Source organism: Marinomonas sp. 5E14-1 (assembly GCF_039939215.1).
Classification (GTDB): Bacteria; Pseudomonadota; Gammaproteobacteria; order Pseudomonadales; family Marinomonadaceae; genus Marinomonas.
Window position 1 is genome coordinate 115,343 of record NZ_JBDXMW010000005.1, and the last position, 115,343, is coordinate 230,685.

Annotated in this window: 109 protein-coding genes and 1 riboswitch (2 of these 110 running past the window's edge); of the genes, 62 read left to right on the plus strand and 47 right to left on the minus strand. The window is 41.8% G+C overall.

Annotated features, from left to right (window positions below; translation table 11 throughout):
* Positions 1-396 carry the 5' end (the start) of an MATE family efflux transporter gene (locus ABFY09_RS06150; protein WP_347983414.1) on the minus strand. The gene continues 972 nt to the left of window position 1, outside the view, so only the first 396 of its 1,368 coding nucleotides appear in the window; the start codon lies at positions 394-396; the stop codon falls past the left edge of the window.
* A 326-nt stretch (positions 397-722) separates the two neighbouring features.
* Here ABFY09_RS06150 and ABFY09_RS06155 point away from each other — a divergent pair, with 326 nt between their 5' ends.
* Both ABFY09_RS06155 and ABFY09_RS06160 read left to right on the plus strand, forming a co-directional pair.
* A complete protein-coding gene (locus ABFY09_RS06155) occupies positions 723-1,829 on the plus strand; it encodes an OmpA family protein (RefSeq protein WP_347983415.1) in 1,107 nt (368 codons plus the stop codon).
* Positions 1,830-2,103: 274 nt separating this feature from the next.
* Positions 2,104-3,228 carry an OmpA family protein gene (locus ABFY09_RS06160; RefSeq protein ID WP_347983416.1) on the plus strand — a complete coding sequence of 375 codons (1,125 nt, stop codon included), beginning with the start codon at positions 2,104-2,106 and terminating at the stop codon, positions 3,226-3,228.
* 93 nt (positions 3,229-3,321) lie between these two features.
* Here ABFY09_RS06160 and ABFY09_RS06165 read toward each other — a convergent pair whose 3' ends face one another.
* The 4 genes from ABFY09_RS06165 to ABFY09_RS06180 all read right to left on the minus strand — a co-directional run bounded on the left by ABFY09_RS06165 (position 3,322) and on the right by ABFY09_RS06180 (position 9,225).
* A complete protein-coding gene (locus ABFY09_RS06165) occupies positions 3,322-4,551 on the minus strand; it encodes a TIGR03862 family flavoprotein (protein ID WP_347983417.1) in 1,230 nt (409 codons plus the stop codon).
* A gap of 130 nt (positions 4,552-4,681) precedes the next feature.
* On the minus strand, positions 4,682-5,887 hold the full coding sequence (locus tag ABFY09_RS06170; protein ID WP_347983418.1) for an MFS transporter: 1,206 nt from the start codon (positions 5,885-5,887) through the stop codon (positions 4,682-4,684).
* 30 nt (positions 5,888-5,917) lie between these two features.
* Positions 5,918-7,018 (minus strand): siderophore-interacting protein, encoded by a 1,101-nt coding sequence (locus ABFY09_RS06175; RefSeq protein ID WP_347983419.1) that lies wholly within the window; start codon positions 7,016-7,018, stop codon positions 5,918-5,920.
* Positions 7,019-7,083: 65 nt separating this feature from the next.
* Positions 7,084-9,225, minus strand: coding sequence for a TonB-dependent siderophore receptor (locus ABFY09_RS06180; protein ID WP_347983420.1), 2,142 nt, complete (start codon positions 9,223-9,225; stop codon positions 7,084-7,086).
* Between the two features lie 213 nt (positions 9,226-9,438).
* Here ABFY09_RS06180 and ABFY09_RS06185 point away from each other — a divergent pair, with 213 nt between their 5' ends.
* Positions 9,439-10,092: a TetR/AcrR family transcriptional regulator gene (locus tag ABFY09_RS06185; protein WP_347983421.1), complete on the plus strand. Its 654-nt coding sequence runs from the start codon at positions 9,439-9,441 to the stop codon at positions 10,090-10,092.
* A gap of 134 nt (positions 10,093-10,226) precedes the next feature.
* Here ABFY09_RS06185 and ABFY09_RS06190 read toward each other — a convergent pair whose 3' ends face one another.
* Entirely contained in the window at positions 10,227-10,400 is a 174-nt protein-coding gene (locus ABFY09_RS06190) for an NAD(P)/FAD-dependent oxidoreductase (RefSeq protein ID WP_347983422.1), read from the minus strand.
* A 75-nt stretch (positions 10,401-10,475) separates the two neighbouring features.
* Positions 10,476-11,063, minus strand: coding sequence for a DUF502 domain-containing protein (locus tag ABFY09_RS06195; RefSeq protein ID WP_347983423.1), 588 nt, complete (start codon positions 11,061-11,063; stop codon positions 10,476-10,478).
* Positions 11,064-11,233: 170 nt separating this feature from the next.
* Here ABFY09_RS06195 and ABFY09_RS06200 point away from each other — a divergent pair, with 170 nt between their 5' ends.
* Positions 11,234-12,154 (plus strand): LysR family transcriptional regulator, encoded by a 921-nt coding sequence (locus ABFY09_RS06200; RefSeq protein WP_347983424.1) that lies wholly within the window; start codon positions 11,234-11,236, stop codon positions 12,152-12,154.
* Positions 12,155-12,183: 29 nt separating this feature from the next.
* On the opposite strand, the gene ABFY09_RS06205 is transcribed toward ABFY09_RS06200, so the two are convergent.
* Genes ABFY09_RS06205 through ABFY09_RS06225 form a run of 5 tightly spaced genes read right to left on the minus strand, consistent with a single transcriptional unit; the run spans position 12,184 to position 17,004 of the window.
* A complete protein-coding gene (locus ABFY09_RS06205; protein ID WP_347983425.1) occupies positions 12,184-13,467 on the minus strand; it encodes an amidase family protein in 1,284 nt (427 codons plus the stop codon).
* A 3-nt stretch (positions 13,468-13,470) separates the two neighbouring features.
* Positions 13,471-14,124 (minus strand): DUF2848 domain-containing protein, encoded by a 654-nt coding sequence (locus tag ABFY09_RS06210; RefSeq protein ID WP_347983426.1) that lies wholly within the window; start codon positions 14,122-14,124, stop codon positions 13,471-13,473.
* Between the two features lie 8 nt (positions 14,125-14,132).
* Positions 14,133-15,413: a TRAP transporter large permease gene (locus ABFY09_RS06215; RefSeq protein WP_347983427.1), complete on the minus strand. Its 1,281-nt coding sequence runs from the start codon at positions 15,411-15,413 to the stop codon at positions 14,133-14,135.
* The gene (locus ABFY09_RS06220) at positions 15,413-15,943 is read right to left on the minus strand and encodes a TRAP transporter small permease subunit (RefSeq protein ID WP_347983428.1); all 531 of its coding nucleotides are present in this window, start codon (positions 15,941-15,943) and stop codon (positions 15,413-15,415) included. The genes ABFY09_RS06215 and ABFY09_RS06220 overlap by 1 nt, the downstream gene beginning before the upstream one ends.
* 5 nt (positions 15,944-15,948) lie before the next feature.
* Complete coding sequence (locus tag ABFY09_RS06225; RefSeq protein ID WP_347983429.1) at positions 15,949-17,004, minus strand: TRAP transporter substrate-binding protein; 1,056 nt, start codon at positions 17,002-17,004, stop codon at positions 15,949-15,951.
* A 185-nt stretch (positions 17,005-17,189) separates the two neighbouring features.
* Here ABFY09_RS06225 and ABFY09_RS06230 point away from each other — a divergent pair, with 185 nt between their 5' ends.
* Positions 17,190-18,071 (plus strand): LysR family transcriptional regulator, encoded by an 882-nt coding sequence (locus ABFY09_RS06230; RefSeq protein WP_347983430.1) that lies wholly within the window; start codon positions 17,190-17,192, stop codon positions 18,069-18,071.
* Between the two features lie 111 nt (positions 18,072-18,182).
* Here the strand turns inward: ABFY09_RS06230 and ABFY09_RS06235 are convergent, their stop codons facing one another.
* Positions 18,183-18,548 (minus strand): drug:proton antiporter, encoded by a 366-nt coding sequence (locus ABFY09_RS06235; protein ID WP_347983431.1) that lies wholly within the window; start codon positions 18,546-18,548, stop codon positions 18,183-18,185.
* A gap of 424 nt (positions 18,549-18,972) precedes the next feature.
* Here ABFY09_RS06235 and ABFY09_RS06240 point away from each other — a divergent pair, with 424 nt between their 5' ends.
* From ABFY09_RS06240 to ahpF, 9 genes are all read left to right on the plus strand, one after another.
* Positions 18,973-19,935, plus strand: coding sequence for a TRAP transporter substrate-binding protein (locus ABFY09_RS06240; protein WP_347983432.1), 963 nt, complete (start codon positions 18,973-18,975; stop codon positions 19,933-19,935).
* A gap of 161 nt (positions 19,936-20,096) precedes the next feature.
* Entirely contained in the window at positions 20,097-20,615 is a 519-nt protein-coding gene (locus ABFY09_RS06245) for a TRAP transporter small permease (protein WP_347983433.1), read from the plus strand.
* Positions 20,615-21,922, plus strand: coding sequence for a TRAP transporter large permease subunit (locus ABFY09_RS06250; RefSeq protein ID WP_347983434.1), 1,308 nt, complete (start codon positions 20,615-20,617; stop codon positions 21,920-21,922). Before ABFY09_RS06245 ends, ABFY09_RS06250 begins: the two co-directional genes overlap by 1 nt.
* A gap of 62 nt (positions 21,923-21,984) precedes the next feature.
* Positions 21,985-22,731 carry a 5-oxoprolinase subunit PxpA gene (locus ABFY09_RS06255; protein ID WP_347983435.1) on the plus strand — a complete coding sequence of 249 codons (747 nt, stop codon included), beginning with the start codon at positions 21,985-21,987 and terminating at the stop codon, positions 22,729-22,731.
* Positions 22,732-22,739: 8 nt separating this feature from the next.
* Positions 22,740-23,453 carry a 5-oxoprolinase subunit PxpB gene (gene pxpB, locus ABFY09_RS06260; protein ID WP_347983436.1) on the plus strand — a complete coding sequence of 238 codons (714 nt, stop codon included), beginning with the start codon at positions 22,740-22,742 and terminating at the stop codon, positions 23,451-23,453.
* A complete protein-coding gene (locus tag ABFY09_RS06265; protein ID WP_347983437.1) occupies positions 23,443-24,366 on the plus strand; it encodes a biotin-dependent carboxyltransferase family protein in 924 nt (307 codons plus the stop codon). Before pxpB ends, ABFY09_RS06265 begins: the two co-directional genes overlap by 11 nt.
* A gap of 122 nt (positions 24,367-24,488) precedes the next feature.
* Positions 24,489-25,727, plus strand: coding sequence for a cystathionine gamma-synthase family protein (locus ABFY09_RS06270; protein ID WP_347983438.1), 1,239 nt, complete (start codon positions 24,489-24,491; stop codon positions 25,725-25,727).
* A gap of 223 nt (positions 25,728-25,950) precedes the next feature.
* Positions 25,951-26,508 carry an alkyl hydroperoxide reductase subunit C gene (gene ahpC / locus ABFY09_RS06275; protein ID WP_347983439.1) on the plus strand — a complete coding sequence of 186 codons (558 nt, stop codon included), beginning with the start codon at positions 25,951-25,953 and terminating at the stop codon, positions 26,506-26,508.
* Positions 26,509-26,685: 177 nt separating this feature from the next.
* A complete protein-coding gene (gene ahpF, locus ABFY09_RS06280; protein WP_347983440.1) occupies positions 26,686-28,233 on the plus strand; it encodes an alkyl hydroperoxide reductase subunit F in 1,548 nt (515 codons plus the stop codon).
* Positions 28,234-28,357: 124 nt separating this feature from the next.
* Here ahpF and ABFY09_RS06285 read toward each other — a convergent pair whose 3' ends face one another.
* Together ABFY09_RS06285 and ABFY09_RS06290 are read right to left on the minus strand one after the other, a co-directional pair.
* Positions 28,358-28,666 (minus strand): helix-turn-helix transcriptional regulator, encoded by a 309-nt coding sequence (locus tag ABFY09_RS06285; RefSeq protein WP_347983441.1) that lies wholly within the window; start codon positions 28,664-28,666, stop codon positions 28,358-28,360.
* A 242-nt stretch (positions 28,667-28,908) separates the two neighbouring features.
* Positions 28,909-29,250 carry a zinc ribbon domain-containing protein YjdM gene (locus ABFY09_RS06290; protein ID WP_347983442.1) on the minus strand — a complete coding sequence of 114 codons (342 nt, stop codon included), beginning with the start codon at positions 29,248-29,250 and terminating at the stop codon, positions 28,909-28,911.
* A gap of 186 nt (positions 29,251-29,436) precedes the next feature.
* On the opposite strand from ABFY09_RS06290, the gene ABFY09_RS06295 reads away from it, so the two are divergent.
* Positions 29,437-29,613, plus strand: a complete 177-nt coding sequence (locus ABFY09_RS06295) for a deoxyribodipyrimidine photo-lyase (protein ID WP_347983443.1) — start codon at positions 29,437-29,439, stop codon at positions 29,611-29,613.
* Between the two features lie 172 nt (positions 29,614-29,785).
* On the opposite strand, the gene ABFY09_RS06300 is transcribed toward ABFY09_RS06295, so the two are convergent.
* Positions 29,786-30,304: an ACT domain-containing protein gene (locus tag ABFY09_RS06300; RefSeq protein WP_347983444.1), complete on the minus strand. Its 519-nt coding sequence runs from the start codon at positions 30,302-30,304 to the stop codon at positions 29,786-29,788.
* Positions 30,305-30,524: 220 nt separating this feature from the next.
* Between ABFY09_RS06300 and ABFY09_RS06305 the strand changes: the two genes are divergently transcribed.
* The 3 genes from ABFY09_RS06305 to ABFY09_RS06315 all read left to right on the plus strand — a co-directional run bounded on the left by ABFY09_RS06305 (position 30,525) and on the right by ABFY09_RS06315 (position 33,941).
* Positions 30,525-32,447 carry an EAL domain-containing protein gene (locus ABFY09_RS06305; RefSeq protein ID WP_347983445.1) on the plus strand — a complete coding sequence of 641 codons (1,923 nt, stop codon included), beginning with the start codon at positions 30,525-30,527 and terminating at the stop codon, positions 32,445-32,447.
* A 124-nt stretch (positions 32,448-32,571) separates the two neighbouring features.
* Complete coding sequence (locus ABFY09_RS06310; protein ID WP_347983446.1) at positions 32,572-33,210, plus strand: NAD(P)H-dependent oxidoreductase; 639 nt, start codon at positions 32,572-32,574, stop codon at positions 33,208-33,210.
* 191 nt (positions 33,211-33,401) lie between these two features.
* On the plus strand, positions 33,402-33,941 hold the full coding sequence (locus ABFY09_RS06315) for a DUF3750 domain-containing protein (RefSeq protein ID WP_347983447.1): 540 nt from the start codon (positions 33,402-33,404) through the stop codon (positions 33,939-33,941).
* 42 nt (positions 33,942-33,983) lie between these two features.
* On the opposite strand, the gene ABFY09_RS06320 is transcribed toward ABFY09_RS06315, so the two are convergent.
* The gene (locus tag ABFY09_RS06320; protein ID WP_347983448.1) at positions 33,984-34,244 is read right to left on the minus strand and encodes a YheV family putative zinc ribbon protein; all 261 of its coding nucleotides are present in this window, start codon (positions 34,242-34,244) and stop codon (positions 33,984-33,986) included.
* An 80-nt stretch (positions 34,245-34,324) separates the two neighbouring features.
* Positions 34,325-36,355, minus strand: a complete 2,031-nt coding sequence (prlC, locus tag ABFY09_RS06325; RefSeq protein ID WP_347983449.1) for an oligopeptidase A — start codon at positions 36,353-36,355, stop codon at positions 34,325-34,327.
* 231 nt (positions 36,356-36,586) lie between these two features.
* On the opposite strand from prlC, the gene ABFY09_RS06330 reads away from it, so the two are divergent.
* The 7 genes from ABFY09_RS06330 to ABFY09_RS06360 all read left to right on the plus strand — a co-directional run bounded on the left by ABFY09_RS06330 (position 36,587) and on the right by ABFY09_RS06360 (position 40,705).
* On the plus strand, positions 36,587-37,144 hold the full coding sequence (locus tag ABFY09_RS06330) for a gamma carbonic anhydrase family protein (protein ID WP_347983450.1): 558 nt from the start codon (positions 36,587-36,589) through the stop codon (positions 37,142-37,144).
* Positions 37,145-37,235: 91 nt separating this feature from the next.
* The gene (locus tag ABFY09_RS06335) at positions 37,236-37,868 is read left to right on the plus strand and encodes an RNA polymerase factor sigma-70 (protein WP_347983451.1); all 633 of its coding nucleotides are present in this window, start codon (positions 37,236-37,238) and stop codon (positions 37,866-37,868) included.
* On the plus strand, positions 37,865-38,056 hold the full coding sequence (locus tag ABFY09_RS06340) for a zf-HC2 domain-containing protein (protein ID WP_347983452.1): 192 nt from the start codon (positions 37,865-37,867) through the stop codon (positions 38,054-38,056). The genes ABFY09_RS06335 and ABFY09_RS06340 overlap by 4 nt, the downstream gene beginning before the upstream one ends.
* Positions 38,057-38,188: 132 nt before the next feature.
* Complete coding sequence (locus ABFY09_RS06345; protein ID WP_347983453.1) at positions 38,189-38,464, plus strand: DUF2282 domain-containing protein; 276 nt, start codon at positions 38,189-38,191, stop codon at positions 38,462-38,464.
* A gap of 20 nt (positions 38,465-38,484) precedes the next feature.
* Entirely contained in the window at positions 38,485-39,411 is a 927-nt protein-coding gene (locus ABFY09_RS06350) for a DUF692 domain-containing protein (protein ID WP_347983454.1), read from the plus strand.
* Complete coding sequence (locus tag ABFY09_RS06355) at positions 39,395-40,153, plus strand: DNA-binding domain-containing protein (protein ID WP_347983455.1); 759 nt, start codon at positions 39,395-39,397, stop codon at positions 40,151-40,153. Before ABFY09_RS06350 ends, ABFY09_RS06355 begins: the two co-directional genes overlap by 17 nt.
* Before the next feature lie 78 nt (positions 40,154-40,231).
* The gene (locus tag ABFY09_RS06360) at positions 40,232-40,705 is read left to right on the plus strand and encodes a DoxX family protein (protein ID WP_347983456.1); all 474 of its coding nucleotides are present in this window, start codon (positions 40,232-40,234) and stop codon (positions 40,703-40,705) included.
* 130 nt (positions 40,706-40,835) lie between these two features.
* On the opposite strand, the gene ABFY09_RS06365 is transcribed toward ABFY09_RS06360, so the two are convergent.
* The 6 genes from ABFY09_RS06365 to ABFY09_RS06390 all read right to left on the minus strand — a co-directional run bounded on the left by ABFY09_RS06365 (position 40,836) and on the right by ABFY09_RS06390 (position 47,658).
* Positions 40,836-42,470, minus strand: a complete 1,635-nt coding sequence (locus ABFY09_RS06365) for a methyl-accepting chemotaxis protein (RefSeq protein WP_347983457.1) — start codon at positions 42,468-42,470, stop codon at positions 40,836-40,838.
* Between the two features lie 110 nt (positions 42,471-42,580).
* Positions 42,581-43,372 (minus strand): zinc ABC transporter permease subunit ZnuB, encoded by a 792-nt coding sequence (znuB, locus tag ABFY09_RS06370; RefSeq protein ID WP_347983458.1) that lies wholly within the window; start codon positions 43,370-43,372, stop codon positions 42,581-42,583.
* A 30-nt stretch (positions 43,373-43,402) separates the two neighbouring features.
* Complete coding sequence (gene znuC, locus ABFY09_RS06375; protein ID WP_347983459.1) at positions 43,403-44,176, minus strand: zinc ABC transporter ATP-binding protein ZnuC; 774 nt, start codon at positions 44,174-44,176, stop codon at positions 43,403-43,405.
* A complete protein-coding gene (locus ABFY09_RS06380) occupies positions 44,173-44,673 on the minus strand; it encodes a Fur family transcriptional regulator (protein ID WP_347983460.1) in 501 nt (166 codons plus the stop codon). The genes znuC and ABFY09_RS06380 overlap by 4 nt, the downstream gene beginning before the upstream one ends.
* On the minus strand, positions 44,673-45,662 hold the full coding sequence (locus tag ABFY09_RS06385) for a nickel transporter (RefSeq protein ID WP_347983461.1): 990 nt from the start codon (positions 45,660-45,662) through the stop codon (positions 44,673-44,675). The genes ABFY09_RS06380 and ABFY09_RS06385 overlap by 1 nt, the downstream gene beginning before the upstream one ends.
* A gap of 115 nt (positions 45,663-45,777) precedes the next feature.
* The gene (locus ABFY09_RS06390) at positions 45,778-47,658 is read right to left on the minus strand and encodes a flavodoxin domain-containing protein (protein WP_347983462.1); all 1,881 of its coding nucleotides are present in this window, start codon (positions 47,656-47,658) and stop codon (positions 45,778-45,780) included.
* A gap of 130 nt (positions 47,659-47,788) precedes the next feature.
* Here ABFY09_RS06390 and ABFY09_RS06395 point away from each other — a divergent pair, with 130 nt between their 5' ends.
* From ABFY09_RS06395 to ABFY09_RS06445, 11 genes are all read left to right on the plus strand, one after another.
* The gene (locus ABFY09_RS06395) at positions 47,789-48,388 is read left to right on the plus strand and encodes a PepSY-associated TM helix domain-containing protein (RefSeq protein ID WP_347983463.1); all 600 of its coding nucleotides are present in this window, start codon (positions 47,789-47,791) and stop codon (positions 48,386-48,388) included.
* A gap of 11 nt (positions 48,389-48,399) precedes the next feature.
* Positions 48,400-48,876, plus strand: a complete 477-nt coding sequence (locus tag ABFY09_RS06400; protein WP_347983464.1) for a DUF2271 domain-containing protein — start codon at positions 48,400-48,402, stop codon at positions 48,874-48,876.
* A gap of 23 nt (positions 48,877-48,899) precedes the next feature.
* Positions 48,900-49,709, plus strand: coding sequence for a DUF4198 domain-containing protein (locus tag ABFY09_RS06405; protein WP_347983465.1), 810 nt, complete (start codon positions 48,900-48,902; stop codon positions 49,707-49,709).
* The gene (locus ABFY09_RS06410) at positions 49,709-50,014 is read left to right on the plus strand and encodes a hypothetical protein (protein ID WP_347983466.1); all 306 of its coding nucleotides are present in this window, start codon (positions 49,709-49,711) and stop codon (positions 50,012-50,014) included. The genes ABFY09_RS06405 and ABFY09_RS06410 overlap by 1 nt, the downstream gene beginning before the upstream one ends.
* Positions 50,001-50,483: a hypothetical protein gene (locus ABFY09_RS06415; protein ID WP_347983467.1), complete on the plus strand. Its 483-nt coding sequence runs from the start codon at positions 50,001-50,003 to the stop codon at positions 50,481-50,483. Before ABFY09_RS06410 ends, ABFY09_RS06415 begins: the two co-directional genes overlap by 14 nt.
* Positions 50,484-50,501: 18 nt before the next feature.
* Positions 50,502-51,359, plus strand: coding sequence for a zinc ABC transporter substrate-binding protein (locus ABFY09_RS06420; protein ID WP_347983468.1), 858 nt, complete (start codon positions 50,502-50,504; stop codon positions 51,357-51,359).
* The gene (locus tag ABFY09_RS06425; protein ID WP_347983469.1) at positions 51,356-52,078 is read left to right on the plus strand and encodes a metal ABC transporter ATP-binding protein; all 723 of its coding nucleotides are present in this window, start codon (positions 51,356-51,358) and stop codon (positions 52,076-52,078) included. The genes ABFY09_RS06420 and ABFY09_RS06425 overlap by 4 nt, the downstream gene beginning before the upstream one ends.
* Complete coding sequence (locus ABFY09_RS06430) at positions 52,068-52,964, plus strand: metal ABC transporter permease (RefSeq protein ID WP_347983470.1); 897 nt, start codon at positions 52,068-52,070, stop codon at positions 52,962-52,964. The genes ABFY09_RS06425 and ABFY09_RS06430 overlap by 11 nt, the downstream gene beginning before the upstream one ends.
* Positions 52,955-53,716: a hypothetical protein gene (locus ABFY09_RS06435; RefSeq protein ID WP_347983471.1), complete on the plus strand. Its 762-nt coding sequence runs from the start codon at positions 52,955-52,957 to the stop codon at positions 53,714-53,716. The genes ABFY09_RS06430 and ABFY09_RS06435 overlap by 10 nt, the downstream gene beginning before the upstream one ends.
* 273 nt (positions 53,717-53,989) lie before the next feature.
* Positions 53,990-56,218 (plus strand): TonB-dependent receptor, encoded by a 2,229-nt coding sequence (locus ABFY09_RS06440; RefSeq protein ID WP_347983472.1) that lies wholly within the window; start codon positions 53,990-53,992, stop codon positions 56,216-56,218.
* A 61-nt stretch (positions 56,219-56,279) separates the two neighbouring features.
* The gene (locus ABFY09_RS06445; protein WP_347983473.1) at positions 56,280-56,951 is read left to right on the plus strand and encodes a Fe2+-dependent dioxygenase; all 672 of its coding nucleotides are present in this window, start codon (positions 56,280-56,282) and stop codon (positions 56,949-56,951) included.
* 83 nt (positions 56,952-57,034) lie between these two features.
* Here ABFY09_RS06445 and ABFY09_RS06450 read toward each other — a convergent pair whose 3' ends face one another.
* The 3 genes from ABFY09_RS06450 to ABFY09_RS06460 are packed head-to-tail and all read right to left on the minus strand — an operon-like array spanning position 57,035 to position 59,221.
* Positions 57,035-57,670, minus strand: coding sequence for a LysE family translocator (locus ABFY09_RS06450; RefSeq protein ID WP_347983474.1), 636 nt, complete (start codon positions 57,668-57,670; stop codon positions 57,035-57,037).
* 32 nt (positions 57,671-57,702) lie between these two features.
* Positions 57,703-58,263, minus strand: coding sequence for a DUF1007 family protein (locus tag ABFY09_RS06455; protein ID WP_347983475.1), 561 nt, complete (start codon positions 58,261-58,263; stop codon positions 57,703-57,705).
* 1 nt (position 58,264) lies between these two features.
* Complete coding sequence (locus tag ABFY09_RS06460; protein WP_347983476.1) at positions 58,265-59,221, minus strand: homoserine kinase; 957 nt, start codon at positions 59,219-59,221, stop codon at positions 58,265-58,267.
* A gap of 406 nt (positions 59,222-59,627) precedes the next feature.
* Between ABFY09_RS06460 and ABFY09_RS06465 the strand changes: the two genes are divergently transcribed.
* From ABFY09_RS06465 to ABFY09_RS06475, 3 genes are all read left to right on the plus strand, one after another.
* Positions 59,628-60,725 (plus strand): GGDEF domain-containing protein, encoded by a 1,098-nt coding sequence (locus ABFY09_RS06465; protein WP_347983477.1) that lies wholly within the window; start codon positions 59,628-59,630, stop codon positions 60,723-60,725.
* A 112-nt stretch (positions 60,726-60,837) separates the two neighbouring features.
* Positions 60,838-63,579 (plus strand): DNA polymerase I, encoded by a 2,742-nt coding sequence (gene polA / locus ABFY09_RS06470; RefSeq protein ID WP_347983539.1) that lies wholly within the window; start codon positions 60,838-60,840, stop codon positions 63,577-63,579.
* A 36-nt stretch (positions 63,580-63,615) separates the two neighbouring features.
* Entirely contained in the window at positions 63,616-64,773 is a 1,158-nt protein-coding gene (locus ABFY09_RS06475) for a hypothetical protein (RefSeq protein ID WP_347983478.1), read from the plus strand.
* A 513-nt stretch (positions 64,774-65,286) separates the two neighbouring features.
* On the opposite strand, the gene ABFY09_RS06480 is transcribed toward ABFY09_RS06475, so the two are convergent.
* On the minus strand, positions 65,287-65,430 hold the full coding sequence (locus ABFY09_RS06480) for a hypothetical protein (RefSeq protein WP_347983479.1): 144 nt from the start codon (positions 65,428-65,430) through the stop codon (positions 65,287-65,289).
* Between the two features lie 79 nt (positions 65,431-65,509).
* Between ABFY09_RS06480 and ABFY09_RS06485 the strand changes: the two genes are divergently transcribed.
* Positions 65,510-65,890 (plus strand): helix-turn-helix domain-containing protein, encoded by a 381-nt coding sequence (locus tag ABFY09_RS06485; RefSeq protein ID WP_347983540.1) that lies wholly within the window; start codon positions 65,510-65,512, stop codon positions 65,888-65,890.
* A gap of 294 nt (positions 65,891-66,184) precedes the next feature.
* Here ABFY09_RS06485 and ABFY09_RS06490 read toward each other — a convergent pair whose 3' ends face one another.
* Both ABFY09_RS06490 and ABFY09_RS06495 read right to left on the minus strand, forming a co-directional pair.
* Positions 66,185-67,204: a sterol desaturase family protein gene (locus ABFY09_RS06490; protein WP_347983480.1), complete on the minus strand. Its 1,020-nt coding sequence runs from the start codon at positions 67,202-67,204 to the stop codon at positions 66,185-66,187.
* A 24-nt stretch (positions 67,205-67,228) separates the two neighbouring features.
* On the minus strand, positions 67,229-68,599 hold the full coding sequence (locus tag ABFY09_RS06495) for a DUF4856 domain-containing protein (protein WP_347983481.1): 1,371 nt from the start codon (positions 68,597-68,599) through the stop codon (positions 67,229-67,231).
* 333 nt (positions 68,600-68,932) lie between these two features.
* Between ABFY09_RS06495 and ABFY09_RS06500 the strand changes: the two genes are divergently transcribed.
* Together ABFY09_RS06500 and ABFY09_RS06505 are read left to right on the plus strand one after the other, a co-directional pair.
* Positions 68,933-70,861, plus strand: coding sequence for a radical SAM protein (locus tag ABFY09_RS06500; protein WP_347983482.1), 1,929 nt, complete (start codon positions 68,933-68,935; stop codon positions 70,859-70,861).
* 99 nt (positions 70,862-70,960) lie between these two features.
* Positions 70,961-71,233, plus strand: a complete 273-nt coding sequence (locus ABFY09_RS06505; protein ID WP_347983483.1) for a hypothetical protein — start codon at positions 70,961-70,963, stop codon at positions 71,231-71,233.
* 18 nt (positions 71,234-71,251) lie between these two features.
* On the opposite strand, the gene ABFY09_RS06510 is transcribed toward ABFY09_RS06505, so the two are convergent.
* Positions 71,252-73,594 carry an EAL domain-containing protein gene (locus ABFY09_RS06510; protein WP_347983484.1) on the minus strand — a complete coding sequence of 781 codons (2,343 nt, stop codon included), beginning with the start codon at positions 73,592-73,594 and terminating at the stop codon, positions 71,252-71,254.
* A 293-nt stretch (positions 73,595-73,887) separates the two neighbouring features.
* Between ABFY09_RS06510 and ABFY09_RS06515 the strand changes: the two genes are divergently transcribed.
* Positions 73,888-74,295, plus strand: coding sequence for a GFA family protein (locus ABFY09_RS06515; RefSeq protein WP_347983485.1), 408 nt, complete (start codon positions 73,888-73,890; stop codon positions 74,293-74,295).
* 487 nt (positions 74,296-74,782) lie between these two features.
* On the opposite strand, the gene ABFY09_RS06520 is transcribed toward ABFY09_RS06515, so the two are convergent.
* Entirely contained in the window at positions 74,783-76,381 is a 1,599-nt protein-coding gene (locus ABFY09_RS06520; protein ID WP_347983486.1) for a GGDEF domain-containing protein, read from the minus strand.
* A gap of 240 nt (positions 76,382-76,621) precedes the next feature.
* Here ABFY09_RS06520 and ABFY09_RS06525 point away from each other — a divergent pair, with 240 nt between their 5' ends.
* The 3 genes from ABFY09_RS06525 to ABFY09_RS06535 all read left to right on the plus strand — a co-directional run bounded on the left by ABFY09_RS06525 (position 76,622) and on the right by ABFY09_RS06535 (position 80,121).
* The gene (locus tag ABFY09_RS06525) at positions 76,622-77,878 is read left to right on the plus strand and encodes a DEAD/DEAH box helicase (RefSeq protein WP_347983487.1); all 1,257 of its coding nucleotides are present in this window, start codon (positions 76,622-76,624) and stop codon (positions 77,876-77,878) included.
* 388 nt (positions 77,879-78,266) lie between these two features.
* Positions 78,267-79,163: a hypothetical protein gene (locus ABFY09_RS06530; RefSeq protein ID WP_347983488.1), complete on the plus strand. Its 897-nt coding sequence runs from the start codon at positions 78,267-78,269 to the stop codon at positions 79,161-79,163.
* Positions 79,164-79,263: 100 nt separating this feature from the next.
* Positions 79,264-80,121: a PA4780 family RIO1-like protein kinase gene (locus ABFY09_RS06535; RefSeq protein ID WP_347983489.1), complete on the plus strand. Its 858-nt coding sequence runs from the start codon at positions 79,264-79,266 to the stop codon at positions 80,119-80,121.
* Positions 80,122-80,129: 8 nt separating this feature from the next.
* On the opposite strand, the gene ABFY09_RS06540 is transcribed toward ABFY09_RS06535, so the two are convergent.
* A complete protein-coding gene (locus ABFY09_RS06540) occupies positions 80,130-80,648 on the minus strand; it encodes a TetR/AcrR family transcriptional regulator (RefSeq protein WP_347983490.1) in 519 nt (172 codons plus the stop codon).
* Positions 80,649-80,799: 151 nt separating this feature from the next.
* Positions 80,800-81,624 carry a CmcJ/NvfI family oxidoreductase gene (locus tag ABFY09_RS06545; protein ID WP_347983491.1) on the minus strand — a complete coding sequence of 275 codons (825 nt, stop codon included), beginning with the start codon at positions 81,622-81,624 and terminating at the stop codon, positions 80,800-80,802.
* 382 nt (positions 81,625-82,006) lie between these two features.
* Between ABFY09_RS06545 and ABFY09_RS06550 the strand changes: the two genes are divergently transcribed.
* The 3 genes from ABFY09_RS06550 to ABFY09_RS06560 all read left to right on the plus strand — a co-directional run bounded on the left by ABFY09_RS06550 (position 82,007) and on the right by ABFY09_RS06560 (position 84,106).
* Positions 82,007-82,375, plus strand: a complete 369-nt coding sequence (locus ABFY09_RS06550; protein WP_347983492.1) for a VOC family protein — start codon at positions 82,007-82,009, stop codon at positions 82,373-82,375.
* A gap of 159 nt (positions 82,376-82,534) precedes the next feature.
* Positions 82,535-83,227, plus strand: a complete 693-nt coding sequence (locus ABFY09_RS06555) for a cupin domain-containing protein (protein ID WP_347983493.1) — start codon at positions 82,535-82,537, stop codon at positions 83,225-83,227.
* A gap of 213 nt (positions 83,228-83,440) precedes the next feature.
* Positions 83,441-84,106 carry a 7-cyano-7-deazaguanine/7-aminomethyl-7-deazaguanine transporter gene (locus ABFY09_RS06560; protein WP_347983494.1) on the plus strand — a complete coding sequence of 222 codons (666 nt, stop codon included), beginning with the start codon at positions 83,441-83,443 and terminating at the stop codon, positions 84,104-84,106.
* Between the two features lie 12 nt (positions 84,107-84,118).
* Here the strand turns inward: ABFY09_RS06560 and ABFY09_RS06565 are convergent, their stop codons facing one another.
* From ABFY09_RS06565 to ABFY09_RS06585, 5 genes are all read right to left on the minus strand, one after another.
* Complete coding sequence (locus ABFY09_RS06565; protein ID WP_347983495.1) at positions 84,119-84,646, minus strand: M48 family metallopeptidase; 528 nt, start codon at positions 84,644-84,646, stop codon at positions 84,119-84,121.
* A 124-nt stretch (positions 84,647-84,770) separates the two neighbouring features.
* Positions 84,771-85,574: a DUF547 domain-containing protein gene (locus tag ABFY09_RS06570; protein ID WP_347983496.1), complete on the minus strand. Its 804-nt coding sequence runs from the start codon at positions 85,572-85,574 to the stop codon at positions 84,771-84,773.
* Between the two features lie 4 nt (positions 85,575-85,578).
* Entirely contained in the window at positions 85,579-87,729 is a 2,151-nt protein-coding gene (locus ABFY09_RS06575) for an FAD-dependent oxidoreductase (protein ID WP_347983497.1), read from the minus strand.
* Between the two features lie 175 nt (positions 87,730-87,904).
* Complete coding sequence (locus ABFY09_RS06580; protein ID WP_347983498.1) at positions 87,905-89,122, minus strand: MFS transporter; 1,218 nt, start codon at positions 89,120-89,122, stop codon at positions 87,905-87,907.
* Positions 89,123-89,290: 168 nt separating this feature from the next.
* Positions 89,291-90,220 carry a DMT family transporter gene (locus ABFY09_RS06585; protein ID WP_347983499.1) on the minus strand — a complete coding sequence of 310 codons (930 nt, stop codon included), beginning with the start codon at positions 90,218-90,220 and terminating at the stop codon, positions 89,291-89,293.
* Between the two features lie 148 nt (positions 90,221-90,368).
* Positions 90,369-90,545: riboswitch (FMN riboswitch) on the minus strand.
* Positions 90,546-90,698: 153 nt separating this feature from the next.
* On the opposite strand from ABFY09_RS06585, the gene rarD reads away from it, so the two are divergent.
* Positions 90,699-91,616, plus strand: coding sequence for an EamA family transporter RarD (rarD, locus tag ABFY09_RS06590; RefSeq protein ID WP_347983500.1), 918 nt, complete (start codon positions 90,699-90,701; stop codon positions 91,614-91,616).
* 185 nt (positions 91,617-91,801) lie between these two features.
* On the opposite strand, the gene ABFY09_RS06595 is transcribed toward rarD, so the two are convergent.
* Positions 91,802-92,638 (minus strand): LysR family transcriptional regulator, encoded by an 837-nt coding sequence (locus ABFY09_RS06595; RefSeq protein ID WP_347983501.1) that lies wholly within the window; start codon positions 92,636-92,638, stop codon positions 91,802-91,804.
* Positions 92,639-92,741: 103 nt separating this feature from the next.
* Between ABFY09_RS06595 and ABFY09_RS06600 the strand changes: the two genes are divergently transcribed.
* Positions 92,742-93,914, plus strand: coding sequence for a YbfB/YjiJ family MFS transporter (locus ABFY09_RS06600; RefSeq protein WP_347983502.1), 1,173 nt, complete (start codon positions 92,742-92,744; stop codon positions 93,912-93,914).
* 115 nt (positions 93,915-94,029) lie between these two features.
* On the opposite strand, the gene ABFY09_RS06605 is transcribed toward ABFY09_RS06600, so the two are convergent.
* The 5 genes from ABFY09_RS06605 to ABFY09_RS06625 form a co-directional block, all read right to left on the minus strand.
* Positions 94,030-96,330: a molybdopterin-dependent oxidoreductase gene (locus ABFY09_RS06605; protein ID WP_347983503.1), complete on the minus strand. Its 2,301-nt coding sequence runs from the start codon at positions 96,328-96,330 to the stop codon at positions 94,030-94,032.
* Positions 96,331-96,448: 118 nt separating this feature from the next.
* Positions 96,449-97,555, minus strand: coding sequence for an amino acid ABC transporter permease (locus ABFY09_RS06610; protein WP_347983504.1), 1,107 nt, complete (start codon positions 97,553-97,555; stop codon positions 96,449-96,451).
* 1 nt (position 97,556) lies between these two features.
* A complete protein-coding gene (locus ABFY09_RS06615) occupies positions 97,557-98,681 on the minus strand; it encodes an ABC transporter permease subunit (RefSeq protein WP_347983505.1) in 1,125 nt (374 codons plus the stop codon).
* Positions 98,682-98,707: 26 nt separating this feature from the next.
* The gene (locus ABFY09_RS06620) at positions 98,708-99,748 is read right to left on the minus strand and encodes an amino acid ABC transporter substrate-binding protein (RefSeq protein WP_347983506.1); all 1,041 of its coding nucleotides are present in this window, start codon (positions 99,746-99,748) and stop codon (positions 98,708-98,710) included.
* A 260-nt stretch (positions 99,749-100,008) separates the two neighbouring features.
* Positions 100,009-100,761, minus strand: a complete 753-nt coding sequence (locus ABFY09_RS06625) for an IclR family transcriptional regulator (protein ID WP_347983507.1) — start codon at positions 100,759-100,761, stop codon at positions 100,009-100,011.
* 355 nt (positions 100,762-101,116) lie between these two features.
* On the opposite strand from ABFY09_RS06625, the gene metC reads away from it, so the two are divergent.
* From metC to ABFY09_RS06660, 7 genes are all read left to right on the plus strand, one after another.
* Positions 101,117-102,298, plus strand: a complete 1,182-nt coding sequence (gene metC / locus ABFY09_RS06630) for a cystathionine beta-lyase (protein WP_347983508.1) — start codon at positions 101,117-101,119, stop codon at positions 102,296-102,298.
* A 22-nt stretch (positions 102,299-102,320) separates the two neighbouring features.
* On the plus strand, positions 102,321-102,968 hold the full coding sequence (locus ABFY09_RS06635; RefSeq protein ID WP_347983509.1) for a VOC family protein: 648 nt from the start codon (positions 102,321-102,323) through the stop codon (positions 102,966-102,968).
* Positions 102,969-103,046: 78 nt separating this feature from the next.
* Positions 103,047-103,811, plus strand: coding sequence for an amino acid ABC transporter ATP-binding protein (locus tag ABFY09_RS06640; protein WP_347983541.1), 765 nt, complete (start codon positions 103,047-103,049; stop codon positions 103,809-103,811).
* Between the two features lie 120 nt (positions 103,812-103,931).
* A complete protein-coding gene (locus tag ABFY09_RS06645; protein WP_347983510.1) occupies positions 103,932-105,227 on the plus strand; it encodes an FAD-binding oxidoreductase in 1,296 nt (431 codons plus the stop codon).
* 26 nt (positions 105,228-105,253) lie between these two features.
* Positions 105,254-107,347, plus strand: a complete 2,094-nt coding sequence (locus ABFY09_RS06650) for a hydantoinase/oxoprolinase family protein (protein WP_347983511.1) — start codon at positions 105,254-105,256, stop codon at positions 107,345-107,347.
* Position 107,348: 1 nt separating this feature from the next.
* The gene (locus ABFY09_RS06655) at positions 107,349-108,995 is read left to right on the plus strand and encodes a hydantoinase B/oxoprolinase family protein (protein ID WP_347983512.1); all 1,647 of its coding nucleotides are present in this window, start codon (positions 107,349-107,351) and stop codon (positions 108,993-108,995) included.
* 44 nt (positions 108,996-109,039) lie between these two features.
* Positions 109,040-109,798, plus strand: a complete 759-nt coding sequence (locus tag ABFY09_RS06660) for an SDR family NAD(P)-dependent oxidoreductase (protein ID WP_347983513.1) — start codon at positions 109,040-109,042, stop codon at positions 109,796-109,798.
* 311 nt (positions 109,799-110,109) lie between these two features.
* Here ABFY09_RS06660 and ABFY09_RS06665 read toward each other — a convergent pair whose 3' ends face one another.
* Positions 110,110-110,562 (minus strand): hypothetical protein, encoded by a 453-nt coding sequence (locus ABFY09_RS06665; protein WP_347983514.1) that lies wholly within the window; start codon positions 110,560-110,562, stop codon positions 110,110-110,112.
* A 178-nt stretch (positions 110,563-110,740) separates the two neighbouring features.
* Here ABFY09_RS06665 and ABFY09_RS06670 point away from each other — a divergent pair, with 178 nt between their 5' ends.
* On the plus strand, positions 110,741-111,349 hold the full coding sequence (locus ABFY09_RS06670; RefSeq protein ID WP_347983515.1) for a DNA-3-methyladenine glycosylase I: 609 nt from the start codon (positions 110,741-110,743) through the stop codon (positions 111,347-111,349).
* A gap of 181 nt (positions 111,350-111,530) precedes the next feature.
* Here the strand turns inward: ABFY09_RS06670 and ABFY09_RS06675 are convergent, their stop codons facing one another.
* Positions 111,531-112,169 (minus strand): winged helix-turn-helix domain-containing protein, encoded by a 639-nt coding sequence (locus ABFY09_RS06675; RefSeq protein WP_347983516.1) that lies wholly within the window; start codon positions 112,167-112,169, stop codon positions 111,531-111,533.
* Between the two features lie 217 nt (positions 112,170-112,386).
* On the opposite strand from ABFY09_RS06675, the gene ABFY09_RS06680 reads away from it, so the two are divergent.
* The 3 genes in view from ABFY09_RS06680 to ABFY09_RS06690 are tightly spaced (at most 44 nt apart) and all read left to right on the plus strand, a layout consistent with a single transcriptional unit that may run on beyond the window.
* Complete coding sequence (locus ABFY09_RS06680) at positions 112,387-113,535, plus strand: ABC transporter permease subunit (RefSeq protein WP_347983517.1); 1,149 nt, start codon at positions 112,387-112,389, stop codon at positions 113,533-113,535.
* A complete protein-coding gene (locus ABFY09_RS06685) occupies positions 113,532-114,656 on the plus strand; it encodes an amino acid ABC transporter permease (RefSeq protein WP_347983518.1) in 1,125 nt (374 codons plus the stop codon). The genes ABFY09_RS06680 and ABFY09_RS06685 overlap by 4 nt, the downstream gene beginning before the upstream one ends.
* Before the next feature lie 44 nt (positions 114,657-114,700).
* On the plus strand, positions 114,701-115,343 hold the 5' portion of the coding sequence (locus ABFY09_RS06690; RefSeq protein ID WP_347983519.1) for a transporter substrate-binding domain-containing protein. 398 nt of this gene lie beyond the right edge of the window; the window shows 643 of its 1,041 coding nt (coding positions 1-643); its start codon is at positions 114,701-114,703; the stop codon falls past the right edge of the window.

Sequence of the window (115,343 nt, forward strand, 5' to 3'; positions counted from 1 at the left end):
CAAATCCAAATAACCTTTGGTTTGTTGCTGGAGCAAAAGGTCGTCTGACAAAATCGTCACAATCGATTGACCAAAACAGTACATGAACACACAAAACGCCAACGCCACTGTGAGGTTTATGCCTAATCCAGCCCAAAAACCTTTGGTCAGAGAGTCGCGGCTTCCAGAGCCAACGGCACGGCTTAAAATGAGTTGAGTGCCGTTCGCCAGCGCCATTTGCACGCCCAGCATGAAGGCCAAAATAGCAGACGCAATGCCCAACGCCGCCAATGGCACCTCACCCAGCGGAGACACCAATAAGGTGTCTATCATCAGCATGGATTGCATTAACAAGCCATTGAGCGCCAACGGCCAAGCGAGGGAGATATTTTTTCTAAGGTAAGACGGAGAAGACATCGTTGTCCTTACGATACATTACAACAAGAGAATATAAGCAAATTACTCGGTCCATTATTCCACAGAAATAGCGATAAGGCTGAACACTTTATTTTTCTCCAAACGAAAAAATCATGTAATTAATCTCGCGCCTTCTTACGCCTTTAACGTCTATTTTCAGTGATCAATGTGTTGAAAATGCTTGTTAGGTAAACACTCTGTCATGATTGAGAAATATTAGGTAATACTAGAGTTTCAGAGCATTTTGATGGCATTTTTTAGCACCAACAAACAGACTATGCTGAGTAAAAGAACGACATAAATTGATTTTTTATCGGAGATGAAATATGTCTTTTACTTTAGCAAAACGCACTCTTATTAGCAGTCTTATCACAGCTTCTTCTTTATCAACAATCACCTTGGCTCAACAACAAAGTGGTTTCACAATCACACCAAGCATTGGTTATTACTATATGGACAGTGACCGAGATACGAAGGATGACGAAGCTTACTCTCTTGGTTTAGGTTACCAATTTGATAATCCATGGACGGTTGAATTTGTTTATCTAAATGCAGACTCTCAATTATCAAACAGCAACACAGATATTGATGTAGACCAATATCGGTTAGATGCTTTGTATCATTTGCCAACTAACCATTCGTTGAACTTAACACCTTATTTAGCGGCCGGTGTTGGCACAGCAGACTTCAGCGATCCAAACACGAATAACGCCCAATTCAATGCAGGTGGCGGTTTAAAATACGTACTAAACGATAACCTAGCTTTACGTGCTGACTTTCGTCTATTAAACGATGTAAAAGATGATCATATCGATCACATGACATCTGTCGGTCTGCAGATGACTTTTGGCCACTCTGCTCCAAAAGCAACGCCCGTGGCAGCCGTAGAAGAAGAGCCGGTTATTGACAAGGTCATTGCTGAACCAGTAGAAGAAATGACGCCAGAGACAGAAATCACAACTGAAACCCTTATTGAGCCTGAGCCAGCTACTGAAGCAGTAGAAGAATTAACGCCAGAAGAACTCGTCTATCCAGAAGGTGAAGAGCCAAGCATTTTCGAACAAGCCTCTGTTGTTGAAGCGCTACCACCTGTCACATTAAAGGTGCAATTCGGTAACAATAAAACAACAGTCGAGCAGTCATTTTACCCTGAAATCGAGAAGTTAGCGGCCTATTTGAACGAGAACCCAAACACAACCGTTGTAATCGAAGGCCATACGGATGACAGTGGTGCAGCAAGTTACAACCAAACCGTTTCAGAAAAACGAGCTCAAGCCATTGCAGATATGTTGATTAATATTTTTCATATTTCAGAAAAACGCGTTAGTGCAATTGGATACGGCGAAGAAAAGCCTTTATTCAGTAATGATACGGCACAGCGCCGCCAAGCGAACCGTCGAGTAACTGCAGTTATCTCTTCAAATGAAGCATAATAGAGAGTAATTCTAGCCTCTCACTTCAAGCCAACGGCCTACTTAAAAAAACACTCTTTAAGTAGGTTTAAGGCATCACAACCTAGCCTCAAACAAAAATCAAGGCCACCTCCAATAGTTGTCGAACGTAACCAATTTGTAATCTCATTCAAATATGTTTGATTTTGTATCGAAAGCTACTTTTATTACTTTATTTGATGATAATAGGAGGCATGCTAATTAAAATCAAAGCTCATCTTTTAAAGAGCTTTAAACATCCACCAAGGAACTTTACATGTCTTTTTTATTTGATAAACGCATTCTTTTAACAAGCCTTATTGCCGCATCATCTGCTGTACAAGCGCAACAAGAAGAAGGTTTCACTGTTACACCGAGTGCAGGCTACTACAATATGGACAACCATCGTGGTATTAAAAACGATAACGCATTATCGTTAAGTCTAGGTTATCAATTCGACAATCCATGGGCTGTAGAATTTGTTTACTTAAATGGAGATCACGAAACGTCAACAGGTAACAACAACGTGGACGTAGACCAATTTCGCCTAGATGGTTTATATCACCTAGCAGAACGCAATCAGTTCACACCGTATTTGGCCGCTGGCGTTGGTAAAACTGACTTAAGCCTTGGGCCTAACAACCCATTAATAAATGCAGGTGGTGGATTAAAGTACGCTTTAAACGATACTGTTTCGCTTCGTGGTGACTTTCGTTTAATCAAAGACGTTGAAGATCATGAGTTAGATAACTTAACAACCATAGGTGTACATTTTGTTTTTGGTGGTGACTCTACTAATACTCTAAACACAGAGGAACAAGTGGAGGAAAATGTTACTGAAGCCAAAATTGAAACCGTTGATACAGACAGCGATGGCGTAAACGATGAAGATGACTTGTGCCCAACAACGCTATCCAATGTTGCTGTTGACTCAAAAGGTTGTGCATTAGATGACGACAAAGACGGCGTCGCGAACCATCTTGATATGTGTTCAAACTCTTCAGCTGGAGTGAAAGTCAATGAGAAAGGTTGTCAGGTTGTATTAGAAAAACCAAAATCGGTTCATCTAAACGTACAATTTGCATATGACTCCGCCGTTATCAATCCAGAATACTATGCTCAGATCGAGGAAGTAGCTGATTTCCTAACGGAATACCCAAACACTAATGCAACAATCGAAGGTCATACAGATGACCGTGGTTCTGTAAGCTACAACCAAACGATTTCTGAAAAGCGTGCACAAGCAATTGTTGATGTACTTGTGAACTCTTTCGGTATCTCAGCTGATCGCCTAAACACTGTCGGCTACGGTGAAGAACAACCTTTACTAAACAACGACACGGAAGAAAATCGCAGTATCAACCGTCGAGTAACGGCTGTTATCTCTTCTGAGGAAGGCTAAACGGTACAAAATAAAAAAATGCCCAATGAGGTCACTTCACTCATTGGGCATTTTCTATTTTCTGCAGTTAATTCATTCTTGCGAAAGGGTTTCTTAAGCCAATCTGCTTGCTAACCAATCATTCACACCTTGCCCCGCTAAGTGCCCTGTCGCGAAGCAAGCAGTTAACAAGTAACCGCCCGTTGGCGCTTCCCAATCCAGCATTTCTCCTGCGCAAAATACACTCGGCATCGCATTCAACATCAGCTTTTCATTAACCGCGCTTTCACAAACCCCACCTGCACTGGAAATCACCTCTTCAATCGGTTTGGTTTTATAAAAACTCACTGACAGAGACTTTAAACATCGCGCCAATGTTGCAGGCGTTTGGTATTGGTCTTTGTCATATGTTTCGTACAGAAGTGCGGTTTTTACACCACTAATGCCTAGTGTACGTTTTAAGTATTTGCTAAAGGATTCTTTCGGCTTGATATTCTGTAGCTTTTTGATGAGTTGTTCTTCGGTTTGCAAAGGCAATAAGTCAATTGTAATAACACCGTGACCACAAGCGTTAATATCGTCTCGAATGTACTTTGAAAAGGCATAAATTGAACTGCCTTCCATGCCATCTTTCGTCACAATACATTCACCTTGTTTAGAGACGATCTTGCCATCACCTAAGGCAAATGAGAAAGCAACGCTCTTTAGAGGACTACCTGCAAACTTGGTTTGCAAGTGCTCACTCCACTCGCTGTAGAATCCACAATTGGCACTTTGTAAAGGCTCAACCATCACGCCGTTGTTTTGTAGAATGGCTTGCCAAGCACCATCTGAACCCAATTTCGGCCAGCTTGCGCCACCCATGGCTAAAACAATGGCATCGGCTTTCGCGATGACTTTTTCACCATTACAATCAAACTCTACTTGGTTCTTTTCCAGAGATACCATTTTATGACGCATGTAAAATTCAACACCAGATTCGCGAAGCCTTTTTAACCAATATCGCAATAGCGGTGCCGCTTTCATTTCTTTGGGAAACACGCGACCAGATGTACCGATAAACGTCTCGATGCCTAAGTCGTGAATCCACTCTCGCAACGCACCTGCATCAAATTGGCGGATTGCGGTACCTAACCAATCCGCTTTATCGTAATAACGTTGGATAAATTCAGGATACGCTTCCGAATGGGTAATATTCATACCACCGATGCCAGCCAAGAGGAACTTACGGCAAGCGCTGGCCTGAGCGTCATAAACCTGAACTTGGTGGCCTGCGGCACGAACCCCTTCCGCCGCCATTAAACCTGCTGGACCGGCACCGATAATGATGACTGTTTTCTGCATGCGCACTGAGCTCGCCTCATAAAATAGAAACGCATAATAAAGAATATCCCGACAGACACCAACGGCTTCTTATAAAAGTTAACAATAAGCAGGCAAGAAATGCTTTCACTTTAATAAAGAACCATGCCGTTTATTCGATGTAACGGCCATTAATTTTCAAAAGCATAATCGACAACAAGGTAACGCCTAGGCTAATAATTAAAACGCCAGTGTATTGCAGTGTTTCAGCTAATAATAAAGCCGAGCTTGCGCACATGAACCCAACAATTGAAGACAGGGAGTATTGAAGAGTGTAATCCGTACCTGCGGTTTGCTTTGCAGAATTATCCATCATCACCGTTGCAAGCATAGTCGAATTGGCACCAAACGCAAAAAGCATAAAACAGATTGAGCAATAAATCACAACAATGTGACTCACACCCTGCGCCACAGCAAAAAGAGTGATGATAGACAATCCCACTAAAGTGTTAGCGAACATCATCGACCGTTTTCGCCCCAGTTTTTGAACAAGTAAGCCCGTAATCGCTGCGCCAGAAATGGCTGCGAAGGAGCCAACAATACTCGTGGCAAAACCTATTTCATCAAGTGACCAACCAATATCAACCAACATAGGGTTAACCAAGGTATAGGCGATCGATATTCCAAGGGTGTAGGTGAGTAGAATAGATAACCAACGACCTGAATTAGGGCGTTTGAAAAAATTGATCATGTCACGGTAACGAACATTTTTATGATCGATGTTGGCCGCTCGGGCAGGCTCCTTATAGCGCCATATGTTCACTAAAGGTAATGTCGTTGCCATTGCCAAAATGAGTAAACTTCCTGTCCACCCTAACCATTCATAGGTCATTAAGACAACGCCTCCACCCACAAGGTTACCAATAAATCCTCCACTTGCTTGAATGCTATTGCCTACCCCTCTCTCCTGAGGCTCTAAGATAGTAATTCCTAGTGCATCCGCTGCAATGTCTTGGCTCGCAGAGAAAACAGAAAATAAAGCAAAACACACAATTAATAATGTGTATTGAGAGGTGATATCCAACACTGCGGCACAAATTAGTGAAAGAATCATAAGGCTCTGCAAGAGGATTAGCCAACTGCGATAATGCTGCTTTGTAGAGGGACTGAACCTATCAATTAAAGGCGCCCATAGAAACTTAATCGACCATATAAAACCTAATGTATAAATGATACTAATGTCACTTAAAGAACTGCCCTGATCACGCAAAATAGCAGGCACCGCAGTTAATATAAAACCCAACCCTAGAAATTGAGTGACATATAAACCACCTAGTAAAGTCATTTTTCTTAACGAATATTTAGTTTCAGTAGGCATATTTTTCTACTTAATTACAGGATTTTAAAATCAAGAAAGAGCGCTTGGGCCCGCTTCGATAATGTCTTCTTCACTCATCCCTCGCCGCCAATGGGAAAAGCACACCATGCGATCTGAAGGCACCTTTACCTCAGAACGCAGGTATGTCCGAATTGCGCGAAAAGCAGAAAACTCAGCCCCAACCCAATAAAAAGCGAGATCGTGGTTCTCTGGTAAAGGGAGTGCGAAAAAAGCGTCACTGAGTGATGTTGCCCCCCCAGCTGTCGCTTCACTGCGGTACAACCATTTAACGGTGATGCCTGATGGCGCGTTAATTTCTTGTTTCTCCAAAGGATTGTCTACTTCGACAACCGCGTACCCTGAGGCCGTTCTGGGAAGCGCTTCTAGAATACGCGCAATGGCAGGTAAGCCTGTTTCATCACCAGCAAGAAAATACTGTTCTGCGGGTTTAGGGCCATGGGCATCTGGCCCAAGTATGCCCACAACATCACCTTGCTTTACTTTAGTAATCCATGTGCTCGCAGGGCCTTTTCCATCATGCATAGCGAAATCTATGTCTAACTTTCCTAGCTCGGCATCAATACTGCGCACAGTAAAAATACGTGTGGCAATTTGGCCTGCTTTTGGCCAAATAATCCGTCCATCATCCCCCAGCATAGGCCACTGAGGTTGCTCAGTATCTTTATCCATAAACAAGATACGACAATGAAGCTGGTCAGATACGGCATAGCGCCCTAAGTCGCTTCCTGTAAAAGTCACTCTTCGCATACAAGGTGTTATTTGTTGCACATCGCATACCGTTACAATACGTAAATCCGGTGGCAATACAGCGCCGACTGAATCACCTGTCCATTGAATATCCAGTGTTTCGTCTTGCGCCGAAAAATCAATGAGGCCAGTTAACTCTGTCTTCAACCGATTAAATGCGGCGGGAGAAGATGCCTCAATAGAGACATCTAAACAGCTTTGGCTCGGTTTCAATGTAGCAGTGCCAAAAGCAGACACCAAGTAATGCACATTATCTTTTGTTGTTAGCTTAATGTTATGTGAAGTAATGAATTCAACAATATCAGCCATGCATCGGGTGAGATCACTAAACTGTATGATTGAATTCGCCTTTAAATATGGCATTGGAGCACTTCCTGTATTTTCATCAATATGTAGAGACTTCTGACATGGTTTAACAACAGGCTCCATTACCATTTGTAACTAGCATTAAGCAGCACCTCTCTTCCATCACCGTATTGACAGTAATAGTTATAACTACAGCTCGCGTAGTATTCTTCATCGAATAAGTTGGAAATGCTTAAAGTTGTTTCTATATTTTTTAATGAGGGGTTTAAAGCGCCTAAGTTATAACTGATTTTTACGTCTACCACGGTATAACCATCTGTTTTGATGGTATTAGCATCATCGGCATAACTAGAACCAACAACACGAATACCGCTACCCACACTTAGCCCATCAAAAAAGGCATAATTTGCCCATAAAGACGCATAGTATTCAGGAGAGGTTTGAGGACGTTTGCCTATGTTTTCAGCTACTGTCGATTCTGTCGTCTGTGTGTCTAATCCGGTAATAGCACCGATCAACTCTAAGTTTTCACTGACTTGACCGCGTACTTCTAGCTCAACTCCACGAGATTGAACCTCACCTTGTTGGACGTAAAAACCTGCGGTTGTTCCTGCGGTTAAAACATTTTCTTGAACAATATCAAAGACAGAAAGTGTGATAAGCGTATCTATAGCAGAAGGTTTGAATTTAACCCCAAGTTCCCATTGTTCAGCTTCTGTTGGAACGAAATCATTTCCGTTAGCATCTACGCCAACGGTTGGTTCAAATGAAGTAGAGTAACTAATATAAGGTGCGACATTGTTATCAAATAAGTAATGTAACCCTGCTCGATGGCTCGATGCTCCACTAGATTGATTGCTGGTTGAATCAGTTAATTTATTTTCGGTTTCTTGTTTCGTCCAATCATAACGAGTACCGAAAAGAGCCGTTAAGCGACCCGCCTTTAGCTGGTCTTGCAAGTAGATTCCGGTTTGCTCTAATGTCTGCTTGCTATCAACAAAAGTGGTAAGAGAGCCCACAGTGATACCATATACTGGTGATATCACATCAAGAGAATCGACGGCACCGTACAAATACTCCCAATTGCTCGTTGTCTGTTGGTAATCTAAGCCGACGAGCGCCGTATGCTGAACGCCTTCGGTGTTGAAATCAAACTGCACAAAGTTATCTGCCGTAAAACTCTCTACATCTTCAATAGAATGTGCCGCGGCTCTAGGTAAAAGACCATCACTAGTAAGCTCACCACTCATTTGTATACCTTGGAAATCCTGTTCTGCGGAGAAATGTCTTGCTTTTGAACTAATACTAACCGTGTCGTTAATGACATGATCTAGCTCATAACCAAAGTAATATTGCTCTCGCTCATAATCGTCAAAACTTGGGTCGCCAACATTTAGATCCCTACTCAGCGCTGATTTGTATTCGCTATCAGCCAATGATCTAGAGTAAATAGAATTAAAATACCCTCCTTCAGGATCTTCTTGATACAAAGCTCTTAGCGTCAGTTGTGTTTTATTATTTGGTGTCCACTTTATAACTGGCGCCAAGGCAATGCGCTCTTCGCTCACATCATCGTATTGACTATCTGCATAGGTACTCACTCCAGTTAGGCTATATTGCCACTTCCCTTCTTTATCGATTGCTCCTTGAGTAGTAATACTTCCTTGCAGATAATTATTGGTACCAATTGTAATATTTGCTTCGTTATAAGGAATAGAATCGGGAGAACGGCTAACTTGGTTCACTAATCCACCAGGGCTAGTGTTACCATACAATAAGGCGGACGGGCCTTTTAATACATCAATACGATCTAGTAAAAATGCCTCGATAGAAGATACCAAGAAGCCTTGCCCTCTTGGCAGTTTCAATCCATCTAAAAAGTCCACAGAACGAGTTGCCGTACCAAACCCACCAAAGCCCCGTATAAAAACGCTGTCATATCGGCTCGTAACGTTAGTCGTTGATAACACTCCAGAGGTGTAATTTAAGGCCTCTTTTACTGTTTTCGCGCTTTGATCATCCATCTGTTTACGAGTAATAACTGAAACGGATTGCGCCGTTTCTGATACAGATGAAGCACTCTTAGTTGCACTACTAGAATCATCCTTTAAGTACTGCTTTTCTGTTGAATTTGCCAACACTTCCTCTTCTATCACAAGTGTTGGTAATGGGTTATCAGCTTCAAGGGCATAGCCTGTGATGCCATGAAAGAGTGAAAAAGTCACAATTGAAATCGAAAATTTCTTAGGTTTAGCAATGATCATAAGATTATCAGCCTTTATTTAATATTGCTGTTGATATTGATTCGCATTAGCAGTTGAGTGAAATATAAATCAAACGGGACGCACCCGTCCAGTTTATTTTTGCTATAATAAGGAAAATTTTGGCTCAAATTGTTATTGTCCATGATTACAAGGAAGAGCCCTGTGATCATGATTTATGGGCAGATAAAAAATGGGAAACAAATAGGAGAGATAATGATAAAACAGCCTAATAAAGAAAAACGCTCAGGAAGGCCTTCAAAAAACAGGGCTGAGGAAACATCGAAAAGAATCATCAGTACGGCTGCCAATTTATTTGCGACACAGGGGTATGCCGCAACCTCTATTGAACAGGTTGCATCCGTATGCAGTGCAGGAAAGGATACAATTTATCGCCGCTACCCATCAAAACTTGAGCTTTTTCAAGCGGTTGTTGCCAGTATGCGTTGCCGTATCGTAGATAAATTAGCATTAGAAATTGAAGAAATAAGTAGCGAAGGTAATAAGCTAGAACAACTCAAACACATCGCTCGCTGGTTTCTTACTGTGAACTTAGACCCTGAAATGGTTGCCTTTAAACGCATCGCCCTCAGTGAATCCAAATTTTTCGATGCCATCCAAGCAGATCAACCACATAGCGATCCAATTATGGACAGTTTGATTATGCTAGTAAAAGAAGCGCAAGCATCAAATTTCTTGTGCCAAGGCTCTCCTGAAAAACTAGCAATGCATTTATTGCACTCCATCGTTTTTGGGCCATCGAATGACGCAATGCTAGGAAACACAACTTATAGTTCTATCGAAGCTCAAGATGACTATTTTGAGCAAGCATGGAATTTCTTTTTATTTGGTGCATATGTTAAAAAGTGATTCCCACCTAAATTAACCTAGCCTTTTAAAGAGACTTTATTCATAAAAGCTAGATAGTAAGTCCACTCGCGCAAGGCATCGGCATCAAATTGACGGATCGCGGTATCCAACTAATCCACTTTATCGTAATAACGTTAGATAAACTTAGGATGCGTTTCCGAATGGGTACCGATGCCAGCCAAGAGGAGTTCCTGGCAAGCGCTGGCCTTAGCGTTATAAACGTGGACTTGATGACCTGCGGCACGAATGCTTTCTGCCGCCATTAAACCTGCTGGACCGGCACCGATAATGATGACTGTTTTCTGCATGCGTACTGAGCTCGTTTCATAAAATAGAAACGCATAATAAAGAATAGTATGCGTAACACCAATGACTTCTCGAAATCAGTCTTCGGCTTTTGGAGCGCTTTGTACACCTGCGGTTAACGCAAGGCGCATGGCTTCTTCGACGCCAATGTCTAGCACTGTTAAACGATCGCGGGAAATATAAAAAGTCATGCCGCCAATCTGATAGCTCAATGGCACATAAACGCCCACTAAGTCTTGATCTCCAAACAGTTTCTGCCCTGTCTGCTCGCCCGTCACAAATCCGATGACTTGCGCACCGTTCCACTCAATGGAAACCACACTTTTCATTTCCTTCTTTTCAGACAAATTAAAGACCATCATCATGTCTTTAAAAGCACCATAAATAGATTTCACTAAAGGGATTCGTTCAAAAATATTCTGACTTATTTTTACCAGATAACGAACACCATAAAGGTTCACTAAAAAGCCAATCAAGACCAAAATCCCTAAGCTAGCAACTAACCCTAAACCAGGAAAATAAATGCTATCTGGAATTAACCAAAGGACAAGAGGTTGAGCAAGGCTTTCCCCTGTGGCCAATAGCCAATAAATTAAATATACTGTTAATCCAATTGGCAGCACCGCTACCAAGCCTTTTAACAATAAAGACACTAATTTGCTCATCGTGCTCTTCTTCCTATTTCGTTATTTACAGCATAACGCAAGCCGTGTTTCAGACCAACAACTCTAATCACCCGTAAAAGGTAAAGATTGCTCAAACTTGTCGAGCCTTATACTCTTCCAAGTATAAAGATACACTTTTACTTTTTAGACTGTTTTATTGGAGCCACATTGTGAACTACAAACGCTTAGAAACCTTCATGTGGGTAGCAAAGATAGGCAATTTCCGTAAAGCAGCGGAAAAGCTTCACACAACCCAACCCGCGATTTCTGCAAGAATTTCAGGGTTAGAAGAAGAGCTAGGGGTGAAATTATTCGAGCGTATTGGTGGTTCAAGTCCGATTATGCTGACACCAAAAGGCAAAGAGTTATTACCCTATGTAGAAAAAATTTTGTACCAAACCGAGCAATTACGAAAGCGTGCGGAAGTCTCAACAGCCTATTCTGGCGTGCTCAGGCTCGGGGTGTCTGAAACCATAGTCAACACATGGTTGCCACAGTTTTTATCTCGATTACACAAAGACATGCCAAAGTTAGCTGTCGACATGATTGTGGATGTCACGGAAAGATTAGCAGTTGGAATCAAAGACAGAAGCTTGGATTTGGCTTTGCTCATGGGACCAGTTACAGAGCCCAATATTGTCAATCGAGAACTCTCGACATTTGACCTATCGTGGGTTGCCAGTCCAGAGCTGGATCTACCTGATCGCCTTTTGTATCTGGAAGAATTGGTGAACTGGCCCATCATTACTTATGCCCGCGGAACTAAGCCTTATATGGAAATCATGCAACGATTTCGAGATCTTGAAGTGCCACCTGTACACTTTTTTTCTTCGACGTCTTTAGCCGCGTGTCGAAGCTTAACCATTGATGGTGTTGGGATTTCTACCTTGCCAAATGTGATGATCAAGAAAGAGCTCGAAGAAGGAAAATTGAAAAAAATCAGAGCCGTATGGGCGCCAAGTGATTTATCTTTCACGGCGTCATATTCCGATGAACCTTTTAATCCGGTTGCCGACATGGTCATTGAAATGGCCGTACTTGCCGCCAAAGAATATGATGCAAGAAGGTTATCAGACGAAGGGGAAAACTAAACTTTTAGCTTGCCCCTGCTATGAAAGTCCTATTTGGCCTTTTGAGTCGTCGTTTGAAGCACCTTGGCTAAATCCAAAATTTGCTGATCCATACCGTTATTTGCCGTCAACATGAGTCCCATTGGCTCGTTTTGATAGCGAAACGGTAAGGAGACACTGCAACCATTCAGCACATTCGCTAAAGACGTATTGCGCAAGCACAACAAGTTCAAGCGGTCATATTCAGCATTTTCTTCAAGATCTTTCAGTTTAGGTGCCAGCACCGCCACCGTTGGCAATAAGAAAACCGTGTTGGCTTCTTGATTTTTAACACCTTGAATAAAAGCATCTCTCGTCGCTTTTGTCTGTGAGAAATCCACCGCCGTCATTGTCTGAGCACGAGCCACACGGGAAGCGACTCTAGGGTCCATGTTGACCTCACTCAAGTCATAATGCTCGCCATAGTAAGCATCGCACTCAAAAGCGGAGAATTGCCAGACGGGTATGCTTTTGTAGGCTTCTAGCGCGTCAACAAAGCGGCGCTCAACCTTCACGCCGTCTGCTTCAAGACGAGTCAAAATGTCAGCAAACCCTTCTTCTATCAAAGCGTCTAGTTCATTCATGCCGAAGTTTGTTGGCACAACTAGTGTCAACTGAGAAAGGTCTGTTTGGCTTTTCTGCGCCAAAGCATTCGTTTCTGACACACCTGACAAAACTTTCCAAAACAGTTCACACTCCTCAACAGTATTGGCAATCGGACCCACCGAATCTAATGAGCTAGATAAGGGTAAACAACCCTCTCTTGATACGGTCTGTTCAGAGGGTTTGAACCCAGTTACTCCACAAAATGCCGCAGGAATACGCAACGAGCCACCTGTGTCTGTCCCCAGCGCCGCATCTGCAACACCAAGAGCAACCGATACGGCACCACCACTGGTAGAACCGCCCGGAATACGGCCAGAAATAATCGGGTTATCTGGCGTACCGTAATGCGGGTTCAAGCCCAATCCAGAGTAAGCAAGCTCCGTCATATTGGTGTGACCGATCAAGCTAGCACCTGCATTACGAAGCGAAGACACCGCTGTGGCGTCTTTTTTTGCTAGCTTATTATCAATAAATACAGAGCCAGCTTGTGTCTTATAACCCCTCACATCGAACAAGTCTTTGATCGAAACAATGGCGCCATTCAAAGGGCCTTTTGCTGGCTCGCGATAACCAAATAGCTCAGTAAAAACACTTTTATCTTTGAGTTGTGCCGTGTCTAAGACAGCCGCCCACTGTGTTTTTAAATCCCTATTCAGCCAAGGAAAATCCATCTGGTTTGGTTGTGTCATAGATTAGCTCACTATTGGCAGTTCTTTAGATAGGTATTCACATGAGATGGTGCGATTCAAAATTGGATCATGAATGCTCATTTTGAACTTCTCTGTACGGCGAACGCCGCCAATAGCAGGGCAAGTACCGCATAACATTGCGCTACCATCTAGCAAGTTCCCTTTTTCAATCAGCTCAGTTAACGGACGAATATTTGCCAACGAGCCTTTTTGGTATTGAACCCAACCTTCACCTTCGTCTACCCAAGACTCAATCGTTAAATCGTCTAGGTGATCCGCTACTTCAGAGAAATCCCATAATTCAGCAGAAACAGGCTTTGGAGCAACTTGTTTAGAGTGTGCAACGGAATAAGCTTCTAGCTTACGATCCGTATGATCAGAACCAATACCAAGATAGAACTTGCCATCTGCCTTGATGATCAAAGGTTCAACTTCCCCAGAAGTATCCACACTCAATACTTCTACTTGAGAAGCTTGCGTAACAAGCAAGTTAGAAGCGCGATAAAACAACGGCACAGTCGATGGTGGCGCAACACCAATTTCAGCTAATTCATCAATGTGCTCTTGCACAGACGCCATATCGCGCGCTGTCCAACCTGCGATAATAAGATGTTGAATATCAAATGTTTTGGCAGCTCCATTTACTGTGAAAATCATAAAAATCCTTAAAAATTAGTAGGTAGATAAAGAGAAATACTTGGATAAGCGATCAGCAAAATAATCATCAAGATCATCACGCCGACATACGGCAAGCTGCCCACGACAACATCAGAGATTTTGCCGTTTTTACGAGCTGAGTTAACAACATACAAATTCAGTCCGACGGGCGGTGTAATAAGCGCCATCTCGACCAAAATAATCATCAAAATACCAAACCATATTTTGTCGTAACCAAGTTGAACTATAATGGGCACTACGATAGGAATGGTCGCCACCATTAAAGACAAGGTTTCAATAAAGAAGCCTAAGACAATGTACATAGCAATAATGATAAGTAGCGTAGCGATGGCACTCAAACCAAGGCTTTCAAGCAGATCTTGCAGTGTTCGTCCTACGCCTGCGGCCGTCAATGCAAAGTTGAGGACATAAGCTCCTAACACCACCAACATGATCATAGCGGTAATGCGAATGGTGCCAGATAAACTGTCTAGGAGCATTTGCACCGAGCAAGCTTTATAAATGATCGCTAGTAAAAAGGAGATAAACACCCCTATAGCCGCCGCTTCTGTTGGCGTCGCCCAGCCCAAATAAATAGAGCCAACAATACCAAACAGTAAACACAGCACAGGTAAGAGCGATTGCAGAGCAAAGAGTTTCTCTTTCCAGCTACTATGTTGCTTTGGCCCACCTAAACGAGGATAAAGGGAGCAAATTATCACGGTGATTATCATGAACATCAGCGCCATGCTAATGCCCGGGATGATGCCAGCCAAGAAGAGTTTTGGGATGGAACTTTCTGTAAGAAACCCATATACAATCAGGTTAATAGAAGGCGGAATCAAAATACCTAATGTACCGCCAGCGGCAATGGAGCCTGTAAATAAACGCTGATCGTAACCAAGCTTTTCTGCCTGTGGTGTCGCAACCGTCGCGACTGTAGCGGCGGTTGCCACAGAAGAGCCGGACGTAGCAGAGAACATGGTGGCGGTGGCAATATTGGCGTGAATTAATCCACCTGGTAACCAAGAAACCCAAGCATTTAAAGCCCTGTACGTTTTTTGCGCCACGCCGCTGCGCAATAAGATCTCACCAATAAGAACAAACAGAGGGATGGCAATCAGTGTGGAATGGTTAGAAGAAGACCACAGAACTTGCCCCAAGCCTCTCATCAGAGGAAAAGGACTAAAGAAAGAATCTATTCCAAACGCCAGCAGAAACAATACAATGCCAACGGGAAGCGACAGAGCGAGTAGACCTAATAGACCAAAAAATGAAAAAGGCAGCATTATTCTGTCTCCGTGCCAATCATGTCATTAAGGGGCTGATAGGACTTTTTATACATGAGCCATAGAGCGCAAATGAGTAATAGACAAGAAGAAACAGCAAACCAGAGCCAACCCGCCATCCATATGGATTGTGGGATGATCAATGGTGTTTCCAATGACGTGTTTGCTAAAGAATTGCGCTTAAAGCTTTTCTCAAACACAGGGATCACATAATAAGCGGCGTAAACGGCCACATAAGATGTCGCGCATAGAGCAGTCAGGTCAAATACAGCGCGGCCAAGAGGTTGTCTTTTATTGCGAATAATATCGATACGAACGTGGGCTTTTGTAGTCAGTGCGTAACTGATACCCCAGCTCGAAATAGCTGCCATGACATAACCAGATATTTCTTCTGAGCCTCCAAAGCTGATATGAAGTTCACGTAATAATATATCGATCAAGATGAGGATGACGCAGGCTAGTAAGACTAGGCCTGCGATAATAGCTACCCCATTATTGATACACTTTAGGTAATCAATAAGGCGAATCATGAATATTATTTCCCAGTGCCTGAAATTTCTAAGTTAACAATTTTACCTACACTGGCATTCCATTGTTTAACCCACTTGCTTCCAGCACGATCAGCCCATTCGGGTAGTACTTTCTCAATGAGAATTCGCTTAGCGGTGAAAATATCGCTTGAGCTTGGCTCAACCAACGTCATATTGCGACTTGGACCACGAGCACAAGATGCATTACCAGTTAAACAAGCGACATCCTGATCAAGCTCAGCCTGTGCACTTGCCCAAACAGGCTTCTCAAATTTTTCAGTCACTTGTGTTTGCAAGAATTCTTGATCTTTTTGAGATAAGTCTTCCCATTTATCTAAGTTGATTGCGGTAACGACTGGGTCCCAACCGCCAAGCGGTAAAGTCATTAGTGTTTCTGTTACTTCCCACCAACCTGCGCTGTAGCCAGAGCCTGCACCAGTTACAGCACAATCAATGACGCCACGTTGTAGGGCTCCTGGAACTTCACCAAAGCTGATGTTAACGCTTTGTGCTCCTAGAGCATCAAGAAGTTTTGCGGTCATTCGACCTGACGCACGCACTTTCAAATTTTCTAAGTCGCTTAAAGACGTAATTTCAGGTTTACAAAACACCACTTGAGGTGGGTAAGGCACAATAGCCAGAACTTTAGCATTAAAGGTATCTGCATAAATTTCTTCTACCATTGGACGTGCTGCTTCAACGGCTTTTTGAGCTTGCGCTGGAGTAGTAGCCATGAGAGGTACATCCAAGCCTTCTAACTCTGGAGCATCGGCTACAGCATAATCTCCCACTGTCATAGCGATATCAAAAACACCATCACCTAACATTCGGAAAACATCACCAGTGCCAATGCCCATTTGATCGTGCGTGGTTAATGACACGTCAAAGTCGCTACTATTGGATATGGTGTTAGTCCAAAAAGGTTGTTCGAATTGTTTGTGAAGTGGTAATCCACTCCAGCTACCCACAACGGACAAAGATTCATCCGCCTGTACTTGATATGAGATGAGAGAGCTTAGTGCGAGTAAAGGGACACTTTTCTTTAATAAGTTGGTCTTCATGGTTTGCGGTTCCTGTCTTTTGTGGTGTCATTTTTTGGTTTTGTTATTTTCTTAGGTCACTTTTTATCACGTGAATACTAAGAAGTATTTTTAGTTTCAAATGAGAAGGTTATAAAGTCAATTCGCTATTTTTTTTCTAAAGTGATAAAAAAAACAGATCACCTTGCTTATTTGGGATGTGGGTAATGAATTTTGACCAGTTAAAAACCTTTTTGTGGGTTGCAAGACTTGGCGGCGTACGCAGAGCCGCAAGAGAGATGAATTTATCTCAGCCTGCGATCTCAAGTCGTATTGCAGCTTTGGAAGAAGAGCTGGGAATAAAATTATTTGATCGTCAGAAGAATGGTGTAGTGCTAACGAAAGAAGGTGTGCTGTTGCGCTCTCATGCAGAACAGATAGAGCGCTCTATTTCTCAGATAAAGGCCGAATTAACACCATCTGAAGAGGTCAAAGGCACGTTGCGTATCGGTGTGGCGGAAACCATTGCCCAGTCCTGGTTATCGGAGTTTTTATCCGCTTTGCGTAAGCGTTACCCTAAGTTAGTTGTCGAACTTTCAGTTGATGTGAGTATTCACCTGCGAGACCAATTATTAAGTCACAATATGGATTTGGCGTTCTTAATGGGACCGCTGCCTGAAGGTAATGTAGAGAATATCTTGTTTCCACCTTTTCGTTTAGGCTGGTTTTGTCACCCAAGTATGTCTCACCATGACCTTGGTAACGCCCCGATAATCTCTTTTTCTCGCTTGTCGCGTCCTTATCAAGAACTTATGTCTGAGTTAATGAATCGTTATCACGAGGTGGGTCAGGTATTTCCCTCTACATCCTTGTCTACCAATTTTGAAATGGTCGCATCTGGTATTGGCGTAGGCGCTTTGCCTGTGCAATTGGCTCAGCATTTTGTGGAGAGTAAGAGGCTGAAAATGTTTGATCCTGGTTGGGTGCCAGAGGACTTGGTGTTTACCGCGTCTTATTTGAATGATCCCAAAGATCATATCGTCAGCGAGGCAGCTAAGTTAGCATTAGACATTGCCAATGAATATGATCAAAGAACGGCTGATCTTTGAAAAAGGAGCCAATCAGTTATCTCGCTCCAGCGTGTGGATAAAAAGCGGTTGTTCAAAGTGAGTACCGAATGTAAATAATTAACCTATTATCAAGGTGCTCTTCCTTAATTGTTAATAACAAAAAATACGCAGCTTGTGACCATCAGGATCTAATGTGGTGAAGCTTGTTTTAAAATTGGCTTTGGTGAGCTCCTCAATAAAAGTAACCCCAAGCTCCCGCCATTTTATGAGATTCATTTGGAGTGTGATCTCATTGGGCTGCTCGAAGCAGAGTTCCATTTTTGCAGAGAACTCAGAGTTGAGCTCTGAACAATGAAGTGATGCCTTTGACAGACCAAACCTCATACCCGAATGAGAGGTAAATAGCGCAAACTCACCTGATATTTCTACCGGATCTCTATCCAATAACGGTTTATAAAACTCAACACTGCGCTCTATATCAGCAACATACAGAATGATAAAGTTAGATAAGTCCATAGGTTTATCCTTCTTTCAAAGTGAGAGTCTGTTTAATAATAAAAACTTGCTACCTTAGGAGTGTATCTTTTCTTTATTTTTATGAACATAGTTGGATGATGTTATGGATATTTCCTTCTCCTAATAATAAGCAGCACTTTGAATAACAAAATGACCGTGTCGGCATGAAAGCCGTGGAATCTTAACTATTTTCTGAGAAGCGGCTATTCAATAAAAACAGATCCTTTTGCGCCTACTTTTCAATAAAAAAAATTGATCAAATTATCTAAAAAAACACGATTAGACTTTTTTTCTTCAGAGAGGTCTACTCTTGAGTGACTTAGTTAATCAAAAATATCTCCATATAATTCATCCGATGAATTGATGAGAATGCAGAAAAAATACTGCGAATATTCATAATTAAATAAACTAAAGGAACAAAACTATGTTGAAATTAGCCAGTGCGTTACTTATTGGTGGACTTGCTTCCACTGCCAGCTTTGCAGACAAATGGCACATGCCAACACCCTACGGTGATGGTAACTTGCCAACTCAAATTGCTTACGATTTTGCTAAAGAAATCAAAGACAAAACAAATGGCGAATTAGATATTACCGTTCATTCTGGCGCTTCTTTGGTAAAGCATACTGAGATTCCACGCTCAGTAAAAACTGGTCAAGTTCAGATGGGCGAACTTTTCCTTGGTATTTTAGGTAATGAAAATCCAGTTTATAAACACGATAACATTCCATTCTTAGCAACAACTTATGAAGACGCTAAAAAATTATGGGAAGCTGCAAAACCGTCAGTTAAAAGACGCCTTGACCGAGATGGCATGGTACTTTTATACACTGTCGCTTGGCCAGCTCAAGGCCTTTACAGCAAAGAGCCTGTGAATAGCCTATCGGATTTAGCAGGCTCTAAGATGCGTGCTTACAGTCCATCTACTTCTCGTCTAGCCGATCTAATGGGTACAACGCCAACAACGATTCAAAACCCAGATATTCCTCAAGCATTCAGTACCGGCATCATTCAAGCCATGGTGACATCGCCTTCTACTGGTGTAACAAGCCAAGCTTGGGATTATGTAAATTACTACACAGACATAAAAGCATGGGTTCCTAAAAACATTGTTGTTGCGAATAAAAAAGCTTTTCGTCGTTTAGATAAAGAAACTCAGCAAATCATCATGGATGCAGCTGCGCATGCTGAAGCAGAAGGCTGGGCGAAAGTGGTTGCTCGTGCTGATAAAGACACACAAATTTTGATTGATAATGGCATGACAGTATCTGATCCTTCTCCAGAATTACTGAAAGAATTACAAGCTATCGGTAAAACTATGACTCAAGAGTGGAAAGAAGAAGCACCGAAAGACGTTGGTACTATTCTTGGAAACTACGAAGGTTAATATCTTTTGGCTATAAATTAAGCCAAGAATATTTCTATTGTCCTCCCTTCACTGTCTAGTGCTCTTTATTAAAAGGGTGCTAGACAGTATTTTTTTAAAGACTCTGTATTCAAAAAATACTGTTTACTGTTAACACTCCCTTTTTGAAAAAGTGACATACTATGAGCCAAATTAAAGACAAACTCTATCTATGCTCTGGCCTGCTCTCTGGCTTCTTTATCGTGGTTATTACCTTGCTACTACTAGCGCAAATTATTGGCCGTTTCTTCAATTTTATTGTGCCATCTGCTGAAGACTTTGCTGGTTTCGCACTCGCTGCATCGACTTTTTTAGGTTTGGCTTATACTTTTAGAGAAGGTGGTCATATTCGAGTGACGCTGGTGATTCAGCGTTTTTCGCCTCTGCCTCGCAAAATACAAGAAGGCATGATTCTCACTCTGTCATTGGCTTTGCTTTTTTATGTGTCTTACGCCTGTTCATTCATGGTGTACGAATCTTACATTTACGATGAAGTCTCTTACGGTTATGTGCCTGTGCCACTATGGATCCCTCAAGTCCCCGTCGCAGTCGGAGCCATTGCATTAACATTGGCAATATTCGATGCTTGGATCGACGTGATTCGAGGCAAACAACCTGATTATGTAAAACAAGAAGACGCTTTGTCGTTGGAGGAAATCTAATGGACATGATGTGGGTTTCAATTCTGTTAGGATTCGCTCTATTCGCATTACTAGGTTTAGGCGTTTGGGTTTCATTTACTCTCATTGCGATTGGTGGTTTAGGACTGATCTTGTCCGAGAATTATCAAATCGATTTACTGTTTGCTACTTCAAGTTGGGGTGCCAGTACCGCTTGGTCTTTGACCGCATTGCCACTTTTCATCTGGATGGGCGAAGTCCTATTCCGCACACGCTTATCTGAAGATTTATTCAAAGGCTTGTCGCCTTGGTTAGGCGGTGTTCCAGGTAAACTGCTGCATGTAAATATTTTGAGCTGTGGCATTTTTGCTGCTGTGTCTGGTTCCTCCGCAGCAACAGCCGCAACAATAGGTCGTATGACGTTACCAGAGCTTCGTAAACAAGGTTATAGCGATCGTATGGCGATTGGTACTTTGGCTGGTTCTGGTACTTTAGGTTTATTGATTCCGCCTTCTATCATTCTAATTGTATATGGCGTTGCGGCTGAAGTTTCCATTGCGCGCTTGTTCATTGCAGGTGCGTTACCTGGCTTATTACTGGTGTCGTTGTTCATGGGCTTCACCATGATTTGGGGACATTTACACAAAAACGAATTACCAAAAACCACAGGTCACGAAACCAGCTGGGCAGCTCGCGTAAAAGGCTTGCGTAAGTTGCTGCCAGTAGTCGGTTTAATTGGCTTTGTTTTAGGTTCTATTTATGGTGGTCTGACAACTCCAACCGAAGCCGCAGCAATTGGTGTTACTGGTGCACTGGTGTTAGCAGGCTTTACTGGCTCATTAAGTCGCCAGAGTTTTATGGACAGTTTGTTGGGCGCGGTAAAAAGCTCGTGCATGATAGGTTTTATTCTTGTTGGCGCACACTTCTTAACGCTGGCAATGGGTTTTCTCGGTATTCCTAAAGCCTTGGCAGTTTGGATTGGTGGCATGTCGTTATCACCAATGGAATTAATCCTTTACCTGACGGTATTGTTTGTTGTCTTAGGTTGTTTTTTAGATGGTATTTCGGTTGTTGTTCTTACCGTTGCTGTTGTTCTTCCTATGATCCAAGCGGCGAATATTGATCTTTTGTGGTTCGGTATCTTCATTGTATTGGTGGTTGAGATGTCGCAGATTACGCCGCCAGTTGGGTTTAATCTCTTTGTTATTCAATCTCTTACCGGGAAGGATATTTTGTATGTGGCAAAAGCCGCGCTGCCTTTCTTTTTATTGATTGGTGTGGCGATTTTGTTGATTAGCATATTCCCCGAGATAGTGACTTATTTACCAGCGACTATGTCTCAGAATTAAGTCGCAAAACCGTGTCTCTAAAATGAGTCACATATTCACTGATATATTTTTAGGAAAGTAACATGAAATTAAATTGCGATATGGGCGAAGCCTTTGGCGCATGGAAGATGGGGCTTGATGACAAGATCATGCCGTTTGTAGATCAGGCGAATATTGCGTGTGGTTTTCACGCTTCTGATCCATTGACTATGGCCAAAACTGTGGCATTGGCGAAGCAGCATAACATCACTATTGGCGCACACCCAGCGTACCCAGATTTAGTGGGGTTTGGCCGCCGTAATATGGACATCGCACCTGCAGAATTAAAAGCCATTATTCAATATCAAGTGGGGGCGCTAAAAGGGTTATGCGCCAGTCAGAATACAACGGTGGATTATGTTAAACCTCATGGTGCTTTGTATAACACCATGATGGCTGACTTTTCTGTGTTAGATACTGTGATGCAAGCGGTGAGTGAGCTGGATAACAGCATTCCATTGATGGTGATGGCGGTTCCTGAAGCACCAGAAATAAAGAAAATGGCGAAGAAATACGGCATTGATGTTTGGTTTGAAGCCTTCTCTGATCGTTTATACACAGACGAAGGTCGCCTGACACCACGTAAAGAGCCAAGAGCCGTTCACGCTACGTTTGAGTTGATCGAGAAGCAAGTCGAGCAACTGTGCGAAACTGGCACACTAACAACAGCATCTGGTAAAACCTTGGCGATCCATGCCGACACTATTTGTGTTCATGGCGATGGCGACCATGCACTGGAAGCCGTTACTCGCATTCGTACTTTAGTAGACCGTTTAAACAAGGCTAACTAGAACTCTATATGAGCACAGTAAATCCAATTGCATTTCCGAACATTGAAATGATCAGCAATCAAGCTTGTCTGCTAAGTTTTTGTCAGGTGATTAGCGAAACCACCTCCAACTACATTGCGCAGGTCACACAGCATTTAAAATCGTTAGACGGCATTTTGGATTTAGTGCCGTCTTACACGACTTTATTGGTGGTATTTGACGATGATCACTACGACCGTTTCGTGATCTGTAAAACCATTCGCGAAACCATCGAAGCCATAAATCCAAATGATTTCGCGCTAGAAGACCATCGTGAAGTGGTGATTCCGGTGTATTACGGGCCGGAAGTTGGCCCTGATATTCAGGACGTTGGTGAACATTGCCAGCTGAGCATGGAAGAAGTCATCAAGCGCCACAGTGAAACCACTTATCGAGCCTATGCTATTGGCTTCACTCCTGGCTTTGCCTTTTTGGGCAATACACCAAAAGAGCTCCATGTTCCGCGTAAGATCACACCAAGACTAAAAGTTCCCATTGGCAGCGTTGCACTGGCAGAGAACCAAACCGCAGTTTATCCAAGCGTGACACCGGGTGGCTGGCAGATTATCGGCCGCACGCCAGTGCAGCTTGTGGATTGGGGTAGTGAAAATCTTGCCTTGATCGCCATGGGAGATTCAGTAAGATTCGAGCCCATATCAAGAGATGAATTTTTAGTATTAGGGGGCCAGCTCGATGGCTTTTAAAGTAATCAAACCCGGTTTATTGGCATTGGTTCAAGATTTGGGGCGTCATGGTTATCAGTCACTTGGTTTAACAACAGGCGGACCAATGGACGAAATGGCGTTTCGTTGGAGCAATGCGTTACTCGATAACGACACTAATAGCGCACAAATTGAAATTACATTCGGTATGTTTTCTTTAGAAGCGCAAGCCAATACCAGCATAGCTATTACAGGCGCGGATCTTGGCGCCACTTTAAATGATAAAAGCATTTCCCCTTGGCGCAGTTACGTAATCAAAAAAGGAGATATTCTAGCATTCCATCAGCCAGTTTGGGGATTGCGCGCTTACCTCGCCGTGAAAGGCGGTTTTTTGTGTGAGCCCACATTAGACAGTGTTGCTACCGTTATGCGCGAAAAGATCGGTGGATTGACAGGGAAAGGCGATAAATTGCAAAAAGGCGACATGCTCAAGTATCTGCCTTTTACTCATCATCAAGATCGCGCAGTACCAAGATTGGCTATTCCTAATTACGGCCAAACAGAAATTCCTGTGATGTTGAGTTATCAATATGAGTCTTTTTCGACCTTGGAACGGGCTAACTTCTTTTCTAGCGATTACCGCGTTTCAGGTAATTCCGACCGCATGGGTTATCGGTTAGAAGGCAAAGTCATTAGCAGTGATTTGAAAGGAATTATTTCTGAAGGCATCGCTTACGGCGCCATTCAAATACCTAAAGATGGACAGCCTATTGTTTTGCTAAGAGACAGACAAACCATTGGTGGATATCCGAAAATCGGTTGTGTAACGCGCTATGGCGGCAGCATTTTATCTCAGCAAAAACCAGGCGATGTTATTCAATTCACACCTATTACTGTTGACCAAGCAGAGCAGGAACGACATCTACAAATGTCGAGACTTGCTCAGTGGCGTTAGCCTAAAGCCTGCGCCTTTTAACTTTTCTAGTATCGTGTTTAGAACCGTATTATCATGATACAAAATCAAGCTAAGTAAGACTGTCTTAGTATCTTTTAAAGATTAAATGCGATGATTCTCACATGATAAAGTTAAAAGGCTTCACCAGTAATATAGTCCACCATGATCGTCAGTTAGATCATAACGACAATCCAATTCATACGCCGATTTATAACTCGGTTCCTTATGGCTACAAAAGCACAAAAGACCTAGAAAATGTGTTCCAAGGCAAGACGTCTGGTCATAACTATGCTCGTCAGGCGACACCGACAACTGACAGTTTACAGTCGATGATTAGTCAAACTGAATTGGGTATTGGTAGTTTGGTTTTTGCCACAGGAATGAGTGCACTGAGCGCGATTTTCCTAACATTATTGAAAAGTGGTGATCACTTAATTGCTAGCCGCTTTTTGTTTGGTAATTCCTACAGTTTGATCACTACTTTAGAAAACTTAGGCATTGAAGTTACTTTGGTGGATGCCACAGATGCAGACAAAGTGATTGCGGCTAAGCAAGATAATACGCTCATGGTTTTTGTTGAAACCATCGCCAATCCTGGAACACAAATTTCAGACCTTGTGGCTATTGGCAACTGGTGTGAACAGGAAGGTTTGGTCTACTTAGTGGATAACACCATGACTTCGCCTTATTTGTTCCAGCCAATTAGAGCCAAAGCCAGCTTGGTTATGAACAGTTTATCTAAGTATTTTTGTGGTCACGGTACCGTTCTTGGTGGCGCAGTAACAGACACAGGTTTATTCGATTGGTCTAATTACCCAAATATTTTCGATGCTTATCGAAAAGGCGATGAAAGCAAATGGGGATTGACTCAAATTAAGAAAAAAGCCTTGCGTGATATGGGCGGAACCTTAAGTTCCGATGGCGCTTATCAAATTGCGGTTGGCGCAGAGACGATGGCGTTACGCATGGACAGAGCTTGTGCCAATGCGCTTGCTCTAGCGCGATTGTTAGAAGCCCATGAAAAGATTGAAGCGGTTTATTACCCCGGGCTGACATCGCATCCACAACATCAAAAGGCAAGTGATTGGTTTAGGCATTATGGCAGCATTCTTAGTTTTGACCTAAAAGAAGGCTATGATTGTGCTCAGCTATTAGACACTATCGACATTACAATTAATGCAACTCATTTAGGTGACAACCGAACTCTTGCTTTGCCAATGGCAAGCACCATTTTTTATGAAATGGGGCCGCAGAACCGTGCCAAGTCTGGTATCAGCGAGCAGATGATCCGTTGTTCTATCGGTATTGAAGATCCAGATGATCTATTAGAAAGCTTTAAATTTGGATTAGATCAACTGTAATTTTCACGAGATTTATACTGATCTGAATCCAGTTTAAAAAGCCTCAATCTCTTTATTGGTAAGGGATTGAGGCTTTTTTAATGTTTTTCCTATCGTATTTTTATTCAATGATAGTTTTTTGTAATCAAGCACCTTAAAAATAACAATTTCATCAAACAGCCACTTTCCCCTAATATAACTCCTGTTGGTAACGCACTTACACAAATTAATTAGGAGATACACAATGATCAACACTCAACTTAAGCCATTCAACGCAACAGCATTCAAGTCTGGCGAATTCGTAGACATTTCTGAAAAAGACGTTCTAGGTAAGTGGTCTGTATTTTTCTTCTACCCAGCTGATTTCACGTTTGTTTGCCCTACTGAGCTTGGTGACGTTGCAGACAAATACGAAGAACTTCAAAAGCTTGGTGTAGAAGTATTCTCTGTGTCTACAGACACTCACTTCACTCACAAAGCTTGGCACGACAGCTCTGAAACTATCGGTAAAATCAACTACTTCATGGTTGGTGACCAAACTGGCAACATCACAAACAACTTCAATGTGATGCGTGAAGGTCAAGGTCTTGCTGACCGTGCTACTTTCTTACTTGATCCAGAAGGTACTATCCAAGCGGTAGAGATCACAGCTGAAGGTATCGGCCGTGATGCAGACAACCTGCTTAACAAAATCAAAGCAGCACAATACGTAGCGGCTCATCCAGGTGAAGTTTGCCCAGCGAAATGGAAAGAAGGTGAAGCGACTCTTGCTCCTTCTCTAGATCTTGTTGGTAAAATCTAAGACAACATCTCCTGTTGTTGGGTGCGCTTCTGCACCCAACATTGGGCTTTGCCTGAGTCTTGGATAAAGCTCTTATTTATTATTTTGGAATGCAAATTTCAAGCTGACTATTCGCTTGATATGGATTTTTGCGCCCAAAATTTACAGTAATCCCTCAATCTCAATGGGTTAAATATTATGTTAGAAGCAAATTTAAAACAGCAACTGGGCGCATACCTAAAGAATATCGTTAATCCGATTGAAATTACTGTGTCCACAAATGATTCAGAAAAATCAACAGAGTTACTTGATTTAGCTCGTGAGATTACCGAGCTTGGAAATAGTAAAATCACATTGACTGTAGACGAGAATCCAGCAGGTCGTGCGCCACAAATGGCAATCGCACCGAAAGGTGAAGCGCCGCGAGTTCGTTTTGCCGGCATTCCTATGGGCCACGAATTTACTTCTTTAGTCTTGGCCTTGTTGCAAGCGGGTGGTCACCCATCTAAAGCAGCACCAGAGTTACTAGAGCAGATTAAGTCTCTAGATACAGAGTTAAACTTTGAGGTGTACATTTCCCTCTCTTGCCACAACTGTCCTGACATTGTGCAAGCAACAAACTTGATGGCGGTATTGAATCCGAAAGTTACCGCGACCATGATTGATGGTGCTTTGTTCCAAGACGAAGTAAACGGCTTAAATATCATGGCGGTACCGTCTGTTTACCTAAATGGTGAACACTTCGGCCAAGGTCGTATGACATTAGAAGAAATTCTAAACAAAGTAGATACTGGCGCAGCCGACAAACAAGCTGCCGCGTTAGCTGAAAAAGACCCATACGATGTCTTGGTTGTTGGTGGCGGCCCAGCAGGTTCAGCCGCAGCAATCTATTCAGCACGTAAAGGTATTCGTACGGGTATCGTTGCAGAGCGTTTCGGTGGGCAAGTCGCTGACACCATGGCGATTGAAAACTTCATCTCTGTGAAAGCAACAGATGGCCCGAAATTGGTTGCAGGCCTTGAGCAACACGTATTGGATTACGATGTTGATCTAATGAAAACGCAAAAAGCGGTTCGCCTAGAGAAAAAAGAATTCGTTGAAGTAGAGCTAGAAAATGGCGCTATCTTGAAGAGTAAATCGGTTATCTTGGCGACCGGCGCTCGCTGGAGAGAAATGAACGTTCCGGGTGAGCAAGAATACCGTGGTAAAGGCGTTGCTTACTGCCCACACTGTGACGGCCCATTGTTTAAAGGTAAGAAAACAGCAGTGATTGGTGGCGGTAACTCAGGTATTGAAGCGGCGATTGATCTTGCTGGTATCGTTGAGCACGTAACCGTTCTGGAATTTGGTGACACATTGCGCGCTGATGATGTTTTGGTTAAGAAAGCGGAATCTCTGCCTAACGTGGCCATCATTAAAGAAGCGATGACAACGGAAGTAATTGGTGATGGCGAACGTGTTATTGGCTTGAAATACACAGACCGTAAAACAGACGAATCTCATCTTGTAGATGTAGCCGGTATCTTCGTTCAAATCGGTTTGGTGCCAAACAGCGAGTTCTTACAAGACACATTGGCGTTAAGTGATCGAGGCGAGATTGTGATCAATGCTCATGGTGAAACATCGATTCCTGGTGTCTTTGCAGCGGGTGATGTCACAACAACACCATACAAGCAAATCATCATTTCCATGGGTGGCGGTGCAACCGCAGCTCTAGGCGCATTTGATTACTTGATTCGTAACTAACTTTTTGTTGAGTGGTGAATTATCGACACTCAACAGCACGTTCTACCAACAAGAAAACCGTCTTCTGGACTATCTGGAAGGCGGTTTTTTTTGTTGTGTGGCAATCTATAAAACAAAGCCTTATTCACGTTTTTCCCACCAATAAATAACAAGCCATGTGTGGTTGAATCGGTGCTAAGCTGGATTTAACTCCGAACGGTTTGAAGACTTTATCAATAACGCCTTGAGCTTGGCTGCCTTTGTTCTGTTCTATGTCAGTCAAAGTCCGTCGGCTGATCCCAACCAATTCTGCATAGTGAGTTTGCGATATGCTCAAGACGTTTTTCCGAAGGTATTGAAGCAATTCGCCTTGGCTGATTTCACCTAATATATGCTGCCTTAGTAAATCTAATAATAGACTTTGTCTCTCTTCTTCTGTCATTTCCACTTTCATATTGAATCACCTAAATGAGCAAAATATCACTCAAATATAGAGGAAGACTTGAAAAACGGGAAGTATATTGCTCAAAATAGCATTATAAAAAGAAAATGAGCATTATTTTACTCATTTTTATATCGAAAGATTGTTGATGAACATTTGGATTCGGAAAACAAGAAAGGAAAAGGCGTTAAAAAGTCAGATGAAAACACAGCCGCATTTTCACCTGAGATCAATTTTTCATGACAAAAAATGATTTAGGCAGAGGCTTTTTTCACAAACTGAGATTTCAGCATCATGTCACCAGCGCCATCAACTTTGCAATCAATGTCGTGGTCACCATCAACCAAGCGTTTAATTGTTGCTTTGGTACCGATTTTTAAGACTTGCGAAGAACCTTTTACTTTAAGATCTTTCGCCAAAGTCACTTTATCGCCTTCTTGTAGCAACTTACCGCTCATATCTTTGATGATAAGTACGTCTTCATCTTCGATGACTTCATTTGGATTCCATTCGTATGCACACTCAGGACAAACCAACATAATTTGGTCTTCGTAAACGTATTCTGAGTTGCATTTTAGGCAATTAGGAAGGCTCATAATTTATCAATACCTTTGATACAGATTGGGAAAATGTGCGCGCATTATAACCCCATTTTTGCTGTGGTTTTTCATCTAGCATAAAATTTATTTCCTTAACCTCAACACTTCTTGAATACATCACAAAACCAATTCATCACTTTTTGCGTAATAAATTTAACAAGCCCAACGTGCAGGAGTATCAATATGACATTAAGGTTAGTTTGGTTCGGCAATGATTTACGTTGTGCCGATCAAAATACACTGTCGTTGGCAGCAAGTGAAGTAGACCAATTAATCTGTTTGTATTTTGATGACCCCAAGTACAAGCAGCCAAGTCGTTATGCTACACAAGGTATGTCGGCACTACGTCGTCGTTTTTAAAACGAAAGCCTGAACAGCCTCCCCATCGAACTAGAATCAGTTGTGGCAAAGACTATTACCGCTCAAGTTCCAGTCATTTGACAAGTTGATCGGCCTGCACGAGGTTGTCACCTTATTTAGCTTGGGGAAACATCAGTTTAAAGTTGTCATTGCTCATTACGCCAACTTTAAATTAAGCGAACTGGCTCACCGACAGCTCAACCATAAGATCACTGCTGATATTTTCTAATGCGACTTCCAACTCAGACAAAGGCAGCTTTTCTGGCACCATAAGAATCATCTCTGTTTTAAACAACATTTCAGAACTCATTGGCGCAGGTTCACAGGATGTTTTCAGTTCTTTCACGTTTACCATGAGTGAGTGCAACACTTGAGAGACTTCTTTCACAATGCCTGCTCTGTCATTACCCACAACAGATAGCGACAGAGTTGACCCTTGAGCCGGGCTTTGAGTTGCATTTTCTACCGTGACATTTAGGCCAAGCTTTTCGAAGTCACGCAGTTCGTTAATCAGCGCTGCTTGGTAATCCAAAGGAACTGATAACGTAAGAATACCTGCGAATTTATCCGCCAAATGCGCCATACGACTTTCTAACCAGTTACCGTGATGACGGGAAATAGTATCAGATAAACGCTCGACAATACCGGGACGATCTTCCCCTATAAAACTTAGTACTAGATGTTGCGACATAATATTCTCCATCCATTATTTTTAAATTTTTCAAAAGAGAGTAAGAAAAAGTATTCCATTTAATCAGTCTAGACTATGGCAATCATATTAAGCAGCTAAACTTAGCAAGAGTATAAGTTTTCTTGTAAAAAGCAGAGTTAACTACGTCAAAAACAAAAAGACTGTGTTAAATTATGTAGACTAAATGGATAACATAAAATGGGTTATCAAAGGGGAAAAGATGCTTCAAAATCAGGAAGTAAACCAAGATGAGCGACAAGAGGCTTTACGCCTTTTATATGCGAACGTCCTAACAAGCACCGTCGTTTCTGCCTTGATCAGTACCGCTTTTGTCTTTTCATTTACCCGTGAGGGAGACTCTTCTGGCCAGCTCATTTGGCTGGTCGTCATGACTATCGTGCTTTCCTTACGCCTTTTCGATCTGCTTCAATATCGTAGAAAGTCTTCCCAACACTTTGTAGCTACGCCAAAAGACCTATGGCGCTTCTCCAGTTTATGCTTTTTAGTATCTTCAACTTGGGGAGTTTACCCTCTATTATTTCATCCATTCTCAGACTCGCTTGAACTCATTACTACCATTATTGTTCTATCTGGCATTGGCTCTGGCGTCACCATCATGTGGTCAGCTAATAAGCCAACAGCAATTGCATGTATTCTGTCAATGTCTGTTCCCTATTCAATTTTGTTACTCCTCTCTAGCGACTCATATGAACGTGTACTTGGCATAATGGGCATGACTTACGCAATCGCCATGTCATTAACCGCTTCAAAGCTTTCTAGCTTCACTTATAAAGCGATCCGTTTGAAAAACCAGAATTCACAACTGTTACTCACCATGGAAAAAAAAGTAGATCTCCGCACACAAGAGATTTACCGACTGTCTAATATAGATCGCCTAACAGGCTTTTTGAATCGCACAGCTTTCTTAAAAAAACTCAACAAAATGACCCACTCTCGCACATCAACACCCTTTGCTTTACTGTTCATTGATCTTGATGGCTTTAAACAGGTAAACGATAGTCTGGGGCATGAAGTTGGCGACAAAGTCATCAAGGAAACCGCAACTCGGATTGCTTCATTATCTCGCGGAGTTTTTCCTGTTTGCCGCTGGGGAGGAGACGAGTTTTTATTAGCTTATACATTCTCGACACCTGAGGACATTGAACCCTTTACTCAGCAACTAATTGATATCATTAACCTTCCCCACCAAACCTCTCAGTCAAAAACTTGGGTTGGAGCCAGTATTGGTATCTCGCTTTACCCTCAACATGGCACCCATTATGACACCTTGATTCAAAATGCGGACATGGCGATGTATCAACAAAAGCGTTTAGAAAAAGGCAAAGTTGGCTATTTTAATGAGTCATTACGCTTAAAAATTATTCGTGAGCGCTTTCTTAGCGATCGACTCGTCACCGCGATTGAAGGCAATGAGTTACGACTAGTGTTTCAGCCTATTGTAAGAAACACAACGAGAGGCATTGTTGGAGTAGAAGCATTATTAAGATGGAACTTAGATGGTGAAGAAGTTTCACCAGTCGAATTTATTCCCATCGCTGAACAATACGGCATGATAAAAAGCATAGGTTTATGGGTCGTTGAAAAGGCTTGCCAGCAAATAATAGACTTGTCCGGCAAAGGAGAAGAGCTAACCGTAAGCATCAATGTTTCCATCATTCAGTTTCAAGACAAAGACTTTGTGGATCACGTAAAAGAGCTGATGAGTAGATTATCATTTGAGCCAAGCAGACTGCATATTGAAATCACAGAGTCTGTCTTTGCAGCGGACAAAGCCGCTCTGATTACTCAAATAAAAGCGCTACAAGAAATCAATATCAAGATATCCATTGATGACTTTGGAACAGGCTATTCATCTCTTGCCAGCATGCAAAGCCTCGGTGTGGATATAGTTAAAATTGATAAAAGTTTTATCGATGAAATCCATGGAAGTGGCTCAAATATTATTCATGCTGTTCTGCAAATTTCACAGCCCATGGGTTATCAAGTGGTTGCTGAAGGTGTCGAAACGCTTGATCAAGTCGAAGTGCTTAACAAAATCGGAGTACATTATTTACAAGGGTATTATTTTTCAAAACCCTTGGAAATTGAGCAACTCAAAAACTATTTAGACAAGCGCCTTTAAACCATACAACGGAACAGGGCTTTAATATAAACAAAGCCCTGATTCTTCCTTATTCTGCCCCTTTAATTATTGGTTAAATCAACTCATATAAAGAACATATAAATCTTTTTAAGGAATTAGAGAAATGTCGAATTTGATAGACAAATTAAACTGGCGCTATGCAACGAAAAAAATGGACGCGTCAAAAACGGTTGAACAAGAAAAAGTAGACCGTATTTTAGAAGCAGTCCGTCTCACAGCGACATCAAGTGGTTTGCAGCCATACGAAGTGATTGCGGTAACAAATAAAGAATTGCGTGAAGCCATTGTTCCGCATGCTTGGAATCAAGCTCAAATCACAGACGGTTCACATCTTTTGGTTTTCGCTGCATGGGATAACTACACAGAAGATCGCATCAATGAAATGTTTGATCTTGTGAATGATGAACGTGGTTTTAAAAATGAAGGTTGGGAAAACTACCGTCAAATGATCTTGGGCGCTTACCCTCCACGCGACGCAGAAGTGAATTTCCAACATGCGGCACGTCAGGCTTACATTGGTCTTGGCACAGCATTGATCGCAGCAGCAGAAGAAGGCGTAGACAGCACGCCAATGGAAGGTTTTGATCCTGCAAAAGTAGATGAGATTCTTGGGCTGTCAGAACGCGGTTTACGCTCTGTTATCTTGTTGCCTTTAGGCTACCGCGCCGAAGAAGGCGATTGGCTAAAAGACCTTAAGAAAGTGCGTCGTTCCAGTGACAAGTTCATCACTGAAATGAAGTAAACCGCTCTTTGAGCGAAAACTTCTCAAAAGAATACACTTAACATAAAAGCGCTACAGCACTCGTTAAGTGATGTGGCGCTTTTTTATAGGCAGATAAAGGTGCGGATGAAAAAATCCTAATTATTGCCCTTTTTGCGAATTTTGATTGTGGTATTAATAATAGAGATCAAAATAAGCTAAGGAATAAATAAATGAAAAAATGGTTTGGAATCATAACCATCGCGCTTTTGTTAAGCGCTTGTTCCAATGATGATTGGCGTAGCGCCAGCCGAGAACCTGCGGGCATTGCACCAAAACCAGAAGCGGTTTCTGATGCGATTATCGAATTTTATGCGGCGGATGCTTTTAGCTGGCGTGGTTGGTTTGCGGTGCATACTTGGGTTGCAATAAAAGAAGAAAATGCGCCTGAATATACAGTTTATGAAGTAACAGGCTGGCGCGTAAAACGTGGTTTGCCTGCATTGTATGAATACAAGACCAGCACGCCAGATCGCTATTGGTTTGGTTCAAAACCTGAAAAAGTTTTATCAATAACAGGCGAAAAAGCCGCAACCTTGATTCCAGAAATCAAGTCTGCTGTCGCTCGTTACCCTTGGGCAAATGAATATACCGTTTTTCCTGGACCAAACAGCAACACCTTCCCAACTTGGATTGGTCTACAAGTGCCAGAGCTTGAACTCGATATGCCATTCAGTGCAATTGGCAGTGGCTACGCGGATAATGATAGTTAGTCGTTTAACTAAGTAAAAAAGCAATTCAACAAAGCACTGATATCAGTGCTTTGTCATTCCTGGATTAGGAATAAAGTTAATCACCATTTCCTCTGCTTCTGGAACACTGCTGTGCGGTTGATTCACGCGAGTGGCTAGCTCTGGTGTTTGCGCTTCAATCTTTGTCGACTGGGCGTCTTCATAGCCACAAGCGATGCATTCTCGATACTGTTGCTCAGCTTCGTCGTCACGCCATGCGCGAATCTTATCCATTTCACTACAACGTGGGCAGACGGCACCGGCGATAAAGCGTTTTACTGTCATTATGTTCCCTTATGAAAAAACAGCGTGGCGAGAACCTCGACCACACTGCTCATTTCTAGTTTATTTACAGATGTTGCCTATTAAGCTGCAATACCACTGTGTCTTAACAGCGCATCAGTGCTTGGCTCACGTCCACGGAATTCAGCAAACAATTCAGCGGCTGGGCGTGAACCACCATTTGCCAATATGGTATCACGGAAGTGCGCACCCGTATCTGAATTGAAAATGCCGTCTTCTTCGAATTTCGAGAAGGCATCTGCAGACAATACTTCTGCCCACTTATAGCTGTAATAACCCGCTGCATAACCACCAGCAAAGATATGCGAGAAGCTATTCTGAAAACGATTGAAAGCAGGCGGTGTTGTTACCGCTACGTTACTGCGAACATCATCAATAACAGACTGTACTGAAATGCCTTCTTGATATTCCATGTGCAACCGGAAGTCGAATAGAGAAAACTCTAATTGACGAGTCATTTGCATGCCTGATTGAAAGTTTTTCGCAGCCAACATTTTATCGAGTAAATCTTCCGGCAATGGCTCATTAGTTTCATAGTGTCCTGCAATGTAAGCTAACGCCTCTGGTTCGTAGCACCAGTTTTCCATGAACTGACTCGGCAGCTCGACAGCATCCCACGCCACACCATTAATACCTGATACAGACGCAACATCAACTTGGGTCAACATATGGTGCAAACCGTGTCCAAATTCATGGAATAAAGTCGTTACTTCATCATGAGTTAATAAAGCAGGTTTGTTACCGATAGGTGGCGTAAAATTACAAACCAAGTAAGCTACCGGTAGCTGTAAACGATCATCGCTCAAGCGACGTCGCGTACGACACGAATCCATCCAAGCACCACCACGCTTTGCTTCACGAGCATAAGGGTCGAGATAAAAACGCGAAATGTCTTCTCCGCCTTTACTGATAGTGAAAAGCTTTAGTTCATTGTTGTAGCTATCAAATTCTTTTTCTTCTCGAATATCCACGCCAAATAATGTTTGTGCCACGTGAAACAACCCAGATAAAACCTTATTCATTGGAAAGTAAGGGCGAAGCTCTTCTTGGGAAATACTGTATTTATGCTGACGCAGTTTCTCAGCGTAATAAGTCATGTCCCAAGTGTTCAGTGTTTCCATTCCATTTTCTTCTTTGGCGAACGCGACTAATTGCGCAAGATCTTGTTTTGCCGAGCTTTTTGATTTTTCTGCTAGATTTTTCAAAAAGTCGATAACCTGCTGTCCGTTATCGGCCATTTTGGTAGCAACAGACAATTCCGCGTAATTTTCAAAACCTAAGATAGCCGCCATTTCATGGCGTAAAGACAAAATCTCATCAATTAACGGTGCATTATTGAATTTGATGTCGCCACCTTGATCAGAAGCGCGAGTCGCAAAAGCACGATACATTTCTTCGCGAAGCTCTGCGTTGTCTGCGTAACTCATCACTGGCATGTAGGAAGGAAAATCTAGAGTAAATAACCAGCCTTCTTGTTCTTTGGCTTCTGCCATTTGTTTCGCTTGCGCAAGCGCCGATTCTGGCAAACCAGCTAATTCGCTTTCGTCGGTTATCAGCTTACTCCAAGCTTGGGTTGCGTCTAGAACATTTTCACCAAATTGACTGCTCAGTTCAGATAAGCGCTGGCTGATTTCACCATAGCGTTTTTTAGCGTCGCCTTCTAAGCCAACACCCGATAATTCAAAATCACGAATGGTTTGCACTAAAGACTCTTTTTGCGTTTGAGTCAGATTTTTTGCCGCGTCGCTTTCTGCTAATTTCTTATAAGCCTGATACAAAGCTTTGTTTTGACCTAGATCAGTATAAAACTGAGTCAATTTAGGTAAACATGCATTATAGGCTGCGCGAATTTCAGGTGTGTTTTTTACCGAGTTCAAATGACTGATTGGAGACCAGAAATGATTCAGATCATCGTCCAGTTGATCCAGTCGTAAAACCAAGCTCTCCCAGCTTGGATTGGTATTTTCGCTCACGCAATTATCAATGGCGGTTTGATTTATTTTCAGCAAGGCTTCTAAATTCGCTTCTATGCTTGAAGCATCAACACCGGTGAAATTCGGTAAGCTTGTCGCGCCCCATACAGACTCTGACATATCGTGTTATCCTTTTATAAAAAGTTGAATGCTTAATACCTATTATTTGCACTAAAACTAGTACATTTAAACAGAGTAACAAAAACTGAAAAAACGTAACCTAATGACCCATGTATTAATAAAGCTATGCTGAATAAGATATGTGGTCTTGGTTTTTTTTCAATGCACAAATAACTATTGTACTAATAGTTCCTTCATTTATAACGCAAGATGTCTCGTAAGAGAGGGTTTATGGTCATGAAATCTTTCCGAGGTAACGCACCTCAATTGGGTAATCGAGTTTGGGTGGATGACAGTGCAGTTGTGATTGGTGATGTCGTCATCGGCGAAGATAGCTCAGTTTGGCCTTTGGTTGCCATTCGCGGCGATATGCACCGCATTCGAATTGGCGCTCGCACCAGCATTCAAGACAACTCCTGCTTGCATATTACTCATGCCAGTACTTATAAACCTGAAGGCCACCCATTAACCATTGGCGATGATGTTACCGTCGGTCACATGGCAATGCTGCATGGCTGCACAATCGGCAACAAGGTGTTAGTTGGCATGGGCACAACCATTCTTGATGGCGCCGTCATTGAAGATGAAGTCATTATCGGTGCAGGTTCATTGGTTCCGCCGGGGAAACATCTTAAGTCTGGCTTTTTGTATATGGGCTCACCCGTAAAGCAGGCTCGTCCATTGAGTGGAAAAGAAATAGAATACTTCCAATACGCTGGGCTAAATTACGTCAAACTGAAAGACGAGTACCTAGCTGAGAGTGAACTTTTAAGTAAAAAAGCAGACTGATATTAAACTCGTAAAAAAATACTTAACGAAAAGTGTAAGAATATTTCACTCTTCCTCGTCTAAACACTAGAAGCGAAATGCTGAGGCTCAAATGATTGATGCAAATCTTTCCTCTGATATGAATGGTTCACCCAGTGCAGATATCTTTCTCGACACTGTCTTTATGGAAGATCTACGTAGCCAAATGATTAAATTTGCACGGTTACAGGTTCGAGACAGCCAACTGGCAGAAGATGCAGTTCAAGAAGCCATGATTTCAGCTTACAAGAACATCGATCGTTTTGGGCGGAAGTCAGCCTTCAAAACGTGGGTTTTCTCGATTTTAAAAAATAAAGTCATTGATCTCCTACGTAAAGAAAAGCGCCATACGGCAGCAAGTCAACTAGAAGAAGGTTCAAACCTAACTGGTGACGAACTGATGGAAGTGCTTTTTAAAGAAAACGGCCATTGGAACAAACATGAACGACCACAGAAATGGGATCAACCCGATCACGAGGTTGAAAATGATCATTTTTGGCGAGTGTTTGATGCTTGTTTAAATGGGTTACCCGATAAATACGCTAGGTTCTTCATGATGCGAGAGTTCTTAGAAATGGACACCGCGGAGATTTGTCACAATGAAGAACTGACCGTCAGTAATCTTAATGTCACCTTATATCGTGCTCGACTGCGATTACGAGAGTGCCTGGAAGATAACTGGTACCAGAAGGAAGCGTTCACATGATGAATTGCAAACAAGCAACTCAATTATTGTCTGAAAAACTTGATCGGCCACTTAGTGCGAGAGAAAAGGTCTCAGTTGGAATACATACCACCATGTGTGCTCCTTGTCGCCAATTCGGTCTGCAAATGGAAGAATTACGCGATATTTCAAAACATTACACCAAGGGAAACACAAGGAAAGAAAAATAATCTATATTTTGTGTAATAAGTACCAAAGAACCAACGTCAAAAAAGAGTAATTAGAGTTTAAAGTATTAAAAACCGCTGGCAACGCCTTATGTTGCTTAATTAATATTCACTGTTAAAAGAAGAGGATTTACCATGAAAAATACAAAAGCATCACTAGCACTAGCACTTGGTACAGCAGTAGCCGTTTCTGCAGTTGCGATTCCAGCTCAAGCAGCAAGCAAAGAAAAATGTTACGGCGTAGCATTAGCAGGTCAAAATGACTGTGCTGCAGGTCCAGGCACTTCTTGTGCAGGTACATCTAAAACAGATTACCAAAGCAACGCTTGGAAATTAGTTCCAGCTGGCACTTGTGTTGATATGGAATCTAAAACATCTTCAACTGGTCACGGCCAATTGAAAGCATTCTAAGAGCCTAGACATTTAAGATTATGTCCAATGTTCTTATTGAACCAAAACACCCGCAAGCCGAAGACACTTCCCCTGTGTCTTCGAGCTTTGCGAGTCGTTTTATGTCACGTTCTGGTATCAGTTTAAAACCTGCTTACTACCAACTGATTTTGGCCTCTTTTCCTGAGATAGGTTTCTTTGAGATTCACGCTGAAAACTATTTGAGTAAAGGTGGACCAGCACGCCATTATTTAGACCTAATTCGCCAGCATTATCCCATTACCGTTCACGGTGTCGGATTATCTATTGGCGGTGAACACTCCATTGACCAACAACATCTAGAACGCGTTTCACAACTGGTTAATGAAGTTCAACCTCAAATATTCTCTGAGCATTTAGCTTGGTCGTCCCACGACAACAGTTTCTTAAATGATTTGTTGCCTGTTGCTTATGATGAAGTCACTTTACGCCGTGTTTGTGAGCACATCGATCACATTCAATCCCACGCAAAGCGCCAAGTTCTCATCGAAAACCCATCAACCTATTTCGAATTTAATCGGAGTAAAATGAGCGAAACCGACTTTCTTACAGAAATGGTAAAACGTACTGGCTGTGGATTATTGCTAGATATAAATAATGTTGAAGTGTCCTGCTTTAATCACGGCCATGATCCTTACCAATATTTGAACAACTTCCCTGTTTCAGCAGTAAAACAAATGCACCTTGCGGGACACACCACAGATCAAAATACAGTTGTACCCTTAAAAATAGACAGCCATGACGAGCCTGTCTCGCAGGATGTCTGGTCTTTGTATCAACACACATTAAGCTTAACCGGTGATTGCCCAACACTCATTGAGCGAGATGGTAATCTTCCTGCCATTGAAGAGCTATTAGCTGAAGCTCGCTTTGCGGATAAAATCCGACAGACTGTCAGTCAGGAGATCATCCGTGAACACGCAATTTAAGGCTGCTTTGCTCACGGAAGACACTCGCTTTTATGAAGAAATAAAAGCACCTTCAATGGAAGAGCAAGAAATACGCCTCGATGTTTATCGGAACAATATTACAGTCTCTTTAGTCGAAGCTTTGTGTGATATTTTTCCCGTTACTCAAACTCTTGTTGGCGATGATTTTTTCCGTGCAATGGCGCGAATTTATGTATTAAACAACCCACCAAGCTCTCCCATTATTCGAGAATATGGTCAAAATTTTTCAGACTTTGTACGCAATTTCGAACCAGCTCAAAGTCTTCCCTACTTGCCAGATCTTGCTGCGCTTGAGCACGCCATGCTGACATTAACCCACAGTGAAGAATACGAGACGCTTGATCATCAAGTCGTTTCCGAAGCATTTTCGTCCGTGGAAAATCCAAGTATTTTATCACTTTGTGTTCCACCCACTACGCAGATTTTGGTTTCTCCTTTTGCCATCGGCTCTTTATATCAAGCGCATTTCAGTGACGGTCATAAGCGGCTCAATCAAGTAGACATTACGAAAAACGAGTACTTACTCTTGGTAAAATCGCATCTTTACGCACAACTGCATGTTATTAACAAAGAAGAAGCGATTTTTGTCAAAAATCTCATGCAGGAAAAGACGCTCGAAAATGCCATACCAGAATCAGATTCATTTGATCTTGGTGAAACCTTAGCTAAGCTAATTGAGTGGAAGATATTAACCAATATCACACAAATCCAAACAAAATAGTCGTCTTAAAAATCAGACGTTTCAAGTAAGGTAACCTGTATCAAGCCAACAGATTAACCAAGAACCAAAGGAAAATTTATGCTCTCTATTATCAACAATAAAAGTGAAGCGATATTCAAAAAGCTCCCGGAATCTCTGATTCTATTTGTGGCGCGTTTTGCTATTGCTGCGGTGTTTTGGAAATCTGGGCAAACGAAAATCGAAGGTTTTTCCCTCGACATTATCGCCATGAAAATGGAACTCGGTTTACCGAGGTTAGCCGAGTCAACAGGCTTTTTGTTTGAATACGAATACAACTTACCTTTGATTCCACCTATGATTGCTGCAGTGCTCGCAACGATAGCGGAACACATTCTACCTATTCTCATTCTAGGTGGTTTATTTACTCGCTTAGCAGCATTCGGTATTGCTGGAATGACATTAGTGATTCAACTTTTTGTTTACCCTGAAGCCTACCCTACTCACGCTACTTGGTTAGCCATTGCTTTATTACTTATGTACCGAGGCGCAGGTTCTTTCTCTTTAGATAACGTATTAAAAAGAAACCGTTAATTAGTCGTATCGTTTCTAGTAACCATTTCCTGAATCTATTCCAAGACAGGACAGCTCCAATAAAAAAGCCTTTCAAACGAAAGGCTTTTTTATTGGAGCTTGCTTAATTTCTTATTAAGCTTTTTAGACTCTAAGCTTTTGCCGGTAAGGTGAAAGTAGAGGTTGCCTGCTTCGTTTGCTCTGCCGATCCAGACAAGGCATCGGTTAATGAGGTTAAGCGCAATGAAGTTTGGCTGTTATTTCCTGTTACATCTACAATCTGAACAATATGTAAAGCAATTCCATTCGCCTCTTCCGCTTGACTTTGAGCCAATGCAGACAGCTCGTCTAAACTTCTTAGAGAGACTTCAGAGTCTTTTTCTAGCTGACTCAAAGGGACTACAACATTTTCTATTTGCGTTACACCATTGCGCATACGCTCTTGACCTTGTTCCATCTCATCCGAGATTTGCACAGACAAGTTCGCAATCGATGTAATGACCTGATCAATCGATTCAGTTACTTTCGCCGTGTTGCTCGCTAGGTTCCTGACTTCATCAGCAACAACCGCAAAGCCTCGACCAGCTTCACCTGCACGCGCCGCTTCGATCGATGCGTTAAGCGCCAACAAGTTAGTTTGGTCAGCCACATTACGAATGTCATTTACAAAGTCAGACACAGTCGCTGCGCTTTCTTTTAGCTTAGCAACAGAATGAGCCGTTTCCTCTATGTAAGCTGCCACAGAGATAATGTCTTGCGCTGCCGTACTGATAATTTCCTTACCTTGTTTCGCAAGATCGTGTGCGGCTTCTGCTTGATTACGTGACACACTCACATGTTCTGCCATGACTTTTACGCCACCGGACAACTCTTCAACCGACGCTTGAATATCACTCGCCATCGCTTCTTGTTTGTCTGACCCCTGCTGCACATCTGTCACGCTCATACGGATGTTGCTAACCGAGTTCACAACAGTTTGCGCACTCATATCAATTTTACGAACCACATTGCCCAAACTGGACTGCATGCTTTTCAGGCTATAAACAAGTTTTCCGATTTCACCTTTTGACCGAATATCAATGCTATGAGACAAATCACCTTTCGCCACACAATCAAGTAAAGATGCGACTTTTTCCAGAGGGCTTACAATACTGCGCGTAATCAATACTGACATAATTGCGCCAACTAGAACTGCAATAATTCCAACACCAATGATCATCAAAATCGCAATTTCAGATTCAGATAAAATAGACTGCTGACGCTGCTGCATCATAGTTCGCTCACTCTCTGAAAGCGCTTCGGTTTGATTTAGGAAAGTTTGAAGTTCATCTCGTGTTGGGCCCGCCATTTGTGCTTTTGCATCATCTAGCTCGCCAAACTCCAAAGCCTCTACAGTAGATTGCAAAGCCGCTTGATAGATTTCTCTTTGCTTCTTAAGTGCCTCAACAACTACTTTATTTTTATCCGAAGTCACAAGGCTTGTCATAGTTTCTAAGCTGGCGTCCATGTTGCGATTACGCTCGTCAATCTCTTTATAAATCGCAACACGCTCATCTCGATCTTCCAATACAAACAATAGAAGCAGGCGGCTAGCCAAGCTTTCGGCATTTACGTTAAGGTCGCCAGTTAATTCAACCAAGGCCGCATTTTCGTCAACAATGCCACGGATGTTGCCAGATAATGACTGAAAACGCGTTGCAGAAAGACCTACAACAACCAAAAGCAATATCAACAGCACTAAATAGCTGGCCGTTAATCGACCCCGAATTGTTGCAAAGCTCAACATATATATACCCTTCTATAACTCGTTAAAAATACTCTACTCTATCTTTACCTAACATTAGACGTAAAGCACGCAGCTTTTGTTACATTAACGAAAAATAACAATATATTTTGCTATATTTTTTGCTGTATTGGAGAAGTATAGGCAATTAAAAACAGAAGTGCGGCACAAACAACAACACTGGGCCCGGTTGGCGTGTCCCATTGATAAGACGCCCACAAACCACCGCACACAGACAAACAACCAATAACACTCGCCATGGCTGCCATTTGGATTGGCGTTTTTGAGAGCTTACGAGCGGTTGCGGCAGGAATAATCATTAACGACGTAATCAACAACACACCAACTATTTTCATCGCCACAGCAATCACCAAGGCCACCAGCAACATAAGCAATAGTCGAATGGCTTCTACAGGATAACCTTCCACTTTGGCGAGCTCTTCATTCACCGTCATCGCCAAAAGTGGTTTCCAGAAAGCGACTAATAAGGCAATAACCGCCAAACCACCGCCATAAATCCAATACACATCGGTTTGACTAATGGCCAACAAATCACCGAACAAATACGCCATCAAATCAATACGTACATTGTCGAGAAAACTCACCGCAACCAACCCTAACGACAGAGCAGAATGCGCCAAAATCCCCAATAATGTGTCCGTCGCAATAATGTGTTTCTTTTGCAAAACGACCAACACAGCAGCCAACCCAACACACAAAACAATGATGGCAAGATTCAAGTTAATATCAAACAAAAAGCCCAATGCCACACCCAACAAAGCAGAATGCGCCAAAGTGTCGCCAAAGTACGCCATACGACGCCAAACCACAAAGGCACCCAATGGCCCAGCGACAGCGGCCACACCCAATCCACCGATTAAGGCTCTAAATAAAAAATCTAACATGGTATTACTAACTCCAAACTCGGTAGGGTTTTAATGGTTACAATGGACGTGAGTCTCTTTATCGCTGTGTTGAATACTACCGCTTTCAATGTGAACATGATCGTGCTGATGGGCATAAATCGCGATTGATTCATCGGCGCCAGGGACGCCAAATAACGCCTGATAAGCGGGATGACCAGTAACATGCTGAGGACTTCCAGAGCAACAAACGTGCTGATTAATACACACCACCGTATCAGTTTTCGCCATCACCAAATGTAAATCATGAGACACCATTAACACGCCACAAGCGAGTTCATCTCGAATGCCTTCAATCAAGTTATATAATTCAACCTGACCATTTACATCAACGCCTTGTACTGGCTCATCAAGCACCAATAAATTGGGTTTATTCAATAAAGCACGGGCCAATAAAACACGCTGGGTTTCACCACCTGATAAAACATGTACTTGAGAATGCAGTAAATACCCGATACCTAGCTTTTCTAACGTCGGTGCAATTTGACCTTTATCAACGCCACGAACCAGTGCTAAAAAATGCTTCACCGTCAAAGGCAAGGTTGGATCGATGTGCAATTTCTGTGGCATATAACCAATACGCAACGTTTTATGGCGAATCATTTCGCCACTGGTCGGCGTTTGTAAGCCTAATAAAGTACGAATCAACGTACTTTTACCGCTGCCATTTGGGCCAATTAGGGTAACAATTTCGCCTTCACTGACGCTCATATCAATGTTGTTGAGCAAGACTCGCTCGTCAAACGCGATACCAATGCCTTTAAATGCGATTAATTGTTTGTTCATGGACGAACTCCTTCTGGCAACGCCTTACAGTCTGCGCACAAACCTGTTAGCTCAATGGTTTTCGATCGTAGCTCAAAGCCTTGTGTTTCGGCTTTGGCAATCAGGGCGGAATGTATGTCTTGATAGTCGAACTCCATCACATTGTGACAATCGTCACAGATCAAGAAGTATCCTTGATGAACCTTGTCTGCATGAGCACAGCCAAGATAAGCGTTCATCGATTCCACTTTATGAATCAAGCCTGCATTCAATAGAAAGTCCAAGGCACGATACACTGTTGGCGGCGCAGAGTTAAAACCCTCTTCTGCCAACTTCGCCAGCAACTGATAAGCGCCTAATGGTCGGTGACTTTCCCAAATCAATTCCAATGCACGACGACGCACTTTAGTTAAGCGCTGTCCTTGCTCTACACACAAAGTTTCCGCCGTGGCTAAAGCCGTTTCAATACAATGGTTGTGATTGTGAGAATTCGTGTCGTGTGTTTTTTTAAAACTCATTAGAACGCTCTCCCTACATTGGTTAAATAGCTCCAAATCATGGAACAACTAATAATGATTAACGCGATTGCCGCCACAAAGCCAAACCCTTGCGTCACACGATCTTTCCAAACGCGATGCTCTTTACTTAATGCGAAACCGGCATCACGGACAAAAACACTAACACCAGCCAAAGAAGCCACAGTAATGCCCGTTCCCAACGCCATAGCAAATGTCGACACTACGCCCCAAAGAAAAATGTCCGTACTCAGAGAAAATAACAGCACCAGAATCGCACCAGTACAAGGACGAATGCCTACCGCCATCGCCATTGCCCAAATGCTCCGACGTGCTGTCTTAGTTTCTGTTGCGTGGTGAGAGCAACAAGTGTGCCCATCGCCATGGTTATGTGAGTGGTCGTGGTCGTGGTCGTGGTCGTGGTCGTGGTCGTGGTCGTGGTCGTGGTCGTGGTCGTGGTCGTGGTCGTGGTCGTGGTCGTGAGAATGATCATGTCCGCAGCTTGATTTACCTCGTAACAAACGGATGAACATCCAAACGCCAATCAAGCCAACGGCAGCAAAGCTGGCCACTTCAAAAAAGCGACTGATTTGCATGGCTTTACCCGCCAAAGAAAAGACTTGGCTTAACACCAAAATAATCACAATCGCCATGACAGCTTGCGCGCCAGCACACAAAAATGACAAGCCAATACCGCGGCGCAAAGGCGCGTTACTTGCCAACATATAAGAAGAAATCACCGCTTTTCCGTGCCCAGGACCGGCAGCATGAAACACACCATAAAAGAAACTAGTGGTCATCAACCCCCACAATAAAACCGCACTTCCCTCTTTACTGATAGAACGCACTAAAGAAACCAGCTCACGATGAAAGGTCGCCTGTTCAGAAAGAACCCACTGAATAAAACTTTGATAAGCCGAAAAATCAGCCGCATGAAGAGAAGTATTGAACAACAAAAAAGACAGCAGCAAGAAAGCAAGATTCTTTGCCATGATTGGCTCACTTAAAAATGGATAGAGTTTTGTTATGATATAACACTTTTAATATGAGAAAAAGCCAAAGCTAATAAACACTAATGATCAAAAGGGGCAATGATACGCCTCATATTTAATATAAGTCCGTATGTAAACGTTCAGCGACGTCTTCCCCTAACAGTTTAGTGAGACATACAAGTACCTGTTCACCAAATCCAATCCGACTTCCGCACACATAGATGTGGGCGCCTTTGTGTATCATCCATTCATACAATCTATCCGCTTCTTTTTCTAATATGTCTTGGACATACATCTGACCACTTCGGGACCAAGCTTTGTCTATACGAGTTAACAGCCCCACCTCTTGAAAACGCTCAAAATCAGCACAAAAATAATCATCATGCTGTCTATATTGTTCACCAAAGATTAGCCAATGTTCAGATTGAGACTTCCAAGCTTCCTTTTGTTGCAAGAACGCGCGAAATGGCGCAATACCTGTCCCCGCTCCGATCATGATGAGAGGGGAATCATCAGATAATTGAAACGACTCATGAGTTCGTATTTGGGCTTCAACTTGATCCCCTTCAAGTAAGCCGCACAGATAACCTGAGCCATTACCTATTGAACCATCTTCACGATAATGTTTCCGCACCAGTACATCAACATAGTTTTTCCCGTAAGATGCAATAGAGTAGAGCCGTTCATGAACCGGTGACAACAAGTCGACTAAAGCTTGTGGTGACGTGGCAACTTCACCATGCCAATCAAGTTGCAGTAAAGCATCAAGCAAAGCCATTGATTTGCTGTTTAGTTCGACTAAATGTGAATTTGACCAACCACGTTGAATAAGACGCTTTTCGATTTCAGAAATGGATAACTTAGGGCAAACCGCTATCAAATCACCCGCTTTATAATCTAGTTTTTCCAACGTATTCAAACGAATATGATGTGCAGCACGCTCTGTTCTTTGTGGGTTTACGTTCTGATTCATAGAAACGTTAAATTTTATAGTAGGCATTTTAATCGAAAATTTCTCTATGCCCATAAATTCAGAGATTTGTCTCCACCAGCTTTCAATACTTGCCAAATCCATGCGATCTACTTCATGCACTGGCAGCTCTCGCCTAAACCCTATTCGCTCTAACAGCGACGACAATGTATGACCGAACTGACAAAAAGTAGTATAAGAGCGGTCGCCTAGTGCTAACACACTAAATGAAGGGTAAATCGTATCCAAACTAGTCTCTTGTCGTTGCAAATCTATGATGAATTTATGAGCACAGTCGGGCGATTCTCCTTTGCCATAAGTACTTACAACAAAGTAGACGCGAGCATACCCACGTAGTTGCTTCATCGTTAATGTAGATACACATTGTACATCCAATAAAGAGTTCGCCATTTCTTTCAATTGAAACGCTAATTGTCGAGCACTGCCCGTTTGGCTTGCATAAGCGAGCAATGTGCCATTCGAACGCCCGCCTTTATGAGATGGCCTCAAATAAGAGAAACGACCAGAGGTGAGCCAAAGCATAATAGAAACAACACATAAACGAAGCACTTCATATTCAACGCTTGTTATCCCTTTTTCTAATATTTGCCATGACGGTGCCATCATACATAAAAAAAATACGATCAAGATGACCAAAAGATAACGCTTATTTACACCAAGAAACGTTAAGCCAAGAAGGCAAATGATCCCACCCCCTACTAACGTTGGAACAAAAACAGTCATCATGTTAAATAAGCCTAATTCTAGATATGACAACATATATAGCACTGTTTGGCCTTCTAAGATCGCATATCCAAAATCCATAGAATAGTGCAACTGATACAAAAGAAACGGTGCCGTCTTCGTTATTAATTCTGCACCTTGCACTACACCTGAAATCGGTTTTGAGAAAGTTACCGCACCAATAATATAAAGCGTTGTGAATATCTCAGCGATTAATAAAACATAAACCAGTTTCGTTATTAGCCATATTAAAGCGTAGGTTGTTTTTTCTCTCGACATCATTGCGTAATTGATTTTTAAAATAGTTGATAATAATTACCATTATACTGTAAAAGAGACACGCAATCGATTACCATATGATAACGTTTATCATTAAAGCTTAAAAAATGAACAGAATTGGCTCTCATTCCTAATGTCTACCGCTACGATTAACCGATGGGTTCGCTGGATACATATTTATAGCGCTGCGCCAGTACTGTTACTCATGCTCTTTTTTGCCATTACAGGACTATTGCTTAATCACACTTATTGGTCTTTAGGTCAAACCAAGGAGTCGGACTTTAGTTTGCCACTTCCAACCTCTTTGAGGTCATTAGATTGGAGTGGCGAATCTAGTACCACGGCCTTGGCTGTATTTCATTGGTTGGACGAAAGCCATCAAATACGTGGAGTTGATTTGTCTTTTGAGTGGGAAAAAGAAGAACAGTTGCTTTTGCTATATCTAGATGGACCACAAGGACGTTATGCAGCAGAGGCTTATTATGAAGATGCTGTTATAGAAGTATATAAACGGCAACTGCCTTTTTTTGAAATGCTCAATAACTTGCATCGAGGTAAACATGTAAGTGGTTTATGGATCCTACTATCAGACTTTTCTGCTTTATGTATGGCGCTATTTTGTATTTCAGGTTGCTGGTTAATGATCATGAATTCCCTACAGCGTCGTCGTACCCTTAGTTGGATCGGCATAGGTTCTATCATTACGGTGTTGACCATTTTTTTGATGCATTAAAGGAGATATTAGTGCGCGTTTTATTGTTTACATGTGTTCTAGCTGCCAGCTTAGGAATGTCCTCTTTCACCTCAGCAGCTAAGGTAGAAGTGGCATTTGAAATTCCACGAATTGATACTGAAAGATATGTTTTCCCATATGTTGCCATTTGGGCTGAAAACGGAAGAGTATCAAAACCTCTCTTGGTTTGGCACCTACAAAAAAAAGAGGATGAATGGCTGTCCGATTTACGTCGTTGGTGGCGAAAAATCGGCCGTTATGACCAGCATGTCGACAGTATGACAGGTGCAACCAAGGGGCCTGGTCACTATACAGAATCCTTCGAAATTAATGAATGGGATACATTTAAACTGTACTTGGAAGTATCTCGTCAGGATGGCGGTCATTCCTTGGTAAAAACAGAAATAAACACCACAGACTCGACTCATCACTATCATATTCCAGCCGAAGCTGAAATCGGCAATGTAACAGTAACAGTAACGAATTAAATTTAAGCTAAAAGGAAATAATTATGTTAAAAGCGTCTCTTTGTGCATTAATCATCTTTACCGCAAGTTACAGCGCCGCCCATGACCTGATGGTTCTGCCTGCGAAATCAATCGTGACGAAAGCACCTGATAAAGTTGCAGTGGATGTAACGGCAACACATGGCGTTTATCGTTTTGACAAACCTGTTACCCCTAATAATATTTCCGTATATGGGCCTGACGGAGAAAAAATTCGTAACATTGGCACGATTATCAAAAGTGCCACTCGAACCTCTTTTGATTTAGCTGTTGATAGTGATGGGACATATAAAATACTTTATAGCTACCCAGAAAGTAGTTATGCAACAACCTATACTATAGGGGCTCGTAATACGAAAAAGCGAGAACGCTTAAGCAAAAGTCAGTTAGAAGGCGTTATTCCCAACGATGCTAAAAATATCGAAACTGTAAAATCAACTCGTTATGCAATGTCCTTTGTAACTGCAAAAACACCAACATTTGAGCCTTTAGAGCCTACTAATACAGGATTTGAAGTTATTCCCGTTACTCACCCTGCGGATTACGTAAATGGTGAAGAAATTGCTTTTAAAGCATTAATAAATGGAAACAGTATAGCTGGTGTGACGGTTGAAATTAGAGCGGAAGCTGGAATATATAACAGTGACCTAGAAACTCTTTCCTTGGCCACAGATCAAGAAGGCATTGCCTCTTTGACAATGGAAAATGCAGGACGTTATGAGGCTGTTTTTAGTTATGAGTCCGATAGCCAAGACCCTGAAGCAGATAAAGAAAAATTCGTTGTCTTTTATACCTTTGAAGTGGTGCATGAATAATGTTGAAAGCACCTTATTTAATAGGGAGTGCTTTGGCTCTACTTTCCAGTGGAGCTTTTGCCCACTACCCAACATTAGACTGCAAAATGCTCGATCACAGCATTCAATGTGTTGCTGGTTACAGTGATGGTTCCGTTGCATTTGATGAGGCCGTCCAAGTGCTTAGCTATGACGACGACCTTATCAATACGCTCATGACGAATGACGATGGTGAAGTCTCAATAGAAGCTCCAGCAGGTGAATATTACATTTTATTCGACCCTGGTCATGAAGATCCTGCCGAGTTTGATTATGCCGAGTTCTAATCCACTACAAGAAAACAATGTAACAGCTCCAAAAAAACTCGAAATCGAGGTGGTTTCGCCTTCCGATGGCCGAGGTGAAACCTACTGCTTTCTAAGTGTTTGTATCGGTACTATATGCATTGCGTTTGGGCTTCTGTCAATCTTACATGAGCCTTCCCAGGTGACTTTATCTGAACTACCTAATACCCATAGCAACCTTGCCACTCAAATTAGCAATGCACTTGAAGAAATCACCTTACTCGATGAAATGGGCATGATTTCAACACCCTACGATCTCCAGCAATTGCCTTTGCCACAATCTGGAACAGCGTCATTTACTCAGCAAAACGAGTATTGTTTCACCTTACTGCACAAAGGAATTCTTTTCTCCGTAGAGCATGAGCAGGAAAGCTGGCAAGCCCATTGGGCACCAAGTGACACGATTAATGATTGTCATGCCACTTTAAAATGGCATGAGCTTAATCGCTAACTAATTGAAGGACTTCACATGAAGCTATTATTGTTGGGACTTTTGCTGATACTAAGCATCAACACTCACGCACAAACACGATTAAAAATTGGCATTACTCTACACCCTTATTACTCGTATGTAACAAATATTGTTGGTGATCGGGCCGATGTTTTACCACTGATTTCAAGTGGTTTTAACCCACATAACTATCAGTTGAACCCCGCGGATATTGAACGTCTAAACCAGTTAGACGCGCTGGTTGTAAATGGAATCGGTCATGATTTATTTGCAACGAATACTGTTGATCGTCTGCAACCTAAAAACCTCACCGTTATTTATGCAAATAATGATGTCCCTTTGATTGGACATCATGAAAAAGTAAACCCTCACACGTTCGTCTCAATTGATGCGGCGATTCGGCAAGTGTATACCATTGCCAAAGAGCTCGGGAAGCTAGACCCAGATAACAAAACATACTTTTTACGTAACGCTTTGGTTTATGCCAAGAAGCTTCGCAACCTTAAAAGTCCTGTTCAAAAAGCTTTGATTAATGAAAATGTCAACACATTGCGGATCGCCAGTACTCATGGCGCTTATGCGTATTTATTACAGGAGTTTGGATTAACTGTCTCTGCGGTGATCGAACCGGCTCATGGTGTGTCTCCAAGTGCCTCACAACTAGAAGAAACCATAAAGACCATTCGTGAACTCAACATTGATGTGCTTTTCACAGAGCTCAATATGGAAAATAAATATGTTGATCTCATTGAAGGTGAGACAGGTATAAAAATTTACTATTTTAGCCACATGACACATGGAGAATACAGCCAAGAAATGGTGGAAGACGAAATGCATCACAACCTCAAAAAACTGGCTGAGGCACTACAACGATGAAAGGCCCAACACTGGTAATCGAAAAAGTCGCATTCTATATCCAAAATAACCCATTATTAATGGCGTCTTCTGCCCAATTTAACAGTGGCGGTTGGCATGGTATTGCAGGTCCTAATGGCGGAGGAAAAAGCACCTTACTCAAAGCCATCGCCGGGCTACTTAATCATCAAGGAAGTATTAGGTTAGAGTGGCCGAATGGTCGAGGTTCGATTGGTTATATGCCACAACTTTCTCCCTTTGACGCCTCTCTACCTGTTACTGCTTCTGATTTCATTCGGCTGCATACTGATAAGCAACCTGTCTGGAAACGCTATAAGAAAGACCCCAGAATAGAAGCTGTTGTAGACAAAGTTGGCATCCAATCTCTATTACCTAAACGACTTGGCACTTTATCAACAGGTGAGCGCCAACGAGTATTATTAGCTTGTGCGTTATTGAATGAACCAGAAATTTTATTACTTGATGAGCCCATGGCTGGCGTAGATAAACAAGGACGAACACAAATCATCCAACTTCTACAAGAGTTTAAAAATGCAGGTGGAACCTTGATTATGATTGAGCATGATTGGCAAATTATCCAAGAATGCTGCGACACTTTGGCCTGGGTAGACGGTGTATTGACTGATCACGATTCCCCTCAGGCCATTTTCACTCGATTCCAAACACCAAATCACCCAGGTTACCAATCGACCACTTCGGAGCTAAAACATGTTAGCTAATGTACATTCTTGGTTTCAAACGGGCGTCGATGCTGGCTTCCTGCCTGACATTTTTAGCTACGGCTTTGTTGTTAACGCCTTTATTGCCTGTTTGATGATTGGGCCATTGCTGGGCGCATTAGGGACGTTAGTGGTGGTAAAGCGACTCGCTTTTTTATCCGAAGCCGTCGGACACAGTGCATTAACGGGTGTATCAATTGGCATATTAATGGGAGAACCCGTAACCGAACCATGGATAAGCCTATTCGCGTTTTCTATTCTCTTTGCTCTTACTTTGCAATGGGTTCGTGGCCGCACAACAGTACCTTATGATGCATTAATCGGTGTATTTCTCGCCTTTGCTCTTGCACTTGGCGCGGCTCTTTTAATGTTTGTGGCGAAAAAGATCAATGCACACTTAGTTGAACAAGTTCTATTCGGCTCTATCTTAACAACATCAGTATACGATTTAGTCATTTTAAGCGTGATCACTATAGCAGTGTTAATACTTGCCTTTACGGCCTGCAATCAGGCTTTTCTTAATGCATTAAGCCCAGATATTGCTCAATCTCGTCGTATTCGTGTCACCTTACATGATTATGGCTTTGTACTTTTAATTGCGTTAATTACCGTTGCAGCGGTAAAGATTATTGGAGCTATTCTTGTCGGCGCATTGTTACTCATTCCTGCTGCCAGCGCTCGCTTAGTTGCATCCAATCTACGCAGCATGGTGGGTTACTCTATGCTCATAGCCACTACCAGTGCTTTGACAGGCGTCTTACTTCCTATGCAGATGAAATGGGCGATTGGCACTGGGCCTGCCATTATATTAGCCGCATGCATTTGGTTTGTGCTTGCTATCGGTATTTATTCATTTCGTAGACGGAGTTCAACAATATGCGCTTAATTGTCGTATTTCTTTTATTATTAGTAAGTAAAACGTTTGCCGCTAGTGTAGTAACTGTAACGCCTATCACCGAGAGTATGAGCAGAGCCTTATTGATTGACACGCCGATAGAAGTTGTCTATCTCCCTCCAAAAAGGTTACCTATTAACCGTATATCTAGCTGGTTAAACAAGCATCGAACTGATCCTATGGCCCCCTTTGATAGTATTGTGAATATCAGCTCTATGCGGCCTGATTTAAATTTTTATAGTACTGTACGAAGTCGAAATATACATGTAATACCGATTGACATTGCTGAAGCCCTTTTACCGGGAGGGGAGCGAGTAGCCGTTCAAAAACCTAATGAATATTTCTGGCTAAACCCTAATAATGCATTGCTTATGTTAGGAATTTTGAAGCGGGATTTATCCTTAATTTGGCCAGAATACGCACCACAAATTGCACATCAACACCAAAAGGTAAGCCAATCATTAAGACAAATAGCATTAGAGCTAGAGGACTCTCTGCTTGAATCAGGCTACGAAGCCATATTAAACGCCAGTGGAAATACACAACCTTTTACAAAAGGTCTTCTATTACCAACTCTTTCAAAACAAGAGTCCAATGAGGCGACATCTCTTAAAATATTGACAGTGAGTACCAAAAAATCGGTAGATCAATGGTTGGTCGATGATTTTTCTCGTCACAGTAAAACAACCTTCATTAATCGCTGGAAAGCAACATTAGAAAATCTTAACCGGTTGCATAAATAATCATTTTCACACCTTAGATATAAGGCCTGTTTACCTCAGCGCCATAGAAGCATTTCCTAACCAATTGAAAAGAACCTTTTTTAATCAAAAATAAGAAAGCTTTCTCCATAAAAATCATAAACAAAATGAAGTTTAATTTGATTTTTAATGAAAATCATTTCTATTTGCATTAAAATTTGTAAATCGGAACCAAACACCTGACAAATACTTGACAAACACTTGTCTAACTTGGGGCGACTAGAATCATTCATAAAATATGTATAGGAAAATGTTATGTCCGAAAGGCAGTTAAAGAGCACCAAATCACTCATTGGGTTAGCTGTAGGATCAGCTTTAATTTCTTCACTCTCACCAGCTTCATTTGCAGCAGAAGAAACCTCAACAGCACTTGAAACATTGGTTATTACTGGCACTTCAGATGAGGGCGTTCATACAGAAGATTCAACAGCAACAAAAATGAATGTTTCGCTAAAAGATACGGCACGTTCCGTTGTTCAGGTATCTGAAGAAGAAATCAGTGATTTAGCGGCAACAGATATACGTGAAGCTTCGGCTTATCAGGCAGGGTTCCATACCGAAGCCTCCGCAGCACGTTTCAGTATCTCTCGAGGCATTCAAACTAATATTGAAACCTTCTTAGTCAATGGTCTTCGTTCTCTACAAGGTGGGGAGGCTGGAACAGGCTCAGCACTGCCAAGCTCTTACAACTTAGAATCTGTTACTTTTCTAAGTGGTGCAGACAGTATTTTGTACGGCTCAGGGATCTCTGGTGGCACAATTAATGCTGTAACAAAAAAACCAAAAGAAGAATCTGAAACCACTCTAGGCATCAGTACTCGCTCCTACTTAGCTAATGACGTTGGTTATTTTGACCGTAATCAAATAAATGTAGATGTAGATTCCACAGGTAAGCTAGTCGGTGATGATGTTCTCTATCGCATTATTACCCGTGTCACGCCAGAAGGTGAAGAAGCGCAAGATATACGTACCAGTGAAGACCAATTTATTGATGCTGCTTTAACATTCAAAATAGGTGATCGAACAAAAATCACACCTCGCTTTGAATATAAAAAGGAAGAAGGTGTTGGTACTAGTAGTTGGACTGACGGATACTTTTCCAGTAATTACATCAATGGCACCCTCGATAGCACAACTAATCGCTATGGCACGGTAGCAAATCGTAGTTATTATTATGGCAGTGAAGACAGTACAGGCTATAACGAAGCAACAACAGCAGAAGTCACTTTTGAACACATCTTTGAAAATGATTGGTCCATTAATGCTCATGCTGCCTTGGTAAATACAGACTCTGAGACTAAAGACTTATATGCTACAACAAGTGTAAACAGTATTGGAAATGATACAGTCGGCCTCAAGTGGGTTTATGCAAAGAGTGAAATTGAACATCTCTTGCTTGACACAAATATACAAGGGAAGTTCAAAGTTTCTGGGTTAGAAAACCACTTGATTGCAGGTGTTAATTTCCTTGATAAAGAAACCACTTTTGGACGCGCGTTCCAAGATAATAGCGAAGCAGTATATACCTCATATGACAACCCAAGTAATTCATTCAGTACATCTTTTAATGATGCAACTGATGGCGGTGTTTCATTAATAGATCAGGCAAACTCTGTCGCAAGCACTTCTACAGACAGAGAAGTAAATATTTACGTAAAAGACCGTATTAGCCTTGGTGATTTAACTCTTGCCTTCGGTTTAGGTTATATGGACTACACAGGAGAAGAATCTGACGGAACTTACAGTTCAGACTTTTCTAATCTAGCTTACGATATTGGTGCTGTTTATAAACTTAACCCAAATATGAATGCTTTTGCCTCTTACAGCCAATCATATGAACCAATTGATGTCTCTAATATCGTTCAATATGGTCAAGACGGTGTAGATTATGAGCCAGAAGAGAGTGATAACTATGAAGTTGGTGTAAAAGGTGATTTTCTTAATAAAAAGTTAAACGCCAGTGTGACCTTGTTCTATATCAACCAGAAAAACCCAACTTCAACAGAGACTGATGGCGATGACAGAATCCTTGTTCAAGAGTTAGGTGAAGTATTCCGCTCTCATGGTGTGGAAGTTAATGCTCTTTACCACTTCTCAGACCAGTTCTATAGCCAAGTCAACTACGCTTACACTGATGCCCATGACACAACCGGTGATGATGCAGGGAAACAAGCAAAACTGACGCCATTTAATGCTTTAACTATCTGGAATAGTTACTCAATGGAGAGCCAGCCTATTCGTTTCGCATTTGGTATTCGGTCTGAATCGAGCCGCGCTGATGATTTGGATCTAGATGGTGACACAATTATACCTGGTTATGCTGAATTTGATTTTGGTACTTACTACGAAACAGAAGACTGGGATCTGTCTCTTGTTATGAAGAACCTAACAGATGTTAATAGAGTATATGGCACTACAAACGGAGACGCTGTTGTAGTGAATGACCCTCGCTCTATCAATCTGAGTTTTAAATACCGCCTATAAATATCTAAAGAGCAAGTATAAAGTATACTTGCTCTTTTTCTTTTCGATGTAAATTTATTCAATGATTAAAATTCTTAAGAATGTATTGTCCGATCAACAAATTGATCACATCTATAGCACCCTTAATCAAGGCCAGTTTTATTCAGGTAAAGAAACGGCTGGTTGGGCCGCTCAATCGGTTAAAAACAACCTTCAATGGGCTGCAACACCAGAATGCGAGACCGAATTATCTAACTCACTGACCCATGCTCTTGTTTCACACCCGCAATTCTCTACAACCACTTACGCCAAAAATATCACGCCATTCTTGGTGAGTGAAACATCCAACTCTGGCGGTTATGGTAATCATATTGATAATGCATTAATGGGAGAAGAAGCCATCATTCGTTCCGATATGTCTTGTACTGTTTTTCTTTCAGATCCTGAAAGTTACAAAGGTGGGGCGCTTGTCATGACACTAAATGGTATGGATTTAACCTATAAACTACCTGCTGGGTACGCTATTGTTTATCCGTCTTCGACTCTACACAGAGTTGAGCCAGTTACAGAAGGAAAAAGGCAGGTTGCCGTTACTTGGATAGAAAGCTTTATACGTAATGGTGAACAGCGTGAAATTCTCAATGATTTAGATTTAGCACGAAGAGAAATAATGAGTACTCAAGGAAAGAGCTCAGCCTTCGATCAAATCAGTAAATCACATTCAAACCTTTTGAGACTGTGGGCTGAAACATAAACAGCTAAGCCTTTTGCTACTCTAAATTATGCATTGAGTTTAGATTCAAATACATAACCCGAATAGACACAACTGAGTACAGATCAGCGCTGACTCAATGCGAGTTTCACACCGAAGCCCACCAACAACAAGCCGGTTAAACCGTCTAAAACCTGTGCCACTCTTGGTCTTGCCAACCAAACTCGTGCTTTATGCACTATAAGCGCAAGAAACGTTTGCCACGTCATCGCAATAATAAAGTGAAGAGACGCCATAAACAGAGATTGCCCCAAAGCAGAATAGCTTGGGTCGATAAACTGCGGCAAAAATGCCATGTAAAAAACAATCGGTTTTGGATTCAATACGTTGGATAAAATTCCCTGACGAAATCCACCCCACGCTGTTAATGGCTTCGACGCGCCTTTGTCCGTAAAAGTCATTCCTACTGGCTTCATTACGCTGCGTAATGCCTGCACACCTAAATAGACAAGATACGCAGCACCCAACAGTTTAAACACTGTAAATAAGCCCGCAGAGCCTAATAAAATCACCGACAAACCTAAAGCAGACAAAGTAGCATGGGCAAATAATCCCATACAAATACCTAAGCTGGTTAGAAAACCTAAACGCCAGCCGCCCTGCGCCGCATTACGCATCACCAAAATTGTGTCTACGCCTGGACTCATAGTGAGAACAGAAATTGCCAGCAAAAAAGGTAACCATTGAAAATGCTCTATCATTGATAGTCTTCCTGAAGAAATAGAATCTTGGCTTATGAGTGGCAACTTAAATCGACCCAGAAAGCGACAGACATTTCTTCTGCATCGCGCTGAATCGGTGTACACATTTCGGCAGACATACCAGACAAACGCACCAAACCTTCTTCTAATGGCTCCATGGCGAAATACAACTCATCATCACCATAAGCCAAGCTCAGTACAGAAGTGAATAGATCAATTGGTGCAGGTAGTAGAATACCAAAGCGAATCCAAAGCATTTGATCGCGAATGCGAACATCTAAAATGCGCACACCCTTTGGCTTTATATTCTGGCCGTCTTGCTGCATCTTGATGAAATAGCCATAAGTATCAAAACTTTGCATTACATCGATCATGTCGAGCTTTTCTTGACCCTTCAGCTCTCCATCAGCATTCACATCGTATTCAGCAATTAGGCTTGTCGAAGTAAAGAGATCGAGACCCCACGTACCTTCTAGAACCTCTATATTTGGTTGATCAACCGTGACTCGATATTGCGAATCCACCCAAACATGAGGATGAGCAACTGCATTACCAGCAAAAAAAACACACAGACACAACCAGAGACGAATCATTTTATTCCACCAAGCTTGGCGTATATCGAACACGCGCTTCTAAAATACGTTGAAATTCAAGCGGATCATGTTGCTGTGCGAGACGTTCCGGGTCGTGTTTGGCTCCATGCCATGCTTCCAATCGTGACAACCAAAAGCGCAGCGCGGCAATCCGTAACATATAAGGCCAAGCCTCTATTTCTGCTGAGCTGACATCTCGCTCGTGCAAGTAGGCTTTTAATAAGGCTTGGTACTTTATTGGGTCAAGTTCGCCTGTCGTAACATCGGAACACCAATCGTTGACGACAATGGCAAGGTCATACATAACCCAAGAGTGACAAGCGTTATAGAAATCAATAATGGCAGATAACTGACCATTTTCAAACAAGGTATTGTTATAGAACAAATCTCCGTGAATTGTGGTTTTCGGTAAATTTGGGCGTGTCTCAATAAAGTCGTCAAAGGCGATGATTTGTGACATCAAGAGTTCCGTTTGCGCAGGTTCTAATTGCGTTGCAATCGCTTGGCTTGTTTGTTTCCACCAATCCACTCCGCGATGACTGTCGCGGTGCTCAGGGAAATCTTCACCGGCAATGTGTAATTTCGCCAAGGCTGCGCCCATTAAACGACACGAATTCTCGTCTGTTTGCTTTAATTCACCGCCTGGGAAACAATCCACAATAATCGCAGGGCGACCATTTACTTCTCGTAGCCGTTCCCCATGAATATCAATCAAGGCTGCTGGGACATTAAAACCCTTGCTTTTCAAATGTGCGACAACATCCAAAAAATATGGCACTTCGCCTAATTCAAACTCTTCAAATAGAGTAACAACGTATTTACCTGTGGTAGTGGTAAGAAAATAATTCGTGTTTTCCACGCCACCAGAAATGCCTTGGAAAGAGACCAATTCACCTAAATAATAATCCGCCACTAAGGCGCGCATGTCAGAGTCAGAAAGGGATGTGTAAACAGCCAAGTTGTATTACCTATGTATTATCAAAATGATGCGAGTAAGAAAGCGCCTATGCTCCACAATAAGGAGCTAAAGGTCAATTCCTTCATCATATCAGAATGAAACGGTACAAATAAAAGGCTTAAATTTAGACAACCAGTGCGATACGGCAATCAAGGCGTATTATATAAGAGAGAATAGATTTCGCGATAATACAAATACACAAATGTCCAAGGAAATGTTTGGGGTTCAACATTGGGTATGTTTAAAAATATGTGCTTAGTTGTGCTCGTTCAGACTGGGTGTGAACAGTGTCGCAGTCCGCAATTTTAATTGAATTCCGGTTGAACCCTTCACACAGAAATTAAAGCAATTCATCAGATAAGGTTTTATACTAACAAGTCTTATTACAAGTACAGAAGGAGTTGGAATGGACCATCAATCTGAAAAAATCAATATTTTAATTCCTGCTACATATCGTTTATTAATGGTCACAATGATCAGTTTCTTTATTCATTGTACATTACTGTTCACTTATGAAAGCCCGGTTCCAATTAACAATACTGAACCTACTATCGTTTTTTCAGTTTACGCCTTGCTCTTTTTTTACTTTGCTTACAACCCCAAAAAGCACGTATACAAAGCAATTACGCTTTATGGTGTCGTGACATTATTAACCACCGCCCCCCATACAGTGTTCAAAACCATTAGCGCTTGGCAAGGTCATGTTGACCTTTTAGACGTTTTGCCTCCGTTTTCAGGAAAAGTCATTCTCTCGTCCATTCTAATGCTCATTTTATTACCTGAAAAATTGACTAAGATGGTCTTCATTATTTGGGTAACGAACGCCTTCCCTATTTTACTTTTTTTGCTCACTCACCCTGACCAATTACTAACACATCGCGGCTACGATTTACTGTTTTTCTATGTGCCTGCTAGCTTATTACTACTCATCATTGTTCCTTTCCAAAAAAGCATGAACCACCATGTAAATAAAATGAACGATAATTTACACCACTCTCAAAAAGAAGCAGACAGAGATTTTTTAACCGATATATACAACAGACGTGGATTAGAAAACTGGTTAGCGCAAAATGCGAAGGAACGCTCTCTATGTGTTCTCCTCGTCGACATTGATAAGTTCAAAGAAATCAATGATGAGTTTGGTCATTCTGTAGGCGATAATGTGTTGATCGAAATTGCTTCACGCCTTCGTGCTGTCTACTTTGGGAAGCATTGCCTTGCTCGTTGGGGGGGAGAAGAGTTTATTGTTGTGATTGCTGACCCTAGCCCTCACACCACCACGTTGATTGCAGAAAAATTCAGAACGACGATCTACCAACAAACCTACAAAGCCGTTGGTCAACTTACCGCAAGCATCGGCATATCCACCGTGGCAAAAGCCAATGACTTTACCACCATGGTTGATCAAGCCGATAAAGCGCTTTATTTCGCAAAATCAAATGGACGTAACCAGACTTGTCTATATCATGAGAACCTCGCAAAAGTACCGCCTATGCAGGAATAATTCCTCTTTAGACTGTAAAAACTCCCCCAACCGCTTAGAATAGAACGCAATTATCGCCTATTTATGCAGAGGTTTTATTTTGGCTACGGATTCTTCAACACAGAACACACCTATGATCTTGGTAGACGGCTCGTCTTATCTTTACCGAGCTTTCCACGCAATTCCACCAATGAGCACCAGCACTGGCGAGCCAACCAACGCCACACGCGGTGTGATCAGCATGATCCGCAGCTTGATCAAGACTTACCCAGATTCGCCAATGGTGATCATCTTTGATGCCAAGGGCAAAACCTTCCGTGATGAAATCTACAGCGAATACAAAGCACAACGTCCGCCAATGCCTGACGACTTACGTCCACAAATCGAGCCAATTCATCGTATGGTTGAAGGCATGGGTTTACCTCTCGTTATTATTGATGGTGTCGAAGCCGACGATGTCATCGGCACCATCGCCAAAAAAGTCGGTGAAACCGGCCGTGAAGTCATCGTTTCTACGGGCGATAAAGACATGGCGCAATTGGTGACAGAGAAAGTCACGCTAGTGAATACCATGAACAACACTGTCATGGACATTCAAGGTGTGAAAGACAAATTCGGTATTCCGCCTGAGCTTATCATCGATTACCTCGCACTCATGGGCGACAAAGTGGACAACATTCCGGGCGTTCCGGGCGTGGGCGAAAAAACCGCTTTAGCCTTATTGCAAGGTTTAGGCAGCATCAAAGAAATCTACACACGCTTAGATGACATCGCTGATTTGGGCTTCCGTGGCTCCAAAACCATGAAGCAAAAAATGGAAGATAACAAAGACATGGCCGAACTGTCTTATACACTTGCCACGATTAAGTGCGATGTTGAATTACCGTTTAATGCTCTTGAATTGAAAAACAGCGAAGTGAAAAAAGACGTATTGCGCGAATGGTTCGAAAAGCTGGAATTCAAAACATGGCTCAAAGATTTAGACAAAGCGCCTTCTGACAGTATTGTTTCAAGTGACACCGAAGGCAGCGCAGAAGGCCAAGTAGACGCACCAGTGGCTTCGAATATCGAAGTGAACTACGAAACCGTTTTAGACAAAGAAACATTTAATACTTGGTTAGAAAAAATCCAAAACGCTGAATTAACTGCGTTCGACACAGAAACCACCAGCCTAAATTACATGGCGGCAGAATTGGTTGGCATGTCTTTCTCAGTCGAAGCGGGCGTTGCGGCTTACGTTCCTTTTGCCCACGACTACGAAGGCGCACCAGAGCAGCTTGACCGTGATTGGGTGTTAGAACAGCTCAAACCTTGGTTAGAAGACGACAGCAAAGCGAAAGTCGGCCAACACCTTAAATACGACGCTAACGTCCTGAATAACTACGACATCACGCTTCGCGGCATTCAATACGACACCATGCTGGAATCTTACGTGTACAACTCCGTGAGCTCTCGTCATGACATGGACACGCTGGCGAAGAAATTCCTCGGTCACACCTGTGTCAGCTTTGAAGAATTAGCAGGCAAAGGCAAGAAGCAGAAAACTTTCAATGAAATCGACCTAGAACAAGCAGCCTTTTACGCCGCCGAAGACGCAGACATTACCTTGCGCCTTCACCAAGCTATTTGGCCAAAAGTCGAAAAAACACCAGAATTGGTTAGCATTTTTAAAGACATTGAATGCCCTCTTATTCCTGTTTTGGCGAACATGGAACAAACTGGCGCCTTGATTGACCCAGAACTTTTGCACGCACAAAGCAGTGAAATTGCCGCGAAATTGCAAGAGCTGGAGATAAAAGCCCACGAAGTGGCGGGTGAAAGCTTCAACCTGAGCTCACCAAAACAACTGCAAGTCATCTTGTTTGAAAAGCTCGAACTGCCTGTTATCAAGAAAACGCCAAAAGGCCAGCCATCAACTGCCGAGCCTATTTTGCAAGAACTGGCACAAGACTATGAATTGCCACGTTTGATTATGGAGCACCGCAGTTTGTCTAAGTTGAAATCCGCTTACACAGACAAACTACCAGAAATGATCCAGAAAACAGGTCGCATTCATACGTCTTATCATCAGGCGATTACCGCCACAGGCCGCTTGTCATCGACTGATCCAAACTTGCAGAACATTCCAATTCGTACTGCCGAAGGTCGTCGTATTCGCCAAGCCTTTATCGCACCAACTGGCTATAAAATGCTCGCGGCCGATTACTCCCAAGTGGAACTTCGTATCATGGCGCATTTGTCCCAAGACAAAGGCTTGCTCGATGCCTTCACTAAAGACGCTGATGTACATAAAGCCACCGCCGCCGAAGTCTTTGAAGTGGCCTTAGACGAAGTGACAACCGAACAACGCCGCCGCGCCAAAGCCATCAACTTTGGTTTGATCTACGGCATGTCGGCATTTGGTTTGGCCAAGCAACTGGATATCAGCCGACCAGAAGCCGCGAAATACATCAAACGTTACTTCGAGCGTTACCCCGGCGTACAGCAATACATGGAAAACACCCGCGAAGGCGCAAAAGAAAAAGGCTACGTAGAAACCATTTATGGTCGTCGCTTGTACTTGCCAGACATCAAAGCCAGCAATGCCATGATGCGCCAAGCCGCGGAACGTACTGCGATCAACGCGCCAATGCAAGGCTCCGCCGCCGACATCATCAAACGCGCCATGATCAAAATGCACGACTGGCTACAAAGCACAGATCTAAACGTGAAAATGATCATGCAAGTGCACGATGAACTCATCTTCGAAATCGCCGAAAAAGACCTAGACGCCGCACAAACCAAAATCGTCGACATCATGCAAAACAGCAGCAAAATTGACGTGCCTTTATTAGTGGAAGCGGGTGTTGGAGATAACTGGGACGAGGCGCATTAAGCAGCTTTAAACAGAATTTAAACAAAAGGACTTTATATGAAAATGCTTGAGTTAATTGAAGGTAAGATAAAATCTAGTATGAGCTATGGTATTGGAGTTCTGTTTTTAATAATGGTTTTTTATAAAAGTGAAATATTGGATTTTGCTGAAAATACATTAAATATTAACAAAGCTTCATCAATAATGAGCGTCTTAGAAAGTAGTCTAGATCAGCTTGCTATATGGGGGCTGCTTCTTATTTTAGCCACATTCTGTATAAATCGTATATCAAACCGAATTAAATACTTTTTTAAAAAAGAAATATCGCCGCTTATTGACAATCATACAGAGAAGGTACAACAGCAGCTTGAAGCTTCATCAGAAAACACCAAGAGCTTATTGAATGCTCGAGTACTAGACACAGTAATATCGGCCGCTAGTTCAGATGAAATAAAAAATAAAATTCGGGATATTCACTGTAAGGCGTATGGGTCACATTGTGAAAGTGATCATGGGTTGTTTCCATATGTCGATCAAAAAATATCCAAATTCTATAACTCTGAGAAACCTCATCGGTCAGATTACCATCAAACGGTTACCATTCAGGATAACGATGATGAGAGCATAACGTGGCACGAGGTTTGTTCTTACAAACTTCATACCATTGCACTAGACCCTAATTATGGTACTAAAGACCCTAATTTAATGAGTGTTGCTCATACGGTCAGATATTCATCAGCTCTAAAAGTTAACGATCTTAGTCTTACGCTCGATAGCTCATCATCAGATTCTGCTAAATATAATTTAGAGGTTAGGATAGATGATGAGGTTATATTTGACTCAAAAGAACACTTAAAAATTGTAGGTGAAAAGATAGTGGTAGACTCAATAGATGGGGTTGAAATCAAACAAGAAAATGGCACTTTAGAAATATCTATAACTCATGATTTTACTATCACAAATGCGTGGACGAATATTGAGATCAAGGAAACATCCACCATTTTCGATGATTACTTTATTAGTAGTCGAAAAGAGCCAACATGTGGGGCTAAAATAACAATTAACCTTCCAAGTACTTGGGGGTTCGAGTTAGTTAAGTTTGGTCAGCCAGAAGATTGGAATATACACCAACATCCAACCAATACATTATCTGCTTGGACTAAAAGCTGGGTTCTTCCTGGAATTACTTTCTTTTGCCGATGGAAGAAAAAATAGAAAGGCTAGTGAGTTGTAGTGTAGATGAAATAGAGAGGGGTCTCTATTTCATCTTTCACCATCAAAAAAATTAATTATCGGTCACCTTCATATCAATTATTTTGTTATCAGTAACCTTTATTTCAGAAACTGAGAAAAAATTGTCGGTAACTTTCATAACTTAACTCCATTCATGTTTTCGAAAATGACCAGCATTTTCTTTTTAAAAGAGAAGTGAGATCTTGCTACATCACTCTCAAGCTGACAAATCAAATAGAAAAGTCAAAAAAGCACTTCAGATGGTATCTGAAGTGCTTATTATACTTACTTTACTAGCAGTAGAGTCATTCTGCAATGCACATACGCATGTAATTTAATAAACAAATGTGGAAGATTTTAGTGAAAATTTATACTTTTTTGCTGGAACTTTAATAAGCTCCTATTTTTTTATAGTAAAAACAATGAATTAACTTTTCCTTTTCAATAGCGTACCCAAAATCAAAAATAATAACGGGATCAGAATAAAATTTTAACCTATAGTGCGATACTTTTCAGCAACTGACCTAGAATGGCTAGGGAACATGCGAATAAGTCCTGCTCATGAGACAATTCATCGCAAATTAAGATAATAAGTGAACCACTCATGGTTGAGTAGGTAGCGAGAGACCAACTGCCCATAGGTGGTATTCTAACGTCGCCAAACAATTAGAGTATGACCATGAACTATAAGCAGTTGATCGAAGGGTAACGATACCAGATTCAAGCCTATCTGAGCCAACATTTAAGTTACAGAGAGATTGGTAAACGACTCAATGTCAGTCATTCCAGTATCAGCCGAGAGTTAAAACGCCATACCATTAATGGTACTTATGAACCGAGTGTCGCACAGCGCCATGCTCAACATCAACGACACTATGCTGCAAAAAGCCATTTAATAGGCTTACCTGTCAGTCATGAATGGATTTATGGTTATGTGCAAAGAGACAAACGCCAAGGCGGTAAGCTTTATAAACACCTACGACATAATAGTAGACGGTACCGAAAAAAAACAATTGAGGTCAGTAGAAAATTAATCGTACCGGAATGCATCAACTTCACTGTTTATAGTCTGCATAAGCTTTCGCATGTTGATGGATGATATCTAATGCTGCTTCAGTATTCATATGTTCGGCAGGGATACCGTCAATGTTTGCTAGCCCTTCGGCGTGATGTAGTGGTCGCTCTAGCCATTTCCACGCTTTTGGAACACGGCCTTCAACGCCTTTCTGACTTAGGATATTCAGGACTTTTTCTGGATACTTGAATCAGCTGATAGTTTTTAAGGCTGTTTTCCTCGAGCCCAAAACGCGACATGACATTTGTGCTGTTTAAAGCTCTTCCTCATGTATGTATTTGATCACCCACTACCCACTCAGCGTCGTCTTTTAAGCTTTTATTCCCCCTTCCTAGCTTTTTTCTTAGACGCGAATAAATCGGGATCGACACAACTCGCGCCTTTTTTGAGCGCTTTAGTTAGCAACTGACTTATGTCTTTAAAAGGGATCAACCACTGTCCTAAAAATCCTGTTTTATCAATGGGCTGATTGGTGCCGAATGTGATTTCTTGGTTATCCTTGCCTTGGTGCCAACTGCCGAACAGTCGATCCCATATCGCCAAGGCGACGCCAAAATTACGGTCATAATGACATTTTGCATTAGAGTGGTGAATTTGATGCTGAGCAGGTGAAATGAGCCATTTTTCAATGCGTTCTCCATAACTCAATGCCACGCCTGAATGGCGTAAATTGGCTCCTAAGACATTAAAAAAGAAGGTGGTGATGAGTATGCCAAATACTTGCATCAAGCTGATTTGATTTGGAAATAAAACCAAAAAGACACTGATCACAAGACTTTGCACGAAGAGTGAGCGTAAGAAAAACAATAAACCTTCAATAGGATGAGTGCGAAAGACAGTAAAAGGCGTTAAGACTGTGGCGCTGTGATGAACTTGGTGAAACGCCCATAAAAACGCATTTTTGTGCATGCACCAATGCACAAAAAAACGAGAAAAATCATCAGTGAGAAAATAGCAAAGCGTAAAGAAAGCAACGACTAATATATCAGGAAAGCCGATCGCCAAACTCGATAAGCCTTGTTCCTGCCAAAAGAAAAACAACCAACTGATCCAAACAGATTGCGCCAATGCTTTGGGAATCATAAAAGCCAGCAACAATCGATTCAGTAACCACAACGCATAATCGGTTCGAGCGGAAGCATGCGTCCATATTCGCCACGAAAAATAGACCTTTACACGGCTTAATCCTGCTTTGCCGTAACGATAAAAAAACAAAGACGACGCGAAGAGAAGTGCAGAAATCAGATAGACAAGAGAAACACGTTTAGACAAGTCGAACAAAGAAGAGCCAGCGTTCGCTAGCTCTTCTAATAACCAAGGTAAAAAGGCGTCGATCATGCCTATAAGCCCAAGAGTACCGAGTTAATCGTTCTCGGCGCTGTTGCTCGCTTTGTTGATTTGATCCAGTACGGCGTTCATGCCCGCTGTACGATCATTCAACTTGCCTTCCAATTTGAAGGTTTTTGCTAACAAGTTTTGCGCTTTGATCATGTTCAACTTGTATTCTTGCATAGAGATTGCACTGCCTTGAATAAAGCCACCTTTTCCATCTGCCGCCAATATTTGAGTGTCGCCAAACAAGATTGGGCTAAAGCCAATTAGACGATCCAAGCCTGCTTGTGCGCCACCTAAATCACGACCAGCCGCTTCAAGAGACAAAGCAAATCCTTTTAGTTCGCCCCAGTGTTTCACATAGTTGCGATACGCTTTGGCCACTTCGCCATGGGCTTCTTCAATGACCGCGATTTTTTCTAAGTCCGCATAAACACTGCCTGCGTATTTATAAGCGGCTTCGGCGATCACTTGCTGCCACGCTGTTGCGATGGTTTTCGCGTACGCTTTTAGTTCAGTATGTTGCGCGGTGGTTAGCGCTTTACCTTTTGCGTCCGCGATAAGTTGGCGGCCATCGACAAAGGCTTGCATGATGGTGTGGAAATACTTTGTACCGGCACTGGCATCAATGCTGGCAGCGTAATAAGCGTGAGCGAAAGCCATTTCAGATTTTAGGTCAATGACACCATCACCATTCGCATCGGCTTTTTTAAAGACTGAGGCGTTTTGTTTTGTAATTTGAACCACTTCTTTTGGTGTTAGAGACAAGCCATTTGCTGGCGCGCCAAAGTAACCAAACGCTTCATCCCACACATGCTCTTTACCAGTGTAAACCGTGCCTTTTTTGTAAGGCTTGTCGTTAGGGTATGCGCCAGCTTCTAGCTTTTCATCGAGGTAATGATTAACGCCACGGTTATAGAACACGGCGCCCATGGTGAATTTGGAAATAAGCTGAATGTAATCATAGCCATTTACAGGGTCGTAACCTTTCTTCGTTTTTCCCGCAAGGTCAATAAGCTGAGTCAGGAGCTCTTGGCCTGTTGGGTTGCCCGGCCAACCAGTGATAACGCCATCATACGCACTGGAAAGTAAGTCCTTACCTTTAGAAAGTTCGTCAATTTTTGTTTGTTTAATAGGGAACCCATCTTTTGAAATAGGGTCTAGGATAGTAAGCCCTGATTTTTTACTAGAAAAGTAATCCGTCATTAAGTCGACATCGCCTTTCCCAGCGGCTTTTTTCAACGAGTTATGTAACGCATGGCGAGCAATTTGACCGCCATAGGATACAGAAGATGAGGCATTACCTTTGTAGCTTTTTAACGTTACATCGAATGCATAATCTTGTGCTGCAACAGCACTCATAGAAAAGGCAACGGACAAGCTCAGAATGGTTTTTTTCATTATTTTTTTCCTATATTTCAACTGAAAAAAGTTGTTTTGCATCACAAGACTACAAAAATCAAAAGAAAAAATAACATCAATAATAATGATTATCAACAACAACTATTATATTTACATAGATTTACAATAAACCTCATTGCTTTTCATCCAATCAAAATGTGGCTTTATACAAGGCGCTCTGAACCAAAAGGCGATTTAAATCGCGAAGAAAATGCAGTAATTGAATCGCGGGCATCTAAAAATCACGCTAACGCAAAAGGTTCTGCCCTCTTTATTGAGGTAAAGTGCTAGAATCCTCGCCATGCTAATTTTTACTGAATTCCAAGGTAAACCATGACCGTTCTCTTAATGACGCCACCAATGACTCAGTTAAATACACCGTATCCTGCGACGGCGTATTTAACTGGTTTTTTGCGCTCCCGAGGCTACGAAGCAACCCAACGCGATCCTGCGATTGAGTTGTTTCTTGAGATGATGACGTCGCCTGCGTTGGATATTATTCGTCAACATGTAGAGGCCAATTTTGAGTCATTTGAAGATGACGAATTACCTGATGTGATTTACACCTTTTTGTCTGAGTATGATCGTTATCAATTGGCTGTTGAGCCCATTATTCGCTTCTTGCAAGGCAAAGACCCAAGCCTTGCGCTGCGTATTGTGTCTCGTCGTTTTTTACCTGAAGGCCCAGCGTTCGACTCAATTTCTCAAATGGAAGCGGTGTCTGGCGATGTTCTAAAATCAGCGTTTGGCGATTTAGGCGTTCAGGACAAAGCTAAGTATTTGGCGACTCTATTTATCAATGATTTATCTGCTGTGATCACACAAGGTGTTGATCCGTATTTCGAAGTCAGTCGTTATGGTGAACGCCTCGCGGCGGCAAACCCTAGCTTTGATAACCTTTATGATACTTTGATGGGCGAGCCCAGCTTCAGTTCGGAAATTCTCGAACAATTGGTTGAACAATATTTAGAGGAAACGCAGCCAAGCGTGGTGGCATTAACCGTGCCTTTCCCAGGCAATATGTTGGGCGCTTTACGCATCGCACAAACCTGTAAAGCCATTAATCCTGATTTACCGATTGTGATGGGCGGCGGCTTTGTGAATACCGAGCTGCGAGCGTTGAAAGACCCAAGAATCTTTGAATTTATCGATTTTATTTGCCTCGATGATGGCGAGCGTCCTTTCCTAACTCTGCTAGAATTTTTTGATGGGCAACGAGACATCGATGAGTTAGTACGCACTTACTTTCTTGCAGAAGACGAACAGGGCGAACCGTATGTTCACCTCAATGACAACAAAGACTTGCACGATATTCCACAGACCGATGTAGGCACGCCGATATACGACGGCTTGCCATTAGATGACTACCTTTCTTTGTGTGAAATGCTCAATCCGATGCATCGAATTTGGAGCGATGGACGCTGGAACAAACTGACCATTGCCCACGGCTGTTATTGGCGTAAATGCAGTTTTTGCGATGTGAGCTTAGATTATATCGACCGATACGATGCCGCGGGCGCCGACTTATTAGTAGATCGAATTGAAGAACTCATCGAAGAAACCGGGCAAACAGGTTTTCATTTCGTCGATGAAGCCGCGCCTCCAAAAGCCCTGTTTGCTTTGGCGAATCGTTTAATTGAGCGCGGCGTTGCCATTAGTTGGTGGGGCAATATTCGCTTTGAAAAGACGTTTACACCTGAACGTTGTCAATTATTAGCGGATTCTGGTTGTATCGCTGTCAGCGGCGGATTAGAAGTGGCCTCGGATCGATTATTAAAGCTGATGAAAAAGGGCGTAAGTGTTGAGCAAGTAGCGCGCGTCACCAAAGCCTTCAGTGACGCAGACATTTTGGTTCATGCCTATTTAATGTACGGCTTCCCAACACAAACCGAACAAGAAACCATTGATGCGCTGGACATGGTGCGCCAGATGATGGAGCAAGGTTGCTTTCAATCCGCCTTCTGGCATCGTTTTGCAGCAACCATTCATAGTCCAATCGGGATTAACCCTGACGAATACGGCATCACTCTGGATGAACGTCCTGACATATTATTCGCAGAAAACGATGTGGACTTCTTCGACCCAACCGGAACGGATCATGAAATGTTAGGGGAAGGATTACGCAAAGCGCTCTACAATTATATGCACGGTATTGGTTTTGATCAGCCAATGGAATTTTGGTTTGAGCTGCCTGTTGTCGATACACTGATGCCAAAATCACTTATATCAAAAGCGGTTAATGATTTGATCGCTCATAGTTGAACGGCTTACAAAAGGACGGCACACGCTTGTATGCATCATATGGAGTCATACACACTTTGAAGTACAATATCTTTCTGTCATGAATATTAGGTTCGTTTTATGAAGTGCCCACATTGCCAATCTAAGTTGCCTTTTTCTTCACTCAAAAAGAGCTTTTTCCGTCCACAACCTTGCTCATCTTGCAATGAAGGATACACGGTGACATTGAGTATTAGTCGTATGTTTTTATTGATTATTCCGGTGGCTTTTAGCTTGATTATGATTCGTCCTATCAGCCTACACTGGGGTGTATCGCCAACACTCATGTCCGCTTTAATCGTGCTGTTATATGGTGTGTCTTGCCTCACTTTGGTCAAGCGCGCCGTTCTTTAATAGCACGACTGTTTCAAGTTATTTTTCTCGTTTATAAAGCAGTGCTTGATCCAACGGAATGGGTCTAGAAAAGTAGAAGCCTTGCAGATAATCACAATGATAACCAAGCAACAGATCCGCTTGTTTTTGCGTTTCAACCCCTTCAGCAATCACGGCGACGCCAAGTGCATGAGCCATTGAAATAATGGCTTCACATAAGGTTTGTGACGCTTTTTCACCCTCTAACTTTTGTACAAAGCTCTGGTCGATTTTGAGATAGTCGATATCATAGTTCATGATGTAAGCAAGAGAAGAGTACCCTGTTCCAAAGTCATCCAAAGCGACCTGAACACCTTGCGATCTGAACGCCAATAACGCGTTTCGAGTGCTTTCGTCAGAGTTCATTAATAGATTTTCTGTAATCTCAACAACCAAGCCATTTTGCGATTGCGCACCTTGCTCATCAGAGTTTTCTGCCAATAGTTCTTCTAATAACTGGCCTTTTTCACCTTGGTATTGAGACAGTTGCACTGGCGACACATTCACGCTGATTTGCACATGCTTACCATGCACTTCTTGGATGGCTTTCAAAGCACGTTTTGCTTCTTGAATAACCCAGTGACCGACTTCGATGATCTGGCCAGACTCTTCAGCAAAAGCAATAAACTGATCAGGCGGAACCAAACCTTTCGTTGGATGTTGCCAACGGATAAGCGCTTCAAACTTAATGACATTGCCATTCTTATCGAGAATAGGCTGATAAAGCAGATAAAACTCTTCGTTGAGAATCGCTTCCCTTAGGTCTTGAGCCAGTTCCATCTTGGCAATCAGGTCATCCTTTAACTCTTTGTTAAAGCGACGAGTCGTACTGCGACCACTCTGTTTTGCGTGATACATTGCTTGGTCAGCAGCGCTTAATATACTTCTTACGTCTTGGCCATCATGTGGATAAATGGACACACCAACGCTCGCCGTCAACATCACTTCACCGTGCTCTAACAAAATCGGCTGCTTGATGATGCTTTGCACTCTGTCACACAAAACCAAAGCATCATGTTCTTTCGCTTCATCACCTTCTAAGATAAAGATAAATTCATCTCCACCTAAGCGACTAAGCAGTTTTGCCGTAATAAGCTGATTAACAAGACGAGAGGCAGTAACCTTCAAAATCTCGTCGCCCATTTCATGGCCACGAGTATCATTGATCTCTTTAAAGTTATCCAAATCAATCAGAATAACGGCAATTTCTTCACGACCATCATTTACTTGAAAGACCTCTGTTAAAGCTCGATTAAAAGCATCTCGGTTTGTAATGCCCGTTAAGCTATCTATTTGCGTCTGCAATATAATTCTGCGCTCTGCTTCCGATTTGCGTTTTTCCATTTCCACAAAACTGTCTTGTAAGCCATCCATTTCTTTAATGCCAATCGGCTGCACTGTGCCAATTACCTCATTTCGACCTAGGCGTAATGCCAAGTCTGAAAGTTTATGAAGAGGCTGTGCAATGGCGCCCACAAAAAACACTCTCATCAGCAATAAGATCACCACAACCAAAGTCGAGAAGATAACAACAATAAAGGTATAGCGATTGTTTACACGAGAAAGAGATCCATCTACCGCCACACCAGTGATGAAGGACAACAAGACAAGACCGTCCGAACCTAATACTTGATGCTTGATAAATACTCTATTGACGTCATCACTTCCTTTCCAAATGGAATCGAAAGAGCTTGGTTGCTCAAATTCAACACCAGCGGGAAAGCTCGCAAGTGCATTTCCCTCACTATCTAGAACATAAGCTACACTTTGATCAGGCAGCTTACTGTTACTCAATAATGCACTCCACCAATCTAGTGACACCACGGCGACAGCGGTACCCGCAATTTCTTCTGTAGACAATTCTATTTTGACGGGATAAGCGAAATTGATCGCTGGCGCACCAGTCGCTCGGTCAAAGTGCAATCCACTGGTTGTAAATCGGTGTTCCGTAATGGCTTTAGAAATGTACTCTCGGTCGTTCACATTCACTGAAGAGCTAAGCTCCGTGCCGTTACAGGTTAATATGCCTTGTTTATTCGGCACACCAATATTCACGTATCGCTCAAATAAGGGAGTGATGTTACTGACGAACTCTCGACATAATTCGGAGTCTGGGTTTTGGATTTGAGGCAAAGAAGCTAAAGAAGTTAAAAAAGCTTCCGTCGACTCGACAAGATACTCCTGATTCTCCACCGCCTGATGGGAAACCAGTTGGGCTGCTTTAAGAAGTTCATCTTTTACAATGACTCGGCTGTAGTCAAAGCTCAGATAAATTAATAAATAGAAGGAGGCGATGATAAGTCCAGAAAGAAAGTACAATCGCCCAACAAGTGTATTAAACATTAAAGGTCTTGGCCTAATTGTCCGTATCTATAACCTAACAGATACTAAGAATGTTCCCTTCGAAATCCTTCTTTCTTTCTACTCAATTTGAAGAATCCAAAGGCTGTATTTATAGTGCTTAAGTATGGCATGCCTGAATGCATAACTATTTTTTATACAATTCAAGTTAGCATAAAAAATCAAACTAGTGTTGCAATCGATAATAAATGTATAAAGTACATAAATATTGTTACCACAACTGTAGTGACACTAAGCCGTAGAATTTATAGAAAAGACACCGAAGAGGAAATGACATGGAGCAAACACACATTGGATCTTGCTTATGCAACGCTGTTAAATTTGAGGTAAAAGGAGAATTTAAGAAGTTTTTCCTTTGCCATTGTAGCCGCTGTAGAAAATCTTCAGGTTCTGCCCATTGCTCAAACTTATTCACACCTGGCGCAAAGCTGACATGGTTATCTGGCCAAGACAAACTGAGTTTCTATAAGCACCCAGACACCAATTTCGCTCGCCAATTTTGCTCTATCTGTAGTTCATTAGTGCCTATCTATGTAGAAGCACGAGACATGGTTACTGTGCCTGCAGGATGCTTAGATTCTGACGTTGAAATTCTACCGCAAGCTCATATCTTTACAGACAGCAAGGGTAACTGGGACAAGGTGATAAATGACATTCCTTGCTATGAAGAAATGCCAGGCTAGATTTAAATAAATTGATCGTCCAAGCAAAAAGGCCAAGACTCTTTAAATAGAATCTTGGCCTTTGTCGTAATAGATATGGCTATATTTACGACTTCAAAAACGGATCGTCTGTGTAACTCTTTCCTTCAGGAGTGTAGAAAATAGTTTGATCCAACTGGTTTAACTCGGCTCTTTATTTCCTGAATTTAGGTTTTACACACTCAACAAAATCTGGATTAGCCAGAATGCGGGTACCAAAAGTCACCATTAAAGCGCTCGGAAAATAATTAGGCGTACAAGTTCAAATAAGTGGCACCATAAAAAGTAATTTGGTAGATTCAGCCCCCTGCTTTACAGGGTAAAATAATAGGTTATCTGTTACATTCACTTTAAATTTCTTCAAAAACATCTAATTATAGTAAAAAGAATACGTACTCAGCATGAACACATTATTTAAAACCAATAGCTTATACTTTTTTACTAAACTCTCCGACTGATTTGATGCATTCTAATTATCAGAAAACTTCATTGAATACATATCCTTGTCTGCTCTATTTAACATGCTTTCAATCGTGTCATTCTCTTTTATCGATGTACAACCTACACTAAATGTAATAACCAATTCTTGATTTTTTAATTTCAAAATTAATGATCGACTATCATTGATCAACTGATCTAACAAACTCGAAAATGTATGACTTTCAAGATGTTTAATTGTGATAATAAACTCGTCACCGCCCCAACGTGATACTTCACCTTTTCCTAAAAGAGTACTCTTTAAATAATTTGCTATTTCCTTCAGCACTTCGTCACCTACAAAGTGACCATATTTGTCATTTACAAGTTTAAAATCATTTATATCAATATTAATAATACTAAACGCTTGCTTCGAAACGTTCCATTGACGCATGTACTCATTAAGATATAATTCAATACCTCTTCGATTATACAAGCTTGTTAATGGATCTAATTGGGATAATAAGCTCAATGCTTTAGTGCGTTCTTCTACCTTCTCTTCAAGTTTATTTTGATATTCTAAAATTGAATCTGACATTTCTTTATAATGCGATACTAAATTTTTTATTTCTAAACCTGCTCTTTTATTTATCTTTGGCTCTAATATTTTATTTCTTTTCAGAGCACAAACAGAATCATCAAGCTCTTTAATAGGTTTAGTCACAATTAACTTTATCATTAGATAAGTTACAATTAATGCAATAATTAAACTAATCAAAAATACAAAAAATAAACTAAAAAATTCTGTCCAAGGTAAGAAATAATCCACATCAATAAAGTTCACCTGAAACCAATCTATTTCAGGTATATAAATAACACTGGCCAATTCTCTAATATCATTTTTATAAACAATAGCCGTTTTAACAGAATTAGGTGTTTCCTTTGCCAATTGAAAAACATTTCTTAACTTCGCCTTTGAACCTTCATCATCTAAAATCTGAAATATTAATTTTTTATCTTCTGATTGTTTTGTAATAGAGGCATAATCAATCAGCGCTTCTTCCTGATGTAGTTGTATAGAGCCTTCATAGTTAGTAAAAAATATTGCTGAGTAAATATCTTGTTTTTCAACCATCTGATCTAAAAAATTAGAAAGATCTAAACCTGTACCAACAACACCCAGTATTTCATTCCCTTTTCGTATTAAGACATCACTCCATAACTTAACAACACCTAACTCAACATCAGGATTCACATTTAGATGGACGCTTAGATTAATTTTCATGATACTATAAAACCATGCATCCTCAGGCTTGTTAGGATCAAGTGTATAGCGGTATGAATCTATGCCTAACTTCTTGACTTCATCGTCATGATAGTAGTAGTTATTGTTTTTATTAAGAGCAATAAAAAATGAATTATCAGAGAATCTCGTTCGAAACTCTTCCCCGTCACGTAACGCTGCTTCTTTTAACTCTTGGTTATTAGGATCATTTGCCCAATTTTTAATTGAGTCAATTTCAGCAAACTCTTTAGAAAGCTCTACCTCTTGAATTAGAGGTAAAAGTGTACGAACTTTGTCATATCTAAGTTGTTTTTCTGCATAAATCTCAACCCAATTCGAAATAATATCTTCCGCTAACACTTTCATCGACACCCAGGAAAAGAAACCTGTAAGACAAAATATGATCGTTATAGAGATTAAAAATCTAGATTGAAGTGTCATTTTACTCTTTCCCAGAAGCATAAAGTTTAAAACACATGAATATTGAGGAAAATTAATAGAAAATACCAGTTAAATGTGAATTAATTTTTTATTTGAATCGTTACCTTGAATTAACGCAATACGTTATAATCTCTAGATATTAATTCCAAATAGAAAGAGTATAAAATGAACTTCTCTGACTTAGGCTTGCTTCAAGACATTGTATCCGTTGTTAATACACTTGGTTATGCAACGCCTACGCCAATACAGAAATCGACTATTCCACTTATCCTTAAAAATAAAGATGTTATGGCTGGCGCTCGAACAGGAACAGGGAAAACTGCTGCATTTTCTTTACCTCTGATTCATAATATTATTTCAGAAATAGACTCAATTAATACGGATAAAATTAAAGTATTAGTGCTTACTCCAACTCGAGAGCTTGCACAGCAAGTGCATTCAAGCTTTGTTAAATACAGTAATAACTTACCAGTAAAATCTGTTGTCGCTTATGGCGGCGCCAGTATTAATATACAAATTAACGAACTGAAATGTGGCTGCGATGTTCTGATTGCAACACCTGGCCGCTTATTGGAATTACTTACGAAAGAGCTTATTGATCTTAGCTCATTAAAAACACTGGTACTTGATGAAGCCGACCGAATGTTGGATATGGGCTTTATTATTGATATACAAAAAATTCTAAAAAAACTTCCTAAAAGCCGACAGACACTGTTCTTTTCAGCAACCTTTAATGATGACATTTTTAAATTAAGTAAATCATTATTAAAAAGCCCTGTGCTCATAGAAGTGGATAACCGTAATACGACAACATCCCAAGTAGAGCAGACTTTTTATGTTGTTGATAATAACCGTAAAAGCGGCCTTTTATCCTTCCTAATTGGCTCTAAAAATTGGCAACAAGTTCTTATTTTTACTCGCACAAAACAAGGTGCTGATGAACTGGCTAAAGAAATGGGTAAAGATGGCATCGCCACACAGTCCATTCATGGAGATAAATCTCAAGGTGCTCGAGACCGGGTTTTAGCTGATTTTAAGGCTGGCAATACTCGGGCATTAGTTGCCACCGACGTTGCAGCTCGTGGGATCGACATTGAACAACTGCAATATGTGATCAACCATGAACTACCTTATAACGCGGAAGATTATATTCATAGAATTGGACGAACAGGGCGTGCTGGCGCAACAGGGTTGGCGATTAGTCTTGTGTCTGAGAAAGAAAAGTATTTACTTAAAGATATAGAAAAGCTCGTTGATGAGCAGTTTATTCTTCAATGGCTGCCTGGATTCGAACCAGACATAAACAATACACACAACTCACAAAAAAAACGTGAGCCATCCAAAAAAGAGCTTCGAGCAAAAGCGCTTGGGCTTCATAAAACAAAAAAGCAACCTAGAAAAAAGCGCCCCAGAAGCTCTTAACGAAAGACGACAAGCTACCTACCCATACTCTCTGCAACTTATATTGCCTCAACTGCCGCTGCCTCAGCTTATCTAAAAGATCTGGTTGATGCCTCGCCATGCCTCTATTTCAATGACCCATAATCAAGATCACCTCTACAAAAACCATCATCACAGCCATCACCCTCAAATGAAAAACACCCACCTTTCAAACTAACTTTCATGGCAAAACCCATAAAATAAAACGAATTAATGAAGCTATATTTATATAAAACCACATCAATATAGAAAAAATTTACTGTAAAATTATTGTAAAACCACTAAAATACACATAACATTTACAACAAATACTACACCGTAGTTTTTTCTTATTTTTTCACTTTTAACTATCAGGAAAGGTTATTTGATAATGAGAGATAATGAAGAATTTTTAGAAGCTAACTCAGAAAGAGAATGCGCCTTCTACTCCGATTATTTGCTCAAAAACATTAGAAGTGCATCGATTAAGAATTTACGAGGGAATACTCACGAAGAACGAGTCATCAAGCTAAATGAAGAACTAGAGGGTTTGATCAAGAAGAGTCGAGCCCCTCAGAACTATGCGACTCAAATGCGCAGCGCTTTCAAAGCCACTCAGTTATCTATTCAACATTTCCGTTGGGTTGATAAGAAGGATGAAAGATTATGCAATTGGTTGTGGTGCTATTTAAAAAAAACAACTTCGCAGACAGAGCCAGAAGAAGCCGTCAAAAATGAAAGTTTACTACTTCTATCCGCTAAGGCTTTTCAAATAGAAAGAGACACTACTACAGAAAGGCAGAGTGATATTCTGAATGCCTTTTACCATGGAGAAGCCACAGCCTCTCAGCAGCAAGAAATAATGGAACTATTGAAAGCAAAATGGCACGAGATTCGACAAGATGTCTCGGTGACCAATTGGTTAGAAGATAACAACCTAACACATTGGTCTTGGGCTTGGTCCTACCTACAAAACAACACGCAAAGGCCTTTAGAACAAGCTTGGCTTCCAAACAATGATGTGGAAAAAAGAGCCGCAGTTATTGCGACTCTCGATTTATCTGATAACGTAGACCGCAAAGCTTTAGTCATAGATAAAATGAAGAAAGCCTGGAGCCAAAAGAAATTCAGAGAAAAATCCAGTGGTAAAAAGCCTTACAGCATCAGTATGACGCTCAACACTAAGCAAAAATTGAACGCCATGGCTGAAGAAAAAGGCATTAAAATCAATGAAATGATTGAGTACTTGGTACAAAATGAATTTTCAAACCGCGATCAAAACGCATAATATTCTTTAAGTCGAAAAAGGAATTCGTAGCATCAGTAACCGCCACGGTCATATTTACTGATCTTTTAATTATCCTCTATATAACGGTAGCTCGAATCGCATGAAAATCCCTAAACGAATACAACCTCTCATTGAAGACGGCCTAATAGACGAAGTACTTCGACAATTGATGAGCGGAAAAGAAGCGACTGTATACGTTGTTCGTTGTGGATCAGAGATCCGCTGCGCAAAAGTCTATAAAGAAGCAGGCAAACGCAGCTTTAAACAAGCAGTGCAATACAGAGAAGGTCGAAAAGTCCGCAATAGCCGTCGATCTCGAGCAATGGAAAAAGGCTCCAAGTTTGGTCGCGACGAACAAGAAAACCTTTGGCAAAACGCAGAGGTCGATGCGTTATATAAACTCGCTGACGCAGGTGTTCGCGTTCCTAAGCCTTATGGGTGTTTTGACGGCGTACTGTTAATGGAGTTGGTCACAGATGATAACGGTGAAGTTGCACCGCGCTTAAACGATGTGGTTCTCACCCCAGAACAAGCCAGACAAGACCATGACGCCATCATAAAAGACATTGTCCGCATGTTATGTGCAGGCTTGGTTCATGGCGATCTATCTGAATTTAACGTCTTAGTGGACTCTCACGGCCCCGTTGTCATAGATCTGCCACAAGCCGTGGACGCTGCTGCCAATAACAACGCAGAATGGATGCTAGAGCGCGATGTAAATAACATGCGTAACTATTACGGAATGTCTGCACCAGAGCTTTTAGAGACCAAGTACGCCAAAGAAATTTGGGCACTATTTGAAGCCGGTAAATTAACCCCTACGACGGAGCTAACTGGCCACTTTGATGAACCTGAAGAAGCCGCAGACGTAGATTCAGTATTAACTGAAATTCAGGAAGCTTACGAAGAAGAACAGGAACGCCTTGCACGCATCAATGCGGCAGACGAAGAGGATTAAAGTGCAATCTATTGAGTAGCGAGTTTGAAGTAGTCATGATCATTGAGCGCTTTACTGATCATCATGGCGCCTTCCAGTAGACTGACGGTGGTAATGGCAGCTTGTTGAGGATCTTGCTCGCCATTCGCTCTATGAGCTTCTGTCAGCCAATTCAGGTTTTTATGGAAGAATCGTTTTACTTCTAATTGAACTTTCTCTGGCAGGGTCTCATTCTGTGCACCAAGCAGTCCGCAAAGGCACATTTTGTTATCAACCAATAATGCGCCCTTGAAAATCTCTGTATAAACATCAATAGGATCTTTTCCTTCCGCTTTAATGTCGTAAATATCGCCTAGAGCCGCCATAAAAGAATCTGTATATTGATGCGCTAATTCAGCACCTAAATCTGCTTTAGTTGGAAAGTGGTAATGTACGCTGGAATTTTTTATTCCAACTTCATTGGCTAATTCCCTGAAACTAAAATTACTGTAACCTCCAGAACGAACTTTATCTTCAGCAATTTGTAACAGTTCTTCTCTTTTACCCATGACGACCTTCCTATAACTAAGATGATAATTATCTAATAGCACTTCCCCCATTACAAGAGCTGGCATGCTTGCTAAAATGACGCCCCATCATCAACAGATAATGAAGCGTCATAAGATATTTCTTACCTAAAAATATTGAAATAACGTCTGTTTATTCAACATCAAAGAATGCATAAGTTCTTGTTTCTATACTTTGTCTTGGCACGCTATTTTCATCTTGATTTGTTAATGGAAAAGCAGTGTGCATAGAAAAACGCGCTTTAGATTGCTCACTATCAAAGCCCTTAATTAAGACCGCTTCGTTTGAATTCATTTCAGGGTAGAAGTACCATTTTTGATTCGAATTCTGTTTAAGCGCAAAAATCTCACCTTGATGTTTTTCACCTGTTTTCATGTCATTAAAGTTGATTCTTGCTTTAACCAAATCAGCTTCATCCAATGATTGATAATCTAGAAAAGCAAGAGGGTCTTTTAAAACAATGCCGGCAATAGAGCGCCAAACGTTAATTTGCACCATTCTTTTACCAGCAAAACGATGAATAACCTCTTCATCAAGAACGGTTATTGCTCTGCTTGAACCTGTTTCATGAGTGTAATCATTATGAACATGGTAAGCAGGGTGTCGATTAGAGCCTTCTATTCCACGGCGTACCGTATGGTCAAAAGCAAACACATCTGTTGCGCCTGTTTGTTCTTTTATTAAGTTTTCCACTTCTGGGTAATACTTTGATTTTACGGCTAACGGATCCAAAAAATCGACATCGCTTGGAGTAAATGAGGCCAATTCAAAACCCTGATTGTCTAAGTTAAAAGAGCCATTTGATATGGTTCTAGCGTTGATAACATCCACATTTTGAAAGCCATAATCATCACTGTATTCTTGTAATTCATCATAGCCGGAGTAGTTAATAGTAGGAGTATTTACAGATTCGCTTTTTATAAAGTGCAATTTGGTCTTTTCGGTTTTGTATGTCATGACATTTTCTTTCCTATAAAGTGAATAATATAGGCTAACTAAAAAAGCCTGCCTACCAATCGGTAGTTATACTATTTTGTTATTCAATATATTGTCAATCCTTAAAGTTATATCGACTATTTTATGACTTCATTTTCATTTTTTTTGATTTTTCATACTAAAAAAAGAGTAAGAGAAAAACACAAAATAAAAAAAACCTTATTTATCAATGATTTAAAAACAAATGTTTTATAAGTTTGAGATTGTTATAAAAAAACAATTGACTACCGTTCGGTAGGTAGTTAATAATTCAATTGTTCGAATGAGACGCTCCCATAAAGCAATAGAGTTTTCTATTCAGGGGGTGGCTAACAATTTAACTTATGATGTGAAGGTACTAACAATGATTGGATATACTACTATTGGCTCAAAAGACTTAGACAAAGCTGTTTCTTTCTATGACTCTCTACTTGAGCTAGTTGGCGGAAAAAGATTGATGGAAATGGATCGTATCAAGTTCTATGGAACTGAGGCCGGTGGTGCCATGCTAGCGGTTTGTACTCCTGCAGATGAAGGCTCACAAAGTTGTGGTAATGGTCAAATGACAGCAATCCCTGGTGGTTCAATTGAAGGTGCGCAAGCGCTTTATAATAAAGCAATTGAATTGGGTGCGACTGATGCCGGTGCACCAGGCCAACGTTTTGATTTCTTCTATGGTTCCTATGTTTATGACCTTGATGGCAACAAGCTTTGCTTTTTCCACATGACATAATGACCAATACAAAGAAGCAAAAGGTCGATATAAATCGGCCTTTTGCTTTCTAAAATAAGGTGTTAAAAGGTTTTCATAAAATATGAATGAACAATTTCACTTTATAAAGATCAGTATTTTATGTAGTGAATGAAGTAAGAAATAAAAGAAGGTGTTGATATGAAAATTGCTGCAGATTTTAGTAAACGTGTTGTGGTTCATAGCGATTCACTTGAATGGGTCAAGTCGCCAATGAAAGGTGTTGATAGAAGAGCACTTGATAGAGTGGGTGATGAAGTTGCGCGAGCAACGACCATTGTACGTTATGCTCCTGGAAGCATATTTTCCCCACATGTTCATACTGGTGGTGAAGAGTTTTTTGTACTTGATGGTGTTTTTCAAGATGAGCATGGTGACTTTCCTGCAGGCTCTTATATTAGAAACCCACCGCAATCGAAACATAAGCCAGGCTCTGAAAAAGGTTGTATCATATTTGTTAAATTATGGCAGTATCAGCCTACAGATAGAACGCACATAAGGATCCAAACAAACTCTATAGGATGTGTATCACATAAAGAATTTGATGGCGTATGTGTAACTCCTTTATACAAAGATAGTTTTGAGGAAGTGAGTTTATTGCATTTTGAAGCAGATGCGGAGATGGTAATTGAGGCAAAAGCTGGTGCTGAACTACTTGTTTTGGAAGGTTCATTGAATGAGCAAGAAGATACACTTGTCAAAAATAGTTGGTTACGCACACCAATTAACAGCTCGGTCAAAATGAAAGCTGGTAAAAATGGTGCTAAAGTTTGGTTGAAAACAGGGCATTTATTAGATGTTGAGAATCAAATTTCTCGAGTGAAAAATGCTTAATTCTGCTCTGAATCTCTAAGTGTGATAATGCTTATTCCAAAATTCAGGTAATAAGTGTATTGGTTGTTTATAGCTAGGGTGCTGATCAGCTTTTATACAAAAATTGAATTCTTTTGCTGGTTATGTATAATCGCGCCCGTCTTTGACTACTAGGTCAAAACATAAAAAACCATTTGGGTTCCCTCACCCCAATCTAACGAAAAAGGTCACATTATGAGTACGTTTACACCTCATCAGCAGAGCATTGCTTTGCGTTATCTTGCGATGTTTCATTTACTGATCATTGCATCCAGTAATTATCTGGTTCAAATCCCCTTCACAGTCACTGGTTTTCATACCACTTGGGGTGCTTTTTCTTTTCCATTTATCTTTTTAGCAACGGATCTCACGGTTCGAGTTTTCGGTGCAACGCTTGCTCGAAAAATCATTTTCATAGTGATGATTCCTTCTTTGGCTGTGTCTTATATTTTGTCGGTTATCTTTGCGGAAGGAGCTTATCAAGGCTTTGCAGGATTAGCGACTTACAATAGCTTTGTTGGTCGTATTGCCATTGCCAGCATACTGGCTTACTTATTAGGCCAAGTACTTGATATTAAAGTTTTTAATAGACTACGCCAGCTAAAAAAATGGTGGATTGCGCCAGCCGCTTCCACTCTGTTAGGCAATGGTTTGGACACATTGGCCTTCTTTGGTATCGCCTTTTATCAAAGTCCTGATCCATTCATGGCACAACATTGGCAAGAAATTGCGCTTGCTGATTTCGCTTTCAAATTGATCGTTAGCTTAGGTTTGTTTATTCCTTTGTACGGTGTTTTATTAAACTACCTTACCAAGAAAATTACCTCGACAAGCATAGGCGCTCCATTCGGCAAAATCTAAAGAGACGAAAGCCTAAGTCCAAATATCACCATATTGATCTCGGTGTGTGAGGTAAACCCGCAGATCGAATTCAAGCTGATGGTAATCTGGCTCCATATAACAACAAAGCTTATAAAAAGCTTTGTTGTGTTCTTTCTCTTTCAAATGCGCCAATTCATGCACCAGAATCATTCTGAGCAAAGGCTCTGGTAGATTTCTAAATAAACTCGCAACACGAATTTCATTCTTCGCTTTTAACTTACTTCCCTGCTTTCTTGAAACAAAGGTGTGTAGACCCAGCGCATTATTAATAACGTGGATTTTATCGTCGTAAATCACTTTACTGATCGGTGGCGAACTGCGCATGAAGTCGTTTTTTATCTCCATTGCGAAATCATAAAGCCCTTTTGTACCACTTAGATTATGAGCTTGAGGATACTTTTTAGTTAACCACTCTTTGGTTTTTCCTGCCTCTAAAAGCGCCACTACTTGCTCCTGAATGTGAACACTGTAGCCATTTAAATAGCTTTTGACTGCGTTAGGAATACCATTTGGACTCATAAAAAAAGCTCATTGATCAATATTAGAGAAGGGTGATGATGTGCATTCTATACGAAATCCACCTTTTACTATCACAAAAAAAGCCCGCAACCTGTGCGAGCTCTTTCATCTATATCCTTCAAGATTAAGGCTTTTTATTCAAGTCCCAATCATAATCTAAGAACGAAATATCTAAGTTCTTAGCATTCAGTTGTGCTACAGCGTCTGTCGTTAATGCCAAGCTCTCAGAGTACGTCACTAAAAAAGCTTCTAGTGAATCATAACCTTTCCAACCTTTTTCAAAGTCTTCTCGGTACCATTTGAAGATAGAAGACAATTCTACCTTGTCGCCATTCAAGCGATTACGGCTACGATCCGCTAAGAAGAGCTCTGTTTGCGCTTCTAACAAGCTGTCTAAGTTATTCCCTTGGAAAGCTTGATTTGCCAATGCTGGGCAGCCAATGCTCGCACAATTAACCACAAAATGAATACGCGGGTCATTGTAGCGATCTGAGCCGCGAATCAAGGTATGTTCTACATTATCTAGAGAGCGCTTCTCACCCAACAGGGTGACAATCTTTTTACTCCAAGGCGAGCTAAATAAACTGCCTAAATCTTTAATGGAATCCAAATCTGGCCATTTCGTTAGAATAAATTCCACCGTCCACGCATTATATGCGTTGATCAAGAAAGCCAGTTGATCATCTTTAGGCCAACTATCAAATTTTGTTTGGCTCACATTAGCCAAACTGTCTAAGTAGCTTTTCAAAGACGCTCTGTCGCCTGCAAAACCTTGATAATCCACTTGGCTGGCTTGTCCGCCATTCAAGAGATGTACATTTTGCTGTAATAAGTCGTTCCATGAAGTGTGATCAAACGCGTTTTCCGCGTTGACCACAGCACTTTGCAATCCAATAATCGTGAATAAAGTAATCAACCAGTTTTTCATGGAATTAACCTCGACGCCATGTATGATATTTCTCTAACCAGCTCAGAATACGTTCTGGAGTGTGTGCTCGCTTCCACTCACCTGCCGCGTACTTGTTCGATTCCGCCCACGTTGGATAAGTGTGAATCGTACCTAGGATTTTGTTCAGACCTAGACCATGTTTCATGGCTAATACGAATTCCGCTAACAAGTCTCCTGAATGTTCACCGACAATCGTGACACCTAAGATTTTGTCTTTACCCGGAACGGTTAAGACTTTCACAAAGCCTTTTGTTGCGCTTTCTGCGATGGCACGATCAAGCTCATCAAACTCATAGCGCACCATTTCATACGCAATACCTTGCTCTTTGGCTTCTTGCTCGCTTAAACCTACACGCGCCACTTCAGGGTCAACAAAAGTTGCCCAAGGAATAACACGATAATCCGCACGGAATTTTTTAAAGGTACCAAATAAAGCATTCACCGCTGTGTACCAAGCCTGATGAGCGGCAACATGAGTAAACTGATAAGGGCCAGCCACATCACCCGCTGCATAGATATTCGGATAAAGCGTTTCAAGGTAATCATTCGTCACGATATTACGATCCGTTTCGATGCCCAGATTTTCCAAACCATAACCTTCAAGGCGCGCTTGACGACCAACAGCACAAAGCAAGGCATCAAATTCAATGACACTTTCTACGCCGGCTTTTTCAACGATCAAACGTTTCACATCGCCTTCTTTCTCACAACGCACGGCATTATGAGACGTTAAGATGTTCACACCATCGGCTCTCATACTTTTCTGCACAAGTTCAGAAACTTCTTGATCTTCACGAATCATGATGCGTTCGCCACGTTCTACTTGTGTTACGTTCGAACCTAGGCGTGCAAAGCTTTGGGCCAACTCAGAACCGATTGGGCCACCGCCTAATACAACAAGACGTTTTGGTGGCTCATCAAATTTTGCGAATTCTTCCCAAAGCGTATCACTCGTGTAATAACCCACATCGTCTAGGCCAGGTAATGGTGGTACGAATGGACGAGCACCTGTCGCCAATACAATACTGCGAGCCGTCATGCGTTTCGTTCCGCCTTCATTCAGTTGAATTTCAACTGTCCAAGGGTCGATCAGCTTCGCATAACCTTGTACAACATCCACACCTAAGCTTGTATAACGCTCAACGCTGTCATGTGGTTCTACTTTACTTACTACATCATGCACACGTGCCATGACTTTCTTGAAGGAGAATGTTGGCTCGCTACTTTCTAAACCGTAATTTTCAGCATTGCGCATTTGCTGGGCAATTTTGGCGCTTTTTATAATCGCTTTACTTGGTACACAACCATAGTTAAGGCAATCACCACCCATTTTATGAGCTTCAATTAACGTTACTTTCGCTTTTACCGCAGCCGCAATGTAAGCACTCACTAAGCCACCAGCACCGCCACCAATAACAATCAAGTTACGATCAAATGTTTTTGGTTTTGTATAACCCGCATAAACACGACGCGCTTTAATCAAGTTAATCAATTTTTTAGCAATCAAAGGAAACACCCCAAGTAAAACAAAAGAAAGCAGCAATGGAGGAGATAAAATGCCTGACAAGCTGTCTAACTGACCAAGCTGCGTACCTGCATTAACGTACACAAAAGTACCTGCCAACATGCCTAGCTGGCTCGCCCAGTAGAATGTAAAAGCACGAATGGTTGTTAAGCCCATTAATAGGTTAATCAAGAAGAAAGGGAAAATAGGAACAAGGCGAAGTGTGAATAAGTAGAATGCACCTTCTTTTTCGATGCCTTCGTTAAACGCCTTTAAGCGATCACCAAAGCGTTTTTGCACCGTGTCCTGAAGTAAGTAACGAGAAACAAGAAAGGCTAAAGTTGCACCAATACTACTGGCGAAAGAAACGATTAATAAGCCCCAACCTAAACCAAATAGAGCACCAGCGGCTAATGTCATAATCGCGGCGCCAGGTAAAGATAAGGCCGTCACAATTACATATAAGATTAAGAATGCGCCACCTATTAAAAGAGGGCTTTCAGCTCGCCATGCTTCAAATGTGTCTAAACCTGACTTCAAACCATCTAAGGTTAGTAGCTTATGCAAATCAAAATAAAAAAATACGACAGCAAGTGCCGCAATAATGACCAATAACCCAATTTTCTTCATGCAAGACTCCAATAAAAATCATTCCAGAGCAAATCAACACGTTATGCTACTGATGTTGTAAATATTAGACGCCAAAAAAAGAATAATGTTACATGTTTAGTAAATATTTCTGGGAAAAACGCTCAAAAGCCACAATTCATCCATTTTATATGACTAATGAGGTCGATTTTGTCTGTTAAATCGTTTTAGAAGAGGCAATCAGACGGAACACAAAAAAGCAGGCTAATAATCCTAAACAGCAGATGCTGAGCACCAAAGACACCACACCATTCACGCCAAATAGAGTAACGAGGGTCGCAAAAGCTGGCGGCCCTATCGTCGCGCCAAGGTTACCAAACTGAGCAATAAGCCCATAACCCTGCGCTTGTTCCGTTGGATTTCTCGCTAATACAGGGATCAAAGCCAACGATGCGCCAGGAATCATACCAACGAATAAAATAAGCACACCAACAACAAACGCAAACCAAAGTGGCTCCTGATGGATAAACAATAAAGTGAGTCCACATATAGCCACAGTCGAATACGCCATCATGGCGACACGCTGGGGTTTCATAATATATTGCGCCAGTGCACCAGCAATAAAAGTGCCGCTAGTGCTGACCAATGGAAGAACCACCAGCATCAACGCTTGAATCGTTGAATCATTTACTAATCGTGGAATATACGTCAGGAGAGAAACCAACATACAGGTATAAAAAAGAAACACCATGCTTGGCAAAAGCGCCCTTGGATTACGGTAGACATTCATCATCTGACGCAGAAAACTGCTTTGAGTAGGACTTGCTGGAGCAATATCTAACACAGGGTTCTTGCGTAATAATACAAATAAGACAAAACCCATGATGGAAATCAGCACGCCATGACCAAAAAACAGTTCACGCATACCATAGTTGTCTAATGTCCATTTTCCTATGCCGCCACTTACCGCAAAAGCCACACCAAAAAATGTTCCCCATAACCCCATAGTCAAAGATCGATGTTTATCTGAACTTAACTTGGCAATTAAAGTGGGTGCCGAAACGACCACGCCCAGTTGAGAGAAACCTTCTAAGATGCGCGTCATAAAGATCAATTCAAAAGGCGGTAATGTCGCTTGGATAAAAGACAAAGCTCCGCCTAAAAATAAAGCGCCCATCAATACTTTAAGGTAGCCAACGCGGCTAGCAATCATGCCGCCAAACACGCCAAACACCAAACCTGCCACACCAACAACCGATAACGCCGCGCCAGTTAATGTTGCGCCTGTTTGGTAATGTTGTAGCAAAGCATCATAAGAAATAGAGAATTTGGCAAATTGCATGGCGGTAAATACGCCAGCAATCCAGAGAAATATGACGGGGATAAATTGTGTTTTCAATGCGTCTTGAGAAGTCGCAGCAGTATGGTTCGCCATTGAGCGTCCTTAATAAAAATCACAGTTTGGAAAACTTGATCAAATAGACAAAATTAAGGCGGTATTCTAAACAAAACCACTTACTTTAGGGGAGGTTTTTTCTACTTTTCTAACTTAAAGCAAGATACATAGAAACAGCGCCAGAAAAGCGCTGCTTCTTATTTATGATTAGTGAGCCGCTGTGCTCAATTCATTGTTTCTCAACTCTTTCAGACGAAGTCCTATGTTTCCTAAAATCAACATAGCGCCACCAACAATTTGATACGTTGTTAGCCCCATATCTAGGAAGAACCAATTAATCGCCGCGGCAAAAACAGGAAAGGATAACTCAGCTAATGTTGCCATCTGTGCAGGCACGGTTCGTAAACCTTTATAGTAAAACCACATGCCAATCAAACCACTCAATAATGCCATGGTAACCGCCAAACCTAGATCTATAGGCTGCATGGCAACTAGGCCATCCCACTGAAAAATAGCCAATGGCAATAAAACGAGCAAACCCGCCACAAAGCGACCGGATAAAATGGCATTAGCAGGCATGTCTTGATGAGATAAGTACTTCCCACACACGGTCGCTGCTCCCCAAGCCATCACAGCCATCAAGGTAAAGCCGTATCCTTTGATCACACTCTCAACATCACTTGAGTAATGCCATTGAGCTTCGCCTAAAGTGCGTAAATCTGGCCACATCATCACAAAGCTGCCTAATAAAATAACAGCCGCCCAGCGTAAGAACTGGCCTTCAATACGCTCTTTTAAGAACCAGTAAGCTAATAAGATCGCCACAATGGGTTGTAGTTTTTGTAACAGGATCACGACCGTTGGGTTTAAATATTGAAAAGCGGCGGTGAATGCCAAAGTACCAATCGCAGAGCCTACGCCACCAATAAAAAAGAGACACAAAGCACTGTTTCTAGACATATGGCGGTAAAGGTGGCGATAGCGCCATAGAATTGGGCTTAGTATCAAAACTAATGTGATGTGTTCAACGAGTACGATTTGTATCGTTGAATATCCCGCGTTAAGCAGCGGATAGCGAATCAATGTATCCAGTGCCCATGTAAAGCACGCGATCATGATAAAGAATGTTCCTGCCATCTTGGTATCTCCAAATCAGTAAGATGCACAGGGGTGATGAGGAATATACCAAGACTCCTACATAGCCAAAGCATGTAAGAAAAAACGCGTAGAAAGCGCCAACAAAAATAACCATCTCTCGCTAAGAGAAATGATTCTTTGTTGCTTGGTCGATCTTCTATCATCCGGACTGTAACCGTCGGCTCTGGAGTCTCACCAGATCTGCTGACCTTAGTTTTAATAGAAATTAAATCTAAGCGCTCGCGGGCTTTTTAATAGAACACCACAGAAGTGCACTTATTAAATTACCGCCGGTGGGGAATTTCACCCCGCCCCGAAGTTCGATTAATGTAAAAAGTAATGGGTTAACTCTAAACCCATCCTCGTTTTTAGGCAATATACTCAGTCACGAGAAAGCCATTTTATACTGCATCTTAACTAGAAATTGCTATACACTTCCGTCCTCTCATTAAGATTCTCTGAATGAAAAGGAACTTACGTGCAAACATCTTCAAGAAGTGGCGTTTTTTACGCGTTAAGCGCATTTGTTCTGTGGGCGATTACGCCCATTTACTTTAAAGAAATGTCGTTTCTTCCCGCAACGGAGATCCTTTCACATCGTATTATCTGGTCTTGCCTTATTGTCTTAGTCTTGATTCTAATACTAGGTTACGGCAAAGCACTTAAAGCCGTGATCCAGTCGCCAAAAACCTTAATGGCCATGGCAGTTTCTACTGTGCTGATTGCAATCAACTGGGGAACATTTATTTGGGCCGTACAAAACGACCAAATGCTCAGCGCCAGCTTGGGTTACTACATTAATCCGCTCATTAGTATTTTATTGGGTGTGATCTTTTTCAAAGACAAACTAGATAGAGTCCGTAAGGTCGCGGTTCTATTATGTTTTGGAGCAGTAGCATTTGAGGTGATCAAGTTCGGCTCTTTGCCTTGGGTTGCCTTATCTCTCGCCATCAGTTTTGGCTTTTATGGCTTAGTACGTAAAAAAGTCGCAGTGGATAGTTTTACTGGTATGGCGGTTGAAACAGGAATCCTTTTACCTTTCTCGCTCATTTATTTGATGTTGACGAACTCTTCCTCTGTGAACATTTTCGACAACAGCACGACCACCAATTTATTACTTTTCGCGGCAGGCCCAGTTACCATGATCCCACTCATGTGTTTTGCTGCGGCGGCGAACCGCGTCAGCATGGTTACGCTCGGCTTTTTTCAATATATTGGCCCAACCGGCATGTTTATTTTGGCGGTGTTTTTATATAGCGAACCATTAAGTATCGATAAGCTGATTACCTTTATTTTAATTTGGGCTGCTTTGACTATGCTGGTGTTCGACTCTATTCGTCGACTGCGTAATACTCGGGCAAAAAACGTGTTACAAAAAAGCCAAGAAACGCCCTAAAATCGGCTCATACAGATAAGTCGGTTTTTCATCAACTTAGCTTGCACAACGTTTCCGCCATACGATTTAAGCCGTTTCAGGGCAACCACATCACTCTCAAGATAACAGGCATAATCAAACAACCCTTTATGTATGATCGCCTTCCTCCCCTCTAGAAAAGGTTATAGAGGACGGCTTTATATAAATTATTCCGTTTTAAACGAGCCAGCAATGACTTCTATATCCTTAACTAATGGATTGTTTTTTTGGCAAATAAGGGAAATATTGAAAATAGGCTGTTTTTCGTTCGCTGGTTGCGTTGATAGTAAGGATTCATATCGGCTGTTTTTGACCATGCCTGCGCCTATCACGGTATAACCAAGCCCTGCTGCAACGCAGCCTAAGACACCTTCAACACTGCTCATTGTCATCCTTTCTTCTTGTGTTTTACCCACCTGACTTTGCCAATTTAAAGCCGCTTCTCGATACCCACACCCCATCTCTCGGACGATGAGTACGGGGTTATATGGTAAATTCAATGGCTCAACTAAAATGAGATCTTCTTCAATAATGGGATAGCAGAGCAAATTGTCATATAAAACTTTACTGCCAACAAAAGCACAATCGACCTTATTGTTGTGCACTGCGGTAATGAGTTCAGCGGTGGTTGCGGTGACTATTTTGGGTTTTGTATGAGGTCTGGTTTTTTTGAGTTTTTTTAAAACATAAGGTAAATGCACTGCTGCAAAGGTTTCAGTGGTTCCGATTTTGAGTTCATGAAGACCTTTGTTTTCTAAAATGACAGTACGAGCGTGATACTCTAACTGGGTAATCTGTTTCGCATAGTCATACAGTAATGCCCCTACAGAAGTGAGCTCAAGCTTTCGGCCTGTTAGCGTAAATAGCTTTACGTCTAATTCATCTTCTAGCTTTTGGATCCGCATAGAAATATTAGAAGGTACGGTATGAAGCGCTTCAGAAGCACCTTTTATCCCGCCTTCGTCAACAATGGCGGTGAATGTTTTAAGACTAATAATTTCCATACAATTATGTTTCTTTAATATTGAAATGTATGTTCAAAATTATTCTATTTTTTAGAATATTTAAAGCTTTTATACTGCTTTTTTCTTTTCGTCGGGCCATGTCATGCAAACAAATCTTAATAGAATGAAAGTCTATATTGCTGGTATATGCAGCTTGATATTAACGGCGGGGGTTGCCCGTTTTTCCTATACCTCTTTATTACCTATTATGCAGTCTGATGCAGGATTAAATGAAATCACAGGTGGCTGGTTAGCGACGGTGAATTATGCAGGCTATTTAACAGGCGTCCTGATTGTTGCTAATTTGAGTAACCTGAATCACAAATTTACCCTCTATCGCTTGTATCTATTGATGGCGATTCTAACAACCGCCGGTATGGCATTCACAACCGATATTTATCTATGGTCAATCCTCCGCTATTTCTCTGGAATATGTACGTCAGCCGGTTTTGTTCTCGCTTCTGGATTGATTCTAAAATGGTTAGTAAGCCAAGGAAAAAGAGGTGAGCTGGGGATCCATTTTTCTGGTATTGGTTTGGGTATTTTTTTAGCAGCGTTGTTAGTTGAACTACTACTGGCTTGGTCTGTTGGGTGGCAAGATCAATGGTTATACCTTGCCTTGATGGGGATCGTATTTGCGATTCCCGCTTGGGTTTGGATGCCGGATCCAGCCAAGATCATAGTACATCACAGTGTGAAAGAAGTGGTGGATCAACCGCCGACTAAGGCTTTTGCATGGATTTTTATGATGGCCTATTTTTGCGCTGGTTATGGGTATGTGGTTAGCGCGACTTTTATTGTTGATATTGTCGAGGGCTTTTCTGTTTTGGAAGGGCGCGGACAACAAATTTTCATTTTATTGGGCTTAGCGGCAACACCTGCTGTACTGATTTCGGATTTGTTGGCTCGTCGATGGGGGTATTTAAGAACGTTACTGCTGGCTTATGTTCTTCAAATCATTGGTATTGTATTACCAGGTATCAGTGAAAATTTCTTTGTTGTTGGTATTGGTGCGATTTTATTTGGTGCTACTTTTGTTGCTTGCGTGAGTCTTGTTTTAACGATGGCGGGGCATTTTTACCCTTCTAATCCCGCTAAGTTTATGGGCAAAATGACTTTAGCTTATGGATCTGCTCAGATTATTGCCCCGACGTTAACTGGCGCACTCACCTCTTGGTTAGGAAATTATGATTTAGGGTTGTATTTGTCAGGTGGCATTATGTTATTCGGCGCCTTTTTGGTGATGACTCTGATTAAGCTAAGCCCTAAAATCTAAAATCTAAAATCTAAAATCTAAAATCTAAAATCTAAAATCTAAAATCTAGCCCAGACTAAAACACTCAGGTTATTGATGAATAGCCTGAGTATGGTTTGTTGATAAAGCACTTGCTTTAAATAGGAGGGATAAAAGCCTGAACCTCGGGCAGTGTGCCCTGATATTTTTTTATTTCCACTAAAGCAGATTGTGCTGCTGGGCCTTGCGATAAACGTGAGGTACGATAATCGTGTGTTAAAACGTTCGGATTACCATGCCTATCCTGATGATTTTTATCTTGTAAATTCGGGTCATACCAAGCGCCAGTCCATAAGAAAACCGTGCTTTGCCGTATGTCTTCCGTAACGTTTGCTCCTGCTAAACATTGCCCACGCTCATTGAACACAATCACCACATCCCCATCCTTAATACCTCGTTTGGCCGCATCATTTGGGTGAATTAAAATAGGCTCTCTATTTTGTATTTTCATACTTTTAGAGTAAGCACCTTCATCAAGTTGGCTGTGTAAACGTGTGGCAGGTTGCCCTGAAATCATGTGTAAACCAAATTGTGAGGTATCGGCTCCAAGCCATTCTCTAGGAGGAAGCCAAGTTGGCTGCCCCGGACAATCTTCATATTGGAAACCAGCAATAACATCAGAAGCCAGCTCTATTTTTCCGCTTGGCGTTGTTAATGGATATTGGTCAGGGTCTTGGCGAAAATCAGAAAGAAACACCCCTTGTAGCGCTGGGTCATCGAAGCTGATTATGTCTCCTTTAAGAAATGTACTTAAGTCGGGAAGATCCTTTTTATGCTGTTTGGCTTCCTTTTGTAATGAAGCCCACATTTCTTCTAGCCATTGGTCTGAGGTCATTTCACGGCTAAAATCTGTATTTATGTTAAGTCGCTTTTCAAGTTCAGAATAAATATCAAACTCTGTTCTTGCTTCAAACGGTGGCGGTATGATTTGTGGCATAGGAATGACGGCATTATCTTGAGTACCAGCGCCTATATCTGTGCGTTCAATGGTAGAGGCGACAGGTAAAACAATATCCGCGTGTCGAGCGGTTGCTGTCCAGCTGATTTCATTGACAATCACGGTCTGAGGTTTTTGGAAGGCTTTGCGCAGTCGATTAAGATCTTGGTGATGATGAAATGGGTTACCACCGGCCCACCAAACCATTTTTATATCGGGAAAAACTCTAGTCTGTCCGTTGTACTCATAGGGCGTATTAGGAGACAAAAGCATCTCTGAGATCATCGCAACGGGGATAAAGTCTTCCACAGGGTTTTTCCCTTGTGGAAAGGAAGGCCAGCGAAGAGGGCGATCAACCACACCAATACTGGCGTCAGCACCATAACCAATACCAAAACCGCCGCCCGGTAAACCAATTTGGCCCAACATAGAGGCTAAAAGTACCGTCATCCATAAGGGCTGCTCTCCATACTCTGCCCGCTGTAAACCAACAGCTGTACAAATAAGGGTGCGTTTAGATGCCATTTCTCGTGATAACGCTATGATTTTTTGGGCAGGAATCCCTGATTGTTCTTCAGCCCAAGCGGCATCTTTGACAATGCCGTCAATGTTGCCTAATAAGTAAGCTTTATTCTTATCAAAACCAACAGTGTAACGTTCAACAAAAGACTTATTGTATAAATCTTCTACGATCAGCGTATGGGCAATCGCCATCATTATTGCGGTATCGGATCCGGGTTTGGGAGCCAGCCATTCGGCATTTAATTCGGTTGCTGCATCATTTTTTAAAGGGCTAAAGTTGACGAATCGAACGCCAGTATCGACACAGGCTTTCATATCACCTTTCAAAGAATGTTTGGCAATACCGCCACCGGAAACCTGAGCATTACGCAGCGGGATACCGCCAAACATAACCACCAGTTCGCCTTCATCTTTAACGGTTGTCCAGCGTGTTGCTTGTTTAACGTGATCACGAAAATTACCCACAATATAAGGCATAAGCACTAAGGCTGCGTTATAACTGTAGTTTCCTTCAGAGCGAACAAATCCACCAATACTGTTTAAAAAACGCTTTAGCTGGCTTTGAGCATGATGAAAGCGGCCAGCACTAGACCAACCATAAGACCCTGCGAATAGGGCGTTATTACCATAATCTGTACGGACTCTTGTTAACTCTTTTGTAATGAGATCAAAAGCGGTCTCCCAACTGACTTCTATAAACTTTTCCGTACCTCGTTCTTTGGTTGCTCCTAATGGCCCATATTTTAAATAACTTTCTCGAACGGCAGGCCTTTGGATTCGAGATCGGCCTTGTAAAGCGCCAGGGATGTTATCGTTAATAGGTGAAGGGTTTGGGTCATCTGGATGAGAGGAAACCGTCAGTTTCTTATCGTCTAATTTGATCACACTGGCGCCCCAGTGATTTGAGGTAACATAAGAATTTGTATTCTTGCTGCTCATTATAAAACGGGCTCCGTTCAAAAAACCAAACAATGCTCAGTTCTTATCATGTGTTTATTGACTAATAAAGAAGGTGGAAAGGCTTTGATGATCGAGCTCATCAAAGCCAAATTACTTATTAATGTGAGGCAATGCGCATTCGCTTTTTCAAATAGACGCCATATTGGCTTAATGAAAAAATAAAGCTCCAATAAATAAGGCCAACGAATACATAGACCTCCATATAGTAAGGAGCCCATAAAGCACTCCCAAATGCAGCGTTAGCTGAGGCCAAGACATCAAAGAAACCAATGATAATAACAATGGCTGTCTCTTTAAAGGTAACCACGACCATATTAATGGTACTGGGCAGAGAGTGTCTAAATACTTGAGGCATAATGATGTTGGCAAGGATTTGATAGTAACTCAAACCTAATGCATCACCAGCTTCAAACTGGCCTTTGTGAATGGCCTGAAAACCTCCGCGAAATACCTCTGCTTGATAACAGGCAAAAAAGAGCGCAAAAGCAATAATGACTCGCCAAATTTTGTCTCCTACCATCCAATCAGGCAGTAAGATCGGCATCACCACAGCAGCAACGAATAACGTAGTGAGTAGTGGTAATGATCGGATCAAATCAATGAAAACCGATACCCCATAACTGATAACAGGCAGCTTCGAACGACGAGCCAATGCCAAGCCCAGCCCCATTGGCATACCTAATAAAACAACCGAAGAGAACAGAAACAGTGTTAATGCTAAACCGCCCCATTGGCCTGTTGGCACATGAGTTAAACCTAAGATGCCACCTCGCATTAAAAAGAAAAAAGTAAAAAAGCCAATCACCCAAAGAATGGACAATCGTTTTGTCGACCAAAAGGTAGGAAGACAGGAAAGAATAATGGTCGTTACTATGGCAATACAAGCTAATGTCGGACGCCAGTGTAAATCATAAGGATACAATCCAAATAAAATCAGTTTGTAACGAGCATCAATCACTGACCAACAAGCTCCAGCAGCGGCTTGGCATTGATCAACGCTTTCTTCTAGCCAAACCGCATCGAGTAAGGCCCAGTTAAAAATAGAATAGATAGCCGTTAATAAAATGGTAAAAAAGCAAAGACTGATAAAACCATCCACCTTTGAGTGAAAAGCCCTTGTACGTAAGACGTGCATGAGAACCTTATAACGTGATGACGCTTTCAGTGACCATGCTTTTTGATTCGATTGAGATAAAGTACTCATATTAATGCCCTTTTAACCTCATTCGTTCATTCAAGTAATTAACAAACTGCGCAAGAGAAAAATTAATAAGTAAAAACGCACCCATTAAAATTGCAATTAATTCAAGCGTTTGTCCGGATTGCGTAATGGATGTGGAGATCAACATAAAGAGGTCACTAAAACCAATGGCCACACCAACCGTTGTCGCTTTCATCATAAAGACCCATTGATTGCCCAAAGGTGGAATGATAGTGCGAAGCGCCATAGGGACTTTGATTTTCCACCAGACCATACGTTCATTCAGCCCTAAGGAATTTCCCGCCTCTACTAACCCTTTTGGGACTTCATTTAAGCCGCCCCTGACGATTTCACCAATATACGCCGCACCATAAAGAGAGGTGCTGATAATCATAGTAACAAGTTCGACTGGTACTGTGGTTCCCCCTACAAATCTAAGGCCTTTTAGTTCGGGAATAGACAACAAAGGCCCATCAATAAAAAAGAGAGAATACAGGACCGCTATGCCAAAAAGAGCGGCATAAAACCATTTTGACGGAAGCCGTTTTAATTCAGGAATCCGGTTTTTTAACATCCAGTACCCAGTTAAAACGATCAAAAAGGCGATGAAGAAGACAGGCGAAGCATTAACACTTGGGATCATAAAGCCTCGATTTGATAAATAGGCAATATCAAATAGATCATAAGCCTGTCGTGGACTGGGCATGTGTATTAATACGGAATACCAAAAAACCAATTGAAGAATAAGTGGAATGTTCCTAAAGGTTTGAATGAAGATGGTCGCAATCGCTTGAATGGTAATATTATGGGAATCTCTTGCTGTACCAATAAGAAACCCTAAAATAGTAGACGTAATTATCGTCAAAGTTCCTAGAAATAATGTATTAACAAATCCTGAAAATAGAGTCCATTTATAAGGGTCATTAACGTTTGTCTCCAGTAAAGAAAAGGAGTAGCCCCAGCCAGTTGACCTTTCTAAAAAGTTGAAACCACTTGAAATTCCAAGGTCAGCCAGATTAGTGCGAGCGCTTGAAAAAGCGCCCGCTATGACCAAAATGACGACCGCTAAAAACACAACTTGAATGAGTAGGTTCTTCATGTTGAGTTTTTTACTTCTTATTGCAGACATAATGTCTCGCCTCTTGGTCTATAGGATTAATCTAGGATTGGAGCATAAAGAACACCATCATGACTCCAGAGGTTGTTCAAACCTCGTTCAAGATTATAAGGTGAATTTTTACCTAGATTACGGTCGTAAATTTCAGAGAAATTACCCACCGCTTTAATCACATCTTTCGCCCATGTTTCACGTAGACCAAGACGCTCACCAATACCAGGTGACGTCCCTAATAGTCGAGCAACCGTTGGGTTAGTTGGATTTTTCGCCATTTCCTCCACGTTTGCTTGAGTCACGCCATGCTCTTCAGCAAGCAATAACGCCGCTAATGTCCAGTTAACCGTATCAACAAATTCATCATCCCCTTGACGCATTGCCGCTGCAATAGGTTCATTTGATAGCGTATCGTTCAGGATGATGTTTTCATCAGGGTTACCCATTTGATTGGATCTAAGAACCGCTAAACTAGGCCCCCAACCACCAAAAGCATCACAACGACCGGATTGATAAGCGGCCATGACTTCCGCATTTTTTTCGTATGAAACGATTTTGTGATCGATGCCCAGATCCGCCATTTTGTCGGCGATAAGGCGCTCATTTGTTGTACCAGCTTCAACACAAATAGTGCCGCCTTCTAATTCTTTCGCCTCTGTAATACCCAGTTCGGCTTTAGCCATCATCTGAGTACCACCGAAGAAATAAGGCATACTAAATTGTAAACCCAGCTCAGTATCACGGCCCATCGTCCAACCTGTCGCTTTGATGATGATGTCCACATCACCTGACTGAAGCGCAGGGAAACGCTGTGCCCAGCTCAAAGGAATGATTTTAGCTTTACTTGGGTCGCCTAAAATCGCTGTGGTCACCGCATGGCAAATATCAATGTCTAAGCCTTTCCATTCATTTTTATCGTTTACTTCCACAAAACCAAAGTAGCTACCATTATGACCACTGCATAACATGGTGCCTCGGTCTTGAATGGCTTTCACCGTAGGGCTTTGTGCAAATGACATCGAAGTGACTGAAATCGCACAGGCGGCAATGGCTGTTGTTAAAATAGGTTTAATCGTTTTTATCATAATCTAGCTCCTTTTGTTTCATATAATGAAATCTTTGTTCTATTTAGTGATATATCAGGTTTATTTTTATGTCAATAATTAATAAAAATTAATATTTAGGTTTTCTATATCTGAATAGATCGAAGTAATTTAGAGGAGTAATTAGCAAACTCTATGCCTATTTTTGAAAGGAGATGTTTCTAAGAGGTGAGAAAAGGAGCTAGAAAGTAAAAAGCCACTCGATTTGAGTGGCTTTTTTATAAATAAATAACAATATAAAACTATATATCTTTCAATGTGTTACTTAAGCTTTTTCCAGCCTGAATGACAGTATGAATAATTTTATCAATGTCTTCATCTGGTGTATTGATAGCCGGAGCTGAAATGCCGATGGAAGCAATTACTTCATTATTTGCAGAAAATACAGGAGCAGCAATACTAATCACTTCTGCTCGATACTCTCCCAAATCAATTGCGACACCTGTTTCTCTGATTTTTTCCACTTCAATATCGAGTGCTTCAATCGTCGTAATGGTTTTGTCAGTATAAGAGCCTAAATTACCAATCAGCTTTTCACGAAGCGTTTCATAATTAAAAGCCAGTAATGCTTTACCGGTTGCAACACAGTGAATAGGCGCGTTACCGCCTTTTGGCGTGTAGGTCCGAATCGCTTTTGTACTTTCTACTTTTTCGATATACAGAGTCGATAAACCGTCTAAAACGGACAAATAAACCGCTTCGCCAGTGATACTAGACAGGTATTGCATTTGGCTAATAGATAATCGTGGAAGATCTAATTTTTCCATAATCATCTGGCCAATTTTCCACGATTTCATTGTCGCAAAATAATGTTTATTTTGGTCTTGGCGAACATAACCATGAGCAATTAACGTCTGTAAGAGTCTGAATGTATTGGATTTTGTCAGTTCCAAGTTGCGTGCTAGTTCAGAGACACCTATTCCTTTTGCTTCTGTTGCAAGAGCTTCAATAATCGAAAGCCCTTTTGAAAGTGTTGAATCTACCCTTCCTGTCATGAATCCGTAACCTTAATTTTGTAAGTCTTTCATGCCTGTAACATATTGAAAATGCTAAGAAATATAAAAATTTTCAGACAATATTGTGAGTGTATCGCCACTCATGTTTTCCACTTGGCCAATACAGTATATCTCTTATCAATTAAGTATTTCAGCTAATAAATACTTTTATAGGCAGCAGTATAAAGTGATCGTATGCCGAATTAAAGGATCAGCCTAATGGAGAAACCTTTATGGTGCGAAAGATTGATTTATGCACACATATGGTTCCTATAATAAAACTAGTGTTCTGAATATTGACACAAATGATTTCCATGTTCTAAAGTGTGGCGTATCTTATACGAGGAGAAACGAAGTGAAACATGCTGATGAAGCTTTAACGAATGCGTTAATTCATTTGGGACGAGACAACCAAAGCAATGGCCGTTCGGTAAATCTGCCTATGTATCAAGCATCAACCATGCTGTTCAATACAGTAGAGGAATTTGAGCAAGCACGTGATTCACGGTATGAAAAAGGGACATTGTATTATGGTCGTTATGGTAACCCCGCGACATTTGAATTAGAGAACATGATGACTGAACTGGAGCAAGGCGCTGGCTGTGTCGCTGTGTCCTCCGGTTTAACCGCTTGCGTCATTTCACTGATGGCGTTTGCTAAAGCAGGAGCACATGTTCTGGTTGCAGACACAGTTTATGGGCCGACTCGTGCGTTCTGCGATAACGTATTAAAAGAATACGGCGTCAGTGTTACCTATTTCGATCCTATGATAGGAGCGGACTTATCTTCTCAAATTCAAGCCAATACGCAGGCTGTTTTCTTTGAAGCGCCAGGTTCGGCAACCTTTGAAGTGCCGGATATTCCTGCCATCGCTGCCGTAGCAAAAGCGGCAGGCGTTACCAGTATTCTTGATGGTACATGGTCAACCCCTCTCTTTTGTCAGCCTTTAACTTTAGGAGTGGATGTCGTTGTTCATTCCGGCTCCAAATACATTAGTGGTCACTCTGATGCCATGCTGGGCTTTATTGTTGCGGCATCGGAGCAAGATTATGCGAAAGCACGAAAAATGAGTTTGTCCTTCGGGGATAGAGCGGGTGCAAATGATGTATTTCTTGCCTTGCGAGGACTCAGGACATTGTCTGTTCGTTTGCGCCAGCATGAAGAAAGCACAATGAAATGCATTCAATGGTTAAAGGAACAACCTGAAGTGGAAGAGATTTTGCATCCTGCCCATTCAGATTGTAAAGGTCATGAGTTTTGGAAGCGAGATTTCAAAGGAGCGGCTGGGTTGTTTAGCGTGGTTTTTAAATCTGGCACAGAAGAAAAAGTACGCGCCATGATCAACCACTTAACCTTGTTTGGAATTGGTTTGAGCTGGGGGGGGTATGAGAGCCTAGCATTACCCGTTGATCCGTCTTCCTTTCGAACAGCAACAACATGGCAACCAGTAGGCCCCATTGTTCGCTTTAATATTGGCCTTGAAGATGCTGACTCATTAATCCGTGATTTAGAGGCTAGTTTCACAATTTTTAAGTAATAAATGAATAGAGGTTATGAACGTGGCTATACAAAATAAAATTGATCACATTGTTATTGGTGCTGACACTCTAGAGCAAGGAATGACAGCTTTATATGATGTTTTAGGAGTGACTTTACCTAAAGCAAGTAAGCATGATGCGATGAGCACACATAACTGTGTTGCTCCTGTGGGTAATGAAAGCTTTATGGAAATTTTGTCCATTGATCCTGATGCGCCAGAACCAGGCCGAGCAAGATGGTTTGATATGGATAACCCTTCTGTACAGGCTCGTTTTCAAGTGTCTCCAACAGCTTATCATTGGGTTGTTGGTACAACAGACCTCAATGAAGTAATAGCAAACAGCCCCATTGATTTAGGTGAAATCGTGACTTTTACTCGAGGCGATAGAAGCTGGAGATTGAATATTCCAAAAGATGGCTCTTTATCTGAAGAAGGTTTAATTCCTACCTTCATCGAATGGTCACCAGGGGCACACCCATCAACGGGTATGGCGGACCTAGGTCTGTTGCTTGAAGAAGTTGTATTAACGCACCCAGATCCTACTGACCTAAAAGCAATACTTGAGGCTTTAGGGGTTTCTCATTTAGCGACGGTTATAGAAGGAAGTGAAAAAAGTGTCGCCTTCCATATTAAAAAAACCAATGGCGAAGTCGTACACCTAACGTAATTGGGTGTGTGATAAAGAAGCAATTAACTATTGAACATAAGGCAGGGCCAACACATGAATACTCCAGCGTCAGTAGCAATGAATGCTACACCCAATACATCTCATCAAGATGTCGCTATTTCTATTACTGATATGAATAAATGGTATGGCGATTTTCATGTTTTAAGGGACGTTAATTTAGAAGTGAAAAAAGGCGAAAAAATTGTGATTTGCGGGCCATCTGGGTCCGGTAAATCAACCATGATTCGCTGTATTAATCATCTAGAAGAGCATCAAGCTGGAGACATAAATGTGCTTGGCACCCTGTTGGATGACAATTTATCTAACATTCAATCTATTCGTAAAGATGTGGGCATGTGTTTTCAGCACTTCAACTTGTTCCCGCATATGACGGTCTTAGAAAACTGCACACTGGCCCCTATGTTAGTGCGCGGCCTCTCTAAAAACGAAGCGGAAAAAAGCGCGTTGGAATACTTGGACAAGGTGTGTATTGCTAATCAGGCAGACAAATTTCCGGGGCAATTATCAGGTGGGCAACAGCAGCGAGTGGCGATTGCACGTTCCCTGTGTATGAATCCTTCTATTATGTTATTCGATGAACCTACCTCAGCACTTGATCCGGAAATGATAGCCGAAGTGTTAGATGTCATGGTGAGCTTGGCCGAAACCGGCATGACAATGTTATGCGTCACCCATGAAATGGGGTTTGCACGTAAAGTAGCAGATCGTGTGATTTTTATGGATGCCGGTCAAATCATTGAAGAAAACGAGCCACAAGCCTTTTTTGATTCGCCCCAATCAGAACGAGCCAAAAACTTTTTAAGCCAAATCCTCAATCATTAAGTGAACACTCATCGAAAAGACCATTAGACAGGTAGATTTTTTAAAAATTATACGATATTGTTTTATTATACGATATATATGTTCTACATATCAGAACAGTGAGCGTAACAGGTAGTTAAAATGATGAATGAAACTCTAGGATTGAAATCAGAAAAAGACGCTATTTCTTTATGGGACATGACGGCACCGACCGAACCTCAAGCAGCGCCCTTGCAAGAAAATGTTGTAACAGATGTGGCTATTATTGGTGGAGGCTATACTGGCTCATCAACGGCTTTACATCTTGCAGAAGCAGGCATTGACTGTTTGGTATTAGAAGCAGAAAAAATAGGTTACGGTGGTTCTGGTCGTAACTGTGGCATGGTAAATCCTGGGATTTGGTTACCACCACAAGATGTTCGCACCGTTTTAGGAGAACAGGAGGCGGATCGCTTTTTAGGTGTTATGGGGGATGCTCCTAATGTTGTATTCTCATTAATTGATCGTTTCAATATTGACTGTGAAGCGACACGCAATGGCACCATTCATGCGGCGCACTCTAGTGCGGGTTTTAAAGAGCTTTCTGACCGTGCAGATGAATGGAAACGATTAGGTCGAAATGTACGCTTACTGAGTGCAGAAGAAGCGCAAGAGAAAATCGGTACCCAAAGATTTTATGGCGGCTTACTAGACCCTCAAGCCGGTACGATTAACCCTATGGGTTACGCTCGTGGTTTAGCGCAAGCGGCTCTATCTGCGGGAGCCAAAATCCACACAGAAACACGGGCCTTGAAATTAAGCCAAATAAGCGACAAATGGCAGATCGAAACCAATCGAGGTGTGGTGACAGCAAACCGCGTTGTGATTGGCGGTAATGCTTACAATGACGACCTTTGGCCAGGCTTAAAACGAGCCTATACACCAATTCATTTTTATCAAATTGCCACAAAACCACTGGGCAGTATTGCCGATAAAATTTTACCCGAAGCCCAAAGTGTCTGGGACACAGGGATGGTCATGTTTTCTGTACGTAAAGATCAGTTTGGACGATTAATTGTCGGTAGTATGGGGAAACTGGCAGGGAAAGATGCCAGCCAAACAAAATATTGGGCGCAGAAACAAATTAGCAAAATGTTTCCATTCCTTGGGAAAGTCGAATTCGAAACCGCATGGCACGGCAAAATCGCTCTAACACCCGATCACCTTCCACGCATTCATAGTTTAGCACCTGGCTTATTTACCGCTGTTGGATTTAATGGGCGAGGCATCACAACAGGCACAGTATGTGGTCAAGCATTGGCGCAACTGCTAACAGGTGCATCAGAAAGCGAGATTATGCTGCCTGTCACAGGGTTAAGAAAAGACAATATAGCGTTTCTTCGTGAGCCTGTGTATGAAGGCTGTTTTAAGGCTTGGCGATACTACAAAAGCATTTAATCTATTATGAGAACGGGAGAATCAATATGACGCAGAAAAGCGCGCGGATCGGTGTCGATATCGGTGGGACTTTTACTGATATTGCACTGGATCTAGATGGAACCTTATATACGGGAAAAGTACTGACTAACTATTCTCAGCCAGAGCAAGCTATCTTGGATGGCATTGAGCTGGTGTGTCATCGTGCAGGAATAAAAGTAACAGAAGTAACGACCGTCATTCATGGCACAACATTGGTCACCAACTCATTGATTGAACGTCGCGGAGCACGTACGGCATTTATTACATCTGAAGGCTTTCGTGATGTTGTTGAAATGCGCACAGAGAACCGCTTTGAACAATATGATTTGAATTTAACCTTACCAACGCCTTTGGTAAAACGTACGGATCGCTACACATTGAATGAGCGTATCAGTGCCTCTGGCGAGGTGCTGACAGACATTGATCCAACCGAATTAAATGCATTGGTAAACACCATTCTTGCAGAAGGGTATGAAGCGGTTGCCGTTGGATTTATTCACTCTTACGCCAATGATGTGAATGAAGTGCAAGTTCAAAAAGCATTTGCAGAAGCCGCACCTGAATTATGCGTTTCTATTTCCAGTCATGTCTCACCACAAATGCGCGAATTTCAACGCTTTAATACCGTGATTGCAAACGCTTATGTGCGCCCACAGGTGTCGGACTATTTGGGACGTTTAGTCAAACGTTTGACTGAAATGGGCATCACCTGCCCTGTCTTTATGATGCATTCCGCTGGTGGTTTGATCAGTGTGGATACCGCCTCTGAATTCCCTGTGCGGTTGCTGGAATCTGGCCCTGCTGGAGGCGCTATTTTTGCAGCGAAATTTGCAGCAAGCTATGGTGAAGACCAAGTTTTATCTTTTGATATGGGTGGTACGACAGCAAAAATTTGTTTGATCGAAGACGGCAGACCAAAAACCGCCAATACGTTTGAAGTTGCACGTACTTATCGCTTTGCAAAAGGTTCAGGAATGCCGCTTTCCACCCCTGTGGTTGAAATGGTTGAAATCGGTGCCGGTGGTGGTTCTATTGCCCATGTCGATGATATGAAACAAATTCGGGTGGGGCCTAAATCGGCGGCTTCTGAACCGGGCCCAGCCTGCTATCAGCGCGGAGGTGAAGACCCAACCGTTACCGATGCTAACCTATTATTAGGTCGTTTAGATCCAGACCTTTTTGCCGGTGGCGAGATCCCATTGTCTGTTGATATGGCAGGGGCTGCGATGAACACTAAGGTGGCGTCTAAAGCCAACTTGGATAAAGAGCAAGCGGCTTTTGGTGTCACCGAAGTGGTTGATGAAAATATGGCCAATGCAGCACGAGTGCATACCGTAGAAAACGGTAAAGAGATTGGTAATTTCACCATGATCGCATTTGGTGGTGGTGCACCACTTCATGCTTGTCGATTGTGTGAAAAATTAGACATGGACTATTTGGTGATTCCACCAGGCGCAGGGGTAGGATCTGCCATTGGTTTCCTTAATGCTCCCTTTTCCTATGAAGCCACAAAAGGAATGTATCAACGTCTAAACAATTTTGATCCTATTCGTATTAATCAATTATTAGCTGACCTGCGCGAAGAAGCTTCGGCGTTTGTTAAACGTGGCGCTGGAAGCATTGACACCACAACCCGCGTACAAGCATTTATGCGTTATACAGGGCAAGGTGGCGAAATTGCCATAGACATTGATTACAAAGAATATGTTGCAGCGGATGTGGATGTTTTTCGTCAAGAATTCGAAGCCGGATACTATAAGTTATTTGGGCGTACCATTGATGGTTTAGGTATTGAGATCACCAACTGGTCTATTACCGTCGCTTCTAAAGTACAAGCTTCGGCTCCAATGACGTTACGTCGATCAGGGCAACAAGTTGCTGTGACGAAAACACGAGAATTTTTTGATGCAGCTTTGCGTAAAGTAGTAACGGCCAATGAAGTTCATCGAAATACCTTAAAACCTGGTGATGCCGTTGCAGGCCCTGCGGTGATTGTTGAAGATGAGACATCAACAGTGGTCACGACAGGTTATACCGTTGTAGCGCAGGATGATAAATCCATGTTGTTGGTGAATAAGAAAACCATGGAGACTCTCTAATATGAAATTAAGTAACGTTGATTATCAAATTATGTGGAACCGCTTAGTGGCGGTGGTAGAAGAGCAAGCAACGACCCTTATTCGTACGGCTTTTTCTACATCAGTGCGAGAGGCTGGGGATCTGTCAGCGGGTGTCTTTGATTGTCGAGGTCGAATGATCGCTCAAGCGGTCACAGGCACACCGGGCCATGTCAATGCCATGGCCGAGTCTGTGCCGCATTTTATCAATGAAATTGGCATGGATAATATTTGCGAAGGCGATGTATATCTTACCAACGACCCTTGGAAGGGAACTGGACATCTACATGATTTCACGATGGTATCGCCTGCTTTTTACGAAGGAAATCATGTTGGTTTTTTTGCGGCAACCGCACACGTGGTAGATATTGGTGGCCGTGGTTACGGCCCCGATGCCAACGAGGTATACGAAGAAGGTTTGCTCGTCCCGATCATGAAATTCATCCATGCCGGTGACGTCAATAAAGACTTGGTGAATATCATCCGAAATAATGTGCGAGAACAGGATCAAGTAATCGGTGATTTGTATTCATTGGCAGCATGTAATGCGGCGGGTGATGCTCGACTCATGGACATGATGAAAGAATTCAATTTGGCGGAACTTGAAACCTTATCTGATTTTATTATCGATAACAGTCGAGCGGCGACCTTATCGCGCATCAAAGACTTGCCTGATGGTACCTACCATAATGACATGACCGTCGATGGCTATGAGAGCTCTGTGGACATGAAAGTCGCGTTGACCATATCAGGCGAGACGTTATTAGCGGATTTTGCAGGTACCTCAGGGCCCAGCAAATTTGGCGTGAATGTGCCTATGGTTTATACCCGAGCGTACGCTTGTTACGGTCTAAAATGTGCTATTGCACCGGATATTCCAAATAACACGGGATCGCTAAAACCTTTTGATGTAACCGCGCCTGAAGGGTGTATTTTAAATGCGCCACACCCTGCACCGGTATCAGTTCGTCACGTATTAGGGCACTTTGTTCCTGACGTGGTACTCGGAGCCTTGCATAAATGCATTCCCGGCGTCTCTCCAGCAGAAGGGGCCAGTGCCCTATGGAATATCTTGCTTAGCGCGCGACCATTAGACCCTTCTTCTGGTTTACCGCCATCTGAAATTATGATGTTTAACTCAGGTGGTATGGGAGCTCGTGCGACATTGGATGGCTTAAGCGCAACCGCGTTCCCATCTGGGGTGAGCACCATGTCGGCAGAAGCGACAGAGCATGTTGGGCCGATCACCATTTGGCAGAAAGACTTATTAGTGGGTTCTGGTGGCAGCGGTGAGTTCCGCGGTGGTCTAGGACAAACTATTGTGATCAGTGCTAACGAAGGTTATGAATTGTATTTCAACGCCATGTTTGACCGAATTAAATTTCCTGCCCGTGGACGAGAGGGAGGTAAAAACGGTGGCGCTGGTAGTTTAGTACTCGATGATGGCACGGTATTAAATGGTAAAGGTCGCCAACATATTCCAGCCGGAAGAAAGTTAATTTTAGAGCTACCAGGTGGAGGCGGTTATGGTGACCCGAAAAAACGATCGCCTGAACTTGTGCGTGCGGATTTAGAAGCAGGGTATATAACGCTTGAACAAGCCGTCAATGACTACGGCCTCACGAATTAATCTGAGTCCGTTATAAAATTAGTATTAAATAAGATAGAGACATAATGATGACAAACAAGACAAAAATTGCATTAGTAACTGGTGGCGCACAAGGTATTGGCTTAGCTTGTGCGGAAGCATTAGCACAAGACGGTTATAAAATAATTTTGGCCGATATCCAAGAAAGCGCTGTTAATGCAGCCGCTCAAAAATTAGGGAATGACACTGTCGCTTATGTTTGTGATATGGGGGATTCTGCGCAGATATTAGCCATGTTTGATAGCATTGAGGCGGAACATGGCCCTGTACACTGCTTAGTGAACAATGCGGGTATTGCGAATCCCGGCGACTTCCTTGAGCTATCAGAAGAGCAATTCCGAAAAGTGATTGATGTTAACTTAACAGGCACATTCATTGCGCTGCAACGTGCTGCAAAAACCATGGTCGAGAAGCAAATTCACGGCTCGATTGTGAACATGACATCAGTCAACGCGCAAGTAGCCATTCCAAGCATTGCGGCTTACTGTGCGTCTAAAGGTGGCGCGATGCAGCTAACGAAAGTGGCGGCTTTGGCCTTAGCTAAAAATGGTATTCGCGTTAACGCGGTAGGTCCAGGTTCTATTGATACTGAAATGATGGCAGGCGTTAACGCAAATCCTGAAGCAATGGCTCGCGTGCTCAGCCGAACACCGTTAGGCCGTGTGGGTACGCCTCGTGAAGTGGGAGATACTGTGGCTTTTCTAGCCAGTGACAAGGCAAGTTATATCACAGGTGAAACGATTTACATTGACGGCGGTCGTTTAGGTTTGAATTATACCTGTTAACACAGTGATTTAATGTCAAAGGCGCTTAATTCCTTTACTTTTAAAGATCAAACAACAGCCAGTATATGCTGAGGTCAAACGTTCTTTAGCATAAAGACAGCTCTCTGTTTTCATGGCTTCATAAACGCTGGCTGTTGTTATATTAAGTTATGTGTCGAAGATCTCGTATAGGATGTGAGAGACATGGTGTCTTTTGAATTGAGATTTTAAGGCAATAAATAGTGCTATTACACTACTCAAGGAAATGTGTTTTATGTACAAGAAGACTAACTAAAGCAACCGAGTAACGTGTAGACAAAAATGTGGGGGGTCTATTTCTCCATGGTAGTGAGCGCTTGCTTTAAATATGAGGCAACATCACCTTGAGAACGAGTTTTGGTAGAGCACTCTTTGATGGCGATCACGTAATCTGTCGCAAACTTTCTGTCCGCATGACGCTCATCCAAATACTCAATAAATCGCGTCTGTTGGCGATTAAACAGCTTTTTCATTAACTTAGCTTGCGCAACGTTCCCGCCATACAATTTGAGCAGTTTCGGGTCAATCACGTCATTCTCAAGATAATGGACATAACCCAAAAGACCTTTATGTATGATTTCCTTATCTTCTGGCGAGTACGCAGACTCTGAACTTTCGAGCTTGCTATTAACGAAGTCAACCAACGCCAAGCAGGAGTGAATTTCATTGATGGAGGTTTTAGCCGTAGCGTTCATCATGGAAAAGAAAAAAATGACAAACAAAGCAATGTGTTTATAAGTGTTCAAGCCGCCTTCCTTTTTATTATTTATCGCTTAGACCAAAAGCGTCTAAATGCACAACTGACACAGAGTATATTAGCATCACTTTTTTAGTGTGCCATGTTGTGAATTATTCTTAATAAAATATCATACAAAGTACATAGAGCGCACACAATGAATCTCGCAAGCCAATGGTGCAAAAGATATGAAGCAGGAACACAACGCATTAATTGATCAAAAAACACGTTGCGCTTGGGCAGATTCCGCGCCGGATTTTCCCCGTTATCACGATGAAGAATGGGGTTTTCCTGTTACGGATGATCGACGTTTGTTTGAAAAGCTCTGCTTAGAAACATTTCAATCTGGTTTAAGCTGGCGCACTATCTTGAATAAACGCGAAAGCTTCCGTGAGGCGTTTCAGCATTTTGATTTCCACAAAGTCGCCACCTTTGATGAGCAAAAAGTAGCAGAACTCTTAGCCAATAAAGACATAGTACGCAACAAACGTAAAATCCTCGCGGTTATTAACAACGCAAAATGCGCACAAGAAATGGTGAAATCAGAAGGGTCGCTGGCTGCTTTTTTCTGGCGTTATGAGCCTGATGAAGACTCGTTACCGCCACCAGAGACGCAAACTACCTGTAGGGAATCTATTGCCTTATCTAAAGCGTTGAAAAAGCTGGGTTGGACTTTCGTTGGCCCAACAACACTTTACGCTTTTATGCAGTCTATGGGGTTGGTAAATGACCACGCTGAGCACTGCTTTATGAGAAGTAAAATTGATCAGATGAGGAAAAAACTTCAAAGACCTTAGGTACATCAATATCGTTCGAGCACAAATTGAAAACAGAATGCATTGCAATCAGAGAAAGGCGCCATGATTCATGGCTGTTTTCACTACGGCGACCCAACCAACACGCAAAGCGGCTTTTTAAAAAGAGACAGTGTTTTGGATTGACTGAACCGGCCGTTCTTGGCTTTTGGGGGGAAGCAAATTAATTTGATAACGCCAAAATCGCACTGGCTCTTAACAACAATAAAGATGATGCATTCTCTTCTGTTTCAACAAGTTCATTCGCTTGTTGTAATTCGTTCAGTAATGTTTGTGTGAAGAGATCAATCTTTTCTGGTGTAGGTGAAACAAGTAACCAGCGATATAAACGACAAAATAAAATATGCGTTGTATCTCTCATTAAGTCGTGACGGATTTTCTCTCGAATAAGATAGTTGTATCGATAACAGACATTCCAGTAAGTATTAACAGAAAAGTCTTCGACAAGCATTTTGCTCATATGTAATAACGTTGCCAGTTCAATGCGGTCATCTGCATCTATCGAGGTAGGTGATAGGTTCGCCATCATGGTCAGTGTTTCCACTAAAATGTTTTGATCGTCTTCGAAACTCACTCGATCTATCGGAATGATAAGTGTTCCTATACCTGATTTTGTTTCTACAAAACGCTCTAAAGCCAACCTGTGTAAAACTTGACGAATAGGAGTACGACTGACTTCAAATTCCTTAGCCAATTTTTCTTCGTATATTGCTTGCCCATCAGCATATTCACCAACACAAATACGCTTCCTTATCTCATTGCAAATGTATTCTAGTCTATGAATATTGTTCGCTTTAGTCATATTTTACCTTTGTGTCATTAAATCTAGAATCGTTTGATTCTATGCTTGTCCATATAAATGCTAAAAATAACGTAAACGTTACAATATAGGCAATGCATGATTTTTCATTATAGAGAAGGTTGCGAATGTCATGTAAATGGCATATAAAAGTGATAACAATATACCTGTATACAAGTATATAGGCTATATCACTTAAATGTACTCTTTTGGAAAAGCTATGTTGCGTCTGTCTGAAAAGCGAACGAGAACCCTGCTATATCAAGGGTTGTTAATTGCATTTATTCTCGCGTTTTTTTATATCGCTTGTGTAAATGTTAATAATAACCTTGCAGCCGCAGGGATTCATATTGATTATGGTTTTTTATTCAGTGAATCTGGCTTTGATGTCAATGAAAGTCTCATTGAGTACAGCTCTGAAAGTAGCTATATAAATGCATTATTGGTTGGTTTCTTAAATACCATATTACTTTCTTTTGTTTGCATTGTTGGCGCTACATTACTAGGCGTTATGTTTGGTGTGCTGAGAGCGAGTCAAAATTGGTTAGGCAGTTCAATTTCGTTTCTCTATATTGAATTAATGCGCAATCTTCCTAAACTCTTAATATTACTCACTTTATACATTCTCATTATTAACAGTTTACCCCATGTTAGAGAGGCTTATCCGTTTCTTGGCGTTTTTCATATCTCAAATCGAGCGCTGTATTTCCCTACTTTAATTTGGCAAGAACACACGAGCACAGTGCTTTATTCATGTTTGGCTTCCCTTGTTATTGTGTTGATTTATCGCCGATACGTTCGCTATTTTAAAGATGAAACAGGACGAGATTTACCGTTTTTATGGCCGTCATTGTTATTTCTTGGCTTTGTTTTTGTCCTCGTCTCGACTCTGCTAGGTGTACATTATTCTTTTGATATACCAGCTCTTAAAGGTTTTAACTTCGCTGGCGGAGGGCAAATTTCTGTTCAGTTCTTTGTTTTAGCCTTTACTTTAAGTGTTTATCACGGTGGGCAAGTGGCGGAGTTGGTTCGTGGTGGTATTCAATCTATATCCAAAGGGCAAGAAGAAGCCGCTCGTGCCATTGGCTTATCTTATTTACAAACTATGCGCTTAGTTGTGTTACCACAAGCGCTAAGAGTCATTATCCCGCCGATCGGCAATCAATATTTAAATATCACAAAAAATACATCAATTGGCTTGGCTGTTGGTTTTTCTGATTTAGTGTCTGTGATGAATACATCCATAAATCAAACCTTTCGTCCGATTGAGATGATGTCTGTTACCACACTTATTTATCTCGCTATCTGTCTTGTTGTTTCTGTCTTAATCAATGCTTACAACAATCACACTCGTTTGGAGAAAGCATGAAGACGTCAGAAAATAGCACCAACAGCACACAAACATCACAGCCGGCTGGTGCAATGCAAAAGTGGGCAACGCAATCTAAAAAGGCACAACGTTGGATACATTCTCGTCTGTTCCGTACGCCGGTTGATATTCTGATCACTTGTATTATTTCCGTATTGTTACTTCAGTTTTTACCAAAGGTTTTAGCTTGGTTAACGTGGAACTCTGTAGCGTTTTGGGGAGACCCTCAATTATGTTCAGAAGAAGGGGCTTGCTGGCCTTTTTTACGAGAAAAAGTACGTTTGATTCTATTTGGTACTTATCCATTCAATGAACAATGGCGTCCGGCATTGGCCTGTTTGATCTTAGTGAGTCTGGTTGGCTTGAGTTTTACTAATTTGTTACGTCTACGATCAAGAGTCATTGTTTGGACGCTAGGTAGCATAGCTTTCTTTGTTCTAATGAGTGGCGGAAATTTAGGCTTAATAGAAGTGGATTCTATCCAATGGAATGGCTTGCCTGTTCTTTTGATGTTGTCGATCTTTAGTGTTATTGGTGCCTTCCCTATCGGCATTTTATTAGCACTTGGCCGTTTTCAAAAAGAAGATCCTGTACTGAGATCTATAACCGTCGGTTACATCGAGATTGTGCGTGGTGTGCCAATGGTGATGGTTCTGTTTATGGGTCTCTTCATTCTGCCATTAATGTTACCCGAAGGCGTAAATCTGAATTCGCTTTACACCACATTAATTGTGCTTGTCTTTTTCCATGCTGCGTACTTTGCAGAAGAAATTCGAGGCGGCTTACAGGCCTTGCCAAAAGGTCAATACGAAGCCGCACAATCTCAAGGACTCACATACTGGCAGAGCATGCGATTTATTATTCTTCCTCAAGCGTTAAAGCGCTCTATGCCGGGTAATATGAATACCCTATTGGGCGCTTATAAAGATACGTCCTTGGTGGTTATTTTAGGAATACACGACATTATGGCGACAGCCAAAATGGCTTACAGTGAGCCGCAATGGCAGCAGTATGGTGTTGAGGCTTATCTGTTGGTCGCGCTTTGGTATTTTTGTACCTGCCTATGCCTTTCAACCTACAGTCGCAAATTAGAAGCAACAGAGTTCAAAGCAGCAAAATAGAAATTTACTTAACTGACGTATTAAATCAACTGGGAGTGTTCTAAATGAAAAGTGCAGCAAAACTATTTGCGGTTGCAACCGCATTCACGATGACAGCAGTTCAAGTTCAAGCGGGCGCTGTTATGGATGAAATTAAAGCCAATGACGAAGTCATTTGTTTAGTAAACCCAAACTCTCCAGGTTTTTCTGTACCTGATAGTAAAGGTGTGTTTCAAGGGTTTAATACCGAGTTTTGTCGAATGACTGCAGCCGCTATTTTGGGCGATGCAGACAAAGCCAGCATTCGTGGTATAGGTTTTTCTGACAGTATGAAAACCATCGTTGCGCAAAAAGCACATATGGCTTCTCGTAGTATCACACGCACAGGTACACGTGATGCGAACCCTGGTATGAGCTTTGTTGTAACAACTTTTTATGATGGTCAGGGCTTCATGGTGCCTAAAAAACTTGGCGTTAGAAACGCAAGTGAGCTAGGCGGTGCAACAGTCTGCGCGGAAGAGGGTTCAACAACACTATTGAATATAGCAGACTGGTTTAGCGATCATGGTATGGAATACAAAGTTGAAAACATCAATGATAAAAGCGCTCGTATGCAAGCTTTCTTCTCTGGCAAATGTGATGTACTAGCGAGTGATTTAACAGCGCTGGCTTCAGATCGCCAGTTAGCACAAACACCAAACGATTATG

Bases quoted from the DNA above. Each gene is read 5' to 3' on its own strand.
- ABFY09_RS06155 (WP_347983415.1), top strand. From the start codon at position 723: ATGTCTTTTACTTTAGCAAAACGCACTCTTATTAGCAGTCTTATCACA.
- ABFY09_RS06160 (WP_347983416.1), top strand. From the start codon at position 2,104: ATGTCTTTTTTATTTGATAAACGCATTCTTTTAACAAGCCTTATTGCC.
- ABFY09_RS06165 (WP_347983417.1), bottom strand. From the start codon at position 4,551: ATGCAGAAAACAGTCATCATTATCGGTGCCGGTCCAGCAGGTTTAATG.
- ABFY09_RS06170 (WP_347983418.1), bottom strand. From the start codon at position 5,887: ATGCCTACTGAAACTAAATATTCGTTAAGAAAAATGACTTTACTAGGT.
- ABFY09_RS06175 (WP_347983419.1), bottom strand. From the start codon at position 7,018: ATGCCATATTTAAAGGCGAATTCAATCATACAGTTTAGTGATCTCACC.
- ABFY09_RS06180 (WP_347983420.1), bottom strand. From the start codon at position 9,225: ATGATCATTGCTAAACCTAAGAAATTTTCGATTTCAATTGTGACTTTT.
- ABFY09_RS06185 (WP_347983421.1), top strand. From the start codon at position 9,439: ATGATAAAACAGCCTAATAAAGAAAAACGCTCAGGAAGGCCTTCAAAA.
- ABFY09_RS06190 (WP_347983422.1), bottom strand. From the start codon at position 10,400: ATGCAGAAAACAGTCATCATTATCGGTGCCGGTCCAGCAGGTTTAATG.
- ABFY09_RS06195 (WP_347983423.1), bottom strand. From the start codon at position 11,063: ATGAGCAAATTAGTGTCTTTATTGTTAAAAGGCTTGGTAGCGGTGCTG.
- ABFY09_RS06205 (WP_347983425.1), bottom strand. From the start codon at position 13,467: ATGACACAACCAAACCAGATGGATTTTCCTTGGCTGAATAGGGATTTA.
- ABFY09_RS06210 (WP_347983426.1), bottom strand. From the start codon at position 14,124: ATGATTTTCACAGTAAATGGAGCTGCCAAAACATTTGATATTCAACAT.
- ABFY09_RS06215 (WP_347983427.1), bottom strand. From the start codon at position 15,413: ATGCTGCCTTTTTCATTTTTTGGTCTATTAGGTCTACTCGCTCTGTCG.
- ABFY09_RS06220 (WP_347983428.1), bottom strand. From the start codon at position 15,943: ATGATTCGCCTTATTGATTACCTAAAGTGTATCAATAATGGGGTAGCT.
- ABFY09_RS06225 (WP_347983429.1), bottom strand. From the start codon at position 17,004: ATGAAGACCAACTTATTAAAGAAAAGTGTCCCTTTACTCGCACTAAGC.
- ABFY09_RS06230 (WP_347983430.1), top strand. From the start codon at position 17,190: ATGAATTTTGACCAGTTAAAAACCTTTTTGTGGGTTGCAAGACTTGGC.
- ABFY09_RS06235 (WP_347983431.1), bottom strand. From the start codon at position 18,548: ATGGACTTATCTAACTTTATCATTCTGTATGTTGCTGATATAGAGCGC.
- ABFY09_RS06240 (WP_347983432.1), top strand. From the start codon at position 18,973: ATGTTGAAATTAGCCAGTGCGTTACTTATTGGTGGACTTGCTTCCACT.
- ABFY09_RS06245 (WP_347983433.1), top strand. From the start codon at position 20,097: ATGAGCCAAATTAAAGACAAACTCTATCTATGCTCTGGCCTGCTCTCT.
- ABFY09_RS06250 (WP_347983434.1), top strand. From the start codon at position 20,615: ATGGACATGATGTGGGTTTCAATTCTGTTAGGATTCGCTCTATTCGCA.
- ABFY09_RS06255 (WP_347983435.1), top strand. From the start codon at position 21,985: ATGAAATTAAATTGCGATATGGGCGAAGCCTTTGGCGCATGGAAGATG.
- pxpB (WP_347983436.1), top strand. From the start codon at position 22,740: ATGAGCACAGTAAATCCAATTGCATTTCCGAACATTGAAATGATCAGC.
- ABFY09_RS06265 (WP_347983437.1), top strand. From the start codon at position 23,443: ATGGCTTTTAAAGTAATCAAACCCGGTTTATTGGCATTGGTTCAAGAT.
- ABFY09_RS06270 (WP_347983438.1), top strand. From the start codon at position 24,489: ATGATAAAGTTAAAAGGCTTCACCAGTAATATAGTCCACCATGATCGT.
- ahpC (WP_347983439.1), top strand. From the start codon at position 25,951: ATGATCAACACTCAACTTAAGCCATTCAACGCAACAGCATTCAAGTCT.
- ahpF (WP_347983440.1), top strand. From the start codon at position 26,686: ATGTTAGAAGCAAATTTAAAACAGCAACTGGGCGCATACCTAAAGAAT.
- ABFY09_RS06285 (WP_347983441.1), bottom strand. From the start codon at position 28,666: ATGAAAGTGGAAATGACAGAAGAAGAGAGACAAAGTCTATTATTAGAT.
- ABFY09_RS06290 (WP_347983442.1), bottom strand. From the start codon at position 29,250: ATGAGCCTTCCTAATTGCCTAAAATGCAACTCAGAATACGTTTACGAA.
- ABFY09_RS06295 (WP_347983443.1), top strand. From the start codon at position 29,437: ATGACATTAAGGTTAGTTTGGTTCGGCAATGATTTACGTTGTGCCGAT.
- ABFY09_RS06300 (WP_347983444.1), bottom strand. From the start codon at position 30,304: ATGTCGCAACATCTAGTACTAAGTTTTATAGGGGAAGATCGTCCCGGT.
- ABFY09_RS06305 (WP_347983445.1), top strand. From the start codon at position 30,525: ATGCTTCAAAATCAGGAAGTAAACCAAGATGAGCGACAAGAGGCTTTA.
- ABFY09_RS06310 (WP_347983446.1), top strand. From the start codon at position 32,572: ATGTCGAATTTGATAGACAAATTAAACTGGCGCTATGCAACGAAAAAA.
- ABFY09_RS06315 (WP_347983447.1), top strand. From the start codon at position 33,402: ATGAAAAAATGGTTTGGAATCATAACCATCGCGCTTTTGTTAAGCGCT.
- ABFY09_RS06320 (WP_347983448.1), bottom strand. From the start codon at position 34,244: ATGACAGTAAAACGCTTTATCGCCGGTGCCGTCTGCCCACGTTGTAGT.
- prlC (WP_347983449.1), bottom strand. From the start codon at position 36,355: ATGTCAGAGTCTGTATGGGGCGCGACAAGCTTACCGAATTTCACCGGT.
- ABFY09_RS06330 (WP_347983450.1), top strand. From the start codon at position 36,587: ATGGTCATGAAATCTTTCCGAGGTAACGCACCTCAATTGGGTAATCGA.
- ABFY09_RS06335 (WP_347983451.1), top strand. From the start codon at position 37,236: ATGATTGATGCAAATCTTTCCTCTGATATGAATGGTTCACCCAGTGCA.
- ABFY09_RS06340 (WP_347983452.1), top strand. From the start codon at position 37,865: ATGATGAATTGCAAACAAGCAACTCAATTATTGTCTGAAAAACTTGAT.
- ABFY09_RS06345 (WP_347983453.1), top strand. From the start codon at position 38,189: ATGAAAAATACAAAAGCATCACTAGCACTAGCACTTGGTACAGCAGTA.
- ABFY09_RS06350 (WP_347983454.1), top strand. From the start codon at position 38,485: ATGTCCAATGTTCTTATTGAACCAAAACACCCGCAAGCCGAAGACACT.
- ABFY09_RS06360 (WP_347983456.1), top strand. From the start codon at position 40,232: ATGCTCTCTATTATCAACAATAAAAGTGAAGCGATATTCAAAAAGCTC.
- ABFY09_RS06365 (WP_347983457.1), bottom strand. From the start codon at position 42,470: ATGTTGAGCTTTGCAACAATTCGGGGTCGATTAACGGCCAGCTATTTA.
- znuB (WP_347983458.1), bottom strand. From the start codon at position 43,372: ATGTTAGATTTTTTATTTAGAGCCTTAATCGGTGGATTGGGTGTGGCC.
- znuC (WP_347983459.1), bottom strand. From the start codon at position 44,176: ATGAACAAACAATTAATCGCATTTAAAGGCATTGGTATCGCGTTTGAC.
- ABFY09_RS06380 (WP_347983460.1), bottom strand. From the start codon at position 44,673: ATGAGTTTTAAAAAAACACACGACACGAATTCTCACAATCACAACCAT.
- ABFY09_RS06385 (WP_347983461.1), bottom strand. From the start codon at position 45,662: ATGGCAAAGAATCTTGCTTTCTTGCTGCTGTCTTTTTTGTTGTTCAAT.
- ABFY09_RS06390 (WP_347983462.1), bottom strand. From the start codon at position 47,658: ATGATGTCGAGAGAAAAAACAACCTACGCTTTAATATGGCTAATAACG.
- ABFY09_RS06395 (WP_347983463.1), top strand. From the start codon at position 47,789: ATGTCTACCGCTACGATTAACCGATGGGTTCGCTGGATACATATTTAT.
- ABFY09_RS06405 (WP_347983465.1), top strand. From the start codon at position 48,900: ATGTTAAAAGCGTCTCTTTGTGCATTAATCATCTTTACCGCAAGTTAC.
- ABFY09_RS06410 (WP_347983466.1), top strand. From the start codon at position 49,709: ATGTTGAAAGCACCTTATTTAATAGGGAGTGCTTTGGCTCTACTTTCC.
- ABFY09_RS06415 (WP_347983467.1), top strand. From the start codon at position 50,001: ATGCCGAGTTCTAATCCACTACAAGAAAACAATGTAACAGCTCCAAAA.
- ABFY09_RS06420 (WP_347983468.1), top strand. From the start codon at position 50,502: ATGAAGCTATTATTGTTGGGACTTTTGCTGATACTAAGCATCAACACT.
- ABFY09_RS06425 (WP_347983469.1), top strand. From the start codon at position 51,356: ATGAAAGGCCCAACACTGGTAATCGAAAAAGTCGCATTCTATATCCAA.
- ABFY09_RS06430 (WP_347983470.1), top strand. From the start codon at position 52,068: ATGTTAGCTAATGTACATTCTTGGTTTCAAACGGGCGTCGATGCTGGC.
- ABFY09_RS06435 (WP_347983471.1), top strand. From the start codon at position 52,955: ATGCGCTTAATTGTCGTATTTCTTTTATTATTAGTAAGTAAAACGTTT.
- ABFY09_RS06440 (WP_347983472.1), top strand. From the start codon at position 53,990: ATGTCCGAAAGGCAGTTAAAGAGCACCAAATCACTCATTGGGTTAGCT.
- ABFY09_RS06445 (WP_347983473.1), top strand. From the start codon at position 56,280: ATGATTAAAATTCTTAAGAATGTATTGTCCGATCAACAAATTGATCAC.
- ABFY09_RS06450 (WP_347983474.1), bottom strand. From the start codon at position 57,670: ATGATAGAGCATTTTCAATGGTTACCTTTTTTGCTGGCAATTTCTGTT.
- ABFY09_RS06455 (WP_347983475.1), bottom strand. From the start codon at position 58,263: ATGATTCGTCTCTGGTTGTGTCTGTGTGTTTTTTTTGCTGGTAATGCA.
- ABFY09_RS06465 (WP_347983477.1), top strand. From the start codon at position 59,628: ATGGACCATCAATCTGAAAAAATCAATATTTTAATTCCTGCTACATAT.
- polA (WP_347983539.1), top strand. From the start codon at position 60,838: ATGATCTTGGTAGACGGCTCGTCTTATCTTTACCGAGCTTTCCACGCA.
- ABFY09_RS06475 (WP_347983478.1), top strand. From the start codon at position 63,616: ATGAAAATGCTTGAGTTAATTGAAGGTAAGATAAAATCTAGTATGAGC.
- ABFY09_RS06480 (WP_347983479.1), bottom strand. From the start codon at position 65,430: ATGGGCAGTTGGTCTCTCGCTACCTACTCAACCATGAGTGGTTCACTT.
- ABFY09_RS06490 (WP_347983480.1), bottom strand. From the start codon at position 67,204: ATGATCGACGCCTTTTTACCTTGGTTATTAGAAGAGCTAGCGAACGCT.
- ABFY09_RS06495 (WP_347983481.1), bottom strand. From the start codon at position 68,599: ATGAAAAAAACCATTCTGAGCTTGTCCGTTGCCTTTTCTATGAGTGCT.
- ABFY09_RS06500 (WP_347983482.1), top strand. From the start codon at position 68,933: ATGACCGTTCTCTTAATGACGCCACCAATGACTCAGTTAAATACACCG.
- ABFY09_RS06505 (WP_347983483.1), top strand. From the start codon at position 70,961: ATGAAGTGCCCACATTGCCAATCTAAGTTGCCTTTTTCTTCACTCAAA.
- ABFY09_RS06510 (WP_347983484.1), bottom strand. From the start codon at position 73,594: ATGTTTAATACACTTGTTGGGCGATTGTACTTTCTTTCTGGACTTATC.
- ABFY09_RS06515 (WP_347983485.1), top strand. From the start codon at position 73,888: ATGGAGCAAACACACATTGGATCTTGCTTATGCAACGCTGTTAAATTT.
- ABFY09_RS06520 (WP_347983486.1), bottom strand. From the start codon at position 76,381: ATGAAAGTGTTAGCGGAAGATATTATTTCGAATTGGGTTGAGATTTAT.
- ABFY09_RS06525 (WP_347983487.1), top strand. From the start codon at position 76,622: ATGAACTTCTCTGACTTAGGCTTGCTTCAAGACATTGTATCCGTTGTT.
- ABFY09_RS06530 (WP_347983488.1), top strand. From the start codon at position 78,267: ATGAGAGATAATGAAGAATTTTTAGAAGCTAACTCAGAAAGAGAATGC.
- ABFY09_RS06535 (WP_347983489.1), top strand. From the start codon at position 79,264: ATGAAAATCCCTAAACGAATACAACCTCTCATTGAAGACGGCCTAATA.
- ABFY09_RS06540 (WP_347983490.1), bottom strand. From the start codon at position 80,648: ATGGGTAAAAGAGAAGAACTGTTACAAATTGCTGAAGATAAAGTTCGT.
- ABFY09_RS06545 (WP_347983491.1), bottom strand. From the start codon at position 81,624: ATGACATACAAAACCGAAAAGACCAAATTGCACTTTATAAAAAGCGAA.
- ABFY09_RS06550 (WP_347983492.1), top strand. From the start codon at position 82,007: ATGATTGGATATACTACTATTGGCTCAAAAGACTTAGACAAAGCTGTT.
- ABFY09_RS06555 (WP_347983493.1), top strand. From the start codon at position 82,535: ATGAAAATTGCTGCAGATTTTAGTAAACGTGTTGTGGTTCATAGCGAT.
- ABFY09_RS06560 (WP_347983494.1), top strand. From the start codon at position 83,441: ATGAGTACGTTTACACCTCATCAGCAGAGCATTGCTTTGCGTTATCTT.
- ABFY09_RS06565 (WP_347983495.1), bottom strand. From the start codon at position 84,646: ATGAGTCCAAATGGTATTCCTAACGCAGTCAAAAGCTATTTAAATGGC.
- ABFY09_RS06570 (WP_347983496.1), bottom strand. From the start codon at position 85,574: ATGAAAAACTGGTTGATTACTTTATTCACGATTATTGGATTGCAAAGT.
- ABFY09_RS06575 (WP_347983497.1), bottom strand. From the start codon at position 87,729: ATGAAGAAAATTGGGTTATTGGTCATTATTGCGGCACTTGCTGTCGTA.
- ABFY09_RS06580 (WP_347983498.1), bottom strand. From the start codon at position 89,122: ATGGCGAACCATACTGCTGCGACTTCTCAAGACGCATTGAAAACACAA.
- ABFY09_RS06585 (WP_347983499.1), bottom strand. From the start codon at position 90,220: ATGGCAGGAACATTCTTTATCATGATCGCGTGCTTTACATGGGCACTG.
- ABFY09_RS06595 (WP_347983501.1), bottom strand. From the start codon at position 92,638: ATGGAAATTATTAGTCTTAAAACATTCACCGCCATTGTTGACGAAGGC.
- ABFY09_RS06600 (WP_347983502.1), top strand. From the start codon at position 92,742: ATGCAAACAAATCTTAATAGAATGAAAGTCTATATTGCTGGTATATGC.
- ABFY09_RS06605 (WP_347983503.1), bottom strand. From the start codon at position 96,330: ATGAGCAGCAAGAATACAAATTCTTATGTTACCTCAAATCACTGGGGC.
- ABFY09_RS06610 (WP_347983504.1), bottom strand. From the start codon at position 97,555: ATGAGTACTTTATCTCAATCGAATCAAAAAGCATGGTCACTGAAAGCG.
- ABFY09_RS06615 (WP_347983505.1), bottom strand. From the start codon at position 98,681: ATGTCTGCAATAAGAAGTAAAAAACTCAACATGAAGAACCTACTCATT.
- ABFY09_RS06620 (WP_347983506.1), bottom strand. From the start codon at position 99,748: ATGATAAAAACGATTAAACCTATTTTAACAACAGCCATTGCCGCCTGT.
- ABFY09_RS06625 (WP_347983507.1), bottom strand. From the start codon at position 100,761: ATGACAGGAAGGGTAGATTCAACACTTTCAAAAGGGCTTTCGATTATT.
- ABFY09_RS06640 (WP_347983541.1), top strand. From the start codon at position 103,047: ATGAATGCTACACCCAATACATCTCATCAAGATGTCGCTATTTCTATT.
- ABFY09_RS06645 (WP_347983510.1), top strand. From the start codon at position 103,932: ATGATGAATGAAACTCTAGGATTGAAATCAGAAAAAGACGCTATTTCT.
- ABFY09_RS06650 (WP_347983511.1), top strand. From the start codon at position 105,254: ATGACGCAGAAAAGCGCGCGGATCGGTGTCGATATCGGTGGGACTTTT.
- ABFY09_RS06655 (WP_347983512.1), top strand. From the start codon at position 107,349: ATGAAATTAAGTAACGTTGATTATCAAATTATGTGGAACCGCTTAGTG.
- ABFY09_RS06660 (WP_347983513.1), top strand. From the start codon at position 109,040: ATGATGACAAACAAGACAAAAATTGCATTAGTAACTGGTGGCGCACAA.
- ABFY09_RS06670 (WP_347983515.1), top strand. From the start codon at position 110,741: ATGAAGCAGGAACACAACGCATTAATTGATCAAAAAACACGTTGCGCT.
- ABFY09_RS06675 (WP_347983516.1), bottom strand. From the start codon at position 112,169: ATGACTAAAGCGAACAATATTCATAGACTAGAATACATTTGCAATGAG.
- ABFY09_RS06680 (WP_347983517.1), top strand. From the start codon at position 112,387: ATGTTGCGTCTGTCTGAAAAGCGAACGAGAACCCTGCTATATCAAGGG.
- ABFY09_RS06685 (WP_347983518.1), top strand. From the start codon at position 113,532: ATGAAGACGTCAGAAAATAGCACCAACAGCACACAAACATCACAGCCG.